Genomic DNA, 110502 nt, shown 5'->3' with positions numbered 1-110502 from the left:
CGCGCAAAAGCGCGGCGCCCGGCCCAAGACGGAACGCGCCTTTTTCAAAGGCGAGGTCAGGCGCGGGAGCTTCTGTCCTGCGCGCCCGGATCATGCGGTTTCTTGCAACAGCAGCGGTGACTGGACGCCGCCGATGCTGCACAGATGCGCGACGATATCCGCCACGCCCTTGTCATGGCGCAGGCTGGCAAAGACGAAGGGCAACGCCCCCCGCATCCGCGCGGCGTCCCGCTCCATCACCTCAAGCGAGGCCCCCACATAGGGCGCAAGGTCGGTCTTGTTGATCACCAAGAGGTCCGAGCGGGTGATGGCGGGGCCGCCCTTGCGCGGGATTTCCTCGCCTGCGGCCACATCGATCACATAAAGCGTCACATCGGCCAGCTCGGGGCTGAAGGTCGCCGACAGATTGTCGCCTCCGCTTTCGATCAGCACGATCTCCAGATCCGCGTGGCGTTCTTGCATTTCGGCGACGGCGGCCAGGTTGATCGAAGCATCCTCGCGGATCGCCGTATGTGGGCAACCGCCGGTTTCGACGCCGATCACCCGGTCCTGCGGCAGCACCTGCATGCGCATCAGTGCCTCGGCGTCTTCCTGCGTGTAGATGTCATTGGTGATCACCCCGATCGAGTGATGCGGCGACAGCGCGCGCGCCAGCTGCGCCGTCAGCGTGGTTTTTCCCGCGCCGACCGGGCCGCCGATACCAACGCGCAAAGGTCCGTTGAAACTGCTCATGAGCGGAAGATCCTTGAGTATTGGGTTTCATGGGTCATCGAGGCGATGTCCGAGGCGAAGCTGGCCCCGGCCAGCGCCGCCAGATCAGTCTCGCAGGCGTTTTGTGCGGCCTCCCGGATCAGCGGGCCGAGATCCGTCAGGATCTGCTGGCCTTGCAGCTGGCCCACTGGCAACAGCCGCTGCCCGGCCGCCACAAGGTTCGAGACAAAGGCATGCACGAACATATGCGCCGTCAGGTCCAGCGACAGCCCGTGCAGGCGCGCCGCACGGCCAATGGCGCTGGGATAGGTGAGGTCAGGCAGGGTATCGCCCCAGACACCGGATGTGGTCTGGCAAAAGGCACGCCCCTGATTGAGGCTTTCGGCCAGGCGTTCGCGCGACGGGGCAAAGGCCCGCGCCTGCATGTCCACCTCGGACAGGGCCACATCATCCGCTGCGCGGTAAGCAGCTGACAGAATGATCGGATCGCTGCGCCCGCTGCCGTAGAGCAGCAGATCGCCCAGCCAGTCCGCCAGTCCGGTCCCGTCGGTAACCTGGCCGGTGGTGCAGGCAGCCTCCAGCCCGTGCGAATAGGCAAAAGCGCCCACCGGGTAGGCCGGGGAGAGCCACTGCATCAGAAGGACGGCGCCGGGTTCAATGCTCATGGGCCTGCCCGCCTGCGTGATCGTGGCTATGGGAATGGCTGTGCCCGTGATCATGCTCATGCCCGTGGCTGTGATCGTGGGAATGTCCATGATCATGCGTATGACCGTGGCTGTGATCGTGGGAATGGGTGCGCCCGTGCCCATAGGCGCCGCCTTCGGGCGTGAAGGGCTCTTCAACCTCGCGCACATTGGCGCCAAGGCGTTCCAGCATGGCGCGGATGACGTGATCGCGCTGAATCAGCAGGCGCTCGGGCTGGATCTGACAGGGGGTGTGGCGGTTGCCGATATGCCAGGCAAGCCGGACCAATTCCGCGCCGCTCGTGTTGCCTGCTGTCACTTCCAGCAGCGCCTCGGGGGCGGCGGTGACGGCGATCTCTCCGCCGTCTTCGAGAATCAGAACCCCGCCGTGATCCAGCGAGGTCGTCTGCGGCAGGTCCACCAGCAGCCGGGCACCGGTTTCGGTGCTCAGAACCTTGCGGCGCAGGAACCGCGCTTCGTAATCCAGAACCACCCGGTCCCGGGGTTCTGGCTGATGGCTGTGGCCGTGATACTGGCGGGCGATCAGGCTGGGCAGCTGCGCGGGGGCGGTCATGACAGCCCCCGGCGCGGCGATTGGAGACCGGCGGTGCCGGGAATCAGATGTAGTAGACGTCCGAGAAGACGTGATGAACGATCTTGTCGCGGGTCAGGCCACGCTCTGCCAGCTCTGCATCGCTCATGGCCATCAGGCGCTGAACTTTCTGGCTGCGGGTGTTGGCTTCGCCCAGCGCGATCATCACGCGACCAAAGGCGACGAAGGGTGCTGCCAGAATCGCCAGAACGGATTTCTCGCTGGCGGAGGCGGTGGTGTGTTGTGCGGCATATGCCATTGGAGGTCACTCCTTTTTGAGTTGTGATCTCCTCCCAGTGACACCCAAGGTAGGACATGAATGCTGACCTAGCTAGGCCCCAGTTGGAATGGCTGCCATGCGCTCTGTGCAACGTTCTGAAAATGCTCATTTTTTGCGCTCCTTAGTACAAAAAGTAGCGTTGTGCCATCGGCAGCTCGGTTGCGGGGGCGCAGGTCAGCAATTCGCCGTCGGCGCGCACTTCGTAGGTCTCCGGGTTCACCTCGATCTTTGGCGTGGCGGCGTTGAGCCGCAGATCGGATTTGCCGATATCCCGGGTGCCGGTGACGGCGACGGTCTGCTTTGCCAGTCCCAGCTTTTCGCGCAGCCCGCTGGCCTGGGCGGCTTCGGACACAAAGGTCACGGCGGAGTTTTCCACGGATCGCCCATAGGCGCCCCACATGGGCCGCGAATAGACCGGCTGCGGGGTCGGGATCGAGGCATTGGGATCGCCCATCTGGGCACAGACGATGGTGCCCGCCATCAGCACCATCTCGGGTTTCACGCCGAAAAAGGCGGGGTTCCACAGCACCAGGTCGGCGCGCTTGCCTTCCTCGATGCTGCCGATTTCGTGGCTGATCCCATGGGCGATGGCCGGGTTGATGGTGTATTTGGCGATATAGCGACGGACGCGGAAATTGTCGTTGTCGCCGGTCTCCTCGGGCAGGCGGCCGCGCTGTTTCTTCATCTTGTCGGCGGTCTGCCAGGTGCGGATCAGCACCTCGCCCACCCGGCCCATGGCCTGGCTGTCGGAGGCGATGATCGAAAAGGCGCCCATGTCATGCAGGATATCCTCGGCCGCGATGGTTTCGCGGCGGATGCGGCTTTCGGCAAAGGCGACATCTTCGGGGATGGATTTGTCGAGGTGGTGACAGACCATCAGCATGTCGAGGTGTTCTTCGATGGTGTTGACGGTGAAGGGTCGCGTCGGATTGGTCGAAGAGGGCAGCACATGCTCTTCGCCGCAGATCTTGATGATATCCGGCGCATGGCCACCGCCGGCGCCTTCAGTGTGGAAGGCGTGGATCGTACGGCCCTTCATGGCGGCGACGGTATGTTCGACGAAACCGGACTCATTCAGCGTATCGGTGTGGATCATCACCTGCACATCCATGGCATCTGCCACGCCAAGGCAGCAATCGATGGCGGCCGGCGTGGTGCCCCAATCCTCATGCAGTTTCAGGGCGCAGGCCCCGGCCAGCACCTGTTCTTCCAGCGCCGCAGGTTGCGAGGCGTTGCCCTTGCCCGCAAAGGCCAGGTTCATCGGAAAGGCATCCGCTGCCTGCATCATGCGGCCCAGGTGCCAGGCACCGGGGGTGCAGGTGGTGGCCAATGTCCCGTGGGCCGGCCCGGTGCCGCCGCCGAGCATGGTGGTGAGGCCGGAATGCAGCGCGTCTTCGATCTGCTGCGGGCAGATGTAATGGATGTGGCTGTCAAAACCGCCCGCCGTCAGGATCCGCCCTTCGCCCGCGATCACCTCGGTGCCGGGGCCGACGATGATATCGACGCCGGGCTGGGTGTCCGGATTGCCGGCCTTGCCGATCTTGTGAATACGCCCGTCCCGAAGGCCGACGTCTGCCTTGTAGATGCCGGTGTGATCGACGATCAGCGCATTGGTGATCACCGTGTCCACGGCGCCTGCCGCGCGGGTGGCCTGGGATTGTCCCATGCCGTCGCGGATCACCTTGCCGCCGCCGAATTTCACCTCCTCCCCATAGCGGGGCGCATTCTCGCCCGCGCTTTCGGTGATCAGGTCACGCTCTACCTCGATGATCAGGTCGGTATCTGCCAGCCGCAGCCGGTCACCGGTGGTGGGGCCATACATGGCGGCATAATCGGCGCGGGAAAGTTTTGCGGGCATGATGGGTGTTCCTATCCGGTCGGGTGGTCACGCGCTGCGGTGACTCGGTTAATCTCGTATCTCAGGAGCTGACGGGACTGCCCGGTCGCAAGGCCGGGCCGCGCCCGACCCTCCCCACGGGAGGGCGCGTTTGCGACGTTTCGGACAGCGCGAGACCTGCGAAGTGACGCACGGGAGCGGGAAGATGCGGGTGAAGCAGCGCCCACCCAGGGTCAGCCGAGGCCCTTCCTCCTGCATCACAGATCCCCCATGATCTCTTGGTTGAAACCATAGATCCGGCGGGCGCCGCTGATCGGGATCAGTGCCACATCGCGGCGCTGGCCTGGCTCGAACCGCACGGCGGTGCCGGCAGCGATATCCAGACGCATGCCCCGGGCCGCGGCGCGGTCGAAATCCAGCGCAGGATTGGTTTCGGCGAAATGGTAGTGGCTGCCGACCTGCACCGGGCGGTCCCCGGTATTGGCAACCATCAGCGTCACCGCTTCGGTGCCATCGTTCAGGGTCAGCTCCCCCGCCGCAGGAAACAGCTCACCGGGGATCATTTGCGCGACCGCACGTAGGCCAGAGCGGCAGCGCCGCCAACGGTGAGTGCGGCCAGGATCACGGGCAGCCAGCTTTCCGAGCCGTGCGGATGCAGGTGTGCCCCGCCATGGGCCAGAGCCGGACCAGCGGTGAGCGCGATGGCGGATGCGAGAGCGGGCAGGTGTTTCATGCTGTTTCTCCTGTCGGGTGTTATCGGATCGGGTTGTGGACGGTCACCAGCTTGGTGCCATCGGGAAAGGTCGCTTCGACCTGAACCTCGTGAATCATTTCGGGCACGCCCTCCATGCATTGATCGCGCGACACGACCGCGGCGCCGGCCTCCATCATCTCGGCAACCGGACGCCCGTCGCGGGCGCCTTCAACCACCGCGTCGGTGATCAGCGCGATGGCTTCGGGGTGGTTCAGCTTGACGCCGCGCGCCAGGCGCTTGCGGGCAACTTCGGCGGCCATGGCCACCAGCAGCTTGTCTTTTTCACGGGGGGTCAGGTTCATCGGCTCACAGTCTCTCTGTCACAGTCTCCAGGCACGCGGCAGGCCATCGGGCAGCAAGCGGTCCAGAATGGGAACAAGGGTTTGGCGCAGGTCGAAGCCATCCGCTGCCAGCAGCCGCAGCATCAGCAGATCCTTGGCCAGCAGCGACACGCCGCCGGTGCCCGGCAGCATCGCGCGCAACGGCTCCAGCCAGCTTTCGGCGCGGGGATGGGCTAGGACCAGCGCTGCCATGGCGCGGGCGCCCCCGGCCACGGCAGGGCGGTCCAGGGTGGCGGCGATGTCATCGCGCAGCTCGACCCCGTCATAATAGATCATCTGACCGTCGCGGCGGATCTCTACCCGGTCGCTGAACCGGGCCGAGGTCAGCGCCTCACCCATGGCGAGACGGCCAAACACCACGGGTTCGACCATCAGAAAGCGGGCGTCGGCGGCCAGATCCACGCGCAGGCGGCGGGCAAAGCGGCTGCCGTTGAACAGGATGGTTTCCTGCGGCAGCCAGTTGAGGCGGGCGCCTGCAGAGACCTCAAGCCGGGTTTCCATGCGTCCGATCTCGCCCGGCTGGGCGCGATAAGCGCGTTCGGCGGCCTGGGTGGTGACCGTCAGGCGGCTGTTGTCCAGCGCGGCGGCCGCAACCGAAAACCGGTCACCGCCGGTGATTCCGCCTGCCGTATTGACCATCACCGCCTCGGGGTTCGGGCGGCCCTGCGGAAACAGCAGCTTCATCGCGCCCGCCTGATGCAGATCCTTCAGGCGCACCGCACCGTCCTTGTGGTGGACCGAGACCCGCGCGCGGCCCACGGCGCGCGGCTGTGCGGTCGGAACCGGGGTGGCGGTCTGGCGCGATATGATGGCGGCCTCGGTGATCTTTGACACTCCCTGACGCATGGCGGAACGCTGTCGTCTGCCCCAAAGAGTGCGCTTTGCCGGGCGCAATGACCATTTTGCAGGCGCTAAAAGGGCGGAGCGCCAGCATTCAGGATCAAAAAATGGGCGATCTCGCAAAAGGTCGCCTGCTTTTTGTGCATTTGGGGATTCCGCAGGGATGCGCCGCGGCTAGCGTTTGCCAAGTTTGCCGCGGTGCAGAAACCTGAGTGAGGCCGAGGCGCAAGACCTGCATCGGCTGTGGGAGTGTGGCGGCCATACGAATTGGACCTCGGTTAGACCGCCACACGATTTGCAACAACAGTTGCGGGGCTGACCTAGTGCTGCCGCCCTTCTTTCGCAAGGGAAGAGATGGCACGGGCCTGACCCTGTCTGGAGGGAAGTATGAGTTTCTTGAATAAAACTGCGGCCAGCGTGCTGGCACTGGGCCTGAGCGCAAGCGCCGGTCTTGCCGAGGATTGCACCATCAAGGTGGGCGTTCTGCACTCGCTGTCCGGCACCATGGCGATTTCCGAAACCACGCTGAAGGACACCATGCTGATGCTGGTGGCCGATCAAAACGAAAAAGGCGGCCTTCTGGGTTGCGAACTGGAGGCGGTCGTTGTTGACCCCGCTTCCGACTGGCCGCTGTTTGCCGAAAAGGCGCGCGAGCTGCTGACCGTGCATGATGTGGACGTGATTTTTGGCAACTGGACCTCCGTGAGCCGGAAATCGGTGCTGCCGGTTATCGAAGAGCTGAACGGCCTGCTGTTCTACCCGGTCCAGTACGAGGGCGAGGAAAGCTCGAAAAACGTCTTCTACACCGGCGCTGCGCCGAACCAGCAGGCGATCCCGGCCACGGACTATTTCCTTGAGGAACTGGGCGTCGAGAAATTCGCGCTGCTGGGCACCGACTATGTCTACCCGCGCACGACCAACAACATCCTTGAAAGCTATCTCAAGGGCAAAGGCATCGCCGACAGCGATATCTTCGTGAACTATACGCCCTTTGGCCATTCCGACTGGTCCAAGATCGTCGCCGACGTGGTGGCGCTTGGCGCCGACGGTAAGAAGGTCGGTGTGATCTCCACCATCAACGGCGACGCCAACATCGGCTTCTACAAAGAACTTGCAGCGGCAGGCATCTCAGCCGATGATATCCCGGTCGTGGCCTTCTCGGTGGGTGAGGAAGAACTCTCGGGTCTGGATACCTCGAACCTGGTCGGCCACCTTGCGGCCTGGAACTACTTCCAGTCGGCGGACACCGAAGCCAACGAAGCCTTCGTCGCCAAGTGGAAAGAGCTGATGGGCGAAGAGCGCGTCACCAATGACCCGATGGAAGCGCATTATATCGGCTTTAACATGTGGGCGAACGCCGTGACCGAAGCAGGCAGCGCTGATGTCGATGCCGTGCGCGCCGCCATGTACGGGCAGGAATTCCCGAACCTGACCGGCGGCACCGCCGTGATGCTGCCGAACCACCATCTGGCCAAGCCGGTGCTGATCGGTGAAATCCAGGAGGACGGCCAGTTCGACATCATTTCCGCCACCGATCCGGTGCCGGGCGATGCATGGACCGACTTCCTGCCGGAATCGGCGGTTCTGAAGTCCGACTGGAAGGATCTGGGCTGCGGTATGTACAACACCGAAACCGAGACCTGCGTTCAGACGCTTTCGAACTACTGATCTTCTTACCCTTGAAGACAGAGTCGCGGCGGGGGCCCTTGTTGGGTTCCCGCCTCGGCAGACGCGCCGCGCGGCCTGCCCATGTGGGTCACGCAAGGCGGATCTTTCAGAGCGGATCTCAACGATATGAAACGACTATTCCTTGCGTGCCTCGCGCTGTTCTGCGCGTGTCAGATCGCCCTTGCCCAGACCCCGGCGGGGGACGGGCCGCTGCAGCAGCTGCTGCAGGAAAACCGGGCGCTGATCGAGAAAAGTTCCCGCACCTCCATCGGACCGGTGATCACCGCGATTGCCGACAGTGGCCTGCCGCAGGCCCGCGGGTTTCTGGAGGCCTGGCAGAACAAGGATATCTGGCAGCGCAAGGAGGACGGTCTGTTCTTTGTGGGCGAGGAAGTCGCCAAACGGACCTATGCCCTCAGCAGCCCGGATGACGGCACTCTTGCCGGAGAATATCCCAAGAAAGAATTGAAACAGCTGAAACCCAACAGTGGCGTGCGGGCGCTGATCGCCACCGCGCTGGTGCAGTTCCAGCTGAGCGACCCTGACCCTGCCACCCGCGCCGAGGGGCTGCTGGCCATCGAACGCGCCCCCGGCGCCGATCTGCTGGCGCCGCTGCGCGCCTCAATCCCGGGGGAGGAGGATCCGGCGCTGAAGGCCCGCAAGACTCGGCTGGAGCGGCTTTTGACCATCGCCTATGGTGCCGATGAGGCAGAGCGGATCGACGCGATCAAAGGTGTCTCAAACGATCTCAGCGTCGATGTGCGCGCCGCCCTCAATCCGCTGGTGGCGGTTACTGTGGAGGTTGCCGAGGGGCTGCCCGAGGACCGCAATATCGCCCGCACCCTGAAGCCCGGCGAAGATGGCATATCCCGCAACGACGCCTATGACATGCTGGTTGCCACTGGCCACGTGCCCGCGCGCACCACTGCCGATGCCCTGCGCCAGACCCTCGCCGAGCATATCGAGGGTGGACGCGTCGCGGGCGTGCCGCTGGCGCAGCTTTCAAACGAGATGATCCGGCAAAAGGTATACGACAGCCTCGCCTCGGACGGGAAGGTGGACCCTTTCGTGGGCGAAGAGGCGATTACCATCGCCCTCAGCCATTATGTGTTCTTTGAAACCTACGCCGAGCCCTCTGCCGCCGTGACCGATGCCGCCGAACAGGCGCTTGAGAGCATCGGCACCAAGGTTGCGCTCAACCAGGCGGTGGATCTGGGGCTGGATGCGATCTCGCTCGCCTCGATCTATTTCCTGGCGGCGATCGGCCTTGCCATCACATTCGGCCTGATGGGGGTCATCAACATGGCCCATGGCGAATTCATCATGATGGGCGCCTACACCGGCTATGTGGTGCAGCAGATCATTCCCAATCATACGGTTTCGATCCTTGTCGCCATCCCGCTGGCTTTTGCGGTGACATTTGCCGTCGGTGTCGCGATGGAGCGGCTGGTGATCCGGCATCTCTACAACCGCCCGCTTGAGACCCTGCTGGCGACCTTCGGGATTTCCATCGCGCTGCAGCAGCTGGCCAAGAACATTTTCGGCACGCAGGCCCGCCCCTTGACGGCGCCCGGTTGGCTAGATGGGGCCTGGATGATCAACGACGTGGTGTCGATCAGCTATATCCGCATCGCGATCTTCGTACTGGCGCTGATCTTTCTGGCGCTGTTCCTCTTCATCATGCGGCGCACGCGGCTGGGGCTTGAGACCCGCGCGGTGACGCAGAACCCGCGCATGGCGTCCTCGATGGGGATCAATCCGGGACGGGTGAACATGCTGACCTTTGGTCTGGGATCGGGCATTGCCGGGATCGCGGGCGTTGCCATCGGTCTCTTTGCCAAGGTCACCTCGGAACTTGGTCAGGATTACATCGTGCAAAGCTTCATGACCGTGGTCGTGGGCGGTGTCGGCAATATCTTCGGCACCCTTGCCGGGGCGGCGATGATCGGTTCCCTGCAAAAGGGGATCGAGTGGTTGAACCCCTCGAACACGCTGGCGGCGCAGACCTACATGATCATCTTCATCATCATCTTCATTCAGTTCCGCCCACGAGGGATCATCGCCCTCAAGGGCCGCGCGGCGGGGGATTGATCCATGCGACAGTCATTCATTGCAAAGAACCCATCCGTTCTGGTCTTCCTGTCTATCCTTGCGCTGTTCACCCTCTTGGTGACTGTGTTTGCCGAAGGGCCAGGGGCCGGGCTGATCCCCACAAGTTTCGTCAAGACACTGGGCAAGACCCTGTGCCTCTGCCTGATTGCCATCGCGATGGACCTGATCTGGGGTTACACGGGCATCCTGTCGCTGGGCCATTTCGCCTTTTTTGGGCTGGGCGGCTACATGATCGGCATGTGGCTGATGTATGAACGCACCCGCCTGATCGTGACCGAGGCGCTGGCGCAGGGCGACATCCCCCCGACCGAGGCCGAGGTGGTCGATGGCATCGGCAGCCAGATCTTCGGCGTGGTGGGCAGCAGCGAATTCCCCGTGGTCTGGATGTTCGCCGACAGTCTGGTGCTGCAACTGATGCTGGTGGTGCTGGTGCCGGGCATTCTGGCGGCTATCTTTGGCTGGCTCGCCTTCCGCAGCCGGGTCACGGGTGTCTATCTCTCGATCCTGACGCAGGCGATGACGCTGGCGCTGGCGCTTTACCTCTTTCAGAACGATTCCGGCCTGCGCGGCAACAACGGGTTGTCGGGCCTCCAAAACCTGCCGGGTGTCGAGGCACCGCAGGCAGAGGTCTCGATGTGGTTCTTCTGGGCCTCGGCGCTGGCACTGGGTCTTGGCTATATGCTGGCGGCCTGGGTGGTCTCGGGCAAGTTCGGATCGGTCATTCGCGGCATCCGCGACAACGAGGCCCGCGTGCGCTTCCTCGGCTACCCGGTTGAGACCTTCAAGCTCGCCGTCTTTACCCTGACCGCCTGTATCGCCGCCATCGCGGGCGCGCTTTATTATCCGCAGGCGGGCATCATCAACCCGGCGGAAATGGCCCCCGTTGCCTCGATCTATCTGGCGGTCTGGGTCGCCATCGGCGGGCGCGGGCGGCTTTACGGCGCGGTGATCGGTGCGGCCTTTGTTTCGCTTGTGTCCACATGGTTCACCGGCGGGCAGGCGCCTGACATCCCGCTGGGGTTCTACACCATCAAATGGGTGGACTGGTGGCAGGTGATCCTAGGCCTCTCCTTCGTTCTGGTGACGCTGTTCGCCCCCAAGGGCATCGGCGGCCTCTTTGACCTCTTGCAGCGAAAGGACCGGACATGAGCACCCTTCTCGAAGTCTCCGGCGTCTCCGTCAGCTTTGACGGGTTCAAGGCGATCAACAACCTGTCGTTCCAGATCGCCGAGGCCGAGCTGCGCGCGGTGATCGGACCCAATGGCGCGGGCAAGACCACCTTTATGGATATCGTCACCGGCAAGACACGCCCAGACGAGGGCCGAGTGATCTGGGGCGAGAAATCCCTGTCCCTTCTCGATATGGACGAGGCGCAGATCGCGCGGCAGGGGATCGGGCGCAAGTTCCAGAAACCCACGGTGTTCGAGGACCAGTCGGTGCGCGACAACCTGATGATGGCCCTGAAAAAGGACCGCTGGGTGATCGCCGTCTTGCTGTTTCGCGCCTCAGACGCCGACACTGCGCGGGTTGAGGAACTCGCAGCAGAGGTTGGCCTTGCGGACCAACTGGACCGGATCGCCGGAGAGCTGTCCCACGGCCAGAAGCAGTGGCTCGAGATCGGCATGCTTCTGGCGCAGGAGCCGCGGCTTCTCTTGGTGGATGAACCGGCGGCGGGCATGACGCCGGAGGAACGCGAACATACCACTGATCTGCTGGTGGAGGCGGCCAAGACTCGCGCCGTGGTCGTCGTCGAACACGATATGGAGTTCGTGCGGCGCCTCAATTGCAAGGTCACGGTGCTCCACGAGGGCGCGGTGCTGGCAGAAGGGGGATTGGATCACGTGACCTCCGATCCCGAAGTCATCGATGTTTATCTGGGGCGCTGAGCGATGCTGGATCTGAAAGATATCACCCTCCACTATGGTCGCAGCCGCAACCTGAACGGGATTTCCATGCAGGCCGATCTGGGCGAGGTCACCTGCGTGATGGGCTGCAATGGCGTCGGCAAGACCAGCCTGATGAAGGCGGTCACCGGCACCCACCCGCGGTCGGGCGGCACCATGACGTTCGACGGGCAGGAAATCGGCGTGGTGCCAGCGCATCAACTGGCGCGTGCGGGCATCGCCTATGTACCGCAGGGGCGCGATATCTTCCCGCTTCTGACGGTGAAGGAGAACTTAGAGACCGGTTTTGCCTGTCTGCCGAAAGAAGAACATTTCATCCCTGACCACATTTATGAGCTGTTCCCGATCCTGAAGGACTCCCTTGCCCGGCGCGGCGGCGATCTGTCCGGCGGGCAGCAACAGCAGCTGGCCATTGCCCGGGCCCTGATCACCAAGCCCAAGCTTCTGGTGCTGGACGAACCGACCGAGGGTATCCAGCCCAATATCATCAAGCAGATCGGCGAGGTCATCAAACTGCTGCGCGGGCAGGGTGACATGGCGATCATCCTGGTCGAGCAGTTCTTCGATTTCGCCTATGATCTGGCCGACCGCTTCGTGGTCCTGCGCCGGGGCGAGGTGGTGCTGGAGGGCCGCAAGGGCGCGGTCGAGCGTGACGCCCTTCTGGAGGGGGTTTCGGTCTGACCTGCCGCGAAAGACTGCTTAACGGCGATCTTCCCCCTTGATCCCGTCGCCCCATTGGGGAACTTGGGGCCATGAGTGATTTCAACTGTCCCAATTGCGGCAATGGCATCAGCCCTGCGATCAAGGCGATAAAGATGCTGATCTGCCCCTCCTGTGGCACAACCCTGTTCCTAGAGGATCAGGGCGCAAAGGTGGCTGGTGAGGCGGGCGTGATGCACGATGTGCCCCTGCTGTTCGGGCTTGGCGATACCGTGCGAGTCGCATCATGGCAGTTCGCGGTTCTGGGGCACGCGCGGTTTTCCTATGGGCGCGGCAGCTGGGACGAGTTCTTTTGCCGCCGTGAGGATGGTGCTTTGCGCTGGATCTCGGTCGATGAGGGCGACGTGGTGATCCAGCAGGAAGTGTCGCGGCGGGACTGGCCCCGCTATGACCGCACTTTGAAACTGGGGCGGCAGATCCGATATGACGGTGAGGATTTCACCGTGATCGAAATGGACGAGGCCACCTGTGTGGCGCTGCGTGGCAGTTTCGATCATCCGCTCTCCGTGGGAGAACGCTATGACTTCGTGAACCTTCAGGATGAGCACGGGCGGCTGTTGTCCGGGGAATTCCAGGGTGATTATCGCGACTGGTATACGGGCGTCTGGGTGGACCCATTTGATATCCGGGTCGAAACTGCGGGCAGGGCCGCGCAATGAGCCTCAATCCCGATCTGAAATCCGTGGATTGCACCGCCTGCGGCGCCGGGCTTGATGTGCTGGGCGGCGGGCGCGTCACCGTCCATATCTGCCCCTATTGCGGCACCGAGCTGGACGCGCTCGACAGCTACCGCGCCCTGCGCAAATTCAACGATATCGCACGCCCCAAGACGCCCTTTCCCATCGGTACAAAGGGGCATCTCTTCGGCGCTGATTTCACGGTGATCGGCCTGCTGCAGCATCGCGAATTCTGGCAGGGGGAGGCCTATACCTGGCTGGATCACCAGCTATATTCCCCGACCCATGGCTATGCCTGGCTGACCATTGAAGACGGTCATCTGGTGTTTTCCCGCCGGTATCGCGGCGGGGGCGGCTGGATGTCCACCCAATGGGTGGAAACGGCCGATTACCCGCCCGAGCTGCAGGTCGGCTCCGAGCGGTTCCGCTATTACGAGACCAGCACCAGCACGATCATTTATGCCGAAGGCGAATTTACCTGGGCGCCTCAGAAGGATGAGCGGACAACCGAGGTGACTGCCATTTCCGATACCGCAGGCATGGGGTTTTCCGAAACGGGAACCGAGCGCGAAATCTACCGCATGACCTATGTCCCGCCCGCCGTGGCCGAGGCGGCATTTGGTATCAAGACCGGCTTGCTGCCCCGCGGAGTTCACGCTCTGGAACCCTTCAAGGAAGGGCCCAACCACCGGTTTCTGACCATGGCAGGCATCGGCTTTGCGGTTCTGTCGCTTTTGATCGGCGGTACACTTGCGGCGCGCCCCGGGCAGGCGGTGGTTTCGGACGAAAGGATATCAATCGGGCAGTTGCCGTTGGAGATATCCTTTGTCATAGACACACCGGACCGGCTGACACGGATCGACCTTGCAGGCGACACCCGCAACAGCTGGGCCTATTTCGCGCTGGAACTGGAAGACCCTGAAGGCGAGCCTCTGTTCGAGGCCGGGCGCACGGTGGAATACTACTTTGGCAAGGATGCCGACGGTCGCTGGACCGAGGGCAACAACCGCGCCAGCCTGACCTTCCGGCCCGAAGTTGCGGGTGAATACACGCTCGCGCTTTCACTGGAGGAAGGCGGCCATTGGCAGCCAGTCTATCCCAAGAACAACACGCCCGCCGGACCGGTGTTCCGGCAATTGAAGATGGATATCCGCAGCGATCTGTCCAGCGGGCGCTGGATGCTGGTGCTGGCAGTGGTCTTTGGCCTGATCGGGGGCTATCCGCTGTTTCGAAAATACTGGCATGACTACCGCCGCTGGCGTGGCAGCGACTGGACCGATGAGGACTGAGGAAGGCACTAGGCAATGATCAACCCGTTCCGAATTGTCTTTCTGCTGTTGGCCGGTCTTGCCATCGCCGGGACCTCCTATGTGGCCTACATGGGATACGGCAGCGAAAGCCGCGACCTTGACCGGTCGGTCAGGGTCATAGGCGCCGGGCGCGGCCTGAATGGACATGTGAAATAACACAAGAGGATGCCATGGACTATCTTTCTGGAATTCAACTGGCTGAGCTGATCAGCACCGTCTTTTACACCTTCATAGGCGTTGCCCTGATGTGGGTGGTCTGGAAGGTCCTGGACGTATTGACGCCCTTCTCCATCGTGAAGGAGATCGAAGAGGATCAGAATATGGCGCTGGCCATTCTGATTGGCCTCTTGTTCGTTTCCATCGCCATTATCATCGCCGCCGTCATCCTGTCATGACCGGGGCCGTCCCCGAGGTCGGGGAACCCCGTGCGAACCTGCGCGAGACCTGGCTCTTGGCGGCGACCTTTCTGGTCGCGGTTTCCGGCCTGATCTACGAGCTGATCGCCGCCACCCTGTCGAGCTATCTCTTGGGCGACAGCGTGCGGCAGTTCTCCTTGGTGATCGGTGTGTTCCTGTCCTCCATGGGGCTGGGGGCGTGGCTGTCACGTTATGTGGGCCGCGCCATGGAGGGGTTCATCTGGGCGCAGATCCTTCTGGGGGTGGCGGGCGGTTTCATGGCGCCGCTGGTTTTCTACCTTTACGCTTGGAGCGGCGCGGTGATGCTGCCGCTTTATGGGCTGCTGATCCTGATCGGGGTGCTATCGGGGATGGAGATCCCGCTGATTGCTCGCGCGCTGAAGGAAATCGGCGCGCCCGAGTTTCGCTTTGAGAACGTGCTCAGCGTCGATTACGTCGGTGCGCTGGCGGCCTCGGTGGCCTTTCCCCTCTTGATCGTCCCGCATCTGGGACTGATGCCCGCAAGTCTCACCTTTGGAGCCTTGAACCTGTTGGTGGCGGGGCTGTCGCTCTGGGTGTTTCGCGCCGTTGCCAGCCGCGTGGCCGTTGTGATCTGGGCGCTTGCGCTTGCACTGACCCTTGCGGGGCTGGTGCAGGCTGAACGGCTGGTGTCAGTCGCCGAGGCAAACCTCTTTGAGGATGACATCATCCTGAGCGAGGCAACGCCTTACCAGCAGATCACCGTCACCCGCTACCGTGAGCGCACGCGGTTGTTTCTGGATTATTCCATCCAGTTCGACAGCCTGGATGAGCACCGTTATCACGAAAGCCTGGTGCATCCGGCCATGGCACTGGCGCCGCGCCGCCGCGATGTGCTGATCCTGGGCGGTGGTGATGGCATGGCCGCGCGCGAGGTGCTGAAATGGCAGGAGGTCGAACATGTGACGCTGGTCGATCTCGACCCGCGCGTCACGGCCCTGTTCCGCGATCACCCAGACCTTTCGGCCTTGAATGATCATTCCCTGTCCGATCCGCGCGTCGTGATCCACAACATGGACGCCTGGCAATTCGCCGACGGCAGCGATCAGGTCTTTGACGTGATCATCATCGACCTGCCCGACCCCAAGAACCTCGCCCTGTCGAAACTCTACTCGCGCCAGTTCTACGGCGCGCTGGTCGAACGGCTGAGCGGTCAGGGCGTGATGGTGACGCAGGCGGGATCGCCCCTGTTCGCGCGCGAGGCCTTCTGGTCCATCGCCGCCACGCTTGAGGCTACCCGCAACCCGCAGGCGCCGGGGCTGGGGTTGAGCGTGCGACCCTATCACGCCTATGTGCCCAGCTTTGGCGATTGGGGCTTCGTGATGGCCGCACCCCAGGCCCTGTCGGCGCAGAATTTACCCCACTTACCGAATGGTCTGCGCTTTCTGGATCCTCGGGTCTGGCAGGCGGCACAGGTCTTTGGTGGTGACACGGGTCCGGTTGCGGTCGAGGAGAACTCGATCCAGTCTCATGCGCTGGTCGGTTACTACCTTGATGGCTGGGCGCGCTGGTTCGAGTGATCAGGCGGGCACCGGCACCTGCCGCGCCTGCGGCAGCAGGAAGGGCATGCCGCCCGGCGGGGTGGTATTGGCCGGAACGGGGCAACCGTACACCTCGGCGAGGGTCTGATCCGTCAGAACTTCTGCCGGGGTGCCTGTTGCAGCGATGCGGCCCGCCTGCATCAGCACCACGTGATCGGCGAACATGGCGGTGAGGTTTAGATCATGCATCACCGCAACCACGCCGCCGCCCGCCGCCGCATAGCGCCGCGCCAGATCCATCACCGTGAACTGATGGCCGATATCAAGGCTCGCCACCGGTTCATCTAGGATCAGCCAGCGCGGGGTGCCATCGACCACTGGCTGCCAGACCTGCGTCAGAACGCGGGCCAGTTGCACGCGCTGCTGCTCGCCCCCCGACAGGTCCTGATAATACCGCCCGGCAAACCCGCCCAGATCCACCGCCTCCAGCGCCTGCATCGGCAGGTCGGTTTCGCCCGCCGACAGACCGGCGCTCAGGCCCAGCCGCACGATCTCCAGCACGGTAAAGGGAAAGGCGATGCTGGTGCTTTGCGGTTGAACCGCGCGGATCGCGGCTAGCTCCCAGGGTTTGAGCGTTGCGGTGTCCTGCCCATTGAGCAGCACCCGGCCCGTATGCGCGATCTCGCCGGTCATGGCGCGCAAGAGCGTGGTCTTGCCTGAGCCATTGGGGCCGACGATGGCGGTGACGCGTCCCGGTCCAGCCGCGAAATCCACCCCGTGCAGGATGGTGCGGCTTCCCAGCTTTACGGTGATGTCATAGGCTTGCATGTCTCTGTCCAATCAAAGTCCCAGACCCGCGCGGCGCTTCAGCAGGATCCACAGGAAGACCGGTGCGCCAAGGACGGCGGTGACGATCCCGATGGGCAGTTCCGCCGGGGCGATGATCACCCGCGCGATCATGTCGGCGGCCAATAGCAGCGTGGCCCCCAGAAGGGCGGCATTGGGCAGCAGGGGGTGGTGATCCGGGCCGGTGGCAAGGCGCAACAGATGCGGCACCACGATGCCGATGAAGCCGATACCACCCGAGACCGCCACAGCAGCGCCGGTGGCGCCGGCGACAGCCATGATCGCGATATTCTTCACCCGCTGCACAGGGATGCCGATGTGCCCGGCGGCGGCCTCTCCCAGCGCCAGCCCGTTGAGACCGCGCGCAAGGAAGGGCGCGGCACACAGGGCGAGTCCGATCACCGGCAGGGCGGCGAGAACCTTGGTCCAGGTGGCGCCCGCGAGCGACCCCATGCCCCAGAAGGTCAGATCACGCAGTTGGTTGTCATCGGCCATGTAGACAAGAATGCCCGACAGCGCCCCGGCCAGCGCGCCAAGGGCGATACCGGCCAGCAGCATGGTTGCAACCGAGGTCTGCCCACCGCGCGTTGCGGTGCGATAAAGGATCAGCGTCGATCCCCAGCCGCCAAAGAAGGCTGCGACCGGCACAAGGCCGTTGCCCAATGTGTCGCGCAAGGCGGCAGGCAGCAGGCTGCCCAGCACGATGGCGGTGATCGCGGCAAGGCCCGCTCCGGCGCTGACGCCGACGATACCGGGATCGGCCAGCGGATTGCGGAAGAGCCCCTGCATCACCGCGCCGGAGACCGCCAGCGCAGCCCCCACGAGGATGCCAAGGCACAGGCGTGGCAGGCGGATGTCGAACAGGATGATCCGGTCCAGTTGTGACAATTCACGTCCTGCTATCAGATCGCCAAGGGCGGACCAGACCGACGTGCCAGCTGCGCCAAAGGTCAGAGAGCTCACCGAAGTGACCAGCAGCAGAGCCGCGAGCGCCAGCGTCAGCCGCCGGGCCTGATGGCGACGGTCCACCGGCGCCCCGGTGGACCGACCCCGAGCCTGACTTCGGTTCTGGGTTGTCGCCTCTGCTGCCAGGCTCATTCCGCGTGACCCTCGTAGAAGGCTTCTGACAGGGTCCGGATCGTGTCAGCGGTGCGCGGGCCAAACCCCAGCAAGGACTGCCCGTCCATGCGCACCAGCCGTCCGTTTTGTGCCGCTGGTGTGGGGATCAGCGCAGGCAGGCTGGCCAGCTGCTCCATCGCGACGCCGTGGTCGCCGCCCCGGTCCATTGCCAGAATCACATCCGGGGCGGTGGCGGAAACCGCTTCATCCGTCATCGGTTTGTAGCCCTCGAAGGCGTCGATGGCGTTGATGCCGCCCGACAGGCGGATGATGCCATCGGCGGCGGTGTTGCGACCTCCGGCCATGATCCGCCCGCCTTGCGTGGACAGCACGAACAGCACCCGCACCGGCGCATCGCCTGCGCGCGCCTGCGCCTCTGCATGGGCGGCCTCCAGATCGGGGGCAATGTCACCCAGCAGGGCCTTGGCCTTGTCCTCGGCGCCAAGGGCGGCGGCCACGGTTTCGATCTTCGTGATCACGCCAGCAGGAGAGTAGACCTCGGGCACCTCGGCATAGGCGATGTCGGCCTGTTTCAACACATCCAGCGTTTCCACCGGACCGGCCCCGGCGCTGGCGATGATCAGATCGGGCGATACCGACAGGACACCTTCCGGCGATAGGGCACGGGCATAACCGATATTGGGCAGCGCCTCGGCCTCTGCCGGGTAGCTGGAGGTGCTGTCGCGGGCCACCAGACGATGGCCTTCACCCAGGGCATAGACGATCTCGGTGACCGATCCGCCGACGCTGACAACGCGTTCTGCCGGGGCGGCGCAGGCTATCTGCCCGGCAAGAGTACCGAGCAGGAACAGGCCAGCGCCTTTGGAAAGACGGGAGAGCAGAGACATCACACGGTCTCCGGCTCGGCCCGGGTTTCAGCCTCCAGCGAGGGAAGCGCGGCAACAATTGCATCCCATGCCGGGCGGCTGTCGTTGTCGTCGGTGCGGCGGCCAAAGACCTGGAACAGGATGGTGCCATCGGCATCAAAGGCCTCATAAGACACTGCATCGCCCCGCTTGGTCGGCTTGTTGACGGCCCAGACCTCGGCCACGTGGTCAAGGCGCAGGTGCAGGTCGAAACCGGGATCTAGGATGTTCTGCCAGGGCCCCATTTCGCGCAGGTTCCGGACCGGGCCGCCGTGGATTTCGATGCAGCCGCGGTTGCCGACAAAGATCATCACTTCAATCTCCTGCTCGCGCACGGCCTCCAGCATCGGGGTGACGGTGTCTGTCGGCAGCTTGCGGGCCAGAGGCTCCCCGGCGATGCGATAGGCACCCAGACGGTTCATCTTCAGTTTCGAGCACAGGCGCAGGAACTGGTGGGTGTCGGTCATCTTGGCCCATTCGGCGCGCAGGACATCGACCTTGTCCGGGTCGGATTTGGCACCCTCGGGCGGGGTACGGGGCGCGACTTCCAGCGTGTCGGATTGTTCCGGCAGCGCCAGATCGGCGACGATCCGGTCCCAGGCCGCCAGATCGGAGGCTTCGCGCAAGTGGATCTTGTGCACCGCGTCTCCAGCGGCATCAAAGAACTGCAGCGAGCGGGCGGTGCCGTTTTTGCCATCACGTTCCACCGCAAAGGCAGTGACGAAATGGCGCGGGAACAGGCGCAGGTCGATTTCCTCGGTCAGCACCAGAGAGGCGTGAACGCCACCCTGATAGTGGCTGTAACGCCCGACCTTTTCGATCACGCAGGAATCGTTTCGGGTCAGCGCCATGACCTCGCCCAACTCTTCCAGCCGGGGAAAGACGACATCGGGGTTTGCTTCAATGCGGGTCACACCCGCGCCACTGAAGGCGGCGACAAGCTGCGCCTCGGTGATGTTGAACTTGTCAGCAAAATCGCGGTCGCGCAGCTGCGCATGGTCAGCACGTTCGGCGCGGATCTGCTCTGCGGAGACAGGAGTCGGAGTGGTCATGTCGGGCCCTTTCGGAGGCGGTCTGCATATCGTTTGGAAAGGGCTGGCTGTGGCTGCCGGTCGGGGCAGATCACGCTGGCGGCTGAGGGATCAGCGGGTTGGAATTTATGTTGACTGTTTTTATCATCTTTACTAACAGGCTCAAGCGGAATTTTGAATTTCGCCAAAGATCAATCCTGAAATACCGTGCCAGCCCCCACGCAAGCCTTCGGTTCGAATACGAATAGATGCGAAGGAAAATGTGATGGGCAAACAGCGTATGTCTATGCGGCTGTTGGGGACGGTGTCAGTGCTGGGGCTGACAATGAACGCGGGCGCGCAGGCGCAGGATCTGCCGCAGGATCTGCAGGACGAGGGGTTTCTCGGCACTGTTGAACTGGGGCAGGGCAAGCGCGAGGTGCAGACCGCAACCGCGACGCCGCAGACCGTGATTACCCAGGACGAGCTGAACGATAGGCAGGCCGGATCCGTGGCTGAGCTGATCGATTCGGTACCCGGTGTCACGCTGGTGAATGGCAGCCGTCCGCAGGGATCGGGCCTCAATATCCGCGGTTTTGGCGCCACCAGCAGCTATGGCACCGACCAGAAGGTGCAGATCATGATCGACGGCGCCTCTACCGGGTCAGAGGAGCTTTACCGGATCGGCACGCAGCTGTTCACCGATCCCGAGCTCTACAAACGCGTGTCGGTGATCCGGGGCACCATCGGCAGTTTCGAATACGGTTCGGGCATTATCGGCGGCGTGGTGCAGCTTGATACAAAGGATGCGGCGGATTTCACCGGCGGTGAGATCGGTCTGCGCTTCCGCCAGACCATTGGCGCCTCGAGCAATGCAAAGGGCTTCGTGACGTCCTCCATTCTGGCCTGGCAACCCACCGAACGGCTGGAGGTCCTGTTCAATTACACCCTGCGCGATGTCGACGCCTACAAGGACGGAAACGGGCAGGTCGTGCCCAATACCGAGAGCCGCATGCCCTCGTATCTGGGTAAGGTGAAATACAGCTTTGGCGACAATGACGATCATTCGATCACCGCCTCCTACAACTATTCCGAAACGGATGAAAAAGACGTCCCCTACGATACTTTCGGCACCACCGGCGGCTCCTTTGGCAACGTCGACCGCAAGGTCAGCAACGAGGTCGCCGGGCTGCGCTATCGCTGGAACCCGGTCGGCAATGACCTGATCGGTCTGGACGTCAACCTGACTCGCTCGACACAGCATATCGATACCGCCTATGTGCCCGGTTCCAGCCCGCTGGAGGGCACCTCTTCGGGGCCAAGCGTCATTGCCCTGGCCGATGCGGATCAGGATTACGAGATCACCAAGCTGACCGCGAAGAACAGCATGTATTTCGTGACCGGCATGGCAACGCACGATCTGCGGCTTGGGGTTGAGGTGATGCAGCGTGAACGCCTGAACGCGCCCTCGGCGCCCGGCGGCACTGACCGGCGTGTGGCCTTGTTCGCGGTGGATGACATCGGTATCGGCGATCACTGGACCATCACCCCGGCCATGCGGTTTGAAACCCAGGATATCGAGGCCCACGACGGATCCTCGGCCTATGACAACTCGGCGCTGATGGGCGGGCTGTCGGCGCGCTATGAATTCGCTTCGGGCTGGGCGCTCTTTGGCAGCGGCGCCTATACCGAGAACTTGCCGATCATCGATGATCTTGGCACGCCGCGCTACATGACCCAGCCGGAGCGGTCCCATACCTTTGAATTGGGCGCCTCCTATACCTCCAGCGGCGTGTTCACGGCGGGCGATGCTCTGCAGGCCAAGGTGAACCTTTTCAAAGGCAAGCTTTGGGACATTACGTCCTACGTGGACAGCAATTTCAACCCGATCCGCGAAGTGAACAGCGAAGGCATCGAGATCGAAGCCACATACAGCATGGACAACGGTTTTTACGCCGATTTCAACGCGGCGGTTGGCGAATACACCGCGGTTTCGGCGGGTGGTGCCAGCGGCGTCTGGCGCAACACCCCTGCGGACAGCGCCCGCCTGACCTTGGGCAAGCGGATCGGCGAGGCCTGGGATCTGAGCTGGGAACTGGTCGGCAGCAAATCCTTCACCGATTACAACGGCGATCTGATCAAGGGCTATGGCATCAGCAACCTGCGTGCCACCTACCGGGTGCAGACCGGCACGCTGAGTGGCGCCGAGGTGCGGCTTGGCGTCGAAAACGCCTTTGACAGGGTCTATACGCCCGCGCTGGCGACCCGCACCGCACCGGGGCGCAACATCAAGCTGACCCTGGCGAAAACCTTCTGACCCAACGGACATTGAAGAGGTTCCAAATGGTATGCGTAAACAGGAAATGGGTGGCCCCGGCAGCGGTTTTGCTGGCGGGGTTGGGTGGCGCGGCACGGGCCGCGGACCCGGCCGTGTCGATCGAGCTGAGCGCGGCAGAGCAGGTTGGCGAGGCTTGCCTGCTGTCCTTTGTGGCGCAGAACAGCCATGCGCAGGATATCGGTCAGGCGGTTTATGAGACCGTTCTGTTCGACGCAAAAGGACAGGTGGCACGGCTGACGTTGCTGGATTTCCAGGATCTGCCAGCAGGGCGGATGCGGGTGCGCCAGTTCCAGTTTCCCTATGCCTGCGACGGCATCAGCCGGGTGCTGATCAACGGCGCCACCACCTGCACCGGCGGGGCTGACCTGCCAGAGGCCGCCTGCAGTAGGGGCATCACGCTCAGCAGCCGCACCGATCAGGAGTTGCTGGGATGATGTGGCTTCACGATGCGCTGCTTGGCGTTCTGGACCTGGGCGGACCTGTGGTTCTTCTGCTGCTCTGCGTGTCGGTGCTGACAGCGGCTTTGGTGCTCTACAAGATCTGGCAATACCGCACTGCGCGGGTGGGCCGCCACGCCCATCTGTCCGCCGCTGTCACCGCCTGGGACCATGGCGATCGCGACGGCGCCCTGCGGCAGCTGGAAAGCAGCCGATCCTATCTCGCGCCGGTATTCCGGCTTGCGCTGGCGGCTGGTCCCGAAACTGCGGCGGATGCGGCCCTGTCCGACCGTGCCGATGCCGAGGCGGAGGATTGCTTTGCCCGGCTCGAACGGGGACTTGGGGCGCTTGATATGGTGTCGCAATTGGCGCCGCTGATGGGGCTCTTCGGCACCGTGATCGGCATGATCGAAGCCTTCCAGAAATTGCAAAATGCAGGCTCTTCGGTGGATCCGGCGCTGCTGGCCGGTGGTATCTGGGTGGCGCTTCTGACCACTGCAGCTGGGCTTGCCGTGGCGATGCCGACCTCGTTGGTGCTGAGCTGGCTGACGGCGCGGATGCAGCGCGAACGGGTCTTTGCCAACCGCGCTCTGCGGGTTTTGTTCTGCCCCGCCGAACAGGCTGAGGCCTCTCATGGCGGTTAAACTGCAGGGACAACGGCGCAGACGGCTGTCGATGACCTCTCTCATCGACGTGATCTTCCTGCTGCTGCTGTTTTTCATGCTGACTTCGACCTTCTCCAAATACGGCGAGGTGGAGCTGATGGCGGCCGGTCAGGGCACCAAGGCCCAGGACCGGCAGAAGCTGTTTGTGACCCTTGGCGCCGAGCGTCTGATGCTGAACGGACAACAGGCGGATCTGGCTCGCATTGCCGATCTGGTGCGGCTACAGCCACAGGACGGCGGCGGCCATCTGGTGCTGATCAGCCCCGATGACACGGCAAGCGCGCAGCGGCTGGTGGATCTTCTGACCGCCCTTCGGCAGGTCGAGGGACTGCAGACGGTGGTGCTGGGCTGATGCGGATCACGCGGCATATCCAATCCGAGCGCGAGCCGACCATCGCGCTGATCAATATCGTCTTTCTGATGCTGGTCTTCTTCATGATCGCAGGCACTCTGGCGCCGCCGCTGGACCGCGATGTGACGCTGATCAAGACCGCCGATCTGGAGGGCAGCGCGCCGCCGGATACATTGGTGATTCACGCCGACGGACGGCTTAGCTATCGGGGCGCTCCGGTAGCAGATGCGGCATCATTTGTTGCTGAGCTGCCCGAGGAACAGCGCGCCGTGCTGCGGGTGGTGCCGGACCGGGACCTACCGGCGAAGAAGCTGGTGACCATCGGCAATGATCTGCGGGCGGCAGGCGCCAAGCGCGTCATCCTGATGTCGGAACGGGCGCTGCAATGAGCCGGGTGCCCCAGTCCCGCTTCGCCGCGCTTCTGGCGCTGACCATGGCCGCCGTGGCCCATGCTGGTGCGGTGGTGTTCACCGATACCACGCCGGTGGAGCAGGCGGGCGGTGAAACCGCGCTGGCTGCCGAAGGCAGCGCCTTTGCCAATCTCGCCTTGGGGGTGGAGGCACCGCAGCCCGCCGCCGTGATGCCGGAGCAGCCCCGCGCCGCGCAACAGACGCCCGAGGCGGCCCAGCCGGTGGAGACGCCACAGGTGCAGCCACAGGCGCAATCCCCCATGTTAGAGCCTGTTTTTGTCCCTGTTGTCACCGCCGCGCAGACACCGGGCATCGAGGTCACGCCGCCGCAGGTCCATAGCGATCCCATACCGCTCAAGGCTGTAACACCGACACCGCCGACGACTGCTCTGCCGCCCACCCAGCCAGCGGTGCAGCAGGCGGCAAAACCTATGGAAGCTGTTGAACAGGAACCGGTTGAACAGGCCGAGGCACCACAGCCTCCTATGGAGCAGGCGCCTCCGGTCGAACAGTCGCTGAAGCCAAGGTCCCGCCCGCTGCGCCCTCCGCAGGTGGCAAAGGCAGAGCCGGTGCGCCCCCCTCCTGAGCCGACAACGCCAAGCGCGCAACCGCGCGGCAACAGCAGTGCCAACGCAACCCGCGGGGTGGCAGAGGGCGCTGCGAAACAGCCGGGCGGGCAATCGCGCCAGACGGGCGGCAAGGCCCGACAGCAGGGCAATGCGGCGACGAGCAACTATCCCGGTCTGATCCTGCGCCGGATCGAGCGGGCCAAGCGCCGCGCCAATGTGCGGGGCGAGGCGGTCGTCGCCTTCCGGATCGCGCCCAGTGGCGGGTTGGCGCAGGTCGCGATTGCCCGCAGTTCTGGCTCCGCGCGGCTTGATGATATCGCGCTGGCACAAGTACGCCGGGCGGCGCCATTTCCCCCGCCGCCTGCCGGTGCGCGCACCAGTTTTACCGTGCGGATCAAGGGCAAGTGACAAAGGGGCGCGGGGGGATTTGATCAAAACACCCCGGCGCCGATTGCTGCGTCCGGAGGGCTGGGCTACACAGGCGCAACAGCGACAAGAACAGGAGCCGCCATGACCCCGCTTTCAGGCCTCAAAGTGGTTGAACTCGCCCGTATTCTGGCTGGCCCCTGGATTGGCCAGTCTTTGGCGGATCTGGGCGCCGAGGTGATCAAGGTCGAAAGCGAGGCAGGCGATGATACCCGCCACTGGGGCCCTCCGTTCATCGAGCGGGATGAGGACAAGACGGCGGCCTATTACTATGCGGCCAACCGCGGCAAGGATTGTGTCGCCGCAGATTTCCGCACCGAGGAAGGTCGCCAGACGGTCATTGATCTGATCAAGGACGCCGACATCCTGATCGAGAACTTCAAGGTTGGCGGCCTGAAGAAATACGGGCTGGATTATGACAGCCTGAAACAGGTGAACCCGCGCCTGATCTATTGCTCGGTCACCGGTTTCGGGCAGGACGGCCCCTATGCCTCCCGCGCGGGCTATGACTTCCTGCTTCAAGGCATGTCGGGGCTGATGTCGATCACCGGCGACCCCGAGGGGCAGCCGCAAAAGGTGGGCGTTGCCATCACCGATATCGTGACCGGGCTTTACGGCACCATCGGCATTCTTGCAGCGGTCGAGCAGCGCCACACCACGGGGCGGGGGCAGCATCTGGACATGTCGCTGCTGGATTGTGCCACGGCGATGCTGGCCAATCAGGCGATGAACTATCTCGCCACCGGCACCAGCCCGACGCGACTGGGCAATGATCACCCCAATATCGCGCCCTATCAGGTGATGGCGGTGAAGGATGGCCATATCATTTTGGCGGTGGGCAACGACGGCCAGTTCCAGCGGCTGTGTGATGCGCTGGGCCTGCCGGATCTGAAGGTCGATCCGCGGTTCCTGACCAATCAGCTGCGGGTGGCGAACCGTCAGGAGCTGACCGCGCTGCTGGAGACGGCCCTGATACAATGGAGCCAATCTGATCTTCTGGCGGCACTGGAGGCGGCGACGGTTCCCGCCGGGCCGATCAACACCATCGGGCAGGCCTTTGACGATCCGCAGATCCAGCATCGTGGTATGCAGATCGCGCCTGAAGGGGTGCCAGGCGTCCGGGGGCCTTGGAAATTCTCGGATGCCGAATTGGCGCTGGAAAAATCCGCGCCAAAGCTTGCCAAATAAGGACGCGCGAAGGCAGGGTGGCGCCAAACTTTTTTAAGATTGGATGCCCCTATGCCCGTGCCCTTTACCCTGATTGAAAACACCTGGATTCCGATGGCTGACGGGCGTCTTCTGGCGGCGCGGATCTGGCTGCCCGAAGGGGAGGGGCCGTTCCCGGCGATCCTGGAATACCTGCCCTATCGCAAACGCGATGGCACCGCGCCGCGGGATGAGACCACCCATACCGTTTTTGCCGGAGAAGGCTACGCCTGCATCCGCGTCGATATCTCGGGCAGCGGCGACAGCGAGGGGCTGTTCGACGATGAATATTCCGAACAGGAGCTGAGCGACGGCGAGGCGGTCCTCGCCTGGATCGCGGCGCAACCCTGGAGCAGCGGCAAGGTCGGGATGATCGGTATCTCCTGGGGCGGCTTCAACGGCTTGCAACTGGCCTACCGTCGCCCACCCGAATTGCAGGCAGTGGTCTCGGTCGCGTCCACCGCCGACCGCTATGCCGATGACATCCACTACATGGGGGGATGCCTGCTCAGCGACAATGCCAATTGGGGCAGCCAGATGTTCGCCTATATGACGCGGCCCCTGGATCCCGAGCTGCGCCCCGACTGGCGCGATGCCTGGCTGCAGCGGATCGAAAACCTGCCTTTCATGTCCGCCGACTGGCTGCGCCACCCGTCCCGCGATGATTTCTGGAAACACGGATCGGTCTGCGAGGACTGGTCGGCGATCACCGCCCCGGTGCTGGCGATCACCGGCTGGGCCGATGCCTATCTCAATACGCCAGCGATGCTGGCGGCGAACCTGACCGCACCCACCAAGGCGCTGATGGGCCCGTGGGAGCATCGCTATGCGCATATCTCGAAGCTGGAGGCGGCGGATTTCCACGGCGAAGTTTTGCGCTGGTTCGACCATTGGCTGAAGGGCGAGGAAACGGGCGCCGAGGCGCTGCCCGACTACCGTGTCTACATGCAAGAGCATTTCGGCCCCACCAAGGAAAACAAGCCCCGCAAGGGCCGCTGGGTGGCCGAGCAGAACTGGCCCTCGCCCAATGTCAGCGAACGGGTGGTTTATCTTTCGACAGGCAGTCTGACAGACACTGCAGGCAGCGGGGAGTGCAGGATTTTAAACCCTGCAACCGTCGGTCAGGCGGGGGGCTATTTCTGTCCGGGCATGCGGTTCGACAATGAACTCCCCGGCGATCAGGCGGGGGATGATGCGCTGTCGGCCTGTTTCGACACCGCGCCGCTGGAAGATGAGTTGCAGATCCTTGGCCGCCCGCGCGTGCGCATCGCCTTTACCGTCGATCGCCCGGTCGCGCAGATCGTCGGACGCCTGTGCGATGTGGCGCCGGATGGTTCCTCGCAGCGGATCAGCTATCGCCCTTTCAACCTGACACATCTGAATGGCCATGACGCACCGGAGAAGCTTGTGCCTGGTCAGCGGTATGAGGTGGAATTCCCGCTCAACGAATGCGCCCATGCGCTGCGCCCCGGTCATGTGCTGCGTCTGGCGCTGTCGACCTCATACTGGCCCATCGTCTGGCCCGCGCCCGAGGCGGCAGAGATCACGCTGGACCTGAAAGACTGCGCCCTGATCCTGCCCGAGCGGAGCGTGACCGATGAAATCGCCCCCGAAGCCCCCGGCCCCGCGCAGCCCTATCCGACCCTGGGCGGCAGGCAGCTGCGCGCGCCTTCGGGCACCTCCGAGACGAAGACGCTCACGGACGGTACGCTGGTGCTCGATACCTTTGACGACTACGGCGAGGCGGTGAACCCGCATAACGGCATGCAGGTCGGCAGCCATGTGTCGATGCACTATGCGATCCATCCGGATGACCCGGCCACGGCGACCTTCAAATCCGACTGGCGCTTTACCTTTGCGCGCGGCGACTGGCAGGTGGCCATCGATACGGAAAACCGGATGACCTGCGATGCGCAGAATTTCTACCTCTGGCGGCGCATCCACGCCTATGAGGGCGGTGCATCAGAGCCGGTTCTGGTCAAGGAATGGTCCGAGACAGTACCGCGCGGCTACCTCTAGCGGCAGCCTCAGAAGTCGAGGCCGAGGTCCAGAGTCGGCGCCGAATGGGTCAGCGCGCCGGAGGAGATGTAATCAACTCCGGTGGCGGCGACCTCGGCAATGCGCTCCAGCTTCATGTTGCCGGATGCCTCGGTCACCAGATGGCCGCGCGTCATCTTGACGGCCTCTGCCAGCGTCGGCGTGTCCATGTTGTCGAGCAGGACCACATCCGCGCCGCCGGTCTTCAGCACCTCTTCGAGCTGGGACAGCGTGTCGACCTCGATCTCCACCTTCATCATGTGGCTGACGCTGGCCTTGGCGGCCTCCAGCACCGCCGTAATGCCTCCGGCGGCAGCGATGTGGTTGTCCTTGATCAGGATCGCATCCGACAGGCCAAAGCGGTGGTTGTAGCCACCGCCGTGCAAAACCGCCTGCTTTTCCGCGATGCGCAGGCCCGGCGTGGTCTTGCGGGTGCAGGTTATGCGGGTATTCGTTCCGGTTGTTTCGCGCACGAAACAATGGGTCAGTGTTGCGATCCCAGTTAGCCGTCCCGCGAAATTCAGCGCCACCCGCTCGCCGGATAGGATCGAAGCGGCAGAACCTTCGATGGTCATCAGCGTATCGCCGGGTTTGCAGGCACTGCCATCGGGCAGCAGCGTCTCCACCTTCAGTCCCGCGTCCACCAGATGAAAGGCGATGCGGGCGATCTGCATCCCCGACACGATGCCTGTCTCGCGGGCGTTCAGCCGGGCGGAATAGGTCACATCCGCCGGGATCACCGCGCGGGTGGTGATATCGCCGTTCTGGCCCAGATCCTCGTGCAGGGCGGCACGTACCATCGGTTCCAGAATCAGGTCGGGCAGGGTGGCGAAGGCAGTGCTCATGTGGGCTCCTTTGCGCTCTCGCCCGCGATCCGGTCGCGCAGGGCAAGGGCCTCGGTCAGGGTGATATGGGTGCGATGGGCCTGTGCGGGATCGGCCTCGGGGAAATCATCGCGGTAATGCCCGCCTCGGCTTTCGCGGCGCATCAGGGCGGCGGCGGCGATCAGGGTGGCGGTGGCGCACATGTTGACGAAGGGTTCATCCTTCGCGTTCTCGGCCTCCAGCCGGGCAATAGTGGTAAGCGCGGTTTTGAGGCCGTCCTCGGTGCGGCGTACGCCGACATTGGCGGTCATGGTCTCGCGCAGGGTCTGAACGGCGCTGGGATCTGTTTCGTGACCATCAGGTGCAAAGGTGATCGCGACCTCCGACAGATCGCCCTTTTGCTCCAAATCCTTCATATCGGCCGCAGCGGTGCGGGCATAGACCAGTGCCTCCAGCAATCCATTGGAGGCCAGCCGGTTGGCACCGTGCAACCCGGTCGAGGAAGCCTCGCCGCAGACCCACAAATGGCCAAGGCTGGCACGCCCCTGCATGTCCGTGTCCACCCCGCCCATGTGGTAGTGGGCGGCGACGGCCACGGGGATCGGCTGGGTCACAGGGTCGATCCCGGCGCGGGCGCAGGTTTCGGCGACGGTGGGAAAGCGGGTTGCAACCTCGGCGCCAAGGGCCTGCCGGGTGTCCAGAACCGGTCGGCGCCCGGCTTGGGTCTCGGCAAAGATGGCGCGGGCCACGATATCGCGCGGGGCCAGCTCGGCGTCCGGGTGGACCGCCTGCATGAAGCGTTCGCCCTTGTTGTTCAGGAGCACTGCGCCATCGCCGCGCAGGGCCTCGGTCGCCAAGGGCGCCGGGTCTTCACCGATATCAAAGGCGGTGGGGTGGAATTGCACGAATTCAGGGTCGGCGATACGCACGCCCGCGCGGGCGGCAAGACCGATAACCTGCCCACGAATGCGGGGCGGGTTGGTCGTATGGGCATAAAGCCCGCCAGAGCCGCCCCCGGCCAGAAGAACGCCGGGGCAAGTGATCAGCACGGGATCCGAGGGCGCGTCGGCCTGCGAGATCCAGACGCCGGTGACGGTATCGCCGTCTACCTCTAGTCGGACGGCCTGGGTGTTTTCCAGAACTTGCACCGAAGGGGCGGCGCGCACGGCCGCGATCAGGGTTTCCATGATCTGCGCGCCAGCCCGGTCACCCTTCACGCGCACCACGCGGGCGGCGGAATGGGCGGCTTCGCGGCTCATCACGTAGTTGCCCGCCGCGTCGCGGTCAAAGGGCGTGCCAAGATCGGTGAGGTCCAGAATATGCTCGCGCGCAACGCGGGTGACCATGGCGGCCACCTTTGGATCGACAGTGCCTGCGCCAGCGGTCCGGGTATCGGCAGCATGGGCTTCGGGGCTGTCGCTTTGATCCATGGCGGCGGCGACACCGCCCTGCGCCCAGGCAGAGCTCGCGCCCTGGCCAAGCGTTTCAGGAGAGATCATCAGCACTGGCCGCGGCGCCAGTTCCAGCGCCGCGTAAAGCGCGCCCAGACCGGCGCCGACGATGACGATGCGGCCGGTGTCAATGCGCCCGGTGCTGGCCTCTGTCACCGGTCAGATGCCCAGTTTCTGGCTGAGATCGATCATCCGCTGCACTGCAAGCCGCGCCTTGTCCGCGATCTGAGGGTCAACCTCGACCGGTTCGGACATGGTGTGCAGCGACCACAGGATTTTCTCCAGCGTAATCATCTTCATGTAGGGGCACATGTTGCAGGGGCCGACGAAATCCACCTCGGGCAACTCATCCGCGATGTTCGAGGCCATCGAACATTCGGTGATCAGCATCGCCTTTTCCGGTTTTTCGTCCGTCACATATTTGATGATGCCGCTGGTGGAGCCGGAGAAATCCGCCTCGGCCACCACATCGGGGGGGCATTCGGGGTGGGCGATCAGCCGGGTGCCGGGGTTCCATTCGCGGAATTCGCGCAGGTCCTTGGCGGTGTATTGCTCGTGTACGATGCAGGAGCCGTCCCACCAGACGATATTTTTCTGCGGCACCTGGTTCGCCACGTTCTGCGCCAGGTATTTGTCCGGCGTCATGATGACGGTGTCGCTGTCCATCGCGGCGACGATCTGCGCTGCATTGGAGGAGGTGCAGCAGATGTCGGAGGCGGCTTTTACCTCGGCGGTGGTGTTCACGTAAGTGACAACCGGCGCGCCGGGGTATTTGCGGCGCATTTCTTCCACGCCCGCGGCGGTGATGCTTTCGGCCAGCGAACAGCCTGCCGCCATATCGGGCATCAGCACGGTTTTCTCAGGAGAAAGGATCTTGGAGGTCTCGGCCATGAAATGCACGCCGCATTGCACGATCACATCCGCTTCGACGCGGGCGGCTTCGATGGCCAGCTGCAGGCTGTCGCCGACGAAATCCGCAACGCCGTGATAGATCTCCGGCGTCATGTAGTTGTGGGCCAAAATGACCGCGCCGCGTTCTTTCTTCAGCGCGTTGATCGCCGCGACATAGGGCGCATAGCGCGCCCAGTCGACCGGGTTCACCACGCGGTCCATGGTCTGGTACAGATCTGACATCTGTTCGGCCAGATCGGGGTTGGGCGCCAGATCATAGGTGCTGGCGAGTTGATCGCGCATGGTTTGCAGATCGAACATGGCATTTCCTCGAAAACGCGCCCTTGCGGAACTGTGGCGGGCACTTTGGGTCGGTCTTCTTTCACGTTCACATGCCGCGCGCAAGTAATGGTGCGAAAAGGCCGCAGGCTGGTCGCTGCTGCGCCGGGGCTGCTGTTGGGGTGGCCGGAAGGCCAAGAATCTCTTGCTCCGCGGGTTTGTAAACCCGGCGATAGAAGATCTGTTCCCCGGATCAAGCGCGGGCGTTGGGCATCTTTCTGTCCGGCGATGCGCAGTCACTCATCGATATGGTGGACAAATTGTCCTTTTTCAGGGGCGGCTGCATTTTTTTCTGTTTCGGGGTGCTTTCCTGTGTTTTGACACTGGGGAAAGCTGAGGGAAACAGGCCTGTAACCCTAAGCCATCGGGGGGAAAATCAAGCGTCATGTCTGATCTGTGGGACGGTCTGAGCCAGGCGTTCTGGCTGGTGGTGATGCTGGATCCTGATCTGGTCGAGATCACTTTGCGCTCTCTCAGGGTCACTTTGACCGCCCTTGCCATCGCCTCTGCCATCGCCTTGCCATTGGCGGCCTTGCTGGCTGTCCGCCGGTTTCGCCTGCGCCGTCCGACGATTGCGGTGCTCAATGCGCTGATGGGGCTGCCGCCGGTGGTGGTCGGCCTGATCGTCTATGTCTTCCTGTCGCGGTCCGGGCCGCTGGGGGTGCTGGGGCTGTTGTTCACGCCCTCGGCGATGGTGATCGCTCAGGTGATCATCATCGTGCCGCTGGTGGCCTCGATCGCGCATCAGTCCCTGCGCGAGCTGTGGAGCGATTACCACGACCTGCTGATTTCACTGAACACCACCCAGGGGCAAAGGATCCGGGCGCTGTTGTGGGATGGGCGGCGGGCGCTATTGACGGCGGCGCTGGCCGGGTTTGGCCGCGCCATCGGAGAAGTCGGCGCCATCATGGTGGTGGGCGGCAATATCGACCATGCCACCCGGGTGCTGACCACTGCGATCGCGTTGGAAACCGGCAAGGGAGAATTTGCAATGGCTCTGGGCCTTGGCTTTGTGCTGATTGGCATGGCGATTGCCGTCAACCTGTCGATCCACTGGATCGGCCATACCGAACGCGGGGGACGCTGGTGATGCAGATGTTCCCGCTGACCGTGGATCAGGGCGTGGTGCGCAGGCGCGGCAAGGTGTTGGTTGGCCCGGTGGACCTGACGCTGGAAGGCGTGGGAGCGACTATCGTGGTGGGGCCGAACGGAGCCGGCAAGACCTCGTTTCTGAAAATGCTGCACGGCGTCGTACGTCTCAATGGCGGTAGCCTGACCTGGGCTTGCCCCAAGGCGGAGGCGGAAAAGCGTCAGGCCTTTGTGTTTCAGACACCGGTGATGATGCGCCGGTCCGTGGTGGAAAACATCGCCTACCCTCTGCGCCTGATCGGGGTACCACGCAAGGAGGCCCGCGCCCGTGCTGCGGACTGGGCGCGGCGGATCGATCTGGGCGATGCGCTGGAGCGGCCCGCGGTGCTGCTTTCGGGTGGTGAGCGGCAAAAGCTGGCGCTGGCCCGGGCGCTGATCCGGGATCCGGAAGTGCTGTTTCTGGACGAACCCTGCGCCTCGCTTGATGGACGGGCGACGCGGGAAATCGAAGAGATCCTGACCGAGGCGGCCCAAAGCGGGACTCGCCTGATCATGTCGACCCACAACATGGGTCAGGCGCAGCGGCTGGCGGATGAGGTGATTCTCATCATTGGCGGCCGCATTCACGAGTTCGCTCCGGCCGAAGCTTTTTTTGCCGGGCCTCAAACCCCGCAGGGGCAAGCATTCTTGAGAGGAGATATAGTAGAATGAAACATCTGGTGTTGGGCGTTGTCGCCTCGGCCGTCATGGCCACCGCATCTTTTGCCGAAGAGATGAAGATGGCGGTGACCACCTCGTTCCACAATTCCGGCCTGGCAGAGATCCTGCTGCCGGAGATCAAGAAGGATCTGGATCTGGACGTGCAGCTTCTGGTCGTTGGCACCGGTCAGGCGATCCGCCTGGGCGAAGCAGGCGATGTGGATGCGATCCTGGTGCATTCGAAAAAAGCCGAAGAGCGTTTTCTGGCTGGGGGTAACGGCACCCATCGCCGCGAGATCATGTATAATGATTTCGTCTTTATCGGACCCAACGCGGATGGCGCCGGGATTGCGGATGCGGAAACCGCCGTTGATGCCCTGCAGAAGGTTGCAGGTGCAGAGGCGCTGTTTGTCAGCCGCGGCGACGACAGTGGCACCCACAAGAAAGAGCTGAGCCTCTGGGCGGCTGCCGGTCTGGACGCTGGGAGCTTTGGTGACTGGTACCGCGCGGTGGGGGCCGGCATGGGCTCGGCGCTCAACACGGCAGCGGGGATGAATGCCTATATCATGGCCGACCGTGCCAGCTGGCTGAACTTTGGCAACAAGGGCGATCTGGCGCTGCTGTTCTCGGGTGATCCGGTGCTGTTCAACCAATACGCCTATCTGCCGGTGAACCCGGAGAAACACACGCATGCCAAGAACGATCTGGCGATGAAGCTGGAAGGCTGGCTGGTGTCGGACAAGGCCAAGGCGTTGATCAACGATTACAAGATCAACGGTGAGACCCTGTTCGTGTTCAACGCCAAGCAATAAGTCTTGTGTGAGCCACGGCGCGGGGATCTCCCGCCCGTGCCGCCGCATTTGAAAATGCGTTGTCCCGGTTGGGTCAGGCGCCGCGCTTTGCGCGGCGCTTTTCCTTTGCTGAGAGGCGCCTCAGGGGTAGGTTTGCCCTGATGCGCCATATCGAGTGTCCAGTCCGCCAATTCCGCCTCAAGGGTGAACCGTGCATGCGCACGGCCGCTTGCGCGGCCCTTGACCCGGATTTGGCGAACGGCTTTTCGGCAGGTAGCGCTGGGCCCAACGGGAAAGGGCCATCGTCAGAAGAGCTTTGATGGGCGAGAGCTTTCTATTCGTCGCCGCCGACGGTCAGGGTCACCCTGTCGCCTGCAAACCAGGTGCGGCCATATTCGATGGGGCGGCCTTCGGAATCTACATTGATGCCGGTGGTGCGCAGGATCGGGGCGCCTTCGGGGATGCGTAGGCGCAGCGCCTGTGTCGCGGTGGCCTGTCGGGCGGTGATGCGGGTCTCGATACGGGTATAATCTTCGATGCCGCAGCGTTGCAGCGCGGCAGTGACGGATTGCGTCTCTTCCAGCGCCGTGAGTATCTCCGGGAATCTATCGGCTGGAAAGATGCTTTGGAACAGGGCGATGGGTTGCCCGTCCGCCAGCGACAGCCCGTCATAGACATGCACCGGATCGCCAGGCGCAAGCCCCAGCGCGGCAGCCTCACCCGTTGCTGCGGCGCGGGTTTCGGTGGTCAGGATCTGCTTTGCCGGGGTGCGCCCGCCTTTGGAGATGTTCTGGTGAAAGCGCACCCGTTTGCCGATCGGGTAATCCGTCGGTTTGGCGGCAACAAACACCCCGGCGCCGCGCCGTGCATGCACCAGACCTCCTGCGGCCATTTCCGCCAGAGCGCGGCGCACCGTGTGGCGGTTAACGCCGAACCGCGCCGCCAGCTGCGCCTCTGCTGGCAGCTTGTCGCCGGTGTCATAGCGCCCCTGGGCGATATCGTCGGTCAATGTGCCTGCGATGGATTTCCAGACCGGGGTTCGGGCCATGTCATCAAACTTTCACAAGGATTGGCTTGCGCCCTTGCAGGCGAGTCACCTATGATTTGTCTAGTTGTATAGCTTATGTAGACAACCCGGCCAAGAGGCTTTGACACGATGAACACCACAATTTCCGCAGAGGATCGCACGAGAGATCGCAAGGCCTGGATGGGTCTTCTGGCCTCGGCTGACGATACCCGGCTTGCCGAGCTTTGGCGCGCCTTTGATCATGAGCCTGCCTTTGACTGGCTGCGCGCGCCCGAGGCGGGCGGCGTGATGGTCCGGGGCCGTATGGGCGGCAGCGGCGCGCCCTTCAACCTTGGTGAGATGACCGTCACCCGCTGCGCCCTGTCGCTGGCCGACGGCACGGTTGGCCACGGCTACGTGCAGGGCCGGTCCAAGGCCAAGGCCGAGATGGCCGCCAAGATCGACGCGCTGATGCAGACCGATGTGGCCGAGGCGCTGCGCGCGACGGTTCTGGTCCCGCTTGAACAGGAGCGTGCCACGTCCAAGGCGGCCCGCGCGGCCAAGGCGGCTGCGACCAAGGTCGATTTCTTCACCATGGTGCGGGGAGAGGACTGATGAACCAGATGACGGACAACACGGTCTATGCGGGTGGGTTTGCCAACCCGCCAGTCGCCTCGGCCCATGCCTTTCGTGCGGCAATGAATGCCATGGCGCGGCCCGGCACGGTGCAAAAGATCACGGGCGCTATCCCGCCCGAGGGGATTTCCCATGCGGCGGGCAGCCTGCTGCTGACGCTTTGCGATCCCGAAACCGGCGTCTTCCTGGCGCCCGATGTGGACAGCGAGGCCCTGCGTGGCTGGCTGACCTTCCATACCGGCGCGCCCATTGTCAGTGCGGAGCAGGCGGATTTTGCCCTTGGCGGCTGGGAGGCGCTGATGCCGCTCGATCGCTTCCCCATCGGAACGGCGGAGTACCCGGACCGCTCGACCACCCTGATCGTCGAGGTTGCGGGCTTTGACGCGACCAATGCCACGCTCAGCGGCCCCGGCATCAAGGACACAGCGCAGATGGCCCTGCCGGATCCGGCGGCCTGTGCGGGCAATGCGATGCTTTATCCCTTGGGCGTCGATTTCTTTTTCACCTCTGGGTCTCAGGTGGCGGCGCTGCCGCGCTCGACCCAGATCCGTGCGGAGGCCTGAGCCATGTATGTAGCCGTAAAGGGTGGCGAGCGCGCCATCGACAATGCCCATGCCTGGCTGGCGGAGGAGCGTCGCGGCGATGCTTCGGTTACCGAGCTTTCACTGGCGCAGATCCGCGAACAGCTGGCTCTGGCGGTGAACCGGGTGATGGCCGAAGGGTCGCTGTTCGATCCCGATCTGGCGGCGCTTGCGATCAAACAGTCGCGCGGTGATCTGATCGAGGCGATCTTCCTCATCCGTGCCTATCGCACCACGTTGCCGCGCTTTGGCTATACGCTGCCGGTAGATACCGGTGCGATGGCCTGCGACCGGCGGATTTCGGCGACCTTCAAGGATGCGCCGGGTGGGCAGGTGCTGGGGCCGACCTTTGATTACACCCACCGGCTGTTGGATTTCAAACTGGCCGCCGAAGGTGAAGCGCCGGAAGCGCCCGCCGCCGCGCCCCGGACGGAACCCACGCCCCATATTACCGAGTTCCTGCAGGGCGAGGACATCATCGAACGCGAACCGAGTTCCGAGGCGCAGCCCGGAGATCTGACGCGCGAACCGATGGCCTTTCCGGCTGACCGATCGGTCAGGCTGCAATCGCTGACGCGCGGGGATGAGGGGTTCATCCTTGGCATGGCCTATTCCACCCAGCGTGGCTATGCGCGCAACCACGCCTTTGTGGGCGAATTGCGCATCGGCACCGTGGCGGTGGAGATGGAGATCCCGGAGCTGGGATTTGCCATCGAGATCGGCGAGGTGGAGTTGACCGAATGCGAGACGGTGAACCAGTTCAAGGGATCCAAGACCGTGCCGCCGCAATTCACCCGTGGTTATGGCCTCGTGTTCGGTCAGTCAGAGCGCAAGAGCATCGCCATGGCGTTGGTGGATCGCGCCCTGCGCTGGAAAGAGCTGGGAGAGGATAACCTTGGCGCCGCCGCGCAGGACGAGGAATTCGTGCTCAGCCATTCGGACAACATTCAGGCGACGGGGTTCCTCGAACATATCAAGCTGCCGCATTACGTCGATTTCCAGTCCGAGCTGGAACTGGTGCGCAAGCTGCGCCGCGAAGCTGCCGAGGCGGTGGAGCAGATGGCGGCGAAGGAGGCGGCGGAATGAGTTTTGTGCAACACAGGGCAGTGCCCGACCTCGGGTGGGGGCGAAGCGCCCTCCCGGGGGGGAGGTCGGGCGCGGCCCGGCGATGCCGGGCCAAACGGAAGAAGGGTGCCCAGAATGTCTGACTATAACTTTGCATACCTCGACGAGCAGACCAAGCGGATGATCCGTCGGGCGATCCTGAAAGGTCTGGCGGTGCCGGGCTATCAGGTGCCCTTTGCCAGCCGTGAAATGCCCATGCCCTATGGCTGGGGCACAGGCGGCGTGCAGGTCTCTGCCGCAACGCTGACGCCCGAGGATACCTTCAAGGTGATCGATCAGGGCGCCGATGACACCACAAACGCAGTCTCGATCCGCAAGTTCTTTGAGCGCACCGCCGGTGTTGCCACCACCGAGGAGACGGAACAGGCCAGCGTTATCCAGACCCGCCACCGTATCCCCGAGGCACAGCTCTCCGAAGATCAGATCCTCGTCTATCAGGTGCCGATCCCGGAACCGCTGCGCTTCCTTGAGCCGCGCGAGACCGAGACCCGCAAGATGCACGCCTTGCAGGAATATGGTCTCATGCATGTGAAGCTCTATGAGGATATAAGCCAGCACGGCGCCATCGCGACCTCCTATGCCTATCCGGTGAAGGTCTCGGATCGCTACGTGATGGATCCCTCGCCGATCCCAAAGTTCGACAACCCCAAGATGGAGATGGCGGCGATTCAGCTGTTCGGCGCGGGCCGTGAACAGCGCATCTACGCGGTGCCGCCCTATACATCGGTCGTGAGCCTTGATTTCGAGGATTACCCTTTCGAGGCCAGTAAGGCCGATCATCCGTGTGACCTTTGCGCGGCAGAGGACAGCTATCTCGATGAGGTGATCCTCGATGATGCGGGCAACCGGATGTTTGTCTGCTCGGACACCGATTACTGCCGTTCGCGGCGCGAGGCAGGCCATGTGGGCCGCCTGGGAGAGGAGGCCGCGGCATGACCCCTTTGCTGCAAGTGAAAGACGTCGCCAAGATGTATGGCGCGCGGATCGGTTGTACCGATGTCAGCTTTGACCTGTATCCCGGTGAGGTGATGGGCATCGTCGGCGAAAGCGGCTCGGGCAAGTCCACCCTATTGAACTGCCTTGCCGGGCATCTGGCGCCGGATCGGGGAGAGGTCGTGTTTGACACCCGCGCTGACGGGCCGGTGGATACGGTCACCATGTCGGAACCCGCGCGGCGGATGCTGGGGCGTACCGACTGGGCCTTTGTCCACCAGCACGCCCGCGATGGCTTGCGCATGTCGGTCTCGGCCGGTGGCAACATCGGTGAGCGGCTGATGGCGGTTGGCGACCGCCACTATGGTGATATCCGCGCCCGCGCTGCCGATTGGCTGGGCCGGGTGGAGATTTCCGATGCCCGCATTGATGACCGCCCCTCGGCCTTTTCCGGCGGCATGCAGCAGCGGCTTCAGATCGCCCGCAATCTGGTGACCGGACCGCGACTGGTGTTCATGGATGAACCCACCGGGGGCCTGGATGTGTCCGTGCAGGCGCGGCTTCTGGATCTCTTGCGGGGCCTCGTGCGCGAGATGGGCCTTAGCGCCATCATCGTCACCCACGATCTGGCGGTGGTGCGGCTTCTGGCGGACCGGCTGATGGTGATGAAGGACGGTCATGTGGTGGAAACGGGTCTGACCGATCAGGTGCTGGACGATCCGCAACATGGCTATACGCAGCTGCTGGTCTCCAGCGTGTTGCAGGTGTGAGGGTAAAGTGATGATCGAACTTCAAAACGTCAGCAAAAGCTTCACCCTGCACAATCAGGGCAGCGCAGTGATCCCGGTGATGGAGGGTGCAACGCTTTCCGTCAAACCCGGCGAATGCGTCGGACTGGTGGGGGCCTCGGGGGCCGGGAAATCAACCCTGATGCGGCTCATTTACGGCAACTACCTTGCTGCCAGTGGCAGTATCATGGTGGGCGGCACCGACGTGGCACAGGCCGAGCCGCGCGAGATCCTGGACCTGCGCCGCAAGACGCTGGGCTATGTCAGCCAGTTCCTGCGGGTGGTGCCGCGTGTGCCTGCCCTTGATGTGGTGGCGGATCCGCTGTTGGCGGTGGGCACCCCGATCGAGGAGGCGCGCGAAAAGGCGGCGACCCTTCTGGCGCAGCTCAACATTCCCGAACGGCTCTGGAGCCTCAGCCCGACGACTTTTTCCGGCGGGGAGCAGCAGCGGGTGAATATCGCGCGGGGCTTTGCCTATGACTATCCGGCGCTATTGCTGGATGAACCCACCGCCAGCCTTGATGCGCAGAACCGGGCCACGGTGCTGGGTCTCATCGAAGGGGCCAAGGCGCGCGGCGCGGCCATTGTCGGAATCTTCCATGACGAGGCCGCACGCGAGCAGGTCTGCGACCGGTTTGTCGATGTCTCGGGCTTTACCCCAAGGGCCGCCGCATGAGCATGGGAGCGAACAAGGGGCCGGTGATTGCCGTTGTCGGTCCCTCAGGCGTGGGCAAGGACAGCCTGATGGAGGGGCTGCGGCAGGCCGATCCCGGCATAAAATTGATGCGCCGGGTGATCACCCGCGCGCCCGAGGCCGGGGGGGAGGACTACACCCCGGTGACCGAAGCCGCGTTTCTGGATCTGGCAGGCAAGGGCGCCTTTGCCCTCCATTGGCCTGCCCATGGGCTGCACTATGGCATTCCCAAAGAGATCGAGTCTCTGCGCTTTGGGGTAACTGCGGTTCTGGTCAACCTCTCTCGCGGGGTGCTGCTTGAGGCGCAGAACGCATTCGACGATTTCCGGGTGCTGTCCGTCACCGCCCGTCCCGAGGTGCTGGCCGCCCGGCTGGCGGCGCGCGGGCGCGAGGATGCCGCCGAGGTGCAGCGTCGGCTTGCCCGCGCAGTGAAACCGCTGCCTGCGGGGCTGGCCGAGGTGCACGAGATTGACAACAGCGGCGATCTCAGCGCGGCGGTGACCACCGCGCTGAGCGTCCTTCAGCCGGTCAGGGTGTAGCGGTGGATCAGGTGAAACTTCCCCTCAGCGTCCTCGCCCATCAGCGCCAGATCCTTGATCACGAAGGGCGCAGGCACCAGCGGCATCAGATGCGCCTGCAATGCAGCTTCGACGCTGGGCAGCTCCGGCTTGGGCAGCTTGCCGGTCAGGGTGATGTGAAAGCGGAATTGATCCAAAACGTATGGGTAGCCCCAGGTTACAAGGTTCTGGTCCTGCTCGGGGCTGAGTCCGTTCGCGCGGCGGCGGGCCAGTTCCGCCTCGGGGGCAGGGGCGCGAAAGGCATCGAGATCGCGCACGCAGGCGGCGGCCAGTGCATTGAGCGCGCTTTCATCGCCCAAGGGGCGCAGCGCCAGGAACCGGCCCAGCCGCGCCAGCTGCAACCCGTCCAGCGCGACAGGCGCCTGTGTGGCGGCGAGCGCGGTGCAGGCGGCCTCAAGGTCGGCCTGGCAATACCCCTCTGCCAGCCGCATCGGCGGCTTCATGGTTGCATGCAGGCCATATTTGCGCGGCGTCGCGGTGATCGCGGCCACGTCCAGCCCTTCGATCTCCGGGTGCGGCACCTCGGCCCCGGTCTCCATGTCCCAGCCCAGCCAGCTGGCCCCAAACCGGCTCCAATCCGCCCCTTGGGGCGGCGCAAAATAGATCGCGTATCGCGTGAATGTCACATTGGCCTCCTAAACGTGGCCTTTCCAATACCTCGAAAGATGTGAAATCCAGATGACACAAGAGATGATCCTTGCCAATGCCACCCTTGTTCTGCCCGGCGAAACCCGCACCGGCAGCCTCAGGATCAAGGACGGAGAGATCGCGGATATGGCCGAGGGGGCGGGCGTGCCCAGCGGTGCGGTGGATTGCGGCGGCGATTTCGTCAGCCCCGGCCTGATCGAGCTGCACACCGACAATCTGGAACGTCACATCCAGCCCCGCCCTAAGGTGGACTGGCCCCATGCCGCCGCGATCATCGCACATGATGCCGAACTGGCGGGCACCGGGATCACCACGGTCTTCGATGCGATGCGGGTCGGTTCGATCAAGAGCAAGGAGGCGCGATACGGTCAATACGCCCGTAGTCTGGCCTCTGAACTACTGGAACTGCGCGGCAAGGATGCGCTCAAGATCAGCCATTTCCTGCACCTGCGGGCCGAGGTCTGTTCGGAGACTCTAGTGGATGAGCTGAACGAGTTCACGGATGAGGACCGCGTCGGTCTGGTCTCGCTGATGGACCACACGCCGGGGCAGCGCCAGTTCCGCGATATTTCAAAACTCGAGGCCTATGTGAAGGGCAAGCATGGCTTCGATGATGATGCCTTCCTGCAGCATGTCGCCAACCTCAAGACCATGCGCGACACCTATGGCGATCTGCATGAGGTCGAGGCGGTGAAGGCCGCGCAGCGGTTTGGCGCGGTGCTGGCCAGCCATGACGACACCACCGAGGATCAGGTCGCCGTCTCGGCCGGTCACGGCATCCGGCTGGCCGAATTCCCCACCACGGTCGAAGCCGCCCGTGCCTGCCATGCCCATGACATCCAGGTGATGATGGGGGCGCCGAACCTGATCCGCGGCGGCTCGCATTCGGGCAATGTGGCGGCGCAGGAACTGGCCGAGCTGGACCTTCTGGATATCGTGTCGTCCGATTATGTGCCGGCGGCGCTCTTGCTGGCAGCGGCGCGGCTGGGAGAGATCTGGGGTGATATGGCGCGCGGCATGGCGACCGTCACCAGCGCCCCGGCCAAGGCGGTGGGCCTGAAGGATCGTGGGTTGCTGGAGATCGGCAAACGCGCGGATCTGATCCGTTTCGCCATGCGCGCAGGTGTGCCTGCGCTGCAGGGAGTCTATTCCCGGGGCCAGCGGGTGGCCTGAAAAACAACTCAGTTTCATGCATAAAGGCCCCGGCGCAAAGCGCATCGGGGCCTTTTGTTTCGGTGAACGCCGTTGGGCGGCGCGTCAGGCGCGGTAGAACATGTAGCGGCCTTCGGGGATGCCTTCTGGGCCGTCCAGCTCCTCAAAACCCACCAGAGGCTGGCCCGAGACGATGATACCGCCCGGCGCCATGACAGAGGCGATCACCGGCGACATGGCAGCAGCCTCGGCGACGTCCTTTTCCTTGACGCCAAAGCCGAAATCATAATGCGCCAGCACGATCTTGTGGCCCTCAGCCGCAAGGCGCTGCAGCATGGGTTCGGCTTCGCCTTGCAGGAAATCCTTTTCGGGCGGCACGCAGGAAGGGTGGCATTGCAGCACCCGGTCGATCACCCAGATACGGCGATCCGGCAGGATCTCGCGCAGGTGGTCATAGGTGCGTCCGTTGCCCAACCCCATGTCCAGCGCGTCGCCAGGAACATCCGTGATCTGCTCAGCGGCCCAGTTCAGCCCGTCCCGTTGCGCGGTCAGGCGGCGCAGCATCGAATCCAGTCGGCTCATTCAGGAAATCCTTTCGTCATAGGTCCAGGCCACGGCGGGCCCGGCCAGAAGACGTGTAATCAGTGTTTCGGTAAACCCCCAGATCCGGTCGTCATGCACCAGATGGTGGGTCAGGATGCCATAGGGTTCGCGGGTGTCGGCGCGGCCCTCGCGGCGGTCTTTCAGCTGCGATGCGACCTGGGCGATCAGCTGCGCCTCGGGGAGCAATGACCGGCTGCCCTTCCAGTCGATCGGGTCCAGATGCGTGTTGATCTGTACAAGTCCCGGCGCGGCCTTGGTCCGGGAGCGCGGGGTAAAGGTCGACAGGGCGCAATAGCCAAGGCCTGCCATCCAGGGCAGGATCTCGGGCGCGATGCGGTTCCAGGGCGGCACGAACATTGGGCGCAGGCTGGATCCGAAAAAGCTCTTCAGCCGCTCCAACCCGGCTTCGGCCTCGCCCAGCATATCCTGCACCGGACGGTGGGCGCCGAACTCGGCCTTTTTCTCACCCTCTGGGGCGTGGCTTTTATGAGCCCAGCCATGCACCACGGGGATCAGATCAGTCGTGTTCTGCAGATGCGCGGCCAGTTCCGGCTGGGCGTCCCGTGGGATGATCGCCAGATGCACCGGCAGACCCAGCCGCTGCGCGGTTTCGGTCAGCTGCTGTAGTTGCGGCGTGACCTCGGTGGCGTCATCATCGCGCCACCACAGGGGGAGCTGCAATCCGGCCTGCTGCCAGGCCTCGAGCTCCTGATCCAGCGCGCTCCAATCCGGGGTGATTGCCGGGGTCATCGACGGTCTCCTGCCAGTTCGGCAGCAATCTCTACCGTTCTGGCGGCGCCGTCAAACCGGAAGCGGTCGGTGGCGCGCGGCGCCTCGGCCATCACGCCTTTCACCGCCTGTACCAGCGCGCTTGGCGTCAGATCGGCGGTCTTCAGCACCGCGATACCGCTTAGCGGCGCCAGGCTCTCGGCGCGCAGGGATTGTTCCACTTCCTTGCCCGCATCAAAGGGCACAAGAACGGCGGGGCTACCCGCCTGCAGCAGGTCCAGCGCGGTGTTGTAGCCGCACATGCTGACCGAGGCGGCGGCGTGGCACAGCATCTGACGGAAATCGGGGCGGGCTGCTTCGATGATGGCGCGGGAGCCTTTGGCAGTGAACCGCGCGATCCGTTCTGCCGCGTCGCTGCCGCCGACCAAAAGCCGCCACGTGATATCGGGCGACTGCTGCGCGGCCTCCAGCGCGGTGTCATATAGGGCATCGCCAACGCTGCCGCCGCCGGCGCTGACCAGCACCTCACCCGTGCCTGCCTGTTCGGGGTGCGGTAGGGCGGCTGGAGGCGCCACGTAACCGGTATAGCGCAGCTTGCCCGCCAGCATCTCCGAGACCGGCCAGCTGATATCCAGCCGGGTGGCGGCGGGGTCGGAATGCACCAGCACTGCATCGTAGAACTCCGCGATCACCGCGTCTGCCTCTACCGCCTTTTTGGGCTTGGAGGGCGGCGCCAGAATATCGCGGATCGAGGCCAGCACTACGGGCCGGTGCGGCAGGGCGTGGGCGGCCTTCAGCAGTGACAGAAACTCTCCCTTCAGGCTGCGGCGGCCAAAGGGGTAAAGCTCGGTGATCAGCACATCGGGCTGCATTTCGCGCAGGGTTTCGCACAAAGTGCGTTGCCGGGCGTCGTGATAGGCGTCATCCGCCACGGTGCCCTCGGCTGTCAGAAGCCGAGTGAAATCCACCCCGTCCGAGCGCAGCGGAGGCAGTTGCACCAGATCCAGCCCCGCAAGGCTCAGCTGCGGTGCCGGAAATCCACCCGAGGCCACGCGGACCTGATGGCCTGCCGCCGCAAAGGCCCGGCCCAGCGTCAGCGCCCGTGACAGATGGCCGGTGCCCAGTAGATGGGTGACTGCGATCAGGACCCTCATTGCGGCTCTTTCGGGATCAGGCGGATGGGATCCGGCTGCGGGCGCAGGGCGTCGCCGTCGATCTCCACCACGAAGAGGCGGTTGCGTTTGATCCGGAAGGGCGCCGGACCGTCGAAGTCCCAGCCATAAGCGCGCGCCAGGATCATCCGCATGATCCCGATATGGCAGACCGCGACCGTGTCCCGGGTGAGGCGTTGCAGCCAGGGCGCGATACGTTCCCAGACCTCGGCCGGGGTCTCGCCGCCGGGGGGGCGATAGTCCCAGCCCCAGTGCTCGATATCGCGAAAGCCGCTTTTCGGGTCGGCCTTGAGGTCGATCCCGCGCAGACCTTCCCAGTCGCCCCAGTCCATTTCAATCAGCTCGGGCGCCGTTTGGGGATCACGCCCGACCACCAGTTTCGCGGTTTCGGCGGCGCGCAGCAGCGGGCTGGACCACAGATCCGCCGCATCCCAGGGCGCGGGCAATGCCTGCGCGGTCAGCTCGCTGCGGGCGGTATCATCCAGCGCAATATCGCTGCGGCCCTGAATGCGGCCCGCGCGGTTCCAGTCGGTATGTCCATGGCGCAAAAGGGCAAGACGGATCATGGATGGGCCTCCATCAGCGGGGCCACGGCGGCCCAGAAACGGGCGCTTGCGGCGGGGGCAAGGTGAGTTGTGGCAATCATCTGGCGCGCCTCGGCGCTGCGGCGGGCGCGCAGGTCAGGATCGGTCAGCAGGGTGCTGATCTGCTCTGCCAGCGCCTTTGATCCCTCTTCCGGTGCCGGGTATGCGGCAGCGGTGAGCACGTCGCGCATGCCGGGGCGATCCTGCGCCACCACGGGCAGGCCGTGCGCCTGCGCCTCTAAGTATGCCATGCCAAAGGCCTCGTTGACGCCGGGCCAGAGAAACAGGCTGGCGCGCCGATAGGCGGCCGTCAGGCCGTCGCGATCCAGCTGTCCCAGAAACTGCACACGGTCGCCAAAGGGCGCCATCATCGCCTCGACCTCGGCCCGGGCGGGGCCATCGCCTGCGATCTCAAGCTGCCAGTCGCCCTCAAGATGGCTGAGCGTTTCCGCAATGATGCGATACGAGGACAGCTTGTCCCCGGCGCGCATCATGCCGACGCTGAGCATGGGACCGTCCAGCGTCGATGGCTCCGGCAGCGCGCCTTGCGGCAGGAAGGGCGGCAGGTGCACCAGCGCTTGGCTGCCAAAGCGCTCGCGCTCCAGCGTGATCAGGTCGTTGGCAGTGAAATAGAAGATGGTATCGGCCGCATCGGCAGCGTCATGGGCGGCCTTGGCAAACCCGGCCCAGGGGCCCGTCAGGCGACTGGTGGCGCGGGTGCTTTCGATCTGCACATAGGGAATGGAACGGGCGCGGGCCACGGCAGGCCCGATCAGGTCCGGCGCCTTGTAGTAGTTGTGGTAGGTCACCCAGAAATCCACGGGCGGCATCTCGTCCAGCAGGCGACGAACCTCTTGCCGGGCGGCCTCTTGCAGGTCGTTCTGCCGCTGCGCATCGCCTGTCTTGTCATAGATGCGCAGCTCGCTGACCAGATCGACGCGGGCGCCGCCTGTCGCAATCACATCCATCAGGTTGCGGGCCACTTCGCGGTCGCCCGAGGGCACCGGGCTGCGCGGCGATTTCATCGGCGCATAAAAGGCGATGTGTTTGCCGCTGCCGCTGGTCATGCGCCATTCAGCATGGCGTTGAGCCGTTCGGAAAGGCGGGCAATGCCCGGATCCATGCCAAAGTCACGGCGCAGGCGCTGGAGCGCGGCTTCGGCCATGGCGGCGGTCTTCTCTGGATCCTCGGCCATCTTGCAGATGGCGGCTGCCAGCGCTGCGGGGGCATCATCGCTGAGCAGACCATGGGTGCCGCTGTCGATGAATTCGGGGATGGCAGAGACCGGCGTCGACAGGATCGGCAGCCGCTGCGAGGCGGCTTCCATCAGTACGTTCGGCAGACCGTCGCGGTCGCCATCTGCGGCAACGCGGCTGGGCAGGACGAAGATATCGCTCTGGCACATCGCCTCGATTACCTCGGGCTGGTCGCAGGCACCGCGCCAGGTGATGCGATCGGCAACGCCCGCATCCTCGGCCATGCCTTGCAACAGATCCCCCAGACCGCCACCGCCGATATGGGTCCAGTGCCAGTTCAGGTCCTTTGGCAGCAGCGCCAGCGCGTCGATCAGCCGGTCAAAGCCCTTCTTTTCCACCAGCCGACCAACGGACATCAGGTGCAGTGGATCGCTGGCCTTGCGCCAGATGCGGTCAGGCGGGGCGGGAAACCGGCTGAGGTCCAGACCGTGATAGATCAGGTCGATGCGCGCCGGATCGTCCGACATATCGCGCAGGTGCTGGGCGCCAAAGGCAGTGCAGGTGGCGCCGAAGGTAGCGCCGTGATTGGCGCTGGACAGTTTTTCGCGGATCTCCCAGTCGGGCGAGGTCCAGATGTCCTTGGCATGGGCGGAAAAGCTCCACGGCAGGCCACGCATGATCGCCGCATAGCGCGCCACCGAGGACGGTGTGTGCAGGAAATGGGCATAAAGCCCCAGAACCGCGTCCGGCATTTCGGCGGCCAGCACGCAGGCCTGGCCAAAGCGGCGGATGCGGTTGCGGCTGGGGTCGCGGCGCAGGTCGGCGCGCCAGATCCGCCGGGCCTCGGCGTAGCCCGGCAGCTTTCGCGCCGTCTCGCGGGCGCGCCAGACGCGCTCCGGCTCCTGATAGAGGTATTCGGGAAGGTAGTTCACCTGCGCCTGCAAGCGGTCGTGCAGCGGGTGGCGTTTGACATCGGTGGGATGGCGCAGGGACCAGATTTCGAAACTGTGGCCCGCGGCCTCCAACGCGACAAGCTCCTGCGCGATAAAGGTCTCGGACAGGCGCGGCCAGCCCTTGACCAGCACCGCAAGCGGTGGCCGGTTTGTGGTCATTCGGTTGCCTTTCGCGGCGCGTCCTGCAGCAGGGCGCTCACCCGGTGGGTGACGTAATCGAGCCCGTCGAGGAACCCTTCGCCAAAAGCGGCAGAGGGGGGTTTTTGATCCTTCAACGCATCTATCGCGCGGATCATCGCCTCGGGGGTCCAGCCATCGCGGTCTTCGTCCAGCATGGAAACAAGGCCCAGTTCCTCGGCGCGGCTGGCGCGGATCCACTGTTCCAGACGCGGCGTGGTACGGGGCACGATTACCGCAGGTTTGTCAAAGGACAGGACCTCGCAGAAGGTGTTGTAGCCGCCCATGCAAACCACGCCGCAGGCGCCTGCAAACAGCGTTTCGATCCGGCTTTCGAAACCAACGCTGGTGACGCGGCCATCCAGCGCGGCAACGCGGGCCTCAAACGCCTCGCGGGTTTCTCCGGACAGGAAGGGGCCATAGACCAGCACGGCACGCGGGCTGAGGTTTGGATCCCGTTCATAGGCCGAAAGCACCAGATCCACCATCATCGCCCCGTCGCCACCACCGCCGGGGGTGATCAGGATATAGGGCTGTTCGGGCGGCTCACCGATCTGGCCCAGATCGCGGCGCAGATAGCCGGTCCAGTGCATGCGGGAGCGGGTTTCGGGCGACAGATCCAGCCCCTGCGTGGGGTCATAGACCGAGCTGAGGCCATAGACCCAGATTTCGTCGTAAAACTGTTCGGTCACCGGAACCGCGTTCTTGCGTTCCCATTCGGCAGCCAGCACCTCGGGTTCGTCCAGAACATCGCGCAGGCCCAGCACCAGCTTGCAATGGCCGCGGCTGCGCAGGCATTCCAGCGCGGGCATCAGCTCGCCGCGGAAACCGGTTGGCTCCTTGTCGACGATCAGCACGTCGGGATCGTATTGCTGCGCCATGGAGCGGATCAGCCCGGCGCGCATCTCGGTGGTTTCCTCGATGCTCATTCCCATGGTGCGCGAAGCATAGCTGCCGTCGGAGCGTTTGATCACCCCGGGCAGGCGCATGTGATCGACCCGGCTGGGAAAGGCAAACCGTCCGGCAACCGGTGAACCGGTCAGGATCAGCGCTGACGCAGAAGGATCGGCGGCGGTAATCGCCCCGGCAAGCGCCCGCGATCTGCGCAGGTGGCCCAGCCCGAAGGTGTCATGACTGTAGAGCATGACCCGGGGGCTGTGGGCGCCGTTTTCCCTGTCGGCGGTGGAGCTTGTCTGATCTTTCATAGGGTCGCCTGAACAGGTGTATTATCAGGGTGGTGCAATAGGCAGGCGCCGAAATCAAGGGCGATCGGCCTTTGCAGTCCCGATTGCGCAACAAATGGCAGCTAAAGCCCCGCGCGTCACGGCGATGTGCCAAAATCGTTCCGCTGTTGTTGCAGTAGGGCAATTGCGCCGACTGGGGGCGCTGGCTAGTCTGGTTTGAACTGTCCTGAGGATTTCAGACCATGAACTTCATTCCCATCCGGCGGCTTCTCCCGGGGTTATTTGCCCTGTTTCTTCTGTGTGCGCTGGTCATCGGGACTGCGGGCACAGGACATGCGCAGACGGCGGCTGACAACGGCGAGGATCCGATCGCCCGGGCCATCGAGCTGGCTGCCGAAAGCGGCGTTGATGTGATCATCGTCGACAGCGGCGGCGCCCGCGCGCAGGACGGGGCTGCGGAACAGGCCATCAGCGAACACGATGCCAAGATGGAAGGTGCATCGATGCTGATGAAAGCCCAGTCGGAGATGGATATCTTCCGGGCCGAATTGCGCAGTCGTTTGGAGGCGCTGCCCTATTCCATCTTTGAGATGAAATACATCCTGCGCCAGACCAGCCCCGATGGCCGGATCGCCACCTATGCGGAAATCCTGTTCTGGAGCCTCCTGTTCCTGTTTCTGGGGCGCTGGGTCACCGTTGAGCTCTACGGCAAGAGATTTGCGCTGCACCACGTGGTGGCCCGCACCAAGGAAAAGCCCGAAGGCTATCGCGAGAAAATGCCGTTTTTGTTCTTTCGCTTCCTGCTGGGCGTCGGGGGAACGATCTTTTCGATGGGGATCGCTCTGCTGGGATCCTATCTTGTGCTGGGTTCCTCAGGCAATTCGTCGGTGCGGCTGACGGTGCTGGCGATCTATACCGCCTTTTTCCTCTCCCGGACCATATCGGACCTGTGGCGCATGGTGCTGTCGCCCTACCTTAGCCAATACCGGATACCGGCATTTTCCGACCGGGATGCCAAACGGCTTTATATCTGGGCTTCGGTGCTGGCGACCTATGATATTTCGACCCTCGTCTTTGCCGCCTGGGTCGGGGATTTCGGGCTGACTTACAACGTCTATGCCATCGTCTATGGCGGGTTGGCGCTTTTGGGGATTGTCGGCAATCTGGCGCTTGTCGCCTTTAACGCGGGAGCCATCAGCCGTGCCATCCGCGCGGGCCGCGATGCTGAGGAATGCTCCTGGCTGGTGCGGCTGCTGTCGGTGGCCTGGGCGCCTGTGGTCGTGGCCTATATCGTCTTTGGCTGGCTTCAGCTGGCCTTTGATCTGGTGCTGGAGCGGGAGATGTCGATCCCGCTGATGGCGGGCACCTATATGGTGCTGACCTCGATCCTGGTGGTCTATGGGATCATCAACTACGGGATCGAAGTCTATGCCGACAGGCGGCGTCTTCCCGCGCAAATGGTTCAGCCAGAGGACAGCGATGCGCAAGATGCCGATGGCCCTGACGGGGAAACCGTAGAGGCAGATGAGGCGGCCGCCGCTTCGATGCGAAAGCGCCACCCGATTGCCACCTATGAGGATCTGGCGCGCAGGGTTGCCGGGGTTCTGGCCTTTGTCGGTGGGGCGCTGGCGTTGATCTATGTGTGGAACCCGGACATCGACTGGACTGACAATTCGGCCATCGACCGGATCTTTGACATCGTGGTGATCCTGTTCCTCGGCTATATCATCTACAGCGTCTCGCGGATCTGGATCGACAGCAAGATCGACGAGGAAGTGGGCGATATGCCCGAAAGCGAGCTGGGCGATGAAGGTGGCGCAGGCGGCGCCAGTCGGCTTGCCACGCTGCTGCCGCTGTTCCGGGGCGCCATTCTGGCGGTGGTCGTGGTGTCGATTGCTCTGATCCTGCTGATGCAACTGGGGATCAATGTCAGTCCGCTGTTCGCCGGTGCAGGCGTTGTCGGTCTGGCGGTGGGCTTTGGCTCACAGACGCTGGTGCGGGATATCTTTTCCGGCGCCTTCTTTCTGGTCGATGATGCCTTTCGCAAGGGTGAGTATATCGACATCGGCGACGTGAAAGGCACGGTCGAGAAGATCTCGGTCCGGTCCTTCCAGTTGCGCCACCATCTGGGCGCGCTGCACACCATTCCCTTTGGCGAAATCCGGGTGCTGACCAACTATTCCCGCGACTGGGTGATGATGAAACTGCCCTTGCGGGTGACCTATGACACCGATGTGGAAAAGGTCCGCAAGCTGATCAAGAAACTGGGGCAGGAGCTGTTGGACGATCCGGTCATTGGCGACAATTTCATCCAGCCGCTGAAATCCCAGGGCGTCATCGAGATGCAGGATTCGGCGATGATCATCCGGGTGAAATTCATGACCAAACCGGGCGATCAGTGGCTGGTGCGCAAGAAGGTCTACGAGGAAATCCGCCAGCTGTTCGCACGTGAAGGCATCAAGTTCGCTCATCGCGAGGTCACGGTGCGCCTTGCGGAGGATCAGAACGAGAACCTGACCCCGCAGCAAAAGGAGGCGGCGGCGGGGGCAGTGCAGGCGGCGATTGATGCCGATCTTCTGGACGCCGATGAGGGCAGGGGCGGCGACGACCGATAGGTCTGTGCTGCATAAATTCTGAAATTCCCGGTGCGTGAGAACGGGGCGCTCCCGCCCCCGCGCCTGAGCGCCTCTGCGCTCCGCCTGGGGTTGGGCCGGGCACCGTGCAGGGGCACGGCGCGGGTGGTCTGCCGTTCTTGAGGGAGATGCCAGATGGCTAAGGGTCAGCTGGTCCAGACGGGCTCGGAAGAGCCGCATTTGTCTGCGGGTAGGTCCCAGCGCATGCCGGTCTCTCCCAGCGCAAGCGGCGGTTTCTGGCGCAGACCCGGTCCCCATCCGGAATGTTCGCGGGAAGGTGCATAATCCTGCGCCTCGGCCTGGGTGATGGAGGGGCCACCCTGCGATGGGCGCAGGCTGGCAAGCAGCTCGGCGGTGCGGGCCAGGGACAGCCGTGCCTGCGGGGTTTTACCGGTCTCGGTGGCCCGGCTGAGGGCGGAAATCACCGCCGCAGCCAGAAGATAGCCAGTGGCGTGATCCAGTGCTTGCACCGGCAGCGGGGTCGGTTTCTCTGCGCCTGCCCAGATCCGGCCTGCATCGGCGATGCCCGCGCTCATCTGCACAAGACTGTCAAAGCCGCGGCGGCGCACCCAGGGGCCGGTCCAGCCATAGGCGTTGAGCGTTGCCTCAATCCGGTTTGGGGCGATCCGGTCGCGGGTTGCCTGATCGTAACCAAGACCTGCAAGGGCGCCGGGGCGGTAGCCGTGGACCAGCACATCGGCTTTGGCCAACAGCGCCTCGAAACGGCGCCGGTCCGGGTCCTTGCGCAGATCGAGCATGGCCATACGCTTGCCCAGCGAAATATCCGGTATCACCCCCGGCTCATCCCAGCCGGGCGGGTCGATCCGCAGCACCTCGGCGCCAAATCCGGCCAGCGTCCGGGTGGCAATCGGCCCGGCCAGGACCCGGGTCAGATCCAGCACCTTCAGTCCGGCCAGCGGCCGTGCCTCACTTGCTTCAGGACGCGCACGCGGAGAGACGTCGCGGGGGGCGGTCCATTGTACCAACGGTTCCGAGCCGACTGCCTGTCCCTGCGGGTGCGACAGCCACAGCTCGCGGCTGCGCATGGTGGCCGACACGCCTCCAGCAGCGACGATCTCGCGCTCCAGCAGGTCGCCGTCCCATTTGCTGACGGCCGTGCGCACCGCCTCGGGCGTGCCTTCGCAGCCGAGCACCTGAAGCGCGGCGGCGCGGTGATGGGGCAGGTTGGTGTGCAGGCGGATCCAGCCATCGGCGCAGGGATAGTCCCCGGCAATCGGATCCCAAAGCGATGGCATCTCCCAGCCTGCGGGGCGAAAACTATAGCCGAACCACAGCGCCGCCAAACGCTGATCCACGGTGACTTCGGGCGCGCGGGGCGCAAGACCTGCCACCTTCATGTAGCGGGCCAGTTCCACCCCGACGGCAGCAATAGAGGCAGTGGCCAGCCCGGTCACCGCAAAGGCACTGGGCCTGTGCCCGCTGCCGGTGATGGCATAGCTTGCGGGATCGGGAAGGGCGGCAAGCAGGGTCATTGTTGATAGGGGTCCAGACTGTCGCGCAAGCCGTCACCAAGGAAGTTGAAGGCCAGCACTACCACCACGATGGGCAGCATGGGAATGGCGGTCCACCAGTAGATCTCGATATTGGCGAGGTTCTGCGCATCGTTCAGCATCACGCCCCAACTGACCGCAGGCGCGCGCAGGCCCAGGCCCAGAAAGGAAAGCGCGGTTTCGCCCAGGATCATCGCCGGGATCGACAGGGTTGCCGAGGCGATGAGGTGGCTCATGAAATTCGGCAGGAGATGCTTGCGGATCACCCGGCCCGAAGTGGCGCCCATCATTTCGGCGGCGCGCACGTATTCCTCTTCGCGCAAGGACAGGAACTTGGCCCGCACCGAGCGCGCAAGGCCGGGCCAGTCCAATATGCCAAGGATCACCGAGATGATGAAGAAGACCGCCACCGGAGACCAGTTCGAGGGCACGGCTGCTGAGAGCGCAAGCCACAGAGGCAGCTCCGGCAGGCTGCGCAGGATCTCGATCACCCGGTTGATCACCCAGTCGATCCGGCCACCGAAATAGCCCGCAACAGAGCCGAAAAAGATGCCTAGAACGAAGGAGACTGTGATCCCGATCAGACCGACGGTCAGCGACAGCTGCGCGCCATAAAGGATGCGGCTGAAGACATCGCGGCCCAGCCGGTCCGAGCCCCAGAGAAACAGCGGCACATCGGCGCCGGGCGCGCAGACCAGATGGGTGTCGGCCGGGATCAGCCCGGCGATATCGTAGGAGCTGCCTTCGCAGAAGAATTTCAGCCGCAGCGGGTTGTCCAGATCCGGTTTGAACTCCCACTGGAAGGTTTCCAGATTGGCCTCAGAGGTCATCGGGTAGATGAAGGGGCCGAGGAACTCGCCCTCGTGGAAGAGATTGATCTCCTGCGGCGGTGCATAGAGATGCTCGCTGTGACGTTCGTTCGGGCCATAGGGCGCGACAAAGCCGACAAAGGGCAGCATCAGATAGCAGAACAGCAGGAAGGCACCGGAGATCAGGCCCAGCCGGTGCGTCTTGAACTTGCGCCAGATCAGCACCCAGTTCGGAGCATCCAGATCCTTGCGCTCCAGCTCGCGCAGGGACTGTTCGGCGTCATAGGGGGCATCGTCGACATAACGACCGTCGGGCAGCTTGCTCATGCGTCGCGTCCCTCATAGCGGATGCGGGGATCCAGAAGGACCAGCAGCACGTCCGAAATCATCGTGCCGATCAGGGTCAGCAGCGCGACGAACATCAGGATGAAGGCCGACAGGAACATGTCCTGCGACTTCAGCGCCTGCAGCAGGTCCGGCCCGATGGTTTGCAGTCCCAGCACCACCGAAACCAGAACCGATCCTGACACCATCGAGGGCAACAGGTTGCCGATGTCTGCGACAAAGGGATTGAAGGCCACCCGCAGCGGATATTTCGCCAGCATCCGCGATGGCGCCATGCCCTTGGCAATCGCGGTTTCCACATAGGGTTTGCCCAGCTCGTCCAGCATATTGGCCCGCAGCCGTTGCATCATCGCCGAAGCGCCCGAGGTGCCGATCACGAAGGTCGGCACGATCAGGTGGATGAGGATCGATTTCACCTTGTCCCAGCTCATCGGCTCACCTTCGTAGATGGGGTCCATCAGCCCGCCGATGGGCAGGTCGAACCAGCGATGGCCGTAGTAGAACAGGATCAGCGCGAGAAGGAAGTTCGGCGTCGCCAGACCGAGGTATCCGACAAAAGCCGAGGTGTAATCCACCCAGGTGCGCGAGCGCGCCGCCGCCAGAACCCCCAGCGGCAGGGCCACCATATAGACAAAGAGAACCGCCGCGAGGTTGACCAGAACCGTCAGCCACAGGCTGTCGCCGACGATCTCGGCCACCGGGCGGTCGAATTCAAAGGACCAGCCGAAATTGCCCTGAATGAGGCCTGAGAAGCCGTGCGGGCCTGGCATGAAGCCAGCCCAGATGAAATACTGCTGCCACATGGGCTTATCGAGCGCGTATTCCGTGCGCAGGAACTCTGCCTTGGCAACGCCTGCGGTCTGACCGCTGGCACGCAACTCAGCGATCTGGTTGGACAGGTAATCACCGGGCGGCAGGTTGATGATCACGAAGATCAGCACCGACACCACCCAGAGCGTCAGCAGCATGGTGCCGAAGCGGTATATGGCGTAGCGCAGGATTTCCATCAGCCCTGACCATCCTCGAAGAAGAACTCATCCATGCGGTGGACGCCAAAATGAGCGCCGGGGTCCCAGGCCCAGATGCCGCGTTCTGGCACGTTGCGCAGGCGGTTTGATACCACCACGGGCTGCGGCGCCTCGGCCACAAGGCCAATGCCGTAGACCTGCTCGGAATGGATTTTCAGCATTTCTTTCCAGGCGGCGACCCGCTCCGCTTCGGTGGTGGCGATCCGCCAGTCATGTGCCAGCTCCATCAGGCGCTGAGCGGGTTCCATATCGGGCGCTTCGCCGACCTCTCCGCCGGTCTGGTAATATTGCCCCCATTTCGGCCAGGCCAGAAAGACCTGATCGGTTGGCGCCAGATAGGCGGGCGAGGTATAGGGCTGCGGCAGGCCGTTGTCCCAGCCGTACCAGACTGAGGCCGCAGTGGTGCCTGAGAACACCCGGTTGCGCAGGATGTCGCGATCGAGCGGACGCATCACCAGCTTGACCCCCACGTCGCGCCAATCATCGGTGATGATCTGCAGGGCGTTTTCGACCTCCTGCCGCTCTCCGGCGGTTTCCACGATCAGCTCCATCGGGCGTCCGTCGGGCAGTTGGCGGATGCCATAGCCATCCTTTTCGGTCAGCCCGACCTCATCCAGCAGCTGATTGGCCAGATCGGGATCGAACTGCGCCCAGGCTTCGCGCAGGGCGGGATCGAAGAAGGGGCTTTTTTCCAGCACGGTCATGGCGCCGGGCTTGGCCAGTTTGAAATAGAGCGATTTGTTGATGGCGGCGCGGTTGATGGCGACCGACAGGGCGCGGCGCACCCGGACATCGCGCAGCAGTTTGCGCCAGACAGGATCGTTTACGTTGAGGTTCGGATAGATCGCGATCTGCGAGGCGGTGCCGGTGCCCCAGAGGAAGGTCCTGTAGTTGCCGCCGTCGGCTTCGCCCTTGCGCAGGATCGGAATGTCGCGGAACCCGAGGCCGCGCGCCTGAAGGTCTGCCTCTCCGGCGTTGGCTTTGGCAGCCACCAACCCGCCCGAGACGATCTCCATCTCTACCGTGTCGATATAGGGCAGCTGCACGCCCTTGGCGTCGATCCGGTGGTAATAGGGGTTGCGCACGAACAGGTGGCGGATCTTCTTGCCCGCTGTGGCATTCATCCACGGCTGCAGGGTGGGCAGCTCGTGATTGTCGAACTTGTACATGTTGTCGTATTTGTTGTGCAGCGCCGCCCAGCTTTTGACGCGGGCGTAATCCACTTCCTCGGCCAGTTTGGCCGGGTCGGCGTAATCGGCGTGGAACTGCTTCAGATAGGCCGAGGGCCGGTAGATGAAGGGCGGGCGCGCCTGCGCCAGATGGTGCAGGAAGCTCGGGTTCGGGTTCTGCCATTCAAAGATGACGGTGGTTTCATCCGGGAATGTGACCTCGGGCAGCTCTCCCTCGGCGCGGAGAAATTCCGGCGGCCCGGCGGGGCTGAGCAGCGGGTTGTTGGCAATGTCCTTCCACCAGTATTCGAAATCGGCCGAGGTGAACGGGGATCCATCCGACCAACGGTGCCCGGGGCGCAGATGCAAGGTAAAGCGCTTGTTGTCCTCTTCTTCATAGCCCAGCAGGATGTCCGATTGCAGTTTGTAATCGGCATCATAACCGACCAGCCGCGCATAGCCGTAGACGACCATCTGGCGGATGTCTTTTGACCGGGTCACCATGGTGTTGAGCGCACCGCCCTGCACGCCAAAGGCGCGGCCCTTGGCCTCCAGATTGACCACAAGCGGCGCATCCGGCAGGCGTTCTGCCGCCTTGGGCAGGTTGCCAGAGGCGACCTCCTGTTCCCAGAAGGCGCTTTCCTGCGGGGTGGGCAGCGTGCCTGCCAGCGCGGCAAGCGGCGTCAGCAGTGCGGCCACCGCGATGGCAAGTATGGGTTTCAGGGCAGTTCGTTTTGTCACGGTTTTCGGGGCGTTAAACATGGCAACGTACCTTATGTCCGGGTTCCAGGATGACCAGAGGCGGGGCCTCGGCTCCTGTGAATCTGAAATGTTCGGGCCAGCTGTCCGGCGCGCCGGCGCCTTGCGACACCAGATCCAGATTGATCGGGCGGTCGATATCGGGTTCCGGCTGCGCTGCGATCAGCGCCTTGGTGTAGGGGTGCTGCGGGTTGTGGAACAACGTCTGCGGTGGAGCCTGCTCGACGATCAGCCCGCGCCGCATCACCGCGACCTCATCGGCGATCCGCGCCACCACCGCCAGATCGTGGCTGATAAAGAGATAGGACAGCCCCTGCTGTTCCTGAATGTTTTCTAACAGCCGTAGGATCTGTTCCTGCACCGACACATCCAGAGCCGAGGTCGGCTCGTCGCAGACGATCAGCGAGGGGTCGAGCATCAGCGCACGGGCAATCGACAGGCGCTGGCGCTGGCCGCCGGAAAAGGCATGCGGATAGCGTTGCAGCATCTCGGGGCCAAGGCCGACGGTCTTCAGCATCTTTGCTGCCTTGTCGCGGCGGTCGGCGGGGGTGCCGATACCGTGGATCTCCAGCGGCTCGGTCATGGTGTCCGCGATGCGCATGCGCGGGCTGAGCGAGGAATAGGGATCCTGAAACACCATCTGCGCCTCGCGCTGAAACGCGGTACGGGCGGCGCGGTCCATCTGGTGAACCTTGACGATCTCACCATCCGGATCGGGGCGGAACAGAACCTCGCCGCCGGGATCCGGCGGTTCGGCGCCAAGCGCGATGCGGGCGGCGGTGGTCTTGCCAGAGCCGCTTTCGCCGACGATGGCCAGCGTCTTGCCGCGTGGCAGTTTCAGATCGACGCCGCGACAGGCGTGTATAAGAGTGGGGGCAGCCCAGCCCTTTCCGGCGCGCAGGGTGTAGGTCTTGGACACCGATTTCAGCTCAAGGATCAGATCTTCCTTAGGCTCTGGCGGCACAGCCTGCGTGGCGGCAGGGATCTTGGGCGCGGCGTTGATCAGCGCCCGGGTGTAGGCATGCGCGGGTGCCGAAAGGATCGGTGCAGCAGGACCAGCTTCCATCACCCGGCCCTTGTGCATGACCACCACCTCTTCGGCCATATTGGCAACGACGCCCAGATCGTGGGTCACAAGGATCATCGCCATGCCTGTGTCGCGCTGCAATTCCTTCATCAGGCCCAGAACCTGTGCCTGCGTTGTCACATCCAGCGCCGTGGTCGGCTCATCCGCGATCAGAAGATCGGGTTTTGCCACCATCGCCATGGCAATCATCGCCCGCTGGCGCATGCCCCCGGACAGCTCAAAGGGGTACGAGTCATAGGTGCGTTGCGGCTCGGGAAAACCGACCCGTTCGAAACACTCCAGAACTTCCTTGCGGGCGGCGGCTTCGCTTTTGCCTTCGTGCAGCCATAAAACTTCGGAGACCTGGTTGCCGATCCGGTGCAACGGCGACAGGGAGCGCATCGGCTCCTGAAAGATCATCGCGATCCGGTTGCCGCGCACATCCCGCATGCGCCGTTCGCCAAGGCGGCTCAGCTCCAGCGGCGCGTCGCCGCCGTGGAGGGTGATGCGGCCAGAACGGATCTGGGCGGCACGTGGCAGAATGCGCAGCACGGCGCGGCAGGTGATCGTCTTGCCGGAACCACTTTCCCCGACCAGCGCCAAGGTGCCGCCGGGGGCAACGTCAAAACTAACATCGCGCACGACAGCTTCATCCCGGCCAAAGCCGATGCTGAGGCCCTCGACTGACAACAGCGGCGCCATTCAGTTCAACCCGTCTGAGGTCCGGTGATGTCTCTTCATGATCTTCCCGTTTCCCTGTTTTTTCCCCCACCATCGCGCGGCCTACGGGCACTAGTCAAACCCCATTCGCAGATAGCAGCCCCAGATGCGGGAAATATGACGCGCCGGTGGGGTCTTTACGCAATTGTGAAGGCGCTCGAGCCGTTTTCGCTATTCGCTACACATTTGCGTAAAAGTCTGACACATCTGCACGGGATTGGCCGCCGCGCGGCCATGGCGTGCAAGGAGACCGTAACATGATCACCCGTCTGGACCTTTTTATCGATCGCATGGTGTCCCAGCGTGCCTGTCTGGATTACGCCATTGCCGAAACCGCTGGTATGAGCGGCCCGGTCTTTGAGCTGGGGCTTGGGAACGGGCGCACCTACCACCACATGAAGCACAATATCACCGGCCGGGATATCTATGTCTTCGAACGCGCTGTTGCCTCGCATCCTGACAGCACCCCGCCCGAGGATCTGACGATCCTTGGCGATGTGCGTGAAACGCTACCGGCAGCCGTGGAACGGTTCGGTGCGACCGCCAGTCTGATCCACGCGGATCTGGGCGGTCACAACCGCGCCAAGAACGATGCCTTTGCCCGGCTGGTGTCGCCGCTCATCGAACCGTTGCTGGCGGTGGGCGGCATGATGGTGTCCTCGGACCGGATGTATTTTGACAGCTTGCGCGAAATGCCCCTGCCGCCGGACGCGGTCGAGGGGCGCTGCTTCATCTACCGCCGCGACGCCTGATCCGCGCGACGCTCCGTCATGCTGGCCTCACGTGCTGCCCTGCCCCTAGGCTGGCGGTAACAGAGGGAGGCTGCCATGATTTTCTACGATTGCTCCACCGCGCCGAACCCGCGTCGGGCGCGGATGTTTCTTGCGGAGAAGGGGCTGAGCCCTGAAACCCATGACATTTCCATCGCCAAGGGAGAGCAGCTGGACGCGGCCTTTCTGGCGGTGAACCCGCGCGCGACGATCCCGGTTCTGGTCACCGATACGGGCACTGTCCTGACCGAAAACCTTGGCATTGCCGCCTATCTGGAGGCGGCGCATCCGGAACCGCCGTTGATGGGACGCAACGCCGATGAAAAAGGGCTGGTGCTGATGTGGAACTCCATCGTGGAACAGCAGGGCGGCGCCCCCGTGGCCGAGGCGCTGCGCAACACCCACCCGGCGTTTGAAAACCGCGCCATTCCGGGCCCTGATCACTATGCCCAGATCCCTGAGCTGGCCGAACGCGGACAGGCGCGGACTGCGCGGTTCTTTGATCTCTTGGAAGAGCGCCTGCAGGACAGCCCCTTCCTTGCCACTGATCATTTCACGCTGGCGGATATTTCGGCCTTCGTCTTTGTCGACTTTGCTCGCGTGATCAAGATGCGCGTGCCCGAAGCCAACACGGCCACGCTGGCCTGGCAAGAAGCCATTCGGGAGCGTCCAAGTTCGCAGTTGTAGGCCGGGAGGGCAGAGGAGGAGGTCTCGCGCAGCGATGGCACGTCCTGACAGCCCGAGTTGGGAGCCACTATCAGGATTTAATCAGGCGCTACTTGCGCTCAATTCGCGCTTGAAAGGCGTCAAATTCCGTTTCGGCGACGCGATAGCTTTGCTTGGTCATTTTCGGTGCTGCAAGCGCCTCATAAAATCGTTGTGCGCCACCGTTGGTGCCGTCTGTGGCCCAGTCAAAACGGGTGCAGCCCTCGCGACGTGCCACATCGATGAGGGCGGATAACAATGCTTTTCCAACACCCTTTCGTCGAACGGTCGGAGAAACAAACAGCTCTTTCATGACCAGTGATATGCCCGGGCCGGCCGGGAAGCTTAGTCCCCATGTGGCGAACCCGACGGGCTGGGTGCCATCAAAGGCCAGATGGCACGCCATGTGCCTTTCGGCGCGGAGCAGTGAAAGCACCCGCTCTTCTTGATCATGGGTGGCAGGGGCAATCTGGTAATACGCGAGGCAGGCCCGGTGAAGAGTGCGGAATGCCTCTGCATCTTCTGCCCTGAACGCTCGGACTGTCACGCTCATTGGTTTTTCTCCAAGGCAATCGGGCGGGTAGTCTCGTTTCCCTTGCGGTGGCAGATGGCATGACCGCGGATGTTCTCGCAGCATCGCACTGTGCAGGCATTGCTCATTTCATGTCACCTTCGAAACCGTCTCAGCGTGAAGGCTCGCATACATAATGTGGGTGCTCAATGACCGTTCGTTCGCGGGCGGTGCGGGCCTGCGCGATGGACTGACACGATTTCGAGAGTCCAGGTGCCCTGGCCTTAAACTGAGACAAATGTCGCAACACCGTCAAATGCGGTGGACAAGGCGCGGTGGGCGCCGCAGGATGTTTGGTGCCCTGATTGGCGCACGTCACGAGGTGTTCTGTCCATGCCCCCCAAACCGATCCTGCACCGGGATGATCCCACCGCCGAACCCCTGACCGGCAACGTTAAGGTTACCCGGGCCGACTGGCTGAATGTGGCGATGGATGTGCTGATCAGCCACGGGGTTGAGCAGGTCAAGGTGCTGGCCCTGGCCGAGCGCATGGGCGTGTCGCGCTCCTCCTTCTACTGGTATTTCAAATCGCGGCAGGATCTGCTGGATGCGCTGTTGCAGACGTGGGAGCAGACCAATACCGCCGCGATGGTTGCCCAGACCGAAGCCCCTGCCGCCGCGATCACGGGCGCGGTGCTGAACGTCTTTCACTGTATTGCCAACCCGGATCTGTTCAATACCGCGCTCGACTTCGCGGTGCGGGACTGGGCGCGGCGCTCGGGCAAGGTGCGCAGCCTGCTAGACCGTTCCGATGCACGGCGGGTGAAAGCGCTCAGCGACATGTTCTCCCGCTATGGCTATCCGGAGCTGGAGGCAAAGACCCGGGCCAAGGTTCTTTATTACATGCAGCTTGGCTATGACATGGCGGAGCCGAACGAGAGCCATAAGGAACGGTTGCAGATGACGCCCCATTACCTGCGGGTCTTCACAGGCAAAGAACCCCTGCCGGAGGAGCTGGAAGAATTCGCCGTCTACACGGAAAGATACTGGGACGTCTGAGACGACCGGGTCTGGCGACCATCGCCTAGGCGGGGCTGGGCACAGGCGGCTGACAAATCTCCCAAAACCGGAAAAGAGAGGTCAGCAGCGTCTTCAGCTCGGCCGCACCTTGGGGCTTGATGAAATATCCGCTGACATTGTGCTTATAAGCCTCGGCAATGTCCGCGTGATTGTCTGATGTGGTGAACATGAAGACGATCTGATCTGCCGTGTCCGGGTTGGCGCGCAGGGCGCTCAGAAAATCATGGCCGTTCATGCGCGGCATATTGATATCCAGCAGGATAAGGAACGGGCTTTGGATTGATATCCCCGGGGCTGTGCCCGCCAGGATATCCAGTGCTTCGACGCCGTCACGCGCCCGCACGACGGTTGCCGGAAGATCAAGCCGTTTCAAAGTACGTTCCAGGATCATCGCATCCAGGTCGCTGTCTTCGACCAGAAGGATGTTCATTTCAGTTGGCATACAGGCAGGCCCTTTCCGAACCGTCTGGTGTGCGTGTCCCGGCACTGCTTGGCCGGTTTCCCAAGGCGCGTTGCGTCCTTATCGGAACGAAGTCACCCATCGTTCGAAAATTATGCATTTCTGTGGCTACTTTTACAATTGCCAATCCGGCACTGGCCGCAATCGGTCGCACTGTGCAGCCCGATGGGAGAGGCGTTTTCAATCCGGGACAGCGGAAAGCGGTGCTGGATAAGCAAGAGTTTTGGATCAAAAAAGGGCGCGCTGCGCAGAGGCAAGCGCGCCCTTGATCGGGAGAGACGGTGCTCAGAGCTGGCCGAGCTGTTGGTCGACCTCCTTGCGCACCTTGGCGGCGGCCTCCATGCGGACTGGGCCATAGCCCCGGATCTCCATCGGTGCTGCCAGGATGTCGGCGCAGGTGTCGTGCCGGTCCGCGCCATAGGCACGTGCGACCTTGGTCATCGCCGCCTCGTACCAGTCCAGAAGGTCGCGGTGCAGGCGGGCCTCGGCGTGATAGCCAAAGGGGTTGAACGCGCTGCCACGCAGGCCCTTGGCCTTGGCCATCACCGACAAGGCCGGGCGTAGCCAGGCGCCAAAGGCGCTTTTCTTCGGGCGGCCCCGGCTGTCCTTGCCGCGCGCCAGCAGCGGCGGTGCAAGGTGGTATTTGACTGAATAGTTGCCGTCGAATTCCGCCGCGATCTGCTCCTTGAAACTGTCTGCGGTCAGCAGGCGGGCGACTTCGAATTCATCCTTATAGGCCATCAGCTTGAACAGCGACTTTGCCGCGCGCGTCACCAGATCGTCCTGCACGTCCGCAGGCAGGGAACTGCGCAGCCGGTCCAGCGTGTTGCGGTAGCGCTCTGCATAGGCAGCATCCTGATACTCGGTCAGGAAGGCGGCGCGGCGGTCGATCATCTGCTGCAACGTTTCCCCTTCCTCGGGGGTTTCGTCGTAGAACTGGCTGACAAGCGCGGGATCCACCGCCATGGCGCGCCCGATGGCAAAGGCGAGGTGGTTCTTGTCGATGGCCACGCCGTTGAGTTCGATCGCTTGGCTGAGGGCCGCACCGCTGACCGGCACCAGCCCCTTTTGCCAGGCAAAGCCCAGCATCATCACATTGGCCAGAACTGCATCGCCCAAGAGCGCCTCTGCCGCCTCGTTGGCGTTGAAGCCCGAAAGGTTCTCGGCCCCGACCACCGCTTCGATCTCCTTTTCGCGCAGACCGGTCATCAGGTCGGCATCGCGGCGCAGCACCAGATCGCCGGTGGGCATTTCGGCGCGGTTCAGCACCACCTTGGTGCCCGCGCGATAATGGGCCGAGGCCTTGGGGGCGGAGGACACCACCACATCGCAGCCAATGACCGCATCTGCGGCGGCCTGATCGATACGCACCTGGTTCAGCGTTTCGGGCGCGTTCGACAGGCGGATATAGCTGAGGACGGTGCCGAATTTCTGCGCAAAGCCGGTGAAGTCCAGCACGCTCGATCCCTTGCCCTCAAGGTGCGCGGCCATGGTGATCAGCGCGCCGACGGTGACAACGCCTGTGCCGCCCACCCCGGTGACGAGCAGATCGAACGGCTCGGCGAGGGAGGGAAGGTCCGGGGCGGGCAGGCGGGCCGTCAGCTGGTCTGCATCCAGACCGGCTGGCTGCTTCTTGCGCCGCTCACCACCCTCAACGGTGACAAAGCTGGGGCAAAAGCCGTTGAGGCAGGAGAAGTCCTTGTTGCAGGAGGAGAGGTTGATCTTGCGCTTGCGTCCAAAGGGCGTCTCTTTCGGCTCCACGCTGAGACAGTTGGATGCCACCGAACAATCGCCGCAGCCTTCGCAGACCAGATCGTTGATGAAGGCGAATTTCTTGGGGTCTTCCATCTTGCCGCGCTTGCGGCGGCGGCGTTTCTCGGTGGCGCAGGTTTGTTCATAGATCAGCACGGTGACGCCGGGGATTTCACGCAGTTCACGCTGTACCGCGTCCATTTCTTCCCGATCGTGGAACGATGTGCCTGCCGGAAAATCGGCGCGGCTGAACTTACCGATGTCGTCGGACACCAGTGCGATCCGGTCCACCCCTTCGGCGCGGCAGGTCTGGGCGATGCCCGAAACGCTGACCGGCCCGTCCACCGGCTGACCACCGGTCATGGCGACCGCATCGTTATAGAGGATCTTGTAGGTGATATTGGTTTTCGCCGCGACCGCCTGCCGGATCGCAAGGCTGCCCGAGTGATACCAGGTGCCCTCGCCCAGGTTCTGGAACACGTGCTTGTTCCCGTTGAACTGCGAGGCAACGGCCCAGGGCACACCTTCGCCGCCCATCTGAGCATAGCCTGCGGTTTCGCGGTCCATCCAGCTGGCCATGACGTGGCAGCCGATGCCGGAGAATGCCTTGGAGGCCTCGGGCAGCTTGGTCGAGGTGTTGTGCGGGCAGCCCGAGCAGAAATAGGGCGTGCGGGTGGCGCCGGGCACATTGATCAGCTTTGGTGGCTCAGCCGTCAGTGCGGCGGCCTTGGCGGGCAGGTTCTCTTCGGGGAAGAAGGCATCAAGCCGCGCGGCCACGATGGGTGCCAATTGCAGCGGGCTGAGTTCCCCGGTCCATGGGATCAGCGGCTCGCCCGCGCTGTCGTATTTGCCGACCATTTTCTTGGGCTTGTCGCCCGGCCAGTCGTAGAAATATTCCTTGAACTGGCTTTCGATGATGCCGCGTTTTTCCTCGACGACCAGCACCTCTTCTTTGCCGTTCACAAAGCGCAGCGCCTCGGGGCGGGCCAGCGGCCAGACCATGCCGACCTTGTAGATGTCGATGCCCAGACGGCGGCAGGCGGCCTCGTCCAGACCCAGAAGGCGGAGCGCCTCCATCAGGTCGAGATGCCCCTTGCCGGTGGTCACGAAACCGAACTGCGCATCCTCGACGTCATAGATGCGGCGGTCGATCGGGTTGGCCTCAGCAAAGGCGCGCACCGCCTTGATCTTGGCCTGGATCCGGGTTTCGATCTCGGGCGAGGGCAGATCGGCGCGGCGGATGTGCAGCCCGCCGGGGTAGGGCGGCAGCTCGGGCAGAACAAATTCACGGTCCGGCTGCAATTCCACGGACCGCGCGCTTTCGACGGTTTCCGACACGGCCTTGAAGCCGACCCAGGTGCCGGAATAGCGCGACAGGGCAAAGCCGTATTCGCCAAATGTCAGGAATTCGGAGACATCCGCCGGGTTCAGAACCGGCATGAACCAGGCCATGAAGGCCACGTCCGACTGGTGCGGCATCGAGGAGCTGACGCAGCCGTGGTCGTCGCCCGCAACCACCAGCACGCCGCCCTTTTTGGACGATCCATAGGCGTTGCCATGCTTCAGTGCATCGCCAGAACGGTCGACGCCCGGCCCCTTGCCGTACCACATGGAAAAGACGCCCTCGACCTCGCAATGGGGATCCAGAACCGCCTGCTGCGCGCCCAGAACGGCGGTGGCGCCCAGATCCTCGTTCACGGCGGGCATGAACTTGACCTTGGCCTCTTCCATCCGCTTGCGCGAGCGCCAGAACTCCAGATCCACCGCCCCCAACGGCGAGCCGCGATAGCCCGACACGAAACCGGCGGTGTTCATCCCGGCGTTCTGATCGCGGCGGGACTGGTCCAGCATGATCCGCGCCAACGCCTGCGTGCCGGTGAGGAACACGCGGCCCTTGGTCATCTCGTAACGGTCATCGAGCTGGTAGCTGCGGAAGTCGTGGCTCAGCTTGGTCATCGGGGAGTCCTCGCGCGGATAGTCTGTGATCGCGAAAGGATAATCCATTTAGGGCGGAAAATTTTGCCGCATCTACTGGCGTTTTGGCAATTTGTGGATAAATTAACCGGTGTTGATCGCTATTTTGAACTGGATAACCGTTACAATGAAGCTGGACGACCGCGACCGCCGTATATTGACCCTGTTGCAGGAGGATTCGCGTATTTCCAATGCGGATCTGGCCGAGACGGTAGGCATGTCTCCTTCTGCCCTGTGGCGGCGGGTGCGCGCGCTGGAAGAGGCCGGTGTGATCGAACGCTATGGCGCGGTGGTGAATGCGGCGGCCATGGGGCTTGGCTTTCACGCCATGGTGCATGTGCAGCTGACACGGCATGATCCGGAAAAGCTGAAGGAATTCATCCGCGCGGTTGAGAACAATTCGCTGGTGCAGGAGTGTTTTGCGACCACCGGCCAGTCGGATTATCACCTGCGGGTTCTGGCGCCGGATCTGGAGGCCTATAACCGGTTTCTGGAAGAGTTCCTGTTCCGCCTGCCTGCGGTGGCCAGCGCCCAGACCAACGTGGTCCTGCGCACGATCAAGCGGGACAGACCGGTTGTCCCTTAAGCGGGTTGTGCCCTAGGTCGCGTATTTCAGCCAGGCGGCGGCCATGGCGATATAGGTCAGCTGGTGCAGCGCCTGATCGGTACCGGCAGCGCGCCAGAAAGCCGCCTGTTGCGGCGTCAGTTGCTTGCTGTCGGAATAGCGCGCCTTGCAGTAGTCGATGTTGAAATGCACGATCCATTCCAGCACGCAGGTGATCAGGATGAACAGGACGGGCGCGCCCATCAGCACGAAGACCAGAATGGAACCCAGCGTGTGAACTCCGGCATGCTGCGCACGACCGCTGTGCAGGTATTCGCCGCGGCCCGACAGCATCTTTGGTGTCTGCAGAAAGAAATCTGCGAACATATGTTTGACCTGCATCAGGCAGAGCAGCAGCAATAATGTTCCGGTATGCTCCGGCAAAACAGTCCCCTGTCATCTATACTGTCCGGGAACCTTACGTTTTTTTGCCGCCATGGCAAATGCTGCGTGCCCTTGTGCCGCGACGACAGGCCAAAACGGGCTTTGGTGCAGTTGCCATTGCCTGTCACAGGTAAACCGCGCTAGGCATATGCTGTACCGAATTTCAGACGCCTATCCGGAGCTGTCTCATAGAACGTTCTTTGTTCCGTTTTATCTGGAAGTATTCCAAACGTGATCAGCTCGTGCTTCTGGTGGTCACGGCCTGCCTGTTTCCGCTTTTGTACCTGACGCTGGAACTGCCCAAGCGTATTATCAACGATGCCATTGGTGCCGAGACCGACACGATTGCGGTGTTGGGGTATTCCTTCGATAAGCTGACTTTCCTGTGGCTCCTTTGTGTGGCGTTTCTGGTGTCGGTGCTGATGCACGGTCTGCTGAAAATGCGCATCAACACCATGAAGGGGGTTCTGGCCGAACGGATGCTGCGCCGGTTCCGCTATCAGCTGATCGCCCGCGTTTTGCGGTTCCCACAGCCCTATTTCGAACGGGTTAGCCAGGGCGAACTGGTGTCGATGGTGACATCGGAATCCGAGCCGATGGGCGGTCTGATGGGCGATGCCGTCAGCCAGCCGGTGTTGCAGGCCGGGCAGATGCTGACCATCCTCTATTTCCTGTTTGTGCAAAGCTTCTGGTTCGGTCTGGCCGCCGTGGCACTGATCCCGCTTCAGGGCTGGTTGATCCCGATGCTGCAGCGGCGCATCAACCTTCTGAACAAGGAGCGCATCAAAGAGGTGCGGGCGCTGGCCTCGGAAATCGGCGAAAGCGCAGCAGGTGCCGCCACGCTGCGCATCAATGGCGGCTGGCGCTACCGGATGGCGGTGATCACCGACCGGCTGGGGCGGCTTTATGATATCCGTTTCGATATCTACCAGAAAAAATTCTTCATGAAGTTCCTCAACAACTTCATCACCCAGCTGACGCCATTCTTCTTTTACGCCGTGGGTGGCTTCCTGGTGCTGCAGGGCAAGGTATCACTGGGCGCGCTGGTGGCGGCGCTGGCGGCGTACAAGGATATCGCCTCGCCCTGGAAGGAACTGCTGACCTATTACAACCAGACGCAAGACATGTCGCTGCGCTGGGAGGTGATCCTGGAACGTTTCGCGCCGCCGGGCATGGTCGATGAAGCGCTGATGACCGGCGAACCTGACGATATTCCACGCCTCAAGGGCGATATCGAGCTGAAAGACGTCAGCGTGCGCGACGCCGATGGCAATCTTGTGCTGGAAGATCTTACCGCCACGCTGCCTGCCGGGAAGGTCATCGGCATTGCCGCCCCGTCCGAGGAAGACCGCCGGGCCATGGCCGAATTGCTGACCCGTGAAGTGCTGCCTGCGGCGGGCGCCGTGACGGTCGCAACCTTTGATCTGCGCGAGGTGCATCAGGCGATCGTTGCTTCGCGCATCGGTCATGCGACCTCGCGGCCGGTTCTGTTCCGGGGCTCTTTCGGGGACAACGTCATGATGCCGATGCGGCAACGCCCGCAGGGTGAGGCCCGCGACATGTTGCAGCTGGATGCGGCGTTGAGGGCGGGCAACAGCCCCGACCCCTACGATGCGGCCTGGCTGGACCCATCGCTTGCGGGTTTTTCGACCGAGGCGGAATTGCGCGACTGGTGGGTGCAGCTGGTGTCGGGCATCGGCACCGATACCGCCCTGTTCCGGCGCGGCATGGACCAGAAATTCGACAGCAACGCGCATCCGCGCCTGACCGCCAGCCTGATCGAGCTGCGCCCCAAGGTGCAGGCGGCCATTGAAAAGGCTGGACTGGAGGCGCAAGCGCATTTCTTTGCACCAGACCGCTATAACCCTGCGCTGCCGGTGGCGGAAAACCTGCTGTATGCCACCCTGCGCGAGCCGATCACCGAAGCGGTGCTGAAACGCCACGTCAATTTTCTGGACCGGCTGCGCGAGCTGAAGCTGGACACCGACCTTGTGACGCTGACGCAGGACGTGGTGGACATGCTGCGGCAGATCTTTGGTATCGATGGTACCGGCCACCCGCTGTTCCGCAAACTGGGGCTGGAACCGTCGGCCTATGAGGCGGCGCTGGCGCTGGTGGACAAGACCCGCAGCAAGGGCGTCGATGCGCTGGACCGGGACGAGCTGGCACAGATGCTGATCGTGCCCTTCAGCATTTCGGCCGAGCAGATCGGCCCGGCCTTCAGTCAGGAAATGCAGGGCCGCATCCTGCAGTTCCGCCGTAGCCACGCGGACGAGCTGATGGAAACGCTTGAGGACATCTTTGTCCGTATCGACGACAGCAGCTTTGCCCCGGGTCTGACGGTGATGGAGAACGCCATGTTCGGCAAAATCTCCGACACTGCGGGCGCCCGAGGCGACGAGCTGCGCAAGCTGGTGTCGGACGTGCTGGTGGAAAATGGCACCCGCAACATGGTGGTCGAACTGATCTTTGATCTGCCGGTGGCGCTGGGCGGGCAGGGCCTGCCTGCCAGTTTTGCCGAACCGCTGGCCTTTGCCCGGGCGACAATCAAACGGCCCGATATCCTGATCCTGGAATCCGCGCTGGCGAGTTACGATCTGGAAACCCGCGTTTCGGTGCACAAGAACCTGCGCAAGCTGTTGCCGGAGACGACGCTGGTCTATCTCGACAGCGATTTCGAACGCTCCGAAGTCTTCGATGTTTTCTACCAGCTGCGCCAGGGGCGGCTGGTCAGCGACCAGATGCAGGAGGCCGCCGTGGCCGACAGCGCCGCCAGCCAGGATCTGGCGCGCAAACTGCGGGCGCTGGAACAATCCGAGCTTTTCTCAGGTCTCAACCGGCGCCAGCTGCGGCTGCTGGCCTTTGGCGCGCGCTGGTACGAGGCCAAGGCGGGCGATGCGGTCTTTTTGAAAGACGACGATGCCAGCGATGGTGCCTATATGATCACCGAAGGCGAAGCGGGGCTGTTCCTGCCACAGGATGGCGAAGAGGACCGGTTGATTGCCACGGTCGGCCCCGGGCGGCTGGTCGGGGAACTGGGGCTGATCCGCAAGGAGCCCCGTGCGCTCAGCATGATCGCGCAGACGGATCTGACCTGTCTGCGTATCGGCGAGGAAGAGTTCCTCGCCGTGGTGGAAAACGACGCCGCGACGGCCTTTAAGCTGTTGCAAGTGGTGGCCGGCTACGTGTCGAGCTGATCTGACGAAGACAACCAACAAGACGGGAAGAATAGAATGAAACTGCTGCGATATCGCGTGGGAGACACTGTGCGTCCGGGGATGCTGGCGGCCGATGGAACGGTCCGCGATCTGTCGGATCATGTAGAGGATATCACAGGCGCAACCCTGGATGATGCCGCGCTGGCGAAGCTGGCGGCACTGGATGTGGCGGCCCTGCCAGTGGTCGAAGGCGATGTGGACCTGGCGCCCTGTGTCGGCGGCGTGGGCAAGTTCCTCTGCATCGGTCTCAACTATTCGGACCACGCCGAAGAGGCCGGGATGCCGATCCCCGAACATCCGATCCTATTCATGAAAGCGACCTCGGCCATTGTCGGCCCCAATGACGATGTGGTGCTGCCGCGCGGCTCGGTCGCTGGCGACTGGGAGGTCGAACTGGGCGTGGTGATCGGCAAGACCGCCAAATACGTGAGCGAAGAAGACGCGCTGGATTATGTGGCCGGGTATTGCGTGGTCAACGATGTGTCCGAGCGGGATTTCCAGATCAAGCTGACCGGACAATGGACCAAGGGCAAAAGCTGCGACACCTTTGGTCCGATCGGTCCCTGGCTGGTGAGCCGGGACGATGTTGCCGATCCGCAGAACCTGTCGCTGTCCTGCGATGTGAACGGTCAGCGCATGCAAAGTGGCACCACCGGCAAGATGATCTTCTCGGTGGCGGAAATCATTGCCCACCTCAGCCAGTTGATGACCCTGCATCCGGGCGATGTGATCGCGACAGGCACCCCGCCGGGCGTCGGCATGGGTATCAAGCCTGATCCGATCTATCTGAAACCGGGCGACGTGATGGAGCTGGAAATCGAAGGTCTGGGCCGTCAACGGCAGACCGTGCGTGCGGACGACTGATCCGGGCGTTCTGAAACACCATCATTGAAAGGCGCGCGGGGCACTCCCGCCTGGTTTCGGCAATTCAGGGAATGCCCTGTGCCAGTTGGGCGCGGCGAAGCCGCGCCACGCCCAAAGCGTGTCTGGGGCTTTGCCGCAGGCAAGGGACATGACAGGCACGGGAGCACCCGCGTCCTTGTCGAACGGGGGCAGGTGCCGTGGGTCTAAAACCCGGCGGGTTTGATCCGGTGTAGTCTTGGAATGGAGACGTCTGTAGGCCGCTCGGTGCCGGGCGCAGTGGGAGCTTATTCCGGGCCGCAGAACTGGCGGTAGAGCAGCGCGATGATCTCTTCGGTGTTCCGGTCCCTCAGGGAATAGAAGATCGTCTTGCCGTCGCGGCGGGTTTCGACCAGCCCCTCGTCGCGCAGTCGCGCCAGCATCTGGCTGACGGCGGCCTGACGCATATTCAGCAGCGCTTCCAATTCGCCGACGGATTTCTCACCGGTGCCGAGATGGCACAGGATCATCAACCGCCCTTCATGGGCCAGCGTCTTGAGGAAAGACGCGGCATCGGCGGCGCGCTGGGCCATGTCGATCGGGGTATCCGGCGACATCGTATCGGGATGCTGAATGGTCACGTGTCCGGGGTCCTGCGATAAATGATGGACCGTATAATGCCCCATTTTGTCCCTGTTGCACAAGCCATCGATGAAACAGAGTCACTCGGGCAGCGGCGGGGCGCCTCCGGCAAAGGAATTTCCCTTGGCATAGTCGCAGGGCGCCTCTTGCATGTTGAGGTGCAGATCATCACCCGTAAAGGGATTGGCGCGGGCCAGGTCCTCGTCCACCTCGATGCCCAGACCGGGGGCCTCGGGTGGGCGGATGAAGCCCTCTTCGACGCGGATCGCCCCTTTGATCAGGGCGTCGTGGAAGGGGGTTTCGATGGTTTCGGCCATCAGGATATTCGGAATCGAGGCCGCCAGATGTATATTCGCGGCCCATTCCACCGGCCCAGCATAAAGATGCGGCGCCATCTGCGCGTTGAAGGCCTCGGCGATGGCGGCAACCTTCTTCATCTCCCAGATGCCGCCGGCCCGTCCCAGCGCCGGTTGCAGGATCTCGGCAGCGCCCGCACGCAACACCGCGCCAAACTCGGCCTTGGTGGTCAGCCGCTCGCCGGTGGCAACCGGGATGCGCACCTGCCGGGCGATGCGGGCCATGTCCTCGATATTGTCAGGGGGCGTGGGTTCTTCGAACCACAGCGGCGAATAGGGCTCCAGCGCCTGGCCCAGCCGCGCGGCGCCTGCGGTCGAGAACTGGCCATGGGTGCCGAACAGCAGATCCGCACGGTCGCCGACCGCCTCCCGGATCGCCTTGCAAAAGGCGACCGACTGGCTGATGTCGCGCATCGCGGGCATATGGCCGCCGCGCATCGTATAGGGGCCTGCGGGGTCGAATTTCACCGCCGTATAGCCCCTCAGCACCATTTCGGTGGCGCTTTCGGCGGCCATATCGGACGAGGTCCAGAAGGCGGCGATGTCGTGATGGGGCAGCGGATAAAGATAGGTATAGGCGCGGATGCGATCGTTCATCCGCCCCCCGAGCAGTGCGTGCACCGGGCGGTCCCTGTCCTTGCCCAGAATGTCCCAGCAGGCGATTTCCAAGCCGGAAAAGGCACCCATGACCGTCAGATCGGGACGCTGGGTAAAACCCGAGGAATAGGCGCGGCGGAACATCAGCTCGATGTTTTCCGGATTCTCGCCCGCCATATGCCGGTCAAAGACATCGCGGATCACATGGGTCATGGCGTCTGGCCCGATCGAGGCGGCATAACATTCGCCCCAGCCGGTAATCCCGGTGTCGGTGGTCACTTTAACGAGGATCCAGTAGCGCCCGCCCCAACCCGGGGCAGGCGGTGCGGTGACGATGATGTCGAGGTTCTGCAGCTTCATGGGAGGACTCCTTTGGGCTGCGGCAGCCGTTAGCGGTTGAAGAGGATGACGTTGCGCCGGGCTGAGCCGGTCTTGGTATCGGCGATGGCCTCGTTGATCTGGTCAAGGCGCCAGCGGCCGGAGATCAGCTCGTCCAGTTTGAGCCGCCCCTGATCGTAAAGGTCGATCATCCAGGGGATATCGCGCTGGATCACCACATCGCCCATCTTGGAGCCGACCATGCCCTGACCGATGGCGGCCATTACGACGGGCTCGTATTCCGCCTTTTGGCCGGAATGCGGCATGCCGATCATCACCGCCTTGCCGCCCCTTCCCAGATAGCGCACGGCCTGATCATAGGCGGGGATGGCGCCTACAGTGACCAGCACCGCATCGGCCCCCTTGCCGCCAAGCGCTTTGTAAGCGGCGCGCCAGGGGGAAGCCTGGCTGCCGAGCACCCCGTGGGTGGCGCCGAATTCCTTGGCAACCTCCAGCTTTTCCTCGCTCATGTCGACGGCGACAATGCGGCGGGCGCCAGCGATACGGGCGCCCTGAATGGCGTTGAGGCCAACGCCGCCAGCGCCGATTACCACCACGTCCTGCCCAGGGCGCAGACCGGCGGCATTGACCGCGGCACCAACGCCGGTGATCACCCCGCAGGAAATCAGCGAGGCGACATCCTTGGCCATGGTGTCGGGGATCTTCACGATCTGGCGCTGATCGACCACCACCTTTTCGGCGAAGGCACCGCACGCCATGGCTTGTTCCAGCGGACCGCCATCGGCGGTGGTGAGGGGGCCGTTTTTGACCCCGTCATAGGGCGTTTCGCAGATCGTCGGCTTGCCTCCTGCGCAGCTGGGGCAGGTGCCGCAGGCGCGAATCAGGGTGACGACAACGCTGTCTCCCTCTTCAAATCCGTTGACGCCGCCGCCAACCGCGGTGATCGTTCCGGCCGCCTCGTGGCCATAGACGGCAGGCAGGTGACCGCCCCAGGCGCCTTCGGCATAGGAAATATCGCTGTGGCAGATGGCCACCGCATCCAGCGTCACCTCGACCTCGCCCATGCGCGGGGCGGCCAGCTGAATCTCCTCGATGACAAGCGGACTGCCGAAGGCGTGGCAGACGGCGGCTTTGATGGTTTGCATGGTGCGTTCTCCCCGTTGGCCCGTGTTTTTTAGACCGTGCATTTTCCGCACGGTGACCCGGACGGTTGATTGTCGCAAGAGGAGAGTTGAAGGGGAGATTGCGCGTTTACGTGTGGGAACGGCTGGCCCGCAAGAACAGCAGACACCCACCCAACATCAGCACCAGCGCCAGCAGGAACGGCGCCCCCGGCAGGTAGATGGCGGCCTCGGCGCGGGTGAAATGGGCAAAGGTTAGCGTCATCATCATCGGAGAGATGATCATCGACAGGGCGTGCACGGCGGTCATCACCCCCTGTAGCTCCCCCTGTTGGTTGTCGTCCACCGCGCGGGACATGATCCCCTGCAATGCGGGCTGCACCACCGCGCCAAGGGCCGAGACCGGGATCAGCGCAAGCGCCAGCGACCCGCTGGTGATGAAGGCGAGAATGCCAAAGGCGACAAAGTCGAAGATCTGCCCCCAAAGCACGGTGCGTCGCTCGCCGAACCAGCGTACGCAGTGGCGCAGCAGCCAGCCCTGCACCAGCGCCATCGAGACGCCGTAGATGGCCAGTGACACGCCGATGACCTTGGTGTCCCAGCCAAACCGTTCGGCGGTGAAATAGGACCAGATCGACGGGTAAACGTAGATCGCCACGGAATAGAGGAAATAGACCCACAGAAGGTTGGCAATACCAGGAATGCGGGCCATGGCGCGAAAGGCGCCAAAGGGGTTGGCGCGGCGCCAGTCAAAGGCGCGGCGGGTCTTGTCGGTGACCGTTTCCCGCATCACGAACCAGCCAAGGGCAAAGTTCAGCGCTGACAGGGCGGCGGCCGCATAAAAGGGCGCCCGGGTGCCCATCTCGCCAAGCAGACCGCCGATCAGCGGACCTAGCACGAAACCAGCGCCAAAGCCCGCGCCCAAAAGGCCAAAATTCGCAGCCTTTTCATGCGGTTTTGAGATATCGGCGATATAGGCGCCTGCGGTGGAGTGGGTGGCGGCGGTGATGCCGCCGACAAGACGCCCCGCCAGTAGCAACCACAGCGACCCGGCCAATGCCATCACCAGATAATCCAGCGCCATCACGAATAGCGACACCAGCAGCACCGGACGGCGGCCAATGGCATCTGACAGGGAGCCCAGCACCGGGCTGAACAGGAATTGCATCACGGCAAAGACGGTGCTGAGAACGCCGCCCCAGATCGCCGCATCCGCCAGCGATCCGCCCTGCACCTCGACAATCAGGCTGGGCATGATCGGCATGATCAGACCGATGCCCATGGCGTCGATCATCACGGTCAGCAGGACAAAGACCAGCGGCAGGCGCATCAGAAGGGCACCGCACGGTGTATGCTATGCCTGCGTTTCATGAACGCGGGCAAAGCCTTTGCCAAACCGTCTTTCCCGCGCCGCATTCTGATGTCTCTTTGCCGGTTAATTCTGGCCGCAGATTTCGGCGGCTTTTTCGGCAAAACGCAAGGCTTCCGCCGGGGCATGTCCCAGTTGCCGGACCGGATCGAACAGCGCCTCTGTGTCCAGATCGGCAAAGGTGCGCGCTGCAAGGGTGCTGAGTGGCGTTGCGGTCTCGTTGGCCTCCAGGCAGAGCTTTTTGACGGCGGCCTGCGCCTCCGGTCGGGGCATGCTGGCGGCAAGGGCAAAGCTCAGCGCCTCGGCGTGGATCATGTCGAGGCCGCTGGCGAGTGCAGCGCCCATGGCATCGGCGTTGGGGGTGATCCCGGCGCTCAGATCTTTGGCCATGGCGGCGGCGCTGGCGGCGCCTAGCACGATCTGTGGCAGGCACATCCATTCGGTGAACCAGGCGGCACCGTCGCGCTGATGCTGCTGCATGGCGGCGCCGTGCAGGACCGAGAGAAGCCCTGATCCCTGCCGCGCCAGCGCCACCAGCGCCGAGGGCGCAACCGGGTTCTGTTTCTGCGGCATGGTCGATGAGGCCCCGGCGCCGCCAAGACGGATTTCCTGAATGCCGGTCTGTACCAGCGCGATGCAATCCTCGCCCATCTTGCCAAGCGCAAGGTTCACCCGCACCAGCCAGTCGGTGAGGCGTAGCACCGGGGTGCGGTCGCTGTGCCAGCTGCGTCCGGGATCGCCAAGAGACAGGCCTTCGGCCAGGGCAGCGCGGATCTGCGGCGCCTCCGGCCCCAGCGCCCCGGCGGTTCCGGCAGCACCAGAGAGCGAGACCAGCAGGCAGGACTGGCGCAGGCCGGGCAGCTCTTCCAGAAGCGCGATCAGCGGCGCGCCCCAGGCGGAGACCACAGCGCCAAAACTGGTCGGGGTGGCATGCTGGCCATAGGTGCGGGCGGGCATCGGCAGCTCGGCATGGTCTTTGGCCAGCCGGGTCAGCGCCGTCAGCGCTGCTTTCAAATCGGTTTCAACCGCCGTCAGTACCTGCCGCAGCCGCAGCATCAGGCCGGTGTCCATGATATCCTGCGAGGTGGCACCCCAATGTACGTATTGCGCATGTTCCGGCGCGTTCATCTCGCTGCGCAGGGCGGCGACCAGTGCGGGCACCGGCACGCCGTTCTGTCCGGTGGCCTTGCGCAGCGCACCGGGATCAAGCGCGACTTCCATCACCGCTCGCTGGATGGCGGCGGCGCTGTCGGCGGGGATTACGCCCGCCGCGCCCTGCGCCTTGGCCAGCGCACCCTCGACCAGCAACATGGCGCGGATTTCGGCGCTGTCGCTGAACAGGCGCGCAGCATCGCCCGCCGGGAAAAGATCGCCATAAAGCTGGCTGTCAAAGACCGATCCGGCCATGTCAGAGATCCTTTTCGATCTGGGTGAGCAGATCCGCCAGCGCATCCGGCGCGGCGAAGAACGGGGAATGAGAGGTCTGCATCACATGCACGCGGCCCTTGGGCCAGTCCTTGACCATATCGGCCTGATATTCCGGCGGAATGGTCTGGTCATTTGCACAGCGGATATAGGCTTTGGGCGTACCGTCCCAGTTGGCGCCCAGGGTCAGCGGCGTGTCCTGCGGACGGATCGCCTGCGGGCAAAGGCGTTCCAGCGCGTAAGCGACCGCTTCCTCTGGGCAGTCGTGGTAGAACAGGCGCGGCACCTCGGCCGGGTCTACTGTGTAGCTGTTGCTAGCTTCGTCCTTGATCGCCGCATGGGCCAGCGTTTGGCGCGGGCCACGCTTGCGCATGTCGATCATGGAAAGGCCCGAGACTGGCACATAGGCGCAGAGATAGATCAGCCCGCGCAGGCGGCTGGGATCCTTTTCTGCGGCGGCCGAGATCGGAAAACCCGCCCAGGAATGGCCCAGCACGATGGTGTCCGGCCCGGCGGCCATCAGGATCGCTTCAGCGGTTTCCTCCAGCGTGACACTGGTCAGGTCGCGCCTGTCGTTGTGGCCGGGCAGGTCGATGGCGCGGGCGGTATGGCCGCGCGCCTCCAGCGCCGCGATCAGGTCGCGCCAGCACCAGGCGCCGTGGCAGGATCCGTGGATCAGCAGAAAGTCAGCCAATGTGTCCGATCTCCTTGAGGAAGGTGGTCAGCCGTTCGGTGTATTCATCGGGCTTTTCGACGCAAGGGATGTGGCCCGCGCGACGGATCAGGTGGAACTGCGATCCGGGGATCAGATCGACGGTTTCGCGCACCAGATCGGGCGGGGTAGAGCCATCCTCGGCCCCGGCAAACCCAAGGCAGGGCAGACGCAACCCGCTGGTGGGGGTGTAGAAATCGGTGCCCGCGATGGCGGCGCAGCAACCTGCGTAACCGGCGCGCGATTGCTGCACCAGCATGTTGCGCCAGAGGGTGAGTTCGGGTGTGGCGCGGAAATCCTTGCCGAACCAGCGTTCCATGACGTTGTCCGCCAGCGCCTCGATGCCCTGTTCCTCGACCGCCTTGATCCGTTCCTGCCACATCTCGGCGGTGCCGATCTTGGCGGCGGTGTTCGACAGCACCAGCGCGCGCACCTGGTCGAGCCGTTTCACGGCCAGCCCCTGTGCGATCATGCCGCCAATGGAGAGGCCGACAAAGACGCAGTCGCGCACATTGAGATGGTCCAGGAGCCGCTCGGCATCGCGTACCAGCGCCCCCATGGAATAGGGGGCGGGCGGAACGGTGGACAGACCATGCCCGCGCTTGTCATAGCGGATCACCTTCAGACCCGCAGGCAGGCGTTCGACCACCGCGTCCCAGACCCTGAGGTCGGTGCCCAGAGAGTTGGCAAAAACGATGGGCGCGCTGTCCGGATCGCCGTCGACACGGTAGTGCAGCTGGACATCGCCCAGATCCGCGATTTGCATGATATCTCTCCCCGTCACGTTTGCGGCGCACCATATCCGCGAAGGCACGGGAAGGTAAAGCAAAGGTCGGGGAGGGATGGAAGCCGCCTCAGGCGTGCTGCTCCAGTGCGCGGATGAACATCGCAGGATCCACATTGCCGCCGGTGGCCACGGCGATCACCGCATCGCCTTCGATCTCATCCCCGTGGAACAGTGCCGCGGCAAGGGCAGCAGCGCCGCCCGGCTCGACAACGATCTTCAGTCGCAAGAATGCCAGCGCCATGGCGTGCAGGGCTTCATCCTCGGTGATGACAATGCCGGGGCCGCAAAGGCGCGACAGGATGGGAAAGGTGATTTCCCCCGGCGCAGGCGTCAGGATGGCATCGCAGATGGAGCCGGAGGTGGCGGGATTGCTTTCGACCTGCCCGCTTGAGAGTGACCGGGCCACATCGTCAAAGCCTTCCGGCTCGGCGGGGCGCACCCGCAGACCGGGCGCCCGCGCCTCAAGCGCCAGCGCCACGCCGCCGGTCAGACCGCCGCCACCGCAGCAGATCAGCACATCGCCCGAGGTGACGCCTTCGGCAGCGGCCTGCTCTGCGATCTCCAGACCAACGGTGCCCTGGCCCGCGATCACCTGCGGATCGTCATAGGGTTTTACCAGCGTCAGGCCGCGGGTTTCCTCGTAATGGGCGCCGATCTCTTCGCGGCTTTCGCCTGCGCGGTCATAAAGCACCACCTCGGCGCCAAGGGCGCGGGTGTTGTCGATCTTCAGCTGCGGCGCATCAGAGGGCATGATGATCACGGCAGGGACGCCATGGGCCTGCGCGGCGGCTGCGACACCCTGCGCATGATTGCCGCTGGAATAGGCCAGCACGCCACGTTTGCGGGTGTCCTCGTCCATTGCCGAGAGCGCTGCCCAGCCGCCCCGGAATTTGAACGATCCAGTGTGTTGCAGGCATTCGGGTTTGACCAGCAGGCGACGGCCCGCAACCTCGTCGAGGAAGGGCGAGGATAGCAGAGGTGTCTTGCGGGCGTGGCCATCAAGCCGCCGGGCAGCGGCTTCGATCATGGAAATGGAAGTCATCAAATCTGGTCCAATACGGAATGAATAAGGGTGAGGGCAGCCGGTTCGTCCAGAAACGGGACATGGCCGCGATTATCCAGCTCTACCGCCTGCAGGGCAGGCAGGCGGCGCTGCATTTCAAGATAGGTCTCATGGCTCAGCACATCGGAATTGGCGCCCCGGATCGCGCCGCAGGGCAGCCCTTCAAGCGCCATGAACAGCGGCCAAAGATCGGGGGGCGGGCCAGCCTTGGCCTGCTCCAGCAGCGCATCGCGCAGGCGTGGATCATAGCGCAGGGAAAGGCCCTCGGGCGTTTCGTCGTAGAAGACCTCCACCTCTTCACGCCAGCGGGCGGGCGGCACGTCGGGGAAGGCGGGTGCCATCAAAGCCGCCAGAGTTTGCGCAGCCTTATCATAGGTTTTTGCAGCGGGGCGGCGACCGACGTATTCCATGATGCGGGCAATGCCACCTTGAGGGATTTCCGGTCCCACATCGTTCAGCACCACGGCGCTAAGGCGGTCCTTTGCGGTGGCGGCCAGCACCATGGCCACCATTCCCCCACGTGAGGTGCCGAGGATCGCGGCCTGTTCCAGTCCCAGGTAATCCATCAGCTCGATCACATCCTGCGCCTCGCGCATGACGTTGTAATTGGTAATCTCAGGATCGAGGTCCGATTGCCCGCGCCCGCGCGCATCCAGCGTGATCATCCGGTAGCGTGCGCCATGCGGTGCAAAATAGCGAAAGTCCTGCCCATCGCGGGTAAGGCCCGGCAGGCAGATCAGCGGCAGGGCCTGACCCTGCGCGCTGTCGGTGTAGTGGAGCGACAGCCCATCCGAAGTGGTGAAATTTGGCATCGGTCCGATGTGCTCCTTTGGGATTGAGGGGATCAGCCCTTGGCGATGTCCGGGATCGTGGTGAGATCATTCAGCACGTGCTGCGGCGTCCAGGGCAGGCGGTCCATCGGCTCTCCGGCGCGGTTGACCCAGACGGTTTCGAAGCCGTAACCGCTGGCCGCCGCCGCGTCCCAGCCGTTGGAAGAGACGAAGAGCACCTCGGACGATGCGCAGTCAAAGCGTTTGCCGACCAGATCGTAGACGCTGGAATGCGGCTTGAAGACGCCGACGCTTTCGACCGACAGGAGATCGTCCAGAACCGCGCCCACTCCGGCGGATTGCACGCATCCTTCAAGCATCCCGGGCGAGCCGTTGGACAGGATGGCCGTGTTGAAACCGGCCTCTTTCAGCGCGGTGAGCATGGCGGGCACCTCGGGGTAGGCTTGAAGTTCCCAGTAGAGCGCCAGCAGACGCTCGCGCAGGGCGCCATCTCCGGCCAAACCGGCGGCCTCCAGCGACCAGTCCAGCCCGTTCTGGGTGACCTCCCAGAAATCGGTATGGGCGCCTGTCACCGCACGCAGCCAGGTATATTGGATCTGCTTCTGGCGCCAGTTGGCGGCGAGGGTTGCCCATGTGCCCTGAAGCTGCGGGAAGTCCGGCTCGGCGGCGGCCTGCCGCGCGGCGGCGGCAACATCGAACAGGGTGCCATAGGCGTCGAATACACAGGTGGTGATGGGCATGGGGTCCTCCGTTGCCGCGACTTTGTCATAGGAGGCAGCTTGGAACAAAGCGGGAAGTTGTACCTGTCACAATTGCGCGAGGGTGCCCGGATGGCGGTCAAATATTGTCTCTACTGCGGTCCGGGCCGTGGGTTTACATCACAAACAGGTCCTGTAGGGTCCGGCCCTTTAGATTCTGAACACGAACTGGAGGTCACATGACCGAGGTAAAGAATGGCGACACCGTGCGCATCCACTACACGGGCCGACTGACGGATGGAACCGTCTTTGACAGCTCCGAAGGGCGTGATCCGCTGGAGTTCACCGTTGGCGCCGGTCACGTGATCGGCGGCATGGATGCCGGTCTGCCGGGCATGGTCGCGGGCGACAAGAAGACGCTCGAGATCGCCTGTGATGACGCATACGGTCCGTCCAACCCTGACGCACGTCAGGCGATCCCGCGCGAAGGTATTCCGGATGACATTCCGCTGGAGCCGGGCACGCAGCTGCAGATGCAGACCCCGGAAGGCCAGGTCCTGCCGGTAACCGTGGTCGAAGCGGACGAAGCGACGGTTACGCTTGATGCCAACCATCCGCTGGCGGGCAAGGATCTGATTTTCGATATCGAGCTGGTGTCGATCAACTGATCTGCGAATTATTCTGCAAGGCGGGGTTCTCCCGCCCGAAAAGGCCGGATCCCAGATCCGGCCTTTTCCGTTGGGCCCGTTCCGTCGGAGTGGCGCCGCTGCGCGGCGCGAAGGACGGCTGAGAGGCGCCAAAGGGAGGGCTTTGCCCCTCCTTTGGGCGCCAGAGCCAGTTTGTGTGCGGCCAGAGCCGCCTCAAGAGCAAGCCGCACCTAGGGTGCGGCGGCTGCGCCGCCCTTGACCCGGCTCCGGCCAAAGAGGGATGGGCGTTTCGCTTTCTCTACTTGCATGGGCATGAAACTGCGGCTTTGCTGGCCGAGGGGCAAAACAGGGAGACATATGGCATGGCTGCAACGGAGCTTATCCGGGCACTGGACCTTGAGGTGCCGATCTTTCAGGCACCGATGGCGGGGGTCAGTTCTCCTGCCATGGCGGCGGCGGTCAGCAATGCAGGCGGGCTTGGCGCGCTGGGCATCGGCGCCTCTGGAGTGGCGCAAGCGCGGGAGATGATCCGCCAGACGCGGGCGCTGACTGCGCGGCCATTCAACGTCAATGTTTTCTGCCACCAGCCCGCTGTGCCGGATCCGGCGCGGGAGGCGGCCTGGCTGGATCTGCTCGCCCCGGTCTTTGCCCGGTTCGATGCGGAGGCGCCCGCGGCCTTGAGCGAAATATATACCAGCTTTGTGGTGGACCGGGACATGCAGGAGATGCTGCTGGCAGAGCGCCCGGCAGTGGTCAGCTTTCATTTCGGCCTGCCTGCGCCGGATGTGATGCTGGCACTGAAAGAGGCGGGTATCTTTTTGATGGCGAGCGCCACTTCGTTGGCGGAGGCGCGTGCGATCCGTGACGCCGGGGTGCGGGCGGTGGTGGCGCAGGGCTGGGAGGCGGGCGGTCATCGCGGCATCTTCGACCCCGCGGCCCCGGATGAAAGGTTGAGTTCCCTTGATCTGACGCGGCGGCTGGTGGCGGAGCTTGATCTGCCCGTAGTGACCGCAGGCGGGTTGATGACGGGGGGCGATATCGCAGCGGGGCTGCGTTTGGGAGCCTCGGCGGCGCAGCTGGGCACCGCCTTCATCGATTGCAGTGAAAGCCTGGCTGATGGCGCGTACCGCGCCCGGCTGCATTCGAAAGCGGCAGAGGCCACCCAGATGACAGCGGCGATTTCAGGGCGCCTGGCCCGTTGCCTCGCCAACGATTTCACCGCATGGGCGGCAGAGCACGCAGGCGCGGCTGTTCCAGACTATCCGATCGCCTATGATGCGGGAAAGGCGCTGAATGCGGCGGCTAAATCGGCCGGGGCCTCCGGGTTTGGCGCGCAATGGGCGGGCCAGGGCGCGCCGCATGCCCGCAGCGGTTCGGCATCGGATATCATGGCAGCGCTGATTGCCGAATGGCGGGTGGCCACGGCATAGTTCCGCGAGGGCGAAACAGAGCGCGGTCCGCGCGCCGGTGTAACGAGCAGATGGAGGGTATGAGATGAGCACGCGAATGGAGGATCTGCTGGCCCGGATGCGGGAGCTGCAGGACGAGCTGGAGGATGAAATCGCCGACAAGCGCGCCGCGTTTCAGTACAAGCTGGAGAACGGCCGCATCGTCTGGGAGGAAGAGGCCCGCCGTCGTCACCGGGCATTGCGGGTGCGCTGGCTACGCTTTCTTGCCTACACACGGCCGATGGTGCTGATCACCGCGCCTTTCATCTATGCGCTGATCGTGCCCTTCGTGCTGCTGGACCTCTTCGTGCTTGTCTATCAGGCCGCCTGTTTCCCGGTTTACGGCATCCCAAAGGTGCCCCGGCGCGATTTTATCCGGATGGACCGGCACCATCTGGCCTATCTTAACGGGGTGCAGAAACTGAATTGCATCTACTGCGGGTATTGCAACGGGGTGATCGCCTGGGTGCGTGAAGTTGCCAGCCGCACCGAGGCCTATTGGTGCCCGATCAAGCATGCCGCGCGGGTTGCAGGAGCCCACGCGCGCTATGCCGAGTTTTCCGAATTCGGAGATGGCGAGGGGTTCGAGGCAGGATTGGCGCGCTCCCGCCGTAAGGTTCAAGAGAAGGATGGCCCGGACGAGGCTGACGGAGGGTGAGCCGTTTGGGATCGCGCCTGCCATAAAAGAAAAACGGGCGTCCGGTGAGGGCGCCCGTTTTTCCATTTTGAAGGATGCAGCTTGTGGGAAACTTAGAGGTTTTCCTGCTGCGGCATACCAAGGATATGAAAGCCACCATCGACACGGATGACCTCACCCGTTGTATAGGCGCCCGCATCCGAGGCCAGATAGACGGCGGTGCCGCCCACAGCTTCAAGCGTTGCGTTTGACCGCAAGGGCGCGTTCTGTTCGGTGTGCTTGTAGGTCTTGCGCGCCCCGCCAATAGCGGCGCCGGCGAGGGTCTTCATCGGGCCGGGCGAGATCGCGTTGACGCGGATGCCATCGGGGCCAAGGTCATTGGCCAGATAGCGGGTGGCGCTTTCCAGTGCGGCCTTGGCAACGCCCATCACGTTGTAGTTCGGAGTCACACGGTTGGAGCCGCCATAGGTCAGCGTCAGCAAGGTGCCACCGTTCTCCTCCATCATCGGATAGGCGCGGCGCGCCACCTCGATGAAGGAATAGGCGGAGATATCCATGGAGTTCTTGAAGTTCGCGCGGCTGGTGTTGATGAACCGGCCGGTCAGCTCTGTCTTGTCCGAATAGGCAATCGCGTGCACCACAAAATCGATCGTCGGCCAGCGCGCTGCGAGCTGTTCGAATGCGGTGTCGAGCGAGGCATCGTCGGTCACATCCACATCGACCATGAAATCGCTGCCGACAGAGGCCGCGAGCGGTTCCAGCCGCTTGCCAAAGGCTTCACCCTGATAGGTGAAGGCCAGCTCGGCTCCGGCCTCGTGCATCGCCTTGGCGATGCCCCAGGCGATGGAACGTTCGTTGGCCACGCCCATGATCAGGCCCCGTTTGCCGGTCAAAACTCCAGACATGACGTGCTTACCCCTTGTACTTGCTCAGAACCATGGAGCCGTTAGTGCCCCCAAACCCGAAACTGTTGGTCATCACGCTGTCCAGACCAGCGTTCTCCACATAGGAGGTGGCGATTTCGCCCTCTTCGATGCCTTCGGACAGGGTTTCGACGTTGATCGACGGGGTGATGAAATCGTTTTCCAGCATCAGAAGACAGAAGATCGCCTCCATCGCTCCGGCAGCCCCCTGGGCGTGGCCAGTCATCGACTTGGTCGAGGAAATCGGCGGCACTTGGCCTGCGCCAAAGACGCGGCGGGCGGCTTCGACTTCGCCGAGGTCGCCAACCGGGGTCGAGGTGCCATGGGCGTTGATATAGCTGACCTTGCGGCCCTCGGGCAGGGTTGACAGGGCCAGACGCATGGCGCGCTCGCCGCCTTCACCGCTGGGGGCCACCATGTCGTGCCCGTCCGAGGTTGCAGCAAAACCGGTGACCTCGGCATAGATCTTGGCGCCGCGGGCCAGCGCGTGATCGAGATCTTCCAGCACCACGATGCCGCCGCCGCCGGTGATCACGAAACCATCGCGGTTCTGGTCAAAGGCGCGCGAGGCCTTTTCGGGCGTGTCATTGTATTTCGAGGACATCGCGCCCATCGCGTCGAACAGGCAGGACAGGGTCCAGTCCAGCTCTTCGGCGCCACCGGCGAACATCACGTCCTGCTTGCCCATCATGATCTGCTCTGCGGCGCTGCCGATGCAGTGCAGCGAGGTGGAGCAGGCCGAGGTGATGGAATAGTTGATGCCCTTGATCTTGAACGCGGTCGACAGGTTCGCGGAGATCGTGGACGACATGCATTTCGGCACCGCGAACGGCCCGATCCGCTTGGTCGCGCCGGTTTTAAGAACGGTCTGATGCGCGGCCAGCAGGGACGAGGTCGACGGTCCGCCGGACCCTGCAATGAGACCGGTGCGGTCGTTGACGATCTGATCTTCGGAAAGGCCGGAATCGGCGATCGCCTGTTGCATGGCGATATGGGCATAGGCAGCCCCCGGCCCCATGAAGCGCAGGGTGCGCTTATCCACATGTTCGGCAGGATCGATTTTCAGCGTGCCGGCCACCTGGCTGCGAAAGCCGTGTTCGGCCATTTCGGGGCTGGCTACGATACCGGATTTCCCGGCCTTGAGCGATGCAAGAACCTCTTCGGCTGTGTTGCCGATCGAGGAGACGATGCCAAGACCGGTGACGACGACGCGACGCATAGGTGCACTCCCTTAATAGCTTTTGTCTTACTAGGCCGTGCAGGGCATGGGTGCAAGATGGGTTGGGGGGGGGTGGGGGCTTTGCGCAGATAGCGACATTTGCAAAATTCGGCGAACCGGCCCAAACCTGTCATTGATCGCCCCCACTGGTGCTGCACCGCGGTCCGTCGAAGAAGACATCTGTTGAAACTGCTGTATAGGCGGTGCTCAGATGGCGGACGCTGACGTTAGACACTTCGTTTCTCCAAAATACATGGCACCAACGTCGTGACGGACTTCACCGATGGAGAAGGCTTTATTCGGCTGTTTGGAACCACCGCAATCGACATAAACGATCTTGCGATCACGCAAACTTTAGAGGGTGTTGAGTTCACGGTAGATGGCACCAGCATCTTGCTTGCAGGCGCTGATCTAGCCACTCTGTCCAACGCAGATTTTGAGTTTGTGTAGAACCATTGCACCGCCGTTTTAAGCGGCATTACACTCTCTAAAATTGCAGCAACAATCTACCTATACGTGTTTAAATCTGGATGCTTTTTTAAACCTCCCGATGCCAGAATGGCTCAATACTTTGCGACATTCAGAGGTCACTATGCTTATTAATCAATCCCTGAACGCGAATACGCTCTCCCTTTTTGATACCGCAGGGACACGCCAAGACAGTATTGAGGCATCAAAAAACTCACTGGCCGCGCCATCAGGCTCCGATCAGGCCGTGAAAATCGCCCTCAGCAGGATTGCACGTGCTGCCATTGCAGGCGAGTCCGGCGTGTCGGCAGACGCAAAAAACGGAATTCCGAAGGAAGGCGGCACCTACGGGATGCAGTATACAGACCCTGCACAGCGCGCCAAAATGTTCGCCGATGCCTATGCAAGACAGGCAGAGTCCGATGCGTTCCAGGCGGAGAACGGATACAAGAACCGTCTGTCTTTGGGGCTCTACACGGCCCATTCCATGGCGAAGGCTCAGCAACCGGGCATGGGCGCTTACAAGACTCGCGAAGACGCAATTGATGCCGCTGCGACGCGGCTGGGTGATATGATCACCGCTGCCAAAGATGCGAACTGGGCAAGAAACACGGTTACTTATCCAGTTGATGATAGTGTCATTGGGGCTGAAACTGATACCGGTTTTATTTGGTCACACGCCAAGCTTAAGGACGCCGAAACGGCTTGGGCTGAGCTTTCTCCTGAGCAATTGGCCCGAGCTGAAAAAAAACAGGCTCACGACCTGAAAGTCACGGGCATGTGGTATAACGTGATTGCGTCGGAATTGACCCGCGACTTTGGTATCACAGTAGAAACCTCGACAAGCTTTGATGAGGACGGTCGCGTCACATTGAATGATTTCGAGGTCACGCATAAAAAATATGGCAAGCTCGGCGAAGTGAAAGATGGCGTGTTCTATATCGCGACGGAAGATGGGGGGCTTGTGGACCCCGAAGCCTACTACGGCCATAGCTGACACGTGCTGACCTGCCACTGGACATTCAACCAGCCGGAAGCAGAGTCTTGCTGATTGGCGCAGGTGGAGCAATCGACATCCCCGCGGAGCTTTCAGATGGCTCAGCCTGGGTGTCGGTTGCGGTGAATAGGCGCTCCGCGAACGCCTGGGGCGTATGGGCAATGAACGAAAAGAACATTTCTCTTCGCCCCGTGCATCAGATCAAAGGACACCACTTTGTTCGCGGCGCTAACCGCAGCACCAAATGTGGAATTGGCGCAGTCGATGCTGCACATCTGAACGCTCGGTCTCGCGAAAATCAGATAATGAAGCCGTAGCCGCAGTGTAGTGGATGTCGTACCCCATGCAATGTCGAGTTTTGGGCTGATACCTGAAATATCTCCCGACCAAAAAAGAGGCCCCGCGGGGCCTCTTGATCTTCTAACCTGATGGTGACTGGGGGCAGCCGTCGCGGGCCTCAGCCTTCGCTCAGAACCACCCGCATGTCCTTGACCTGATAGATCTCTTCGCCATCGGCCTCCACCGTGCCGTCGGCAACGCCCATGGTCAGGCGGCGGGTCTGCATCGCCTTTTTGAAATCCACCTTGTAGGTCAGCATCTTGCGGTCGGGGCGGACCATGCCGGTTAGCTTCACTTCGCCGACGCCCACGGCCATGCCCCGGCCCTTCCAGCCGCGCCAGCCGAGGTTAAAGCCGGTGAGCTGCCACAACCCGTCCAGACCCAGACAACCGGGCATGATCGGGTTGCCGGGGAAGTGGCATTCGAAGAACCACAGGTCCGGGGTGATGTCGAATTCCGCAAGGATGTGGCCCTTGCCGTGGCTGCCGCCGTCGGCGCTCACTTCGGTGATGCGGTCCATCATCAGCATCGGCGGCGCGGGCAGCTGGGCATTGCCCGGGCCGAACAGCTCGCCTCGGGCGCATTTCAGCAAATCTTCTTTGTCAAAGCTGCTCGGGTAGTCGGCCATGCTGGCGGTGCTCCTGCTGAGGTGTCTGTTTTCAATCTGGCCTCCTGTAGCATCGGCCCTGCGGGTCCTGCAAGGGTTCTGCATCTGTCCGGTCCATGTGCTGCCCATGTGCTGCGGGGGCTTTGCGCGGGGCGCGGTGCAAGACGCCGCAGGGGAATCCATTTGAAAATCCCCCCCCGTTGCCCCTATATATACGGTCAGCAACGCGAGGCAGGATCTGCACATGACGCCAAACAGCGAAGATCTGGCAACCAACTGGCTGGGACAGGCCGGTCTGCGCCCGACCCGGCAACGGGTGGCGCTGGCTGAACTGCTGGTCGGGGATGGCAAGCATCGCCATGTCACCGCCGAAAGCCTGTTCGAAGCCGCCAAGGACAAGGGCGCGGCCGTGTCGCTGGCCACAGTCTACAACACGCTGCGCGCGTTTTGCGAGGCGGGCGTGCTGCAGGAGATCACGGTGGACGGGTCGAAAAGCTATTTCGACACCAACACCCATGACCACCCGCATTACTACTGGGAGCAGGAAGGCCGCGTCAGCGATGCGCCCTCGGATCAGCTGGTGATCCAGCGCCTGCCCGAGGCGCCCGAAGGCATGGAAATCGCATCGGTCGATGTAGTGGTCCGTTTGCGCAAGAAGGCCGATCACGGCTGATCTTCTGATTCTCTCTCCGTAGCGTCCTTTTTGAAAGCCTGCGTCAGCGCAGCCATCGCCCGCGCGGTGAGCGAGTTCGGCGCCGGGTCCGCGTGGCAGGTCAGCACGACTGGCTCCACCGCCTGCGGCGCGGCCAGCGGGCGGGCGATCAGTGGCAGTCCTTCATAGCTGTGATCCGATTGCGGCAGGCTGTAGGCCAGCCCGATGCCTTCGCCGCTGGCGGCCAGGCTGCGCAAAAGTTCCAGCGAGGCGGCGCGATGGGCGATGGCGGGCACCAGCCCTGCGCCGCGAAACAGCCGCATCATATGGGCAATCGACAAGCCCTCGCGCGACAGGATCAGCGGCTCGGTAGCAAGGTCGCTGAGGCTGACCTCAGCCCGGGCGGCCAGCGCATGATCCGGCGGCATCAGCGCCTGTGGCGTGACGCGATAAAGCTCCTGCCGGGTAAAGCTGGAATCAAGCCCCAGATCCCAGGTCAGCGCCAGATCACAGGCGCCGGACAGTTGCGCTGCGATCAGATCCTCGAAATCGCTCTCCAACAAGTCCAACTCCACCCCCGGTAGGGTCTGGCGCAGCACCCGCAGGGCGCGCGGCAGCAGAAAAGGCGCAAGATCACGGAAACATCCGAGCACCAGCCGTCCCTGCGGTGCAGCACCGGTGCCCGCGTGTTCCAGCCGCGCGGCCTCCGACAACAGCGCCTCGGCCGCGGTGACAAACTCGCGCCCTTGCGGCGTCAGTGCCAGCGCCGCGCCTTTTCTGCGCAGGAACAATACCCGGCCCAGATGTGCCTCAATCCGGGCCAGCGCGGCGGACAGGGCGGGCTGGCTGACATGCAGCGCCGACGCCGCGCCAGACAGGCTGCCGTGGCGGGCGATGGCGGTGACATATTCATAGTGGCGCAGAGTGAGGTATAACATGTTTCGAAGGGTATATTAGAAAGATATTATTTGAAATTATGTTCTAGCCAGATCAACTTTGCCAGCAGCAAGACGTCCAATAAGGGAGACGAAAGATGGTGCATCCGCTGATCACCGAAGAGCAGGTCGAAACCTACCAGCGCGACGGGGTGGTGATGATCAAGGGCCTGTTCAAGGATCAGGTCGATCTGCTGCGAAAGGGGGTAGAGGCCAATATGGCAGAGCCGGGCCCCTATGCGTCCAACAACGAAAAGAAGGGCCAGACCGGGCGTTTCTTTGACGACTACTGCAACTGGACGCGGATTTCCGAGTTTGACGAAGCGATCAAGGCCTCGCCAGTGGCCGAGGTTGCCGCCGATCTGATCCGCTCTGACCGGGTGCAGATGTTCCACGATCACGTGCTGGTCAAGGAGCCGGGCACCTCGATGGCGACGCCCTGGCACCAGGATGGTCCCTATTACTTCGTCGAGGGCCAGCAGACGATCAGTTTCTGGTCGCCGCTTGATCCCGTGCGGGAGGCATCGCTGCGCTGCGTTGCCGGATCGCATGCATGGGAAAAGGAAGTGCTGCCCACCCGCTGGGTCTCGGAAGAGGGGTTCTTTGCCGACGAGGGCCAGTACATGCCGGTGCCCGATCCCGATGCCGAAGGCATGCGGGTCATGGAGTGGGAGATGGAGCCCGGCGACGCCGTGGCCTTCAACTATCGCACGCTGCATGGTGCGCGCGGTAATACCGCAGATCAGCGCCGCCGTGCCTTTTCCCTGCGGCTGGTGGGTGACGATGCACGTTATGTCGAACGCCCCGGCCCGACCTCACCGCCGTTTCCGGGTCATGACATGCAGCCGGGCCAGCGCCTGCGCGAGGATTGGTTCCCGGTGCTGTTGCAGCGGTAAGCGGCTGCTATTAAGGCGGGGCAGGGGGCGCCGGGGAAACCGGCCTCAGAACCACTGCCCCGGCTCCATCAACCCCAGATCCAGCAACTGGCGCGAATGCCATTCGAACGGGGTGGAATTGTGCCAGCGGAAGCTGTGGATATCGAACGAAGAGCCGGGATTGCGTTTCAGCGCCTTGGCGGTGCGGAAGGAACAGATGGCTGCCGTCAGGTTGTGATGCCAGGGGCAGGAATAGGTGTTGTATTCGTCGATATTGAAAGTGTGGTTCGGCTGTAACTCCAGGTCGGGTCTGGCCCGGAACAGAGAGATCCGGTCGATCTTGCGGCTGGCCTGCGGGATGTGTTCCTCGTGGCGCCAGCGCACACCGCCGAAAAAGTCGAGCTGCCGTTCCTCGGGGCTGCTTTTGGCACCAATGTAACGGGACTGAGCGTAGTATCCCGATTTATCCAGATAGGCATTGGCCAGCGACACGGCGTTGGGATGAGCCTCAAGATCACCTGCATAGAGGTCGATCACATAGGTCAGCATCGCCGCGCGCTTTTCCTCTGTGTGAAAGGTCAGCATTTCCGCGACAGTCCGCGTTTCGCAAAACGGGAAGAACAGGTATTCCGCGTTGTAGCAGTAGTAGAGCCAGCATCCGGGGCTTGCGGTGCGGATCACCTTGTTGATTGCGGCAAAGACGGTTTCGGGCACGCTGCAGTCAAACGGCACCCGGTGCACCCGGTTTTTCACATCCCCCGGCAGGTCAAAGGCATCGGGGATCAGGGCGATCACCTCGGCAAAGCCGCTTTGCAGGTGGTGGCGCAGGGTGGTGCCGATTTCCACGTCATCTTCGAAAAAGATCAGCGCGACGGGCCCCTTGATCAGCAGCGTCGACTGCTGCTCAAGAAAATCGTCGAGGGAAGAATACATCACGGCGGTCTGCTCCTGCCTTTCTGGCATTTGCTCCCAAAATCGGGTAAGTGCGCCTGCATTGCAAGCGGCGTCATTTCCCAGTATGGCAGGCCGCTGATCCCTATGTCCGGCTGGAAGGCAACGAACCCATGAGCGCCCCCAAGAAGCTGTTTATCAAGACCTACGGCTGTCAGATGAATGTCTATGACAGCGAACGCATGGCCGAGGCGCTGGGCGGGCAGGGCTATGTCGAGACGAAATCGGCGGATGATGCCGACATGATCCTGCTGAACACCTGCCATATCAGGGAAAAGGCCGCCGAGAAGGTCTATTCCGAGCTGGGCCGGTTCAAGGGGCTGAAGGCGGAAAAACCGGATCTGAAGATCGGCGTTGCGGGCTGCGTTGCGCAGGCCGAGGGCGAAGAGATCATGCGCCGCCAGCCGCTGGTCGATCTGGTGGTCGGCCCGCAAAGCTATCACCGCCTGCCGGAAATGGAGAGCAAGGCGCGCGCGGGGGAGAAGGTGCTCGACACCGATTTCCCCGAAGAAGACAAATTCGAAAAGCTCAAGAACCGCCCCAAGGCCAAGCGTGGCCCGACGGCATTCCTGACGGTGCAGGAAGGCTGCGACAAGTTCTGTGCCTTCTGCGTGGTGCCCTATACCCGTGGCGCCGAGGTGTCCCGCCCGGTGTCCCGCATCATCGGTGAGGCGCAGGAACTGGTGGAGCGCGACGTGCGCGAGATCACGCTGCTGGGTCAGAACGTCAACGCCTATCACGGCGAGGGGCCGAATGGCGCCGACTGGACCCTGGCGCAGCTGATCTGGGAGCTGGACAAGATCGACGGGCTGGAGCGGATCCGCTTTACCACCTCGCACCCCAACGACATGATGGACGACCTGATCGAGGCGCATGGCACCTGCAAAAAGCTGATGCCCTATCTGCACCTGCCCGTGCAGGCCGGATCGGACCGGATCCTGAAACGGATGAACCGCAGCCATACCGCCGAAAGCTATATCCGCCTGATCGAGCGGATCCGCGCCGCGCGGCCGGATATCCTGATCTCGGGCGATTTCATCGTTGGCTTCCCGGAAGAGACCGAAGAGGACTTCCAGGCCACGCTCGACCTGATCGAGGAAGTGAAATACGGTACCGCCTATTCCTTCAAATACTCGACCCGTCCGGGCACCCCGGCGGCCGAGCGCGCGCAGGTAGAAGCTGCGGTGGCGGATGAACGCCTGCAGCGGCTGCAGGCCCTGCTGACCCGCCAGCAGCGCGAGGTGCAGGACAGCATGGTCGGGCGCGAAGTTGGCGTGTTGTTCGAAAAGGCGGGCCGTCTGCCCGGGCAGATGGTGGGCAAATCCGACTATCTGCACGCGGTGCATGTGGCCGATTGCGACCGCGCCATCGGCGATCTGGCGCGGGTGCGCATCGTGTCCTCGGGGGCAAATTCGCTGGCCGGTGAACTGATCGGCTGACCATTTCCTCGGGCCTTTGCAGCCTTTGATCACCTCGCTCCTTTGGCGCGGGGTGAGTCTTTATTGCATCCATTTTGTGGACAATTTTAAGAAATTTGTTTGAGTGTTGGGGGAATCCGCATAGTTTTGGGAAAAAATAGGCTCCGCCAAGGGGCAATAGGCTGAAAAGTTGTGTAGTTTATTGTTTATACATGGATTGATGCTGTTACCGTGAGGCTTAACGCTCGTGGTGGCATGCTCCCGGGGGGACTTAGGTGAAGGATATCTGGTTGTGCTGAATTTCAAGTTGAGAAAAGCAGGCGCTTTGCTGGCCGCTGCCACGGTCGCATTCAGTCTGGCAGGGGCGTCTGTTCAGGCGCAGGATACGCAGACACGCACTGTTGTCGGGGAACGCTATGTGCCGACCATCTGGGTTGATCCGGATGGCTGTGAACATTGGGTGATGGACGATGGCGCCGAAGGTTACATGACACCGCATGTCACACCGGACGGCAAACCTGTGTGTCGCCCCGGTCTGCTGTGTGGCATGATGCCGACGGATCAGTTCTTTGCCACGGACAAGCATTTCATCAACGCGGCAGGCCGCAAGCGCCTGACGGAATTCTTCCAGAAGACAAAACCGAGCACACGGTATTTTGTGATCGCTGGTCACACCGACAGCCGCGCCTCGGATGAATACAATATCGGCCTGTCGCAACGCCGGGCCAATGCGGTGGCTCAGGTCGCGCGATCTGCCGGTGCGCGGGTTGGTGATATCCGCGCCTACGGCGAACGTGATCCGCGCGTTCCCAATACCAGCGCGGCCAATATGGCGCAGAACCGTCGCGTCGAAATCTATTGTGTGCGCTAAGGGGGATTACAGCATGACCATTCTCAAAGGGGCCGCTGCTCTGTGCCTTGCGCTTTCGGTTGCTGCGTGTACCGATGTCACCGACAAGACCCGCGACCAGAACATTTTTGACGGCAAAAGTGGCGATCTTTCGCAGCTGACTGCCGGTATCTGGGTCGATCCGCAGGGCTGTGAACACTGGATCATCGACGACGGTGTCGAAGGCTATGCCGACCTGCGCCGTACGCCGGATGGCAAGCCCGTCTGCAACAGCGAATTGCCGCGCAATGTCGCAACCGGCCCGTTCAAGTCCGGTTCCACCTATGGCGACCCGCTGTAAGCGCATCAAACGATTTTAAGAACACCGCAGCCGCCCGTCTCTGGGCGGCTGTTTTCTTTTGCCGTTCTGACCCCGTCCGTATTGTGTCAGCCCATTTTTGTTTCAACCGTGTGAATTTTGTCGGGCTGCGCTTGCACCGGGCGCGCGGCAGAGGCACATTGAAGGAAACTGCAAGCCAGAGGAATAGAGATTGGTCACCAGCGCCCCGCCGTCGTCGTCCCACCCCCATCCCGACACCGCACATGAAGTGCTGCTGGAATTTCCTGACAATCGCCTGCTGATCGACCTCTGTGGGGAATACGACCGCAATATCGCCGATATCGAACAGAAGCTGGGCGTGCAGATCTTGCGCCGCGGCAATCTTCTGTCGGTGATGGGCGAGGAAGCAAGCCGCGAACAGGCCGCAGCGGTTCTGACTGCGCTCTATGATCGGCTGGAAACAGGCCGCAGCGTCGAAAGTGCCGATGTGGACCGCGAATTGCGCATGGGGCCGTCGGATCAGACCGATCCGGGCGGCCAGTTGGAAATGTTCAGTGGCGGCAAGGTCGAAATCAAGACCCGCAAGAAGCTGGTGGAGCCGCGCACCGACGCGCAGAAGGCCTATGTGCAGGCCTTATATGAACACGAGCTGGCATTCGGCATCGGCCCGGCCGGCACCGGCAAGACCTATCTGGCTGTCGCGGTCGGGGTCAGCATGTTCATCACTGGACAGGTGGACAAGATTATCCTTTGCCGTCCTGCTGTTGAGGCGGGCGAACGGCTCGGCTTCTTGCCTGGCACCCAGGAGGAAAAGGTCGATCCCTATATGCAGCCGCTTTATGACGCGCTGAATGACTTCCTGCCCGGCAAGCAACTGGCCAAGCTGAAGGAAGAGAAGACGATCGAGATCGCGCCGCTGGCATTTATGCGGGGGCGCACGCTTTCGAATGCCTTTGTGGTGCTGGACGAGGCGCAGAACGCCACCACCATGCAGATGAAGATGTTCCTGACCCGCCTTGGCGAAGGTTCGCGCATGGTGATCACTGGCGACCGCAGCCAGGTCGACCTGCCGCGCGGCGTGCCGTCTGGCTTGGCGGATGCGGAGCGGTTGCTGAGCAGCATTCCCAAGATCAGCTTCAACTATTTCACCGCCCGCGATGTGGTGCGTCACCCACTGGTGGCGGCGATCATCGAAGCCTATGACGCGGATGTTCCGGCAATCTGATCCCGGCGCCCTGCGCCGGGTCCGTGATGTCGGACCCCAGCGGATATGTGAAAGCGACAGATGACATTAGAGATTTCCACCGAAGACAGCCGCTGGGATGCGGTTGCGCTTGAGGCGCTGGCGGAGCGGTCCATCGGCGCTGCGCTTGCGCATTTTGATCTGGAGGCCGAGGAGTGCGAGATTTCCCTGCTGGCCTGCGACGATGCGCGCATCGCGGATCTGAACGCAGAATTCCGTGAAAAGCCGACCCCGACCAATGTGCTCAGCTGGCCAGCCGAGGAACTCTCTGCTGAGGAGCCGGGCGGGGATCCTCTGCCGCCAGAGGCTGATTTTACGGGCGAAATCCCGCTGGGTGACATTGCCATTGCCTATGAAACCTGCGCCCGTGAGGCTGAGGAAGCGGGCAAACCGCTGGCAGATCACCTCTGTCATCTGCTTGTTCACGGAGTGTTGCATCTTTTGGGTTACGATCACATTCGCGACCCCGACGCCACACTAATGGAGGGGCTGGAGGTCGAGATACTTGGCAAACTGGGTATCGATAACCCATATACGGTAAATGGAAGCCCCTGAACGGGGCATATTGGATAGGATAAATGGGCGACATAGAAGGCAGTTCTAACGCAGCGCATGGCGCGCTGCATATGAAGAGTGAGGCCATCGAGGCCACGGAACACGCGGAAAAGACCGGACTGTTGGGGCGTATTTTCGGCTCCTTGTCGGCCTCTGCCGCGACGGAGGAACAGGAAGAGCGGCAAGACGCTGTCTCCGAGGTTCAGCCGCACGGCATGATCAACCTGCGCCGGATGCGGGTCGAAGACGTTGCCATCCCCTCGGCCGAGATCGTGGCCGTCCCCGTGACAATCGAAAGCGACGATCTGGTGCAGGTCTTTCGCGACAGCGGTTTTACCCGCGTCCCGGTTTACGAGGGCACGCTGGACACGCCGCTTGGCTTTGCTCACCTCAAGGATTTTGCCCTGACCCATGGGTTCAACTGTGGGGCGGAGCCGTTCAATCTGCGCGAGATGCTGCGCCCGCTGCTATTCGTGCCACCGTCTATGCCCATCGGAGTGCTTCTGGCCAAGATGCAGGCCGAACGTCGGCACATGGCGCTGGTGATCGACGAATATGGCGGTGTTGATGGTCTGGTGACCATCGAAGACCTCATTGAGCAGGTCATCGGTGAGATCGAGGACGAACACGACACCGGCGAGGATCAGACCTGGTTTCGGGAAAAATCTGGCTGCTATATCGCCCAAGCCCGCACGCCACTGGATGAATTTGAGGCCGAGATCGGCCAGTCGCTGACCAATCACGACGATGTCGACGAAGAAGAGATCGACACGCTGGGTGGACTGGTCTTCATGCTGTCGGGCCGGGTGCCCGCCCGCGGTGAGGTGATCGTGCACCCGGACGGGCCTGAGTTCGAAATCATGGATGCCGATCCCCGTCGGATCAAACGGCTGCGGGTACTGGTGCCCCACGCCGCGGAATGACGAAGGTTTCCGGTCTGCGCAGCAGGTTGGGGCGGCTGGCACCCCATTTGCCGGTCCTTGTGCTGGCCTTTGGCTTTGGCGCGCTCATGTCGCTGGCGCTGGCCCCCAATCACATGCTCTGGACCGTGCCGATTGCGCTGGCGGTGATTGGCGCCTTTGCCCTGCGGGCGCAGACGTCCTGGTCTGGCGCCATGTTGGGCTGGGGCTTTGGGCTTGGCTATTTCGCTTTTGGCCTGTCGTGGATCGTTGAACCCTTTCAGGTGGATGCGCAGCGACACGCCTGGATGGCGCCCTTTGCCCTTGTGTTTCTGGCCGGTGGTCTGGCGCTGTTCTGGGGCGCTGCCTTTGCCGGGGCCGTGCGGTGGAGCAGGGGGGCAGCGCGGGTCGCCCTTCTGATTGCCTTCTGGAGCCTTGCAGAATTTGCCCGCGCCTATCTTCTGACGGGGTTTCCCTGGGCCGCTTTCGGACAGTTCTGGATTGATACGCCCGCAGCGCAGCTGCTGCCGTGGATTGGTCCGCAGGGGCTGGCGGTGCTGACGCTTGCCGCGTTTCTGCCGCTGGCGTTGCTGCGCCAAAGCCCCGCGCGGGCGGTCCTGCCCGGTGGTGCACTTGTGGCTCTGGTGGCGCTGCTGCCGTCTCCGCCTGAGGTCGAACTGACCGATCATAAGGTGCGCTTGGTGCAGCCCAATGCGCCGCAGCACCAGAAATGGCACCCGGATCTGCGGTGGGATTTCGTGCGCCGCGCCATGGGGTTTAACGCCCAAGGCCCGCGCCCTGATATGATCATCTGGCCGGAAACCGCGGTGCCGCAGTTGTTGAACTATGCCGGGGATACGCTGGAGGCGATCCTTGAGCAGGCGCCGGGCGTGCCGCTCTTGCTGGGGATCCAGCGCGAAGAAGGCGGCGCCTATTTCAATTCGGCTGCTCTGATCAGCGCCGATGGTTCGGCCGGGCAGATCTATGACAAGGCACATCTGGTGCCTTTCGGGGAATACGTGCCTTTTGGCGATCTGATGGCGCGGTTCGGTTTCCATGGTTTGGCATCTCAGGCCGGTGCGGGATATGCTGCGGGACCCGGCGCGCGGCTGATGGATCTTCCCATCGGCAATGCACTGCCGCTGATCTGTTACGAGGCAGTCTTCCCGCAAGATGTGAACGCCGCCCCCGATCGCCCGCACATGTTGGTGCAGATCACCAATGATGCCTGGTTTGGTACCCGTTCGGGGCCTTATCAGCATCTGGTGCAGGCGCGGATGCGGGCCGCAGAGCAGGGACTGCCGATGTTGCGGGCGGCCAATACCGGGATCTCTGGTGTGATCGACCCCTACGGGCGTCTTGGTCCGTCGCTGCCTTTGGGTGAGGCTGGCTATGTGGATGTGATCCTGCCCGCGCCGCTGCCCGCGACCCTTTACAGCCGGACCGGGGATTGGCCGGTGCTGATCCTGTTGCTGGCGCTTGCAGGTGCGGCGCTGGGCCGCGGCGGAAATACGCAGTTCCGTTCATAGCTGCTAAATCTCTGGCCGGTAAAAGCATTGACGGCAACCGTCTTCCCACGTAGGTAGTTTCGGTTCCTCCCACAACGGCTTCCTGGCGTGGCGAGGCGAAACCAAATGGAGCACTTTTCATGACCCGCAAGCACTATATTTTCACTTCGGAATCCGTTTCCGAGGGCCACCCGGATAAGGTCTGTGACCGAATTTCCGATGCCGTTCTGGACGCCTTTCTGGCGGAAGAGCCAGAAGCGCGTGTCGCAGCAGAGACCTTTGCCACAACCAACCGCGTTGTGATCGGGGGCGAGGTGGGTCTGTCCGACCAGGACAAACTGCACGATTACATGGGCAAGATCGACGAGATCGCCCGCGCCTGCATCAAGGACATCGGCTACGAGCAGGACAAGTTCCACCACGAGACCGTGGAAATCACCAACCTGCTGCATGAACAGTCCGCTCATATCGCGCAGGGTGTCGATTCGGCCGAGAACAAGGACGAAGGTGCTGGCGACCAAGGCATCATGTTCGGCTTTGCCACCAATGAAACCGACGCGCTGATGCCCGCGCCGATCCAGTTCAGCCACGCGATTCTGCGCCGCCTTGCCGAAGTGCGCAAGAACGGCACCGAACCTGCACTGGGTCCCGATGCCAAATCGCAGCTGTCCATCAACTATGAGAACGGCAAGCCGGTGGGCGTCAACTCGCTGGTGCTGTCGACCCAGCATCTGGACGAGTCGCTGACATCCGACGATATCCGCCAGATCGTGGAACCCTATATCCGCGAGACCCTGCCCGAGGGCTGGCTGACCGCAGAAACCATCTGGCACGTAAACCCGACCGGCAAGTTCGTGATCGGCGGCCCCGATGGCGATGCTGGCCTCACCGGCCGCAAGATCATCGTCGACACCTATGGCGGTGCGGCCCCGCATGGCGGCGGCGCCTTCTCCGGCAAGGACCCGACCAAGGTGGACCGTTCGGCGGCCTATGCTGCGCGCTACCTGGCCAAGAACGTCGTTGCCGCTGGGATGGCCGACAAATGCACCATCCAGCTGTCTTATGCGATTGGCGTGTCTCAGCCGTTGTCGATCTATGCTGACACCCACGGCACCGGCGACGTCGCGCCTGAGGCGATCGAAAAAGCCATTGGTCAGGTGATGGATCTCAGCCCGCGCGGCATCCGCTCGCATCTGGGCCTCAACAAGCCGATCTATCAGCGCACCGCGGCCTATGGCCACTTTGGCCGCGAACCCGATGCCGATGGCGGCTTCAGCTGGGAACGCACTGATCTGGTCGAGGCGCTGAAAAAGTCCGTCTGAACCGGTCAGCCAGTGTATTGCAAAAAGAGGGGTGGGCCGCTGGTCTGCCCCTTTTGCGTTCACAGGCGGTTGTGCGGGGGGAGGCGAAAGTCGCGTGTTCGGGACTGACAGAGATTGTTTCCTCTTCCGGGCAATGCCTCATGGAACCATCGCCTTGGGGGGGGGCGCCTTGAAAGCCTACGTGAAGGGCGGCTTTCATAGAAACGGCTGAAATGAGCAGGTTCAAGCTCCTGTACCTAGGCGATGGTCGTCAGAGGGAGTGAATAGCGAAAACAACCCAATGGTGAGTCAGGTCAATTTAACTCTCCTTATTTACCATTTGTTAACGCCTCGACGCCTACGTTCCGACTGGCACCTCAAGTGCGCAATATTGAATAATTTCAGGAACTTGGAAATGGCGACTTTTGAAGGAACGGCTGTAGGCGACCCCATCACCGGCACTTACTACGCGGATGTTATCTATTCTTACGGAGGAAATGACACTATCGATGGCGACCTCGGGGATGACTACATTGATGCAGGGAGCGGGAATGACGTCGTGATGGGAGACGATGGAGACGACTTTATCGACGGTGGTAGTGGGCTGAACGATCTGGATGGTGGTCTCGGGAACGACACCATCTATGGCGGCTCGGACAACGACACGATAACAGGCGGTCTTCAGGATGACGTTCTCTATGGCGGTGGCGGAAATGACACATTCAAGCACGCGGGGAACGATGGCTGGGATAGTTATTACGGCGGCCCAGGCGGTATGAACGACGAAGACACAATCCTTGTTGAGCAGGTTTACGAATATGCGAGCTGGGGGCAGATCAAGATCAGCAGTCTCGACAGCATCGAGAAAATTGAGAACCAGGACACGGAGAAAGACGTAGACATCCTTGTCGATGGGGCCATCGATTTCACCGACGTCACCCTTGTCAATATTCGCGACATCATCGGGCAAGACAACGACGACTACATTACCGGCAGCACGGGAAGTGACTCCATTCTGGGCCAAGGCGGCAATGATACGCTTAATGGTGCTGTGGGGAACGACAGCTTGTATGGTGGCGACGGCGCCGATCACCTTTTGGGCGGCTCAGGCGCGGATGTACTGTCTGGCGACGCTGGCGCCGACACTCTCTATGGTGGAGCCGACAATGACGTGCTTTCGGGGGGCGAAGGCACCGACTATCTGCTGGGCGGCTTGGGGGCCGATGTGCTGACCGGAGGTACGGGTGTCGATTACTTCTACTTCTCCGAAGATGCCACTGTGGATACCGTTACCGATTTCACTGATGGTGAGGATATCCTCGTCTTCCAGGATGCTACTGCCCTAACCCTGTTTGATTTCAACGGAGATGCGGCATTTGAACTGAATGGAACTTCCTACATCATTCTTGAAGGTGTGACCGTCGACCAGATCGACCCGTCGGACTACGTGTTCATCTGATCTGGTTGCAAACGGGTATCGTTGGCCAGCGTCCAGGCGACGCTGGCCATCTCATTTTCGGATGCGCGCACTCCGGGAGTGCAAAGGCGCAGGCAGGGACAGCTCTCTTGACCCGCAGGGCGGCTTGCGGCAGATGGACGCCCAGCATTCGCCCGCCTGCGCCTGTTAATGGCGAAACGCAAATTCGGGCGTGGAAACACCGGCAATGAAAAGGCCCGTCCGATGTCTGATGACAAGAAAACCAGCTCTGCCAGCCACCCGGCGCGGACCGATGCGGCCGACAAACACGCCAGCGGCGCGCCCTGGCGCAATTTCTATGGCCGTTTCAGCGGCAAGACCCTGAAGGACAGCCAGCGACGTTATCTGGACGAGGACCTCGGGGCGCTGTCGCCCGGGGCCGTAGGCTGGGACGAAAACCCGGATCGCAATCCGCTGGATCTGCAGGCGCTGTTTGGCGGTCGCGATGTCTGGCTCGAGGTCGGCTTTGGTGGCGGCGAACATCTGGTACATCAGGCCCAGAACAACCCAGGAGTCGGCATCATCGGCGCCGAACCCTTTATCAACGGGGTGGCCATGCTGCTGGGCAAGATCCGCAAGGCAAATGCGGATAATATCGCAGTGCATCCCGGCGATGCGCGCGATCTGATGGATGTGCTGCCCGAAGCGTCGATTTCGCGCGCCTTCCTGCTCTATCCCGATCCCTGGCCGAAGAAACGCCATCACCGCCGCCGTTTTGTGACCCAGGAACATCTTGAGCCGCTGGCCCGCTGCCTGAAACCCGGCGCGATTTTCCGGGTGGCGACGGATATTCCTGATTACGTCCGCCAGACCCTGGAAGAAGTGCCAAGAGCGGGCTTTGAGTGGCTGGCCGAGCGCCCTGCCGACTGGCGCGAACCCTGGGACGACTGGATTTCCACCCGATACGAGCAAAAGGCCCTGCGAGAGGGGCGCACGCCGCATTACCTGACCTTCCGCCGCCTTGGCTGATATCAGGGTGATATGGGCGTGATCTTGCGCTGATCGGCGCTGGACCGGATCACGGCAATTCGTTACCGATAGCGGAAACAAAAGCATTCGCGACACTCTGACAAAGGAAGCCTTCATGTCCGGACACGGTACGCCTACCCCGATGACCTCTCACCGTGCCGACCCGCTGGCAGGCGTGGCCAAGGTGCCGGGCGACAAGTCGATTTCGCACCGGTCCCTGATCCTTGGCGCCATGGCCGTGGGCGAAACCCGGATTTCGGGACTTTTGGAAGGCGAGGACGTTCTGGACACGGCCAAGGCGATGCAGGCGTTCGGGGCCGAGGTCATCAACCATGGCGGCGGAAAGTGGTCGGTCTTTGGTGTCGGTGTCGGCGGTTTTGCCGAGCCGGACAATGTGATCGACTGTGGCAATTCCGGCACCGGCGTGCGGCTGATCATGGGCACTATGGCGACCTCGCCGATTTCCGTGACCTTCACCGGCGATGCCAGCCTCAACAAACGTCCGATGGCGCGGGTTACCGATCCGCTGGCCCTGTTCGGCGCGCAGGCGGTGGGCCGCTCTGGCGGGCGGCTGCCGATGACCATCGTCGGGGCGGCGGATCCGGTGCCGGTGCGCTATGTGGTGCCGGTGCCCTCGGCGCAGGTGAAATCGGCTGTTCTGCTGGCAGGCCTCAACGCGCCGGGGCAGACCGTGGTGATCGAGAAGGAAGCCACCCGCGACCATACCGAGCGGATGCTCGAAGGGTTCGGCGCCGAGATTACCACCGAAGAGACGGAAGAAGGTCGCGTCATCACCCTCACTGGTCGGCCCGGGCTGAAACCGCAGGTGATCGCGGTGCCGCGCGATCCATCCTCCGCCGCCTTCCCGGTCTGCGCGGCGCTGATCACGCCCGGATCGGACGTGCTGGTGCCAGGTATTGGCCTCAACCCGACCCGCGCGGGGCTGTTCACGACCCTGCGCGAGATGGGCGCGGACCTCACTTATGAAAACGAGCGGGTCGAGGGCGGTGAGCCGGTTGCCGATCTGCGGGCGCGCTATTCTCCCTCGATGAAGGGGATCGAGGTGCCGCCTGAACGTGCGGCTTCGATGATCGATGAATACCCGGTGCTCTCCGTCGTTGCTTCTTTTGCACGGGGCGAGACCATGATGGCGGGCGTCAAAGAGCTGCGCGTCAAGGAAAGCGACCGGATCGACGCCATGGCGCGGGGCCTGCGGGCCAATGGCGTTGCCGTCCGTGAAGGCGACGATTGGTGGGCTGTGATGGGCCTTGGCCCCGAAGGCGTACCCGGCGGCGGCACCTGCGAGAGTTTCCTTGATCACCGGATCGCCATGTCCTTCATGGTGATGGGCATGGCTGCGCAAAATCCGGTCTCCGTTGATGATGGCGGCCCGATTGCGACCTCCTTCCCCATCTTCGAGCCGCTGATGACGGCGCTTGGCGCCAAGTTTACCCACGAACAAGGCTGAGCGACATGACCACCCGTTTCACCATCGCCATCGACGGTCCGGCTGCGGCAGGCAAGGGAACGATTTCCAAGGCAGTCGCCGCACATTTCGGCTTTGCCCATCTGGACACCGGCCTGTTGTACCGCGCTGTCGGGGCGCGGGTGCTGGGTGGTGAAAAACCGCTGGAGGCCGCGCAGTCCCTTGTGGCTGCGGATCTGGAAGCCGAGGGGCTGCGCACGGCCGAGGTGGCCCAGGCGGCCTCCAAGGTGGCGGTGATCGCCGAGGTCCGTCAGGCCCTGGTGGATTTCCAGCGCAGTTTTGCCCGCCGAGCCGGAGGCGCGGTGCTGGACGGGCGCGACATCGGCACGGTGATCTGCCCCGATGCCGAGGTGAAACTCTTTGTCACCGCCAGCGCCGAGGTCCGCGCCCGCCGCCGGTTCCTGGAGCTGAGCGAAAACGGATCGGACAGCGATTACGACACCGTTCTGGCCGATGTGAAGGCCCGGGACGAACGCGACATGAATCGCAGCGAGGCGCCGCTGAAGCCCGCTGATGACGCGGTGGTGATCGACACCAGCGATCTGAGCATCGAAGCCGCCATCGCGGCGGCCATTGCGGCGATCAAGGACCGGCAAGGCTGACCCCGAGCAGGGCGGTGGGCTGCCGTTGTCCTCGTCTGTAGGCGGGCCGGTCCCTTGTCCTGACAGGGATGCCGAGTCCATTTCCCCTTGCCAGCAAGGGGGAATCTGCTTATACGGCCCCTGTCGAAAGAGATGCGAAAACGCACCACGGACAGTCTGAGCAGGGTCGGGGCAACCTCCGGCCCTTTGTGTTTGTTTGCTCCAGACGGTTCAGATGCGTGATCTCAGACCGACCAACCCATTCAGACCGGCGGAGACAACCGCATGGCCAGCTAAATAAGATATGTAAAGGAAATCCGAGACCACATGGCTCAGAACACATCGATGGAGGAATTCGAAGCCCTCCTGAACGAAAGCTTCGAAATGGACACACCCGATGAGGGGTCCGTTGTTAAAGGCAAGGTCATCGCAATCGAAGCGGGCCAGGCCATCATCGACGTCGGCTACAAAATGGAAGGCCGCGTTGATCTGAAAGAATTCGCAAATCCTGGTGAAACTCCCGAAATCGCCGTTGGCGATGAAGTGGAAGTCTTCCTGCGCTCGGCTGAAAACGCCCGTGGCGAAGCTGTCATCTCCCGCGAGATGGCGCGCCGCGAAGAAGCATGGGATCGCCTGGAAAAAGCATACGCAGACGATGCCCGCGTCGAAGGCGCGATCTTCGGTCGCGTCAAAGGCGGCTTCACTGTCGACCTCGGCGGCGCCGTGGCCTTCCTGCCCGGTTCGCAAGTTGACGTGCGCCCCGTGCGCGACGCTGGCCCGCTGATGGGTCTGAAACAGCCCTTCCAGATCCTGAAAATGGACCGTCGCCGTGGCAACATCGTTGTCTCCCGTCGCGCCATCCTGGAAGAATCGCGTGCCGAACAGCGTGCAGAAGTCATCGGCAAACTGTCCGAAGGCGATGCGGTTGACGGCGTGGTCAAGAACATCACCGAATACGGTGCGTTTGTTGACCTCGGCGGCGTTGACGGCCTGCTGCACGTCACTGACATGGCATGGCGCCGTGTGAACCACCCCTCCGAGATCCTGTCGATCGGCGAAACCGTCAAGGTTCAGGTCATCAAGATCAACAAAGAGACCCACCGTATCTCTCTCGGCATGAAGCAGCTGCAGGAAGATCCGTGGGATCTGGTTGGCGCCAAGTTCCCGCTGGGTTCGGTGCACAAGGGTCGCGTCACCAACATCACCGATTACGGTGCATTTGTTGAGCTGGAGCCCGGTGTCGAAGGTCTGGTCCACGTCTCCGAGATGTCCTGGACCAAGAAGAACGTGCACCCCGGCAAGATCGTTTCGACCTCGCAGGAAGTCGACGTCATGGTTCTGGAAATCGACGGCGCCAAGCGTCGCGTCTCCCTGGGCCTCAAGCAGACCATGCGCAACCCGTGGGAAGTCTTTGCTGAGACCCACCCCGAGGGCACCGAAGTCGAAGGCGAAGTCAAGAACATCACCGAATTCGGTCTGTTCATCGGCCTCGAAGGCGACATCGACGGCATGGTTCACCTCTCCGACCTCAGCTGGGACGAGCGTGGCGAAGATGCGATCCAAAACTACCGCAAAGGCGACATGGTTTCGGCCGTTGTCTCCGAAGTGGACGTTGAAAAAGAGCGTATCTCCCTGTCGATCAAAGCCCTGGGCGGCGACAAGTTCGCCGAAGCCGTGGGCGGCGTGAAGCGTGGCTCGATCGTGACCGTCGAAGTGACCGCCATCGAAGACGGCGGCATCGAAGTGGAATACGAAGGCATGAAGTCCTTCATCCGCCGCTCCGACCTGTCGCGTGACCGTGCCGATCAGCGCCCCGAGCGTTTCTCGGTTGGTGACAAGATCGACGTCCGCGTGACCAACGTTGACAGCAAGACCCGCCGTCTGGGTCTGTCGATCAAGGCACGCGAGATCGCGGAAGAGAAAGAAGCAGTGGAACAGTATGGCTCCTCGGATTCCGGCGCATCGCTGGGCGACATCCTGGGCGCAGCGCTGAAGACCGGCGACTGATCTTCAGAGATTTCTCTGTTCTAACAATCTGGAAAGCCCCGCAGTTCTGCGGGGCTTTTCTGTGTTCTGGGGCATGGAAAGGTGACAGCCTCGGGAACAGGCGCAGCCGTCTCTCTAAAAGCTGAAAGAGGCGATCGATGGACGCTTGCCGATGGAATGGGGCCTAAAATCCAGATGACTGGAAAAGACAGTGCTTTGCGCGACGCCGTCATCGCTGCCAAGCGCTGGAGTGGAGACCTTGAACTGTTTTAATACCGCAGGATCACTGGAAATCGTGTTGTTGCGACTGGAACCCAAGGGCCTGTCGATCAGAGATTTTAGTCTCACAATGAAATTATTGTGTTGATTTTGACACCTCAGGTCCCCGGGTCTGAGCGGGCGGCGAATCAGGTCCGGGCGCAGGCCGTCGGCGGCGCGAAACCGGGCCCGGGCGGCGGCAAACTGCCCTATAGGCAGCAAATGGCTGGTTTTACAAAGCAATTTCGTGCAATCTCCTCAGATATGGAGATTGGCGACGCCTGTTTTTGTTCCCGGCGCGCCGATTTTTTCCTATAGTCGGGAACACTCGACAAAGGATTGCGTTGGCTTGGGAGGGCAGAAAGGATGATCCGCTCTGAACTGATTCAGAAGATTGCAGACGAAAACCCGCACCTGTATCAGCGGGACGTCGAAAGGATCGTGAACACGGTATTTGAGGAAGTGACCGATGCGATGGCCCGGGGTGACCGGGTCGAGCTGCGCGGCTTTGGCGCTTTTTCGGTGAAAAAGCGCGATGCGCGGGTTGGTCGCAATCCCCGTACCGGCGAAACGGTCCATGTTGAGGAAAAACATGTGCCGTTCTTCAAGACTGGAAAGCTCTTGAGGGACCGTCTGAACGGAAAGGCTTAAATGCGCTATATTCGTTATGCCATCCTGGCTTCGCTTGGGATCATTCTGGTCTCTGTGAGCCTTGCGAACCGCTCTGTCGTGGAGCTGAAGCTGATGCCAACCGCCCTGGCGGAACTGGTGGGCTGGAACCCGGGCATCGCCCTGCCGCTGTTTGTCGTGGTTCTGGGCGGCGTTGCGGCCGGTCTGGTGATTGGCTTCATCTGGGAATGGCTGCGCGAGCACAAGCACCGCCGCGAGGTCGGAAACCAGACCCGCGAGGTGAAGAAATTGTCCCGCGAAGTGCAGAAGCTGAAAAAGCAAAAGCACGAAGGCAAGGACGAAGTTCTGGCATTGCTGGACGACGCGGTCTGATCTGATGGCTGCTGACATCCGGGTAAAGGTCTGCGGCCTCAGCACGCCGCAGGACGTCGATTGCGTGGCGCGTGCGGGCGCGGCCTACGCGGGCTTTGTCTTCTTCGAAAAATCACCACGCAACGTCTCTTATGAAACCGCGGCAACCCTGGCCGCAGCGGCGCCTGTCGGCTTGTGCAAGGTTGCCCTGACGGTCAACGCGGGCGATGCGGAGCTGGATGCGCTGACAGAGGCCGTGCCGCTGGACATGTTGCAGCTGCACGGCAAGGAAACGCCCCAGCGCGTGGCCGAGGTCAAGGCGCGCTACGGCCTGCCTGTGATGAAGGCCATCGGGGTGGCTGACGCGGCGGACCTGGCGCAGATTGATCTTTACTCCGATGTGGCTGACCAACTGCTGATCGATGCCAAACCACCCAAGGGCGCCGACTTGCCGGGCGGCAACGGGCTTGCCTTTGACTGGCGCCTGCTGGCCGGGCGCAAATACTGGCGCAAGCCTTGGATGCTGGCCGGTGGTCTGACCCCGGACAACGTCGCCGAGGCAATCCGGATGACCGGTGCCCGTCAGGTCGATGTGTCCTCGGGCGTTGAAAGCGCCCCCGGCGTCAAGGATGCGGACCTGATCCGCGCCTTTGTGGAGCACGCAACGGCTTAAGCCCAGGTTGGCAACGGGCTTGCGGCTACCGGAGCCGCGTCCCGGCTTCGTGCCGGTCATCCCGGTGACTTTACCGCAGATGGCGCGATTCCTGTCTGGTGTCTCTTTACCCGTCGCCTGCTGCGCTATACTCAGAAGCAGTGCCGCGCAGAGAGGAACAATCATGGCCGAAGATCTTTTCAACAGCTTCATGAACGGGCCCGACGAAAAGGGTCGCTTTGGCATTTTCGGCGGGCGTTTCGTCAGTGAAACGCTGATGCCGCTGATCCTCAGCCTTGAAGAGGAATACGACCGGGCCAAGGACGACCCGACCTTCTGGGCCGAGATGGACGATCTGTGGAAGAACTACGTGGGCCGTCCCAGCCCGCTGTATTTCGCGGAGCGCCTGACCAATCATCTGGGCGGCGCCAAGATCTATATGAAGCGCGACGAGCTGAACCACACCGGCGCCCACAAGGTGAACAACGTGCTGGGGCAGATCCTGCTGGCCCGCCGCATGGGCAAGACCCGGATCATCGCCGAAACCGGTGCCGGTCAGCATGGCGTTGCCACGGCGACCGTCTGCGCCAAGTTCGGCCTGAAATGTGTGGTCTACATGGGTGCGCATGACGTCAAACGTCAGGCCCCGAACGTGTTCCGCATGCGTCTGCTGGGCGCCGAGGTGATTCCGGTGACTTCGGGCCGGGGCACGCTGAAGGATGCGATGAACGATGCGCTGCGCGACTGGGTGACCAACGTGCGCGATACCTTCTACTGCATCGGCACCGTGGCAGGCCCGCACCCCTATCCGGCGATGGTGCGCGATTTCCAGTCCGTCATCGGCAAGGAAGTGCGCTGGCAGCTGGCCGAGCAGGAAGGCGAAGGCCGCCTGCCTGATACGCTGGTTGCAGCCATTGGCGGCGGTTCGAACGCGATGGGTCTGTTCTACCCGTTCCTGGACGACAAGAGCGTTGGCATTATCGGCGTCGAGGCTGGCGGCAAGGGCGTTGACGAGAAGATGCAGCATTGTGCCTCGCTCACCGGCGGTCGCCCGGGCGTGCTGCACGGCAACCGCACTTACCTCTTGCAGGATGACGATGGTCAGATCCTCGAGGGCTTCTCGATCTCTGCGGGTCTGGATTATCCCGGCATTGGCCCGGAGCACGCTTGGCTGCATGACACGGGTCGCGCCGAATATGTGTCGATCACCGACAAGGAAGCGCTGGAGGCGTTCCAGCTGTCCTGCGCGATGGAGGGAATCATCCCGGCGCTGGAGCCGAGCCACGCGCTGGCCCATGTGATGAAGATCGCGCCGACCCTGCCCAAGGACCATATCATCGTGATGAACATGTGCGGTCGCGGCGACAAGGACATCTTCACGGTGGCGCGCCATCTGGGCTTTGACATGTCCGACACCGAAGAGGGGCGCGATCTGGAAGACTGATCCAGATCTCCTGATCTATCTGCAAACACAGGAAAAGAGCTGCCATTTGGTGGCTCTTTTTTCGTTTTAAAGCGGTTCCAGCTTTCATTGAATCAAAGGGGATTCACAGCGGGCTATTTTTCTGATTCATCCTGTTCAGGAGGATCAGATCATGCCCAACCCGCTTTCTGCCGATATTCGAGCCCGTTTTG

The 110502-nt window shown here is 62.8% G+C and carries 110 protein-coding genes and 1 riboswitch; of the genes, 60 read left to right on the top strand and 50 right to left on the bottom strand.

Annotation, left to right across the window (positions count from 1 at the left end; genetic code table 11):
• Positions 1–90 precede the first annotated feature (90 nt).
• The 9 genes from ureG to AAFO90_RS00510 form a co-directional block, all read right to left on the bottom strand.
• A complete protein-coding gene (gene ureG / locus AAFO90_RS00550) occupies positions 91–732 on the bottom strand; it encodes an urease accessory protein UreG (protein WP_065272248.1) in 642 nt (213 codons plus the stop codon).
• The gene (locus tag AAFO90_RS00545) at positions 729–1376 is read right to left on the bottom strand and encodes an urease accessory protein UreF (protein WP_274829473.1); all 648 of its coding nucleotides are present in this window, start codon (positions 1374–1376) and stop codon (positions 729–731) included. Before AAFO90_RS00545 ends, ureG begins: the two co-directional genes overlap by 4 nt.
• Complete coding sequence (ureE, locus tag AAFO90_RS00540; protein ID WP_347508143.1) at positions 1366–1968, bottom strand: urease accessory protein UreE; 603 nt, start codon at positions 1966–1968, stop codon at positions 1366–1368. Before ureE ends, AAFO90_RS00545 begins: the two co-directional genes overlap by 11 nt.
• Positions 1969–2011: 43 nt before the next feature.
• Positions 2012–2245 carry a hypothetical protein gene (locus AAFO90_RS00535; RefSeq protein WP_274829475.1) on the bottom strand — a complete coding sequence of 78 codons (234 nt, stop codon included), beginning with the start codon at positions 2243–2245 and terminating at the stop codon, positions 2012–2014.
• 142 nt (positions 2246–2387) lie between these two features.
• Positions 2388–4124, bottom strand: coding sequence for an urease subunit alpha (gene ureC / locus AAFO90_RS00530; RefSeq protein ID WP_274831601.1), 1737 nt, complete (start codon positions 4122–4124; stop codon positions 2388–2390).
• A 236-nt stretch (positions 4125–4360) separates the two neighbouring features.
• On the bottom strand, positions 4361–4666 hold the full coding sequence (locus tag AAFO90_RS00525) for an urease subunit beta (protein WP_274831600.1): 306 nt from the start codon (positions 4664–4666) through the stop codon (positions 4361–4363).
• Positions 4663–4836, bottom strand: a complete 174-nt coding sequence (locus tag AAFO90_RS00520; protein ID WP_165832673.1) for a hypothetical protein — start codon at positions 4834–4836, stop codon at positions 4663–4665. Before AAFO90_RS00520 ends, AAFO90_RS00525 begins: the two co-directional genes overlap by 4 nt.
• A 20-nt stretch (positions 4837–4856) precedes the next feature.
• Positions 4857–5159, bottom strand: coding sequence for an urease subunit gamma (locus tag AAFO90_RS00515; protein WP_065272254.1), 303 nt, complete (start codon positions 5157–5159; stop codon positions 4857–4859).
• Between the two features lie 18 nt (positions 5160–5177).
• Positions 5178–6032 (bottom strand): urease accessory protein UreD, encoded by an 855-nt coding sequence (locus AAFO90_RS00510; RefSeq protein ID WP_347508142.1) that lies wholly within the window; start codon positions 6030–6032, stop codon positions 5178–5180.
• A 393-nt stretch (positions 6033–6425) separates the two neighbouring features.
• Here AAFO90_RS00510 and urtA point away from each other — a divergent pair, with 393 nt between their 5' ends.
• The 10 genes from urtA to AAFO90_RS00460 all read left to right on the top strand — a co-directional run bounded on the left by urtA (position 6426) and on the right by AAFO90_RS00460 (position 16383).
• A complete protein-coding gene (gene urtA, locus AAFO90_RS00505) occupies positions 6426–7706 on the top strand; it encodes an urea ABC transporter substrate-binding protein (RefSeq protein ID WP_065272255.1) in 1281 nt (426 codons plus the stop codon).
• A gap of 126 nt (positions 7707–7832) precedes the next feature.
• Complete coding sequence (gene urtB / locus AAFO90_RS00500) at positions 7833–9797, top strand: urea ABC transporter permease subunit UrtB (protein ID WP_347508141.1); 1965 nt, start codon at positions 7833–7835, stop codon at positions 9795–9797.
• A gap of 3 nt (positions 9798–9800) precedes the next feature.
• Positions 9801–10967 (top strand): urea ABC transporter permease subunit UrtC, encoded by a 1167-nt coding sequence (gene urtC / locus AAFO90_RS00495; protein WP_065272257.1) that lies wholly within the window; start codon positions 9801–9803, stop codon positions 10965–10967.
• The gene (gene urtD, locus AAFO90_RS00490) at positions 10964–11704 is read left to right on the top strand and encodes an urea ABC transporter ATP-binding protein UrtD (protein WP_274829481.1); all 741 of its coding nucleotides are present in this window, start codon (positions 10964–10966) and stop codon (positions 11702–11704) included. Before urtC ends, urtD begins: the two co-directional genes overlap by 4 nt.
• A gap of 3 nt (positions 11705–11707) precedes the next feature.
• On the top strand, positions 11708–12403 hold the full coding sequence (gene urtE, locus AAFO90_RS00485) for an urea ABC transporter ATP-binding subunit UrtE (RefSeq protein WP_347508140.1): 696 nt from the start codon (positions 11708–11710) through the stop codon (positions 12401–12403).
• A 71-nt stretch (positions 12404–12474) separates the two neighbouring features.
• Positions 12475–13101: a DUF4178 domain-containing protein gene (locus tag AAFO90_RS00480; RefSeq protein ID WP_347508139.1), complete on the top strand. Its 627-nt coding sequence runs from the start codon at positions 12475–12477 to the stop codon at positions 13099–13101.
• Positions 13098–14408 (top strand): DUF4178 domain-containing protein, encoded by a 1311-nt coding sequence (locus tag AAFO90_RS00475; protein ID WP_347508138.1) that lies wholly within the window; start codon positions 13098–13100, stop codon positions 14406–14408. Before AAFO90_RS00480 ends, AAFO90_RS00475 begins: the two co-directional genes overlap by 4 nt.
• Positions 14409–14423: 15 nt before the next feature.
• On the top strand, positions 14424–14585 hold the full coding sequence (locus AAFO90_RS00470) for a hypothetical protein (RefSeq protein ID WP_347508137.1): 162 nt from the start codon (positions 14424–14426) through the stop codon (positions 14583–14585).
• 14 nt (positions 14586–14599) lie between these two features.
• The gene (locus AAFO90_RS00465; RefSeq protein WP_347508136.1) at positions 14600–14824 is read left to right on the top strand and encodes a DUF350 domain-containing protein; all 225 of its coding nucleotides are present in this window, start codon (positions 14600–14602) and stop codon (positions 14822–14824) included.
• Positions 14821–16383: a polyamine aminopropyltransferase gene (locus AAFO90_RS00460; RefSeq protein WP_347508135.1), complete on the top strand. Its 1563-nt coding sequence runs from the start codon at positions 14821–14823 to the stop codon at positions 16381–16383. Before AAFO90_RS00465 ends, AAFO90_RS00460 begins: the two co-directional genes overlap by 4 nt.
• On the opposite strand, the gene AAFO90_RS00455 is transcribed toward AAFO90_RS00460, so the two are convergent.
• Genes AAFO90_RS00455 through AAFO90_RS00440 form a run of 4 tightly spaced genes read right to left on the bottom strand, consistent with a single transcriptional unit; the run spans position 16384 to position 20227 of the window.
• The gene (locus AAFO90_RS00455; protein WP_347508134.1) at positions 16384–17172 is read right to left on the bottom strand and encodes a heme ABC transporter ATP-binding protein; all 789 of its coding nucleotides are present in this window, start codon (positions 17170–17172) and stop codon (positions 16384–16386) included.
• 12 nt (positions 17173–17184) lie between these two features.
• On the bottom strand, positions 17185–18288 hold the full coding sequence (locus AAFO90_RS00450) for an iron ABC transporter permease (RefSeq protein ID WP_347508133.1): 1104 nt from the start codon (positions 18286–18288) through the stop codon (positions 17185–17187).
• Entirely contained in the window at positions 18285–19157 is an 873-nt protein-coding gene (locus AAFO90_RS00445) for an ABC transporter substrate-binding protein (protein WP_347508132.1), read from the bottom strand. The genes AAFO90_RS00450 and AAFO90_RS00445 overlap by 4 nt, the downstream gene beginning before the upstream one ends.
• Positions 19157–20227, bottom strand: coding sequence for a ChuX/HutX family heme-like substrate-binding protein (locus AAFO90_RS00440; RefSeq protein WP_274829486.1), 1071 nt, complete (start codon positions 20225–20227; stop codon positions 19157–19159). Before AAFO90_RS00440 ends, AAFO90_RS00445 begins: the two co-directional genes overlap by 1 nt.
• A gap of 244 nt (positions 20228–20471) precedes the next feature.
• Here AAFO90_RS00440 and AAFO90_RS00435 point away from each other — a divergent pair, with 244 nt between their 5' ends.
• The 8 genes from AAFO90_RS00435 (at position 20472) to AAFO90_RS00400 (ending at position 28607) form a co-directional block, all read left to right on the top strand.
• Positions 20472–22502, top strand: coding sequence for a TonB-dependent receptor (locus AAFO90_RS00435; protein ID WP_347508131.1), 2031 nt, complete (start codon positions 20472–20474; stop codon positions 22500–22502).
• 26 nt (positions 22503–22528) lie between these two features.
• Positions 22529–22957: a hypothetical protein gene (locus AAFO90_RS00430; RefSeq protein ID WP_347508130.1), complete on the top strand. Its 429-nt coding sequence runs from the start codon at positions 22529–22531 to the stop codon at positions 22955–22957.
• The gene (locus AAFO90_RS00425; RefSeq protein WP_347508129.1) at positions 22954–23604 is read left to right on the top strand and encodes a MotA/TolQ/ExbB proton channel family protein; all 651 of its coding nucleotides are present in this window, start codon (positions 22954–22956) and stop codon (positions 23602–23604) included. Before AAFO90_RS00430 ends, AAFO90_RS00425 begins: the two co-directional genes overlap by 4 nt.
• The gene (locus tag AAFO90_RS00420) at positions 23594–23977 is read left to right on the top strand and encodes a biopolymer transporter ExbD (RefSeq protein WP_237028366.1); all 384 of its coding nucleotides are present in this window, start codon (positions 23594–23596) and stop codon (positions 23975–23977) included. Before AAFO90_RS00425 ends, AAFO90_RS00420 begins: the two co-directional genes overlap by 11 nt.
• Entirely contained in the window at positions 23977–24366 is a 390-nt protein-coding gene (locus tag AAFO90_RS00415; protein ID WP_347508128.1) for a biopolymer transporter ExbD, read from the top strand. Before AAFO90_RS00420 ends, AAFO90_RS00415 begins: the two co-directional genes overlap by 1 nt.
• Positions 24363–25364, top strand: a complete 1002-nt coding sequence (locus tag AAFO90_RS00410) for a TonB family protein (protein WP_347508127.1) — start codon at positions 24363–24365, stop codon at positions 25362–25364. Before AAFO90_RS00415 ends, AAFO90_RS00410 begins: the two co-directional genes overlap by 4 nt.
• Before the next feature lie 102 nt (positions 25365–25466).
• Entirely contained in the window at positions 25467–26570 is a 1104-nt protein-coding gene (locus tag AAFO90_RS00405) for a CaiB/BaiF CoA-transferase family protein (protein ID WP_347508126.1), read from the top strand.
• Between the two features lie 51 nt (positions 26571–26621).
• A complete protein-coding gene (locus AAFO90_RS00400) occupies positions 26622–28607 on the top strand; it encodes a CocE/NonD family hydrolase (RefSeq protein ID WP_347508125.1) in 1986 nt (661 codons plus the stop codon).
• An 8-nt stretch (positions 28608–28615) separates the two neighbouring features.
• On the opposite strand, the gene nadC is transcribed toward AAFO90_RS00400, so the two are convergent.
• From nadC to nadA, 3 genes are read right to left on the bottom strand one after another with little or no spacing between them, the layout of a single operon-like run.
• Positions 28616–29470 (bottom strand): carboxylating nicotinate-nucleotide diphosphorylase, encoded by an 855-nt coding sequence (gene nadC, locus AAFO90_RS00395; RefSeq protein WP_347508124.1) that lies wholly within the window; start codon positions 29468–29470, stop codon positions 28616–28618.
• Positions 29467–31056, bottom strand: a complete 1590-nt coding sequence (locus AAFO90_RS00390; protein ID WP_347508123.1) for an L-aspartate oxidase — start codon at positions 31054–31056, stop codon at positions 29467–29469. The genes nadC and AAFO90_RS00390 overlap by 4 nt, the downstream gene beginning before the upstream one ends.
• A 3-nt stretch (positions 31057–31059) precedes the next feature.
• Complete coding sequence (gene nadA / locus AAFO90_RS00385; RefSeq protein ID WP_347508122.1) at positions 31060–32112, bottom strand: quinolinate synthase NadA; 1053 nt, start codon at positions 32110–32112, stop codon at positions 31060–31062.
• A 403-nt stretch (positions 32113–32515) separates the two neighbouring features.
• On the opposite strand from nadA, the gene AAFO90_RS00380 reads away from it, so the two are divergent.
• From AAFO90_RS00380 to AAFO90_RS00370, 3 genes are read left to right on the top strand one after another with little or no spacing between them, the layout of a single operon-like run.
• Positions 32516–33220: an ABC transporter permease gene (locus tag AAFO90_RS00380; protein ID WP_065272274.1), complete on the top strand. Its 705-nt coding sequence runs from the start codon at positions 32516–32518 to the stop codon at positions 33218–33220.
• Positions 33220–33930 (top strand): ATP-binding cassette domain-containing protein, encoded by a 711-nt coding sequence (locus AAFO90_RS00375; RefSeq protein WP_274831583.1) that lies wholly within the window; start codon positions 33220–33222, stop codon positions 33928–33930. The genes AAFO90_RS00380 and AAFO90_RS00375 overlap by 1 nt, the downstream gene beginning before the upstream one ends.
• On the top strand, positions 33927–34730 hold the full coding sequence (locus AAFO90_RS00370; protein ID WP_347508121.1) for a substrate-binding domain-containing protein: 804 nt from the start codon (positions 33927–33929) through the stop codon (positions 34728–34730). Before AAFO90_RS00375 ends, AAFO90_RS00370 begins: the two co-directional genes overlap by 4 nt.
• A gap of 313 nt (positions 34731–35043) precedes the next feature.
• Here AAFO90_RS00370 and phnF read toward each other — a convergent pair whose 3' ends face one another.
• Positions 35044–35757 carry a phosphonate metabolism transcriptional regulator PhnF gene (gene phnF / locus AAFO90_RS00365; RefSeq protein WP_347508120.1) on the bottom strand — a complete coding sequence of 238 codons (714 nt, stop codon included), beginning with the start codon at positions 35755–35757 and terminating at the stop codon, positions 35044–35046.
• 108 nt (positions 35758–35865) lie between these two features.
• Between phnF and phnG the strand changes: the two genes are divergently transcribed.
• The 7 genes from phnG (at position 35866) to phnN (ending at position 41011) form a co-directional block, all read left to right on the top strand.
• Positions 35866–36330, top strand: coding sequence for a phosphonate C-P lyase system protein PhnG (gene phnG / locus AAFO90_RS00360; protein ID WP_347508119.1), 465 nt, complete (start codon positions 35866–35868; stop codon positions 36328–36330).
• Positions 36330–36914: a phosphonate C-P lyase system protein PhnH gene (phnH, locus tag AAFO90_RS00355; protein WP_347508118.1), complete on the top strand. Its 585-nt coding sequence runs from the start codon at positions 36330–36332 to the stop codon at positions 36912–36914. Before phnG ends, phnH begins: the two co-directional genes overlap by 1 nt.
• A 3-nt stretch (positions 36915–36917) precedes the next feature.
• The gene (locus AAFO90_RS00350; RefSeq protein WP_347508117.1) at positions 36918–38018 is read left to right on the top strand and encodes a carbon-phosphorus lyase complex subunit PhnI; all 1101 of its coding nucleotides are present in this window, start codon (positions 36918–36920) and stop codon (positions 38016–38018) included.
• Between the two features lie 114 nt (positions 38019–38132).
• The gene (locus AAFO90_RS00345; RefSeq protein ID WP_347508116.1) at positions 38133–38993 is read left to right on the top strand and encodes an alpha-D-ribose 1-methylphosphonate 5-phosphate C-P-lyase PhnJ; all 861 of its coding nucleotides are present in this window, start codon (positions 38133–38135) and stop codon (positions 38991–38993) included.
• The gene (phnK, locus tag AAFO90_RS00340) at positions 38990–39760 is read left to right on the top strand and encodes a phosphonate C-P lyase system protein PhnK (RefSeq protein ID WP_192964531.1); all 771 of its coding nucleotides are present in this window, start codon (positions 38990–38992) and stop codon (positions 39758–39760) included. The genes AAFO90_RS00345 and phnK overlap by 4 nt, the downstream gene beginning before the upstream one ends.
• 10 nt (positions 39761–39770) lie before the next feature.
• Positions 39771–40454, top strand: coding sequence for a phosphonate C-P lyase system protein PhnL (phnL, locus tag AAFO90_RS00335; RefSeq protein ID WP_347508115.1), 684 nt, complete (start codon positions 39771–39773; stop codon positions 40452–40454).
• Positions 40451–41011: a phosphonate metabolism protein/1,5-bisphosphokinase (PRPP-forming) PhnN gene (phnN, locus tag AAFO90_RS00330; protein ID WP_347508114.1), complete on the top strand. Its 561-nt coding sequence runs from the start codon at positions 40451–40453 to the stop codon at positions 41009–41011. Before phnL ends, phnN begins: the two co-directional genes overlap by 4 nt.
• On the opposite strand, the gene AAFO90_RS00325 is transcribed toward phnN, so the two are convergent.
• Positions 40993–41676 carry a DUF1045 domain-containing protein gene (locus tag AAFO90_RS00325; protein ID WP_347508113.1) on the bottom strand — a complete coding sequence of 228 codons (684 nt, stop codon included), beginning with the start codon at positions 41674–41676 and terminating at the stop codon, positions 40993–40995. The genes phnN and AAFO90_RS00325 overlap by 19 nt on opposite strands.
• Before the next feature lie 52 nt (positions 41677–41728).
• Between AAFO90_RS00325 and AAFO90_RS00320 the strand changes: the two genes are divergently transcribed.
• Positions 41729–42871 carry an alpha-D-ribose 1-methylphosphonate 5-triphosphate diphosphatase gene (locus tag AAFO90_RS00320; protein ID WP_347508112.1) on the top strand — a complete coding sequence of 381 codons (1143 nt, stop codon included), beginning with the start codon at positions 41729–41731 and terminating at the stop codon, positions 42869–42871.
• 84 nt (positions 42872–42955) lie between these two features.
• On the opposite strand, the gene AAFO90_RS00315 is transcribed toward AAFO90_RS00320, so the two are convergent.
• From AAFO90_RS00315 to AAFO90_RS00285, 7 genes are read right to left on the bottom strand one after another with little or no spacing between them, the layout of a single operon-like run.
• Positions 42956–43432, bottom strand: a complete 477-nt coding sequence (locus tag AAFO90_RS00315) for a class I SAM-dependent methyltransferase (RefSeq protein ID WP_274835377.1) — start codon at positions 43430–43432, stop codon at positions 42956–42958.
• Complete coding sequence (locus AAFO90_RS00310; RefSeq protein WP_347508187.1) at positions 43433–44191, bottom strand: polysaccharide deacetylase family protein; 759 nt, start codon at positions 44189–44191, stop codon at positions 43433–43435.
• An 8-nt stretch (positions 44192–44199) separates the two neighbouring features.
• Entirely contained in the window at positions 44200–45336 is a 1137-nt protein-coding gene (locus tag AAFO90_RS00305; RefSeq protein WP_347508111.1) for a glycosyltransferase, read from the bottom strand.
• Complete coding sequence (locus tag AAFO90_RS00300) at positions 45333–45920, bottom strand: histidine phosphatase family protein (RefSeq protein WP_347508110.1); 588 nt, start codon at positions 45918–45920, stop codon at positions 45333–45335. Before AAFO90_RS00300 ends, AAFO90_RS00305 begins: the two co-directional genes overlap by 4 nt.
• A complete protein-coding gene (locus AAFO90_RS00295; RefSeq protein ID WP_347508109.1) occupies positions 45917–47005 on the bottom strand; it encodes a glycosyltransferase family 4 protein in 1089 nt (362 codons plus the stop codon). Before AAFO90_RS00295 ends, AAFO90_RS00300 begins: the two co-directional genes overlap by 4 nt.
• The gene (locus AAFO90_RS00290; RefSeq protein WP_347508108.1) at positions 47002–48246 is read right to left on the bottom strand and encodes a glycosyltransferase family 4 protein; all 1245 of its coding nucleotides are present in this window, start codon (positions 48244–48246) and stop codon (positions 47002–47004) included. The genes AAFO90_RS00295 and AAFO90_RS00290 overlap by 4 nt, the downstream gene beginning before the upstream one ends.
• Positions 48243–49469, bottom strand: a complete 1227-nt coding sequence (locus tag AAFO90_RS00285) for a hypothetical protein (RefSeq protein ID WP_347508107.1) — start codon at positions 49467–49469, stop codon at positions 48243–48245. The genes AAFO90_RS00290 and AAFO90_RS00285 overlap by 4 nt, the downstream gene beginning before the upstream one ends.
• A gap of 221 nt (positions 49470–49690) precedes the next feature.
• Here AAFO90_RS00285 and AAFO90_RS00280 point away from each other — a divergent pair, with 221 nt between their 5' ends.
• A complete protein-coding gene (locus AAFO90_RS00280; RefSeq protein ID WP_347508106.1) occupies positions 49691–52063 on the top strand; it encodes a mechanosensitive ion channel family protein in 2373 nt (790 codons plus the stop codon).
• A 164-nt stretch (positions 52064–52227) separates the two neighbouring features.
• Here AAFO90_RS00280 and AAFO90_RS00275 read toward each other — a convergent pair whose 3' ends face one another.
• Genes AAFO90_RS00275 through AAFO90_RS00255 form a run of 5 tightly spaced genes read right to left on the bottom strand, consistent with a single transcriptional unit; the run spans position 52228 to position 59470 of the window.
• On the bottom strand, positions 52228–53574 hold the full coding sequence (locus AAFO90_RS00275; RefSeq protein ID WP_347508105.1) for a CoA transferase: 1347 nt from the start codon (positions 53572–53574) through the stop codon (positions 52228–52230).
• A complete protein-coding gene (locus AAFO90_RS00270) occupies positions 53571–54728 on the bottom strand; it encodes an ABC transporter permease (RefSeq protein WP_347508104.1) in 1158 nt (385 codons plus the stop codon). Before AAFO90_RS00270 ends, AAFO90_RS00275 begins: the two co-directional genes overlap by 4 nt.
• Entirely contained in the window at positions 54725–55753 is a 1029-nt protein-coding gene (locus AAFO90_RS00265; protein WP_065272294.1) for an ABC transporter permease, read from the bottom strand. The genes AAFO90_RS00270 and AAFO90_RS00265 overlap by 4 nt, the downstream gene beginning before the upstream one ends.
• Entirely contained in the window at positions 55753–57705 is a 1953-nt protein-coding gene (locus tag AAFO90_RS00260) for an ABC transporter substrate-binding protein (RefSeq protein WP_347508103.1), read from the bottom strand. The genes AAFO90_RS00265 and AAFO90_RS00260 overlap by 1 nt, the downstream gene beginning before the upstream one ends.
• Positions 57698–59470 (bottom strand): ABC transporter ATP-binding protein, encoded by a 1773-nt coding sequence (locus AAFO90_RS00255; RefSeq protein ID WP_274835369.1) that lies wholly within the window; start codon positions 59468–59470, stop codon positions 57698–57700. The genes AAFO90_RS00260 and AAFO90_RS00255 overlap by 8 nt, the downstream gene beginning before the upstream one ends.
• Before the next feature lie 275 nt (positions 59471–59745).
• On the opposite strand from AAFO90_RS00255, the gene AAFO90_RS00250 reads away from it, so the two are divergent.
• Together AAFO90_RS00250 and AAFO90_RS00245 are read left to right on the top strand one after the other, a co-directional pair.
• Positions 59746–60240 (top strand): class I SAM-dependent methyltransferase, encoded by a 495-nt coding sequence (locus AAFO90_RS00250; RefSeq protein WP_347508102.1) that lies wholly within the window; start codon positions 59746–59748, stop codon positions 60238–60240.
• 75 nt (positions 60241–60315) lie between these two features.
• Positions 60316–60945: a glutathione S-transferase gene (locus tag AAFO90_RS00245; RefSeq protein ID WP_347508101.1), complete on the top strand. Its 630-nt coding sequence runs from the start codon at positions 60316–60318 to the stop codon at positions 60943–60945.
• An 88-nt stretch (positions 60946–61033) separates the two neighbouring features.
• Here the strand turns inward: AAFO90_RS00245 and AAFO90_RS00240 are convergent, their stop codons facing one another.
• The gene (locus AAFO90_RS00240) at positions 61034–61516 is read right to left on the bottom strand and encodes a GNAT family N-acetyltransferase (RefSeq protein ID WP_347508100.1); all 483 of its coding nucleotides are present in this window, start codon (positions 61514–61516) and stop codon (positions 61034–61036) included.
• A gap of 351 nt (positions 61517–61867) precedes the next feature.
• Here AAFO90_RS00240 and AAFO90_RS00235 point away from each other — a divergent pair, with 351 nt between their 5' ends.
• Positions 61868–62533, top strand: a complete 666-nt coding sequence (locus tag AAFO90_RS00235; RefSeq protein ID WP_065272299.1) for a TetR/AcrR family transcriptional regulator — start codon at positions 61868–61870, stop codon at positions 62531–62533.
• A gap of 25 nt (positions 62534–62558) precedes the next feature.
• Here the strand turns inward: AAFO90_RS00235 and AAFO90_RS00230 are convergent, their stop codons facing one another.
• Together AAFO90_RS00230 and AAFO90_RS00225 are read right to left on the bottom strand one after the other, a co-directional pair.
• Positions 62559–62996 (bottom strand): response regulator, encoded by a 438-nt coding sequence (locus tag AAFO90_RS00230; protein WP_274831559.1) that lies wholly within the window; start codon positions 62994–62996, stop codon positions 62559–62561.
• Positions 62997–63299: 303 nt separating this feature from the next.
• Positions 63300–66722: an indolepyruvate ferredoxin oxidoreductase family protein gene (locus AAFO90_RS00225; RefSeq protein ID WP_347508099.1), complete on the bottom strand. Its 3423-nt coding sequence runs from the start codon at positions 66720–66722 to the stop codon at positions 63300–63302.
• Positions 66723–66867: 145 nt separating this feature from the next.
• Here AAFO90_RS00225 and AAFO90_RS00220 point away from each other — a divergent pair, with 145 nt between their 5' ends.
• Positions 66868–67326 carry an Lrp/AsnC family transcriptional regulator gene (locus tag AAFO90_RS00220; protein ID WP_274829522.1) on the top strand — a complete coding sequence of 153 codons (459 nt, stop codon included), beginning with the start codon at positions 66868–66870 and terminating at the stop codon, positions 67324–67326.
• Between the two features lie 12 nt (positions 67327–67338).
• Here AAFO90_RS00220 and AAFO90_RS00215 read toward each other — a convergent pair whose 3' ends face one another.
• Positions 67339–67686 carry a DUF3307 domain-containing protein gene (locus tag AAFO90_RS00215; protein ID WP_274829523.1) on the bottom strand — a complete coding sequence of 116 codons (348 nt, stop codon included), beginning with the start codon at positions 67684–67686 and terminating at the stop codon, positions 67339–67341.
• A 242-nt stretch (positions 67687–67928) separates the two neighbouring features.
• On the opposite strand from AAFO90_RS00215, the gene AAFO90_RS00210 reads away from it, so the two are divergent.
• The gene (locus tag AAFO90_RS00210) at positions 67929–70925 is read left to right on the top strand and encodes an ABC transporter transmembrane domain-containing protein (RefSeq protein WP_347508098.1); all 2997 of its coding nucleotides are present in this window, start codon (positions 67929–67931) and stop codon (positions 70923–70925) included.
• A gap of 36 nt (positions 70926–70961) precedes the next feature.
• Positions 70962–71810: a fumarylacetoacetate hydrolase family protein gene (locus tag AAFO90_RS00205; RefSeq protein WP_347508097.1), complete on the top strand. Its 849-nt coding sequence runs from the start codon at positions 70962–70964 to the stop codon at positions 71808–71810.
• A 284-nt stretch (positions 71811–72094) separates the two neighbouring features.
• Here AAFO90_RS00205 and AAFO90_RS00200 read toward each other — a convergent pair whose 3' ends face one another.
• From AAFO90_RS00200 to AAFO90_RS00155, 10 genes are all read right to left on the bottom strand, one after another.
• Positions 72095–72403: a metalloregulator ArsR/SmtB family transcription factor gene (locus AAFO90_RS00200; RefSeq protein ID WP_347508186.1), complete on the bottom strand. Its 309-nt coding sequence runs from the start codon at positions 72401–72403 to the stop codon at positions 72095–72097.
• Positions 72404–72508: 105 nt separating this feature from the next.
• A complete protein-coding gene (locus AAFO90_RS00195) occupies positions 72509–73741 on the bottom strand; it encodes a mandelate racemase/muconate lactonizing enzyme family protein (RefSeq protein WP_347508096.1) in 1233 nt (410 codons plus the stop codon).
• A 29-nt stretch (positions 73742–73770) separates the two neighbouring features.
• Positions 73771–74865 carry a Zn-dependent alcohol dehydrogenase gene (locus tag AAFO90_RS00190; protein ID WP_274831553.1) on the bottom strand — a complete coding sequence of 365 codons (1095 nt, stop codon included), beginning with the start codon at positions 74863–74865 and terminating at the stop codon, positions 73771–73773.
• A 106-nt stretch (positions 74866–74971) separates the two neighbouring features.
• Complete coding sequence (locus AAFO90_RS00185) at positions 74972–76171, bottom strand: TCR/Tet family MFS transporter (RefSeq protein ID WP_347508095.1); 1200 nt, start codon at positions 76169–76171, stop codon at positions 74972–74974.
• 105 nt (positions 76172–76276) lie between these two features.
• Positions 76277–77617 (bottom strand): adenylosuccinate lyase family protein, encoded by a 1341-nt coding sequence (locus AAFO90_RS00180; protein WP_347508094.1) that lies wholly within the window; start codon positions 77615–77617, stop codon positions 76277–76279.
• A 1-nt stretch (position 77618) separates the two neighbouring features.
• Positions 77619–78329, bottom strand: coding sequence for an alpha/beta fold hydrolase (locus AAFO90_RS00175; RefSeq protein WP_347508093.1), 711 nt, complete (start codon positions 78327–78329; stop codon positions 77619–77621).
• On the bottom strand, positions 78322–79113 hold the full coding sequence (gene pcaD / locus AAFO90_RS00170; protein WP_347508092.1) for a 3-oxoadipate enol-lactonase: 792 nt from the start codon (positions 79111–79113) through the stop codon (positions 78322–78324). The genes AAFO90_RS00175 and pcaD overlap by 8 nt, the downstream gene beginning before the upstream one ends.
• Before the next feature lie 88 nt (positions 79114–79201).
• Positions 79202–80176, bottom strand: coding sequence for a pyridoxal-phosphate dependent enzyme (locus tag AAFO90_RS00165; RefSeq protein ID WP_347508091.1), 975 nt, complete (start codon positions 80174–80176; stop codon positions 79202–79204).
• The gene (locus AAFO90_RS00160; RefSeq protein WP_347508090.1) at positions 80176–81009 is read right to left on the bottom strand and encodes an alpha/beta hydrolase; all 834 of its coding nucleotides are present in this window, start codon (positions 81007–81009) and stop codon (positions 80176–80178) included. Before AAFO90_RS00160 ends, AAFO90_RS00165 begins: the two co-directional genes overlap by 1 nt.
• Positions 81010–81041: 32 nt before the next feature.
• On the bottom strand, positions 81042–81728 hold the full coding sequence (locus AAFO90_RS00155) for a haloacid dehalogenase type II (RefSeq protein WP_347508089.1): 687 nt from the start codon (positions 81726–81728) through the stop codon (positions 81042–81044).
• Positions 81729–81925: 197 nt separating this feature from the next.
• Between AAFO90_RS00155 and AAFO90_RS00150 the strand changes: the two genes are divergently transcribed.
• The 3 genes from AAFO90_RS00150 to AAFO90_RS00140 all read left to right on the top strand — a co-directional run bounded on the left by AAFO90_RS00150 (position 81926) and on the right by AAFO90_RS00140 (position 84439).
• On the top strand, positions 81926–82354 hold the full coding sequence (locus tag AAFO90_RS00150) for a peptidylprolyl isomerase (protein WP_065272312.1): 429 nt from the start codon (positions 81926–81928) through the stop codon (positions 82352–82354).
• Positions 82355–82695: 341 nt separating this feature from the next.
• Positions 82696–83763: a nitronate monooxygenase gene (locus AAFO90_RS00145; protein WP_347508088.1), complete on the top strand. Its 1068-nt coding sequence runs from the start codon at positions 82696–82698 to the stop codon at positions 83761–83763.
• A gap of 64 nt (positions 83764–83827) precedes the next feature.
• Positions 83828–84439 (top strand): hypothetical protein, encoded by a 612-nt coding sequence (locus AAFO90_RS00140; RefSeq protein ID WP_065272314.1) that lies wholly within the window; start codon positions 83828–83830, stop codon positions 84437–84439.
• A gap of 92 nt (positions 84440–84531) precedes the next feature.
• Here AAFO90_RS00140 and AAFO90_RS00135 read toward each other — a convergent pair whose 3' ends face one another.
• Both AAFO90_RS00135 and fabB read right to left on the bottom strand, forming a co-directional pair.
• Positions 84532–85323 (bottom strand): enoyl-ACP reductase, encoded by a 792-nt coding sequence (locus AAFO90_RS00135; protein WP_065272315.1) that lies wholly within the window; start codon positions 85321–85323, stop codon positions 84532–84534.
• A gap of 7 nt (positions 85324–85330) precedes the next feature.
• On the bottom strand, positions 85331–86560 hold the full coding sequence (gene fabB / locus AAFO90_RS00130; RefSeq protein WP_065272316.1) for a beta-ketoacyl-ACP synthase I: 1230 nt from the start codon (positions 86558–86560) through the stop codon (positions 85331–85333).
• A gap of 267 nt (positions 86561–86827) precedes the next feature.
• Here fabB and AAFO90_RS00125 point away from each other — a divergent pair, with 267 nt between their 5' ends.
• A complete protein-coding gene (locus AAFO90_RS00125) occupies positions 86828–87010 on the top strand; it encodes a hypothetical protein (RefSeq protein ID WP_347508087.1) in 183 nt (60 codons plus the stop codon).
• Between the two features lie 142 nt (positions 87011–87152).
• A complete protein-coding gene (locus tag AAFO90_RS00120) occupies positions 87153–88025 on the top strand; it encodes a hypothetical protein (protein WP_347508086.1) in 873 nt (290 codons plus the stop codon).
• Positions 88026–88482: 457 nt separating this feature from the next.
• Here AAFO90_RS00120 and fabA read toward each other — a convergent pair whose 3' ends face one another.
• Positions 88483–88992 carry a bifunctional 3-hydroxydecanoyl-ACP dehydratase/trans-2-decenoyl-ACP isomerase gene (gene fabA, locus AAFO90_RS00115; protein WP_065272318.1) on the bottom strand — a complete coding sequence of 170 codons (510 nt, stop codon included), beginning with the start codon at positions 88990–88992 and terminating at the stop codon, positions 88483–88485.
• A 223-nt stretch (positions 88993–89215) separates the two neighbouring features.
• On the opposite strand from fabA, the gene irrA reads away from it, so the two are divergent.
• On the top strand, positions 89216–89644 hold the full coding sequence (irrA, locus tag AAFO90_RS00110; RefSeq protein WP_274830553.1) for an iron response transcriptional regulator IrrA: 429 nt from the start codon (positions 89216–89218) through the stop codon (positions 89642–89644).
• On the opposite strand, the gene AAFO90_RS00105 is transcribed toward irrA, so the two are convergent.
• The gene (locus tag AAFO90_RS00105) at positions 89635–90561 is read right to left on the bottom strand and encodes a LysR family transcriptional regulator (RefSeq protein ID WP_347508085.1); all 927 of its coding nucleotides are present in this window, start codon (positions 90559–90561) and stop codon (positions 89635–89637) included. The genes irrA and AAFO90_RS00105 overlap by 10 nt on opposite strands.
• Positions 90562–90656: 95 nt before the next feature.
• Here AAFO90_RS00105 and AAFO90_RS00100 point away from each other — a divergent pair, with 95 nt between their 5' ends.
• The gene (locus AAFO90_RS00100; RefSeq protein ID WP_347508084.1) at positions 90657–91454 is read left to right on the top strand and encodes a phytanoyl-CoA dioxygenase family protein; all 798 of its coding nucleotides are present in this window, start codon (positions 90657–90659) and stop codon (positions 91452–91454) included.
• A 45-nt stretch (positions 91455–91499) separates the two neighbouring features.
• Here AAFO90_RS00100 and AAFO90_RS00095 read toward each other — a convergent pair whose 3' ends face one another.
• Positions 91500–92369 carry a hypothetical protein gene (locus AAFO90_RS00095; RefSeq protein ID WP_347508083.1) on the bottom strand — a complete coding sequence of 290 codons (870 nt, stop codon included), beginning with the start codon at positions 92367–92369 and terminating at the stop codon, positions 91500–91502.
• Between the two features lie 128 nt (positions 92370–92497).
• Between AAFO90_RS00095 and miaB the strand changes: the two genes are divergently transcribed.
• The 13 genes from miaB (at position 92498) to rpsA (ending at position 106997) form a co-directional block, all read left to right on the top strand.
• Positions 92498–93823 carry a tRNA (N6-isopentenyl adenosine(37)-C2)-methylthiotransferase MiaB gene (gene miaB, locus AAFO90_RS00090; protein WP_347508082.1) on the top strand — a complete coding sequence of 442 codons (1326 nt, stop codon included), beginning with the start codon at positions 92498–92500 and terminating at the stop codon, positions 93821–93823.
• Positions 93824–94094: 271 nt separating this feature from the next.
• Positions 94095–94673, top strand: coding sequence for an OmpA family protein (locus AAFO90_RS00085; RefSeq protein WP_197492315.1), 579 nt, complete (start codon positions 94095–94097; stop codon positions 94671–94673).
• 13 nt (positions 94674–94686) lie between these two features.
• The gene (locus tag AAFO90_RS00080; RefSeq protein WP_065272323.1) at positions 94687–94992 is read left to right on the top strand and encodes a hypothetical protein; all 306 of its coding nucleotides are present in this window, start codon (positions 94687–94689) and stop codon (positions 94990–94992) included.
• Positions 94993–95182: 190 nt separating this feature from the next.
• Complete coding sequence (locus tag AAFO90_RS00075; RefSeq protein WP_065272324.1) at positions 95183–96196, top strand: PhoH family protein; 1014 nt, start codon at positions 95183–95185, stop codon at positions 96194–96196.
• 60 nt (positions 96197–96256) lie between these two features.
• Positions 96257–96769 (top strand): rRNA maturation RNase YbeY, encoded by a 513-nt coding sequence (gene ybeY, locus AAFO90_RS00070; RefSeq protein WP_274830556.1) that lies wholly within the window; start codon positions 96257–96259, stop codon positions 96767–96769.
• A gap of 23 nt (positions 96770–96792) precedes the next feature.
• The gene (locus tag AAFO90_RS00065; RefSeq protein ID WP_347508081.1) at positions 96793–97692 is read left to right on the top strand and encodes a hemolysin family protein; all 900 of its coding nucleotides are present in this window, start codon (positions 96793–96795) and stop codon (positions 97690–97692) included.
• An 86-nt stretch (positions 97693–97778) separates the two neighbouring features.
• Entirely contained in the window at positions 97779–99197 is a 1419-nt protein-coding gene (gene lnt, locus AAFO90_RS00060; protein WP_347508185.1) for an apolipoprotein N-acyltransferase, read from the top strand.
• Between the two features lie 63 nt (positions 99198–99260).
• Positions 99261–99310: riboswitch (SAM-SAH riboswitch) on the top strand.
• 6 nt (positions 99311–99316) lie between these two features.
• Positions 99317–100498 (top strand): methionine adenosyltransferase, encoded by a 1182-nt coding sequence (metK, locus tag AAFO90_RS00055; protein WP_347508080.1) that lies wholly within the window; start codon positions 99317–99319, stop codon positions 100496–100498.
• 394 nt (positions 100499–100892) lie between these two features.
• Positions 100893–101936, top strand: a complete 1044-nt coding sequence (locus tag AAFO90_RS00050) for a calcium-binding protein (RefSeq protein ID WP_347508079.1) — start codon at positions 100893–100895, stop codon at positions 101934–101936.
• A 222-nt stretch (positions 101937–102158) separates the two neighbouring features.
• Entirely contained in the window at positions 102159–102923 is a 765-nt protein-coding gene (locus tag AAFO90_RS00045; RefSeq protein ID WP_347508078.1) for a tRNA (guanine(46)-N(7))-methyltransferase TrmB, read from the top strand.
• Positions 102924–103038: 115 nt separating this feature from the next.
• Positions 103039–104391 carry a 3-phosphoshikimate 1-carboxyvinyltransferase gene (aroA, locus tag AAFO90_RS00040; RefSeq protein WP_347508077.1) on the top strand — a complete coding sequence of 451 codons (1353 nt, stop codon included), beginning with the start codon at positions 103039–103041 and terminating at the stop codon, positions 104389–104391.
• 5 nt (positions 104392–104396) lie between these two features.
• Positions 104397–105011, top strand: a complete 615-nt coding sequence (gene cmk, locus AAFO90_RS00035) for a (d)CMP kinase (RefSeq protein WP_347508076.1) — start codon at positions 104397–104399, stop codon at positions 105009–105011.
• 306 nt (positions 105012–105317) lie between these two features.
• Positions 105318–106997: a 30S ribosomal protein S1 gene (gene rpsA / locus AAFO90_RS00030; protein WP_065272332.1), complete on the top strand. Its 1680-nt coding sequence runs from the start codon at positions 105318–105320 to the stop codon at positions 106995–106997.
• 114 nt (positions 106998–107111) lie between these two features.
• On the opposite strand, the gene AAFO90_RS00025 is transcribed toward rpsA, so the two are convergent.
• On the bottom strand, positions 107112–107477 hold the full coding sequence (locus AAFO90_RS00025) for a hypothetical protein (RefSeq protein ID WP_347508075.1): 366 nt from the start codon (positions 107475–107477) through the stop codon (positions 107112–107114).
• Positions 107478–107600: 123 nt separating this feature from the next.
• On the opposite strand from AAFO90_RS00025, the gene ihfB reads away from it, so the two are divergent.
• The 4 genes from ihfB (at position 107601) to trpB (ending at position 110311) form a co-directional block, all read left to right on the top strand.
• A complete protein-coding gene (ihfB, locus tag AAFO90_RS00020; protein WP_065272335.1) occupies positions 107601–107885 on the top strand; it encodes an integration host factor subunit beta in 285 nt (94 codons plus the stop codon).
• Positions 107886–108236, top strand: coding sequence for a lipopolysaccharide assembly protein LapA domain-containing protein (locus AAFO90_RS00015; RefSeq protein WP_274838002.1), 351 nt, complete (start codon positions 107886–107888; stop codon positions 108234–108236).
• A 4-nt stretch (positions 108237–108240) separates the two neighbouring features.
• A complete protein-coding gene (locus tag AAFO90_RS00010) occupies positions 108241–108888 on the top strand; it encodes a phosphoribosylanthranilate isomerase (RefSeq protein WP_347508074.1) in 648 nt (215 codons plus the stop codon).
• A gap of 163 nt (positions 108889–109051) precedes the next feature.
• Positions 109052–110311 (top strand): tryptophan synthase subunit beta, encoded by a 1260-nt coding sequence (gene trpB / locus AAFO90_RS00005; protein ID WP_065272338.1) that lies wholly within the window; start codon positions 109052–109054, stop codon positions 110309–110311.
• Positions 110312–110502: the final 191 nt, after the last annotated feature.

Origin of the sequence: Phaeobacter sp. CAU 1743 (assembly GCF_039839315.1) — a bacterium.
In the GTDB taxonomy this organism is placed as follows: Bacteria; Pseudomonadota; Alphaproteobacteria; order Rhodobacterales; family Rhodobacteraceae; genus Phycobacter; species Phycobacter gallaeciensis_A.
This window is presented reverse-complemented; position numbering and strand designations above follow the sequence as displayed.

Bases quoted from the DNA above. Each gene is read 5' to 3' on its own strand.
- ureG (WP_065272248.1), bottom strand. From the start codon at position 732: ATGAGCAGTTTCAACGGACCTTTGCGCGTTGGTATCGGCGGCCCGGTC.
- AAFO90_RS00545 (WP_274829473.1), bottom strand. From the start codon at position 1,376: ATGAGCATTGAACCCGGCGCCGTCCTTCTGATGCAGTGGCTCTCCCCG.
- ureE (WP_347508143.1), bottom strand. From the start codon at position 1,968: ATGACCGCCCCCGCGCAGCTGCCCAGCCTGATCGCCCGCCAGTATCAC.
- AAFO90_RS00535 (WP_274829475.1), bottom strand. From the start codon at position 2,245: ATGGCATATGCCGCACAACACACCACCGCCTCCGCCAGCGAGAAATCC.
- ureC (WP_274831601.1), bottom strand. From the start codon at position 4,124: ATGCCCGCAAAACTTTCCCGCGCCGATTATGCCGCCATGTATGGCCCC.
- AAFO90_RS00525 (WP_274831600.1), bottom strand. From the start codon at position 4,666: ATGATCCCCGGTGAGCTGTTTCCTGCGGCGGGGGAGCTGACCCTGAAC.
- AAFO90_RS00520 (WP_165832673.1), bottom strand. From the start codon at position 4,836: ATGAAACACCTGCCCGCTCTCGCATCCGCCATCGCGCTCACCGCTGGT.
- AAFO90_RS00515 (WP_065272254.1), bottom strand. From the start codon at position 5,159: ATGAACCTGACCCCCCGTGAAAAAGACAAGCTGCTGGTGGCCATGGCC.
- urtA (WP_065272255.1), top strand. From the start codon at position 6,426: ATGAGTTTCTTGAATAAAACTGCGGCCAGCGTGCTGGCACTGGGCCTG.
- urtB (WP_347508141.1), top strand. From the start codon at position 7,833: ATGAAACGACTATTCCTTGCGTGCCTCGCGCTGTTCTGCGCGTGTCAG.
- urtC (WP_065272257.1), top strand. From the start codon at position 9,801: ATGCGACAGTCATTCATTGCAAAGAACCCATCCGTTCTGGTCTTCCTG.
- urtD (WP_274829481.1), top strand. From the start codon at position 10,964: ATGAGCACCCTTCTCGAAGTCTCCGGCGTCTCCGTCAGCTTTGACGGG.
- urtE (WP_347508140.1), top strand. From the start codon at position 11,708: ATGCTGGATCTGAAAGATATCACCCTCCACTATGGTCGCAGCCGCAAC.
- AAFO90_RS00480 (WP_347508139.1), top strand. From the start codon at position 12,475: ATGAGTGATTTCAACTGTCCCAATTGCGGCAATGGCATCAGCCCTGCG.
- AAFO90_RS00475 (WP_347508138.1), top strand. From the start codon at position 13,098: ATGAGCCTCAATCCCGATCTGAAATCCGTGGATTGCACCGCCTGCGGC.
- AAFO90_RS00470 (WP_347508137.1), top strand. From the start codon at position 14,424: ATGATCAACCCGTTCCGAATTGTCTTTCTGCTGTTGGCCGGTCTTGCC.
- AAFO90_RS00465 (WP_347508136.1), top strand. From the start codon at position 14,600: ATGGACTATCTTTCTGGAATTCAACTGGCTGAGCTGATCAGCACCGTC.
- AAFO90_RS00460 (WP_347508135.1), top strand. From the start codon at position 14,821: ATGACCGGGGCCGTCCCCGAGGTCGGGGAACCCCGTGCGAACCTGCGC.
- AAFO90_RS00455 (WP_347508134.1), bottom strand. From the start codon at position 17,172: ATGCAAGCCTATGACATCACCGTAAAGCTGGGAAGCCGCACCATCCTG.
- AAFO90_RS00450 (WP_347508133.1), bottom strand. From the start codon at position 18,288: ATGAGCCTGGCAGCAGAGGCGACAACCCAGAACCGAAGTCAGGCTCGG.
- AAFO90_RS00445 (WP_347508132.1), bottom strand. From the start codon at position 19,157: ATGTCTCTGCTCTCCCGTCTTTCCAAAGGCGCTGGCCTGTTCCTGCTC.
- AAFO90_RS00440 (WP_274829486.1), bottom strand. From the start codon at position 20,227: ATGACCACTCCGACTCCTGTCTCCGCAGAGCAGATCCGCGCCGAACGT.
- AAFO90_RS00435 (WP_347508131.1), top strand. From the start codon at position 20,472: ATGGGCAAACAGCGTATGTCTATGCGGCTGTTGGGGACGGTGTCAGTG.
- AAFO90_RS00430 (WP_347508130.1), top strand. From the start codon at position 22,529: ATGGTATGCGTAAACAGGAAATGGGTGGCCCCGGCAGCGGTTTTGCTG.
- AAFO90_RS00425 (WP_347508129.1), top strand. From the start codon at position 22,954: ATGATGTGGCTTCACGATGCGCTGCTTGGCGTTCTGGACCTGGGCGGA.
- AAFO90_RS00420 (WP_237028366.1), top strand. From the start codon at position 23,594: ATGGCGGTTAAACTGCAGGGACAACGGCGCAGACGGCTGTCGATGACC.
- AAFO90_RS00415 (WP_347508128.1), top strand. From the start codon at position 23,977: ATGCGGATCACGCGGCATATCCAATCCGAGCGCGAGCCGACCATCGCG.
- AAFO90_RS00410 (WP_347508127.1), top strand. From the start codon at position 24,363: ATGAGCCGGGTGCCCCAGTCCCGCTTCGCCGCGCTTCTGGCGCTGACC.
- AAFO90_RS00405 (WP_347508126.1), top strand. From the start codon at position 25,467: ATGACCCCGCTTTCAGGCCTCAAAGTGGTTGAACTCGCCCGTATTCTG.
- AAFO90_RS00400 (WP_347508125.1), top strand. From the start codon at position 26,622: ATGCCCGTGCCCTTTACCCTGATTGAAAACACCTGGATTCCGATGGCT.
- nadC (WP_347508124.1), bottom strand. From the start codon at position 29,470: ATGAGCACTGCCTTCGCCACCCTGCCCGACCTGATTCTGGAACCGATG.
- nadA (WP_347508122.1), bottom strand. From the start codon at position 32,112: ATGTTCGATCTGCAAACCATGCGCGATCAACTCGCCAGCACCTATGAT.
- AAFO90_RS00380 (WP_065272274.1), top strand. From the start codon at position 32,516: ATGTCTGATCTGTGGGACGGTCTGAGCCAGGCGTTCTGGCTGGTGGTG.
- AAFO90_RS00375 (WP_274831583.1), top strand. From the start codon at position 33,220: ATGCAGATGTTCCCGCTGACCGTGGATCAGGGCGTGGTGCGCAGGCGC.
- AAFO90_RS00370 (WP_347508121.1), top strand. From the start codon at position 33,927: ATGAAACATCTGGTGTTGGGCGTTGTCGCCTCGGCCGTCATGGCCACC.
- phnF (WP_347508120.1), bottom strand. From the start codon at position 35,757: ATGGCCCGAACCCCGGTCTGGAAATCCATCGCAGGCACATTGACCGAC.
- phnG (WP_347508119.1), top strand. From the start codon at position 35,866: ATGAACACCACAATTTCCGCAGAGGATCGCACGAGAGATCGCAAGGCC.
- phnH (WP_347508118.1), top strand. From the start codon at position 36,330: ATGAACCAGATGACGGACAACACGGTCTATGCGGGTGGGTTTGCCAAC.
- AAFO90_RS00350 (WP_347508117.1), top strand. From the start codon at position 36,918: ATGTATGTAGCCGTAAAGGGTGGCGAGCGCGCCATCGACAATGCCCAT.
- AAFO90_RS00345 (WP_347508116.1), top strand. From the start codon at position 38,133: ATGTCTGACTATAACTTTGCATACCTCGACGAGCAGACCAAGCGGATG.
- phnK (WP_192964531.1), top strand. From the start codon at position 38,990: ATGACCCCTTTGCTGCAAGTGAAAGACGTCGCCAAGATGTATGGCGCG.
- phnL (WP_347508115.1), top strand. From the start codon at position 39,771: ATGATCGAACTTCAAAACGTCAGCAAAAGCTTCACCCTGCACAATCAG.
- phnN (WP_347508114.1), top strand. From the start codon at position 40,451: ATGAGCATGGGAGCGAACAAGGGGCCGGTGATTGCCGTTGTCGGTCCC.
- AAFO90_RS00320 (WP_347508112.1), top strand. From the start codon at position 41,729: ATGACACAAGAGATGATCCTTGCCAATGCCACCCTTGTTCTGCCCGGC.
- AAFO90_RS00315 (WP_274835377.1), bottom strand. From the start codon at position 43,432: ATGAGCCGACTGGATTCGATGCTGCGCCGCCTGACCGCGCAACGGGAC.
- AAFO90_RS00305 (WP_347508111.1), bottom strand. From the start codon at position 45,336: ATGAGGGTCCTGATCGCAGTCACCCATCTACTGGGCACCGGCCATCTG.
- AAFO90_RS00300 (WP_347508110.1), bottom strand. From the start codon at position 45,920: ATGATCCGTCTTGCCCTTTTGCGCCATGGACATACCGACTGGAACCGC.
- AAFO90_RS00295 (WP_347508109.1), bottom strand. From the start codon at position 47,005: ATGACCAGCGGCAGCGGCAAACACATCGCCTTTTATGCGCCGATGAAA.
- AAFO90_RS00290 (WP_347508108.1), bottom strand. From the start codon at position 48,246: ATGACCACAAACCGGCCACCGCTTGCGGTGCTGGTCAAGGGCTGGCCG.
- AAFO90_RS00285 (WP_347508107.1), bottom strand. From the start codon at position 49,469: ATGAAAGATCAGACAAGCTCCACCGCCGACAGGGAAAACGGCGCCCAC.
- AAFO90_RS00280 (WP_347508106.1), top strand. From the start codon at position 49,691: ATGAACTTCATTCCCATCCGGCGGCTTCTCCCGGGGTTATTTGCCCTG.
- AAFO90_RS00275 (WP_347508105.1), bottom strand. From the start codon at position 53,574: ATGACCCTGCTTGCCGCCCTTCCCGATCCCGCAAGCTATGCCATCACC.
- AAFO90_RS00270 (WP_347508104.1), bottom strand. From the start codon at position 54,728: ATGAGCAAGCTGCCCGACGGTCGTTATGTCGACGATGCCCCCTATGAC.
- AAFO90_RS00265 (WP_065272294.1), bottom strand. From the start codon at position 55,753: ATGGAAATCCTGCGCTACGCCATATACCGCTTCGGCACCATGCTGCTG.
- AAFO90_RS00260 (WP_347508103.1), bottom strand. From the start codon at position 57,705: ATGTTTAACGCCCCGAAAACCGTGACAAAACGAACTGCCCTGAAACCC.
- AAFO90_RS00255 (WP_274835369.1), bottom strand. From the start codon at position 59,470: ATGGCGCCGCTGTTGTCAGTCGAGGGCCTCAGCATCGGCTTTGGCCGG.
- AAFO90_RS00250 (WP_347508102.1), top strand. From the start codon at position 59,746: ATGATCACCCGTCTGGACCTTTTTATCGATCGCATGGTGTCCCAGCGT.
- AAFO90_RS00245 (WP_347508101.1), top strand. From the start codon at position 60,316: ATGATTTTCTACGATTGCTCCACCGCGCCGAACCCGCGTCGGGCGCGG.
- AAFO90_RS00240 (WP_347508100.1), bottom strand. From the start codon at position 61,516: ATGAGCGTGACAGTCCGAGCGTTCAGGGCAGAAGATGCAGAGGCATTC.
- AAFO90_RS00235 (WP_065272299.1), top strand. From the start codon at position 61,868: ATGCCCCCCAAACCGATCCTGCACCGGGATGATCCCACCGCCGAACCC.
- AAFO90_RS00230 (WP_274831559.1), bottom strand. From the start codon at position 62,996: ATGCCAACTGAAATGAACATCCTTCTGGTCGAAGACAGCGACCTGGAT.
- AAFO90_RS00225 (WP_347508099.1), bottom strand. From the start codon at position 66,722: ATGACCAAGCTGAGCCACGACTTCCGCAGCTACCAGCTCGATGACCGT.
- AAFO90_RS00220 (WP_274829522.1), top strand. From the start codon at position 66,868: ATGAAGCTGGACGACCGCGACCGCCGTATATTGACCCTGTTGCAGGAG.
- AAFO90_RS00215 (WP_274829523.1), bottom strand. From the start codon at position 67,686: ATGCAGGTCAAACATATGTTCGCAGATTTCTTTCTGCAGACACCAAAG.
- AAFO90_RS00205 (WP_347508097.1), top strand. From the start codon at position 70,962: ATGAAACTGCTGCGATATCGCGTGGGAGACACTGTGCGTCCGGGGATG.
- AAFO90_RS00200 (WP_347508186.1), bottom strand. From the start codon at position 72,403: ATGTCGCCGGATACCCCGATCGACATGGCCCAGCGCGCCGCCGATGCC.
- AAFO90_RS00195 (WP_347508096.1), bottom strand. From the start codon at position 73,741: ATGAAGCTGCAGAACCTCGACATCATCGTCACCGCACCGCCTGCCCCG.
- AAFO90_RS00190 (WP_274831553.1), bottom strand. From the start codon at position 74,865: ATGCAAACCATCAAAGCCGCCGTCTGCCACGCCTTCGGCAGTCCGCTT.
- AAFO90_RS00185 (WP_347508095.1), bottom strand. From the start codon at position 76,171: ATGCGCCTGCCGCTGGTCTTTGTCCTGCTGACCGTGATGATCGACGCC.
- AAFO90_RS00180 (WP_347508094.1), bottom strand. From the start codon at position 77,617: ATGGCCGGATCGGTCTTTGACAGCCAGCTTTATGGCGATCTTTTCCCG.
- pcaD (WP_347508092.1), bottom strand. From the start codon at position 79,113: ATGCAAATCGCGGATCTGGGCGATGTCCAGCTGCACTACCGTGTCGAC.
- AAFO90_RS00165 (WP_347508091.1), bottom strand. From the start codon at position 80,176: ATGACTTCCATTTCCATGATCGAAGCCGCTGCCCGGCGGCTTGATGGC.
- AAFO90_RS00160 (WP_347508090.1), bottom strand. From the start codon at position 81,009: ATGCCAAATTTCACCACTTCGGATGGGCTGTCGCTCCACTACACCGAC.
- AAFO90_RS00155 (WP_347508089.1), bottom strand. From the start codon at position 81,728: ATGCCCATCACCACCTGTGTATTCGACGCCTATGGCACCCTGTTCGAT.
- AAFO90_RS00150 (WP_065272312.1), top strand. From the start codon at position 81,926: ATGACCGAGGTAAAGAATGGCGACACCGTGCGCATCCACTACACGGGC.
- AAFO90_RS00145 (WP_347508088.1), top strand. From the start codon at position 82,696: ATGGCTGCAACGGAGCTTATCCGGGCACTGGACCTTGAGGTGCCGATC.
- AAFO90_RS00140 (WP_065272314.1), top strand. From the start codon at position 83,828: ATGAGCACGCGAATGGAGGATCTGCTGGCCCGGATGCGGGAGCTGCAG.
- AAFO90_RS00135 (WP_065272315.1), bottom strand. From the start codon at position 85,323: ATGTCTGGAGTTTTGACCGGCAAACGGGGCCTGATCATGGGCGTGGCC.
- fabB (WP_065272316.1), bottom strand. From the start codon at position 86,560: ATGCGTCGCGTCGTCGTCACCGGTCTTGGCATCGTCTCCTCGATCGGC.
- AAFO90_RS00120 (WP_347508086.1), top strand. From the start codon at position 87,153: ATGCTTATTAATCAATCCCTGAACGCGAATACGCTCTCCCTTTTTGAT.
- fabA (WP_065272318.1), bottom strand. From the start codon at position 88,992: ATGGCCGACTACCCGAGCAGCTTTGACAAAGAAGATTTGCTGAAATGC.
- irrA (WP_274830553.1), top strand. From the start codon at position 89,216: ATGACGCCAAACAGCGAAGATCTGGCAACCAACTGGCTGGGACAGGCC.
- AAFO90_RS00105 (WP_347508085.1), bottom strand. From the start codon at position 90,561: ATGTTATACCTCACTCTGCGCCACTATGAATATGTCACCGCCATCGCC.
- AAFO90_RS00100 (WP_347508084.1), top strand. From the start codon at position 90,657: ATGGTGCATCCGCTGATCACCGAAGAGCAGGTCGAAACCTACCAGCGC.
- miaB (WP_347508082.1), top strand. From the start codon at position 92,498: ATGAGCGCCCCCAAGAAGCTGTTTATCAAGACCTACGGCTGTCAGATG.
- AAFO90_RS00080 (WP_065272323.1), top strand. From the start codon at position 94,687: ATGACCATTCTCAAAGGGGCCGCTGCTCTGTGCCTTGCGCTTTCGGTT.
- ybeY (WP_274830556.1), top strand. From the start codon at position 96,257: ATGACATTAGAGATTTCCACCGAAGACAGCCGCTGGGATGCGGTTGCG.
- AAFO90_RS00065 (WP_347508081.1), top strand. From the start codon at position 96,793: ATGGGCGACATAGAAGGCAGTTCTAACGCAGCGCATGGCGCGCTGCAT.
- lnt (WP_347508185.1), top strand. From the start codon at position 97,779: ATGTCGCTGGCGCTGGCCCCCAATCACATGCTCTGGACCGTGCCGATT.
- metK (WP_347508080.1), top strand. From the start codon at position 99,317: ATGACCCGCAAGCACTATATTTTCACTTCGGAATCCGTTTCCGAGGGC.
- AAFO90_RS00050 (WP_347508079.1), top strand. From the start codon at position 100,893: ATGGCGACTTTTGAAGGAACGGCTGTAGGCGACCCCATCACCGGCACT.
- AAFO90_RS00045 (WP_347508078.1), top strand. From the start codon at position 102,159: ATGTCTGATGACAAGAAAACCAGCTCTGCCAGCCACCCGGCGCGGACC.
- aroA (WP_347508077.1), top strand. From the start codon at position 103,039: ATGTCCGGACACGGTACGCCTACCCCGATGACCTCTCACCGTGCCGAC.
- cmk (WP_347508076.1), top strand. From the start codon at position 104,397: ATGACCACCCGTTTCACCATCGCCATCGACGGTCCGGCTGCGGCAGGC.
- rpsA (WP_065272332.1), top strand. From the start codon at position 105,318: ATGGCTCAGAACACATCGATGGAGGAATTCGAAGCCCTCCTGAACGAA.
- ihfB (WP_065272335.1), top strand. From the start codon at position 107,601: ATGATCCGCTCTGAACTGATTCAGAAGATTGCAGACGAAAACCCGCAC.
- AAFO90_RS00015 (WP_274838002.1), top strand. From the start codon at position 107,886: ATGCGCTATATTCGTTATGCCATCCTGGCTTCGCTTGGGATCATTCTG.
- AAFO90_RS00010 (WP_347508074.1), top strand. From the start codon at position 108,241: ATGGCTGCTGACATCCGGGTAAAGGTCTGCGGCCTCAGCACGCCGCAG.
- trpB (WP_065272338.1), top strand. From the start codon at position 109,052: ATGGCCGAAGATCTTTTCAACAGCTTCATGAACGGGCCCGACGAAAAG.